The 113,650-nt window shown below is 64.4% G+C and carries 102 protein-coding genes, 1 tRNA gene and 1 other RNA gene (1 of these 104 cut by a window edge); 48 read left to right on the top strand and 56 right to left on the bottom strand.

All coding sequences use genetic code 11. The features are described from left to right. From PVE73_RS00520 to cydB, 3 genes are all read left to right on the top strand, one after another. Positions 1-1,104, top strand: partial view of a helix-turn-helix domain-containing protein gene (locus PVE73_RS00520; protein WP_277365070.1) — the 3' portion only. Its footprint begins 12 nt before the window's first position; only the last 1,104 of its 1,116 coding nucleotides appear in the window; its start codon lies beyond the left edge, outside the window; the stop codon is at positions 1,102-1,104. 146 nt (positions 1,105-1,250) lie between these two features. After that, positions 1,251-2,687: a cytochrome ubiquinol oxidase subunit I gene (locus tag PVE73_RS00515; RefSeq protein WP_277365069.1), complete on the top strand. Its 1,437-nt coding sequence runs from the start codon at positions 1,251-1,253 to the stop codon at positions 2,685-2,687. A gap of 5 nt (positions 2,688-2,692) precedes the next feature. Then, positions 2,693-3,697: a cytochrome d ubiquinol oxidase subunit II gene (cydB, locus tag PVE73_RS00510; RefSeq protein ID WP_277365068.1), complete on the top strand. Its 1,005-nt coding sequence runs from the start codon at positions 2,693-2,695 to the stop codon at positions 3,695-3,697. 19 nt (positions 3,698-3,716) lie between these two features. Here cydB and PVE73_RS00505 read toward each other — a convergent pair whose 3' ends face one another. Then, a complete protein-coding gene (locus tag PVE73_RS00505) occupies positions 3,717-3,986 on the bottom strand; it encodes a hypothetical protein (protein WP_277365067.1) in 270 nt (89 codons plus the stop codon). A 64-nt stretch (positions 3,987-4,050) separates the two neighbouring features. Beyond that, positions 4,051-4,797 (bottom strand): SDR family NAD(P)-dependent oxidoreductase, encoded by a 747-nt coding sequence (locus PVE73_RS00500; RefSeq protein ID WP_277365066.1) that lies wholly within the window; start codon positions 4,795-4,797, stop codon positions 4,051-4,053. 169 nt (positions 4,798-4,966) lie between these two features. Between PVE73_RS00500 and PVE73_RS00495 the strand changes: the two genes are divergently transcribed. The 4 genes from PVE73_RS00495 to PVE73_RS00480 all read left to right on the top strand — a co-directional run bounded on the left by PVE73_RS00495 (position 4,967) and on the right by PVE73_RS00480 (position 10,165). Then, entirely contained in the window at positions 4,967-5,992 is a 1,026-nt protein-coding gene (locus tag PVE73_RS00495) for an aldo/keto reductase (RefSeq protein WP_277365065.1), read from the top strand. Positions 5,993-6,107: 115 nt separating this feature from the next. Beyond that, a complete protein-coding gene (locus PVE73_RS00490) occupies positions 6,108-6,923 on the top strand; it encodes an aldo/keto reductase (protein WP_277365064.1) in 816 nt (271 codons plus the stop codon). A 52-nt stretch (positions 6,924-6,975) separates the two neighbouring features. Then, entirely contained in the window at positions 6,976-7,677 is a 702-nt protein-coding gene (locus PVE73_RS00485) for an HAD family hydrolase (protein ID WP_277365063.1), read from the top strand. A gap of 262 nt (positions 7,678-7,939) precedes the next feature. Continuing rightward, complete coding sequence (locus PVE73_RS00480; protein ID WP_277365062.1) at positions 7,940-10,165, top strand: S8 family peptidase; 2,226 nt, start codon at positions 7,940-7,942, stop codon at positions 10,163-10,165. Between the two features lie 128 nt (positions 10,166-10,293). Here the strand turns inward: PVE73_RS00480 and PVE73_RS00475 are convergent, their stop codons facing one another. From PVE73_RS00475 to PVE73_RS00450, 6 genes are all read right to left on the bottom strand, one after another. Further along, positions 10,294-10,497, bottom strand: a complete 204-nt coding sequence (locus PVE73_RS00475) for a formate dehydrogenase subunit delta (RefSeq protein WP_277365061.1) — start codon at positions 10,495-10,497, stop codon at positions 10,294-10,296. 37 nt (positions 10,498-10,534) lie between these two features. Then, on the bottom strand, positions 10,535-11,356 hold the full coding sequence (gene fdhD, locus PVE73_RS00470; RefSeq protein WP_277365060.1) for a formate dehydrogenase accessory sulfurtransferase FdhD: 822 nt from the start codon (positions 11,354-11,356) through the stop codon (positions 10,535-10,537). 172 nt (positions 11,357-11,528) lie between these two features. Beyond that, on the bottom strand, positions 11,529-14,402 hold the full coding sequence (gene fdhF, locus PVE73_RS00465) for a formate dehydrogenase subunit alpha (protein ID WP_277365059.1): 2,874 nt from the start codon (positions 14,400-14,402) through the stop codon (positions 11,529-11,531). 289 nt (positions 14,403-14,691) lie between these two features. After that, positions 14,692-16,248, bottom strand: a complete 1,557-nt coding sequence (locus PVE73_RS00460; RefSeq protein ID WP_277365058.1) for an NADH-quinone oxidoreductase subunit NuoF — start codon at positions 16,246-16,248, stop codon at positions 14,692-14,694. Then, entirely contained in the window at positions 16,245-16,682 is a 438-nt protein-coding gene (locus PVE73_RS00455; RefSeq protein WP_277367294.1) for a formate dehydrogenase subunit gamma, read from the bottom strand. Before PVE73_RS00455 ends, PVE73_RS00460 begins: the two co-directional genes overlap by 4 nt. Positions 16,683-16,815: 133 nt before the next feature. Beyond that, the gene (locus PVE73_RS00450) at positions 16,816-17,712 is read right to left on the bottom strand and encodes a LysR family transcriptional regulator (RefSeq protein WP_277365057.1); all 897 of its coding nucleotides are present in this window, start codon (positions 17,710-17,712) and stop codon (positions 16,816-16,818) included. A gap of 158 nt (positions 17,713-17,870) precedes the next feature. Here PVE73_RS00450 and PVE73_RS00445 point away from each other — a divergent pair, with 158 nt between their 5' ends. After that, entirely contained in the window at positions 17,871-19,016 is a 1,146-nt protein-coding gene (locus PVE73_RS00445; RefSeq protein WP_277365056.1) for an Mrp/NBP35 family ATP-binding protein, read from the top strand. On the opposite strand, the gene PVE73_RS00440 is transcribed toward PVE73_RS00445, so the two are convergent. Beyond that, positions 19,003-19,698, bottom strand: a complete 696-nt coding sequence (locus PVE73_RS00440; protein ID WP_277365055.1) for an endonuclease/exonuclease/phosphatase family protein — start codon at positions 19,696-19,698, stop codon at positions 19,003-19,005. The genes PVE73_RS00445 and PVE73_RS00440 overlap by 14 nt on opposite strands. Before the next feature lie 217 nt (positions 19,699-19,915). Here PVE73_RS00440 and PVE73_RS00435 point away from each other — a divergent pair, with 217 nt between their 5' ends. After that, positions 19,916-20,872, top strand: coding sequence for a lysylphosphatidylglycerol synthase domain-containing protein (locus PVE73_RS00435; RefSeq protein WP_277365054.1), 957 nt, complete (start codon positions 19,916-19,918; stop codon positions 20,870-20,872). Here the strand turns inward: PVE73_RS00435 and PVE73_RS00430 are convergent. The 3 genes from PVE73_RS00430 to PVE73_RS00420 form a co-directional block, all read right to left on the bottom strand. After that, complete coding sequence (locus PVE73_RS00430; RefSeq protein WP_277365053.1) at positions 20,779-22,344, bottom strand: phospholipase D-like domain-containing protein; 1,566 nt, start codon at positions 22,342-22,344, stop codon at positions 20,779-20,781. The genes PVE73_RS00435 and PVE73_RS00430 overlap by 94 nt on opposite strands. A gap of 90 nt (positions 22,345-22,434) precedes the next feature. Beyond that, positions 22,435-22,560, bottom strand: coding sequence for a hypothetical protein (locus tag PVE73_RS00425; RefSeq protein WP_277365052.1), 126 nt, complete (start codon positions 22,558-22,560; stop codon positions 22,435-22,437). 125 nt (positions 22,561-22,685) lie between these two features. Next, entirely contained in the window at positions 22,686-24,971 is a 2,286-nt protein-coding gene (locus PVE73_RS00420; RefSeq protein ID WP_277365051.1) for an NADP-dependent malic enzyme, read from the bottom strand. A gap of 131 nt (positions 24,972-25,102) precedes the next feature. Here PVE73_RS00420 and mutS point away from each other — a divergent pair, with 131 nt between their 5' ends. The 6 genes from mutS (at position 25,103) to PVE73_RS00390 (ending at position 34,736) form a co-directional block, all read left to right on the top strand. Then, positions 25,103-27,811: a DNA mismatch repair protein MutS gene (gene mutS, locus PVE73_RS00415; RefSeq protein ID WP_277365050.1), complete on the top strand. Its 2,709-nt coding sequence runs from the start codon at positions 25,103-25,105 to the stop codon at positions 27,809-27,811. Positions 27,812-27,875: 64 nt separating this feature from the next. Further along, a complete protein-coding gene (locus PVE73_RS00410) occupies positions 27,876-30,683 on the top strand; it encodes a [protein-PII] uridylyltransferase (RefSeq protein ID WP_277365049.1) in 2,808 nt (935 codons plus the stop codon). A gap of 52 nt (positions 30,684-30,735) precedes the next feature. Further along, positions 30,736-32,325, top strand: a complete 1,590-nt coding sequence (gene murJ, locus PVE73_RS00405) for a murein biosynthesis integral membrane protein MurJ (RefSeq protein WP_277365048.1) — start codon at positions 30,736-30,738, stop codon at positions 32,323-32,325. A gap of 95 nt (positions 32,326-32,420) precedes the next feature. After that, positions 32,421-33,488, top strand: a complete 1,068-nt coding sequence (gene trpS / locus PVE73_RS00400; RefSeq protein WP_277365047.1) for a tryptophan--tRNA ligase — start codon at positions 32,421-32,423, stop codon at positions 33,486-33,488. Positions 33,489-33,581: 93 nt separating this feature from the next. Beyond that, positions 33,582-34,073, top strand: coding sequence for a universal stress protein (locus PVE73_RS00395; protein WP_277365046.1), 492 nt, complete (start codon positions 33,582-33,584; stop codon positions 34,071-34,073). A 93-nt stretch (positions 34,074-34,166) separates the two neighbouring features. Continuing rightward, positions 34,167-34,736, top strand: coding sequence for a NifU family protein (locus PVE73_RS00390; RefSeq protein ID WP_277365045.1), 570 nt, complete (start codon positions 34,167-34,169; stop codon positions 34,734-34,736). Between the two features lie 89 nt (positions 34,737-34,825). Here PVE73_RS00390 and PVE73_RS00385 read toward each other — a convergent pair whose 3' ends face one another. Then, positions 34,826-35,443: a L,D-transpeptidase gene (locus PVE73_RS00385; protein WP_277365044.1), complete on the bottom strand. Its 618-nt coding sequence runs from the start codon at positions 35,441-35,443 to the stop codon at positions 34,826-34,828. Between the two features lie 185 nt (positions 35,444-35,628). On the opposite strand from PVE73_RS00385, the gene cueR reads away from it, so the two are divergent. Both cueR and PVE73_RS00375 read left to right on the top strand, forming a co-directional pair. Then, positions 35,629-36,018: a Cu(I)-responsive transcriptional regulator gene (gene cueR / locus PVE73_RS00380; RefSeq protein WP_277365043.1), complete on the top strand. Its 390-nt coding sequence runs from the start codon at positions 35,629-35,631 to the stop codon at positions 36,016-36,018. 38 nt (positions 36,019-36,056) lie between these two features. Next, positions 36,057-36,557: an MmcB family DNA repair protein gene (locus PVE73_RS00375; RefSeq protein WP_277365042.1), complete on the top strand. Its 501-nt coding sequence runs from the start codon at positions 36,057-36,059 to the stop codon at positions 36,555-36,557. A gap of 10 nt (positions 36,558-36,567) precedes the next feature. Here PVE73_RS00375 and PVE73_RS00370 read toward each other — a convergent pair whose 3' ends face one another. The 7 genes from PVE73_RS00370 to phnF form a co-directional block, all read right to left on the bottom strand. After that, a complete protein-coding gene (locus PVE73_RS00370; protein ID WP_277365041.1) occupies positions 36,568-37,134 on the bottom strand; it encodes an ActR/PrrA/RegA family redox response regulator transcription factor in 567 nt (188 codons plus the stop codon). A 26-nt stretch (positions 37,135-37,160) separates the two neighbouring features. Beyond that, on the bottom strand, positions 37,161-38,519 hold the full coding sequence (locus PVE73_RS00365; protein WP_277367293.1) for an ActS/PrrB/RegB family redox-sensitive histidine kinase: 1,359 nt from the start codon (positions 38,517-38,519) through the stop codon (positions 37,161-37,163). A 38-nt stretch (positions 38,520-38,557) separates the two neighbouring features. Next, complete coding sequence (gene hrpB / locus PVE73_RS00360) at positions 38,558-41,011, bottom strand: ATP-dependent helicase HrpB (protein ID WP_277365040.1); 2,454 nt, start codon at positions 41,009-41,011, stop codon at positions 38,558-38,560. Next, on the bottom strand, positions 41,008-41,649 hold the full coding sequence (locus PVE73_RS00355) for an ATP-binding cassette domain-containing protein (protein WP_277365039.1): 642 nt from the start codon (positions 41,647-41,649) through the stop codon (positions 41,008-41,010). The genes hrpB and PVE73_RS00355 overlap by 4 nt, the downstream gene beginning before the upstream one ends. Positions 41,650-41,653: 4 nt before the next feature. Next, a complete protein-coding gene (locus PVE73_RS00350; RefSeq protein ID WP_277365038.1) occupies positions 41,654-43,333 on the bottom strand; it encodes an ABC transporter permease subunit in 1,680 nt (559 codons plus the stop codon). Positions 43,334-43,354: 21 nt separating this feature from the next. After that, on the bottom strand, positions 43,355-44,575 hold the full coding sequence (locus PVE73_RS00345; RefSeq protein ID WP_277365037.1) for an ABC transporter substrate-binding protein: 1,221 nt from the start codon (positions 44,573-44,575) through the stop codon (positions 43,355-43,357). 99 nt (positions 44,576-44,674) lie between these two features. Continuing rightward, positions 44,675-45,421 carry a phosphonate metabolism transcriptional regulator PhnF gene (phnF, locus tag PVE73_RS00340; RefSeq protein ID WP_277365036.1) on the bottom strand — a complete coding sequence of 249 codons (747 nt, stop codon included), beginning with the start codon at positions 45,419-45,421 and terminating at the stop codon, positions 44,675-44,677. 103 nt (positions 45,422-45,524) lie between these two features. On the opposite strand from phnF, the gene phnG reads away from it, so the two are divergent. The 15 genes from phnG to PVE73_RS00265 all read left to right on the top strand — a co-directional run bounded on the left by phnG (position 45,525) and on the right by PVE73_RS00265 (position 55,061). Then, complete coding sequence (gene phnG / locus PVE73_RS00335) at positions 45,525-45,980, top strand: phosphonate C-P lyase system protein PhnG (RefSeq protein ID WP_277365035.1); 456 nt, start codon at positions 45,525-45,527, stop codon at positions 45,978-45,980. Further along, positions 45,980-46,582 carry a phosphonate C-P lyase system protein PhnH gene (phnH, locus tag PVE73_RS00330; protein WP_277365034.1) on the top strand — a complete coding sequence of 201 codons (603 nt, stop codon included), beginning with the start codon at positions 45,980-45,982 and terminating at the stop codon, positions 46,580-46,582. The genes phnG and phnH overlap by 1 nt, the downstream gene beginning before the upstream one ends. Before the next feature lie 3 nt (positions 46,583-46,585). After that, positions 46,586-47,689: a carbon-phosphorus lyase complex subunit PhnI gene (locus PVE73_RS00325; protein WP_277365033.1), complete on the top strand. Its 1,104-nt coding sequence runs from the start codon at positions 46,586-46,588 to the stop codon at positions 47,687-47,689. Continuing rightward, entirely contained in the window at positions 47,686-48,567 is an 882-nt protein-coding gene (locus PVE73_RS00320; RefSeq protein WP_277365032.1) for an alpha-D-ribose 1-methylphosphonate 5-phosphate C-P-lyase PhnJ, read from the top strand. The genes PVE73_RS00325 and PVE73_RS00320 overlap by 4 nt, the downstream gene beginning before the upstream one ends. 202 nt (positions 48,568-48,769) lie before the next feature. After that, positions 48,770-49,546 (top strand): phosphonate C-P lyase system protein PhnK, encoded by a 777-nt coding sequence (gene phnK / locus PVE73_RS00315; protein ID WP_277365031.1) that lies wholly within the window; start codon positions 48,770-48,772, stop codon positions 49,544-49,546. A gap of 2 nt (positions 49,547-49,548) precedes the next feature. Further along, on the top strand, positions 49,549-50,256 hold the full coding sequence (gene phnL / locus PVE73_RS00310) for a phosphonate C-P lyase system protein PhnL (protein ID WP_277365030.1): 708 nt from the start codon (positions 49,549-49,551) through the stop codon (positions 50,254-50,256). Next, positions 50,253-50,879 carry a DapH/DapD/GlmU-related protein gene (locus PVE73_RS00305; RefSeq protein WP_277365029.1) on the top strand — a complete coding sequence of 209 codons (627 nt, stop codon included), beginning with the start codon at positions 50,253-50,255 and terminating at the stop codon, positions 50,877-50,879. Before phnL ends, PVE73_RS00305 begins: the two co-directional genes overlap by 4 nt. A gap of 477 nt (positions 50,880-51,356) precedes the next feature. After that, the gene (locus PVE73_RS00300) at positions 51,357-51,668 is read left to right on the top strand and encodes a (2Fe-2S)-binding protein (protein ID WP_277365028.1); all 312 of its coding nucleotides are present in this window, start codon (positions 51,357-51,359) and stop codon (positions 51,666-51,668) included. After that, positions 51,634-52,119 carry a bacterioferritin gene (bfr, locus tag PVE73_RS00295; RefSeq protein ID WP_277365027.1) on the top strand — a complete coding sequence of 162 codons (486 nt, stop codon included), beginning with the start codon at positions 51,634-51,636 and terminating at the stop codon, positions 52,117-52,119. The genes PVE73_RS00300 and bfr overlap by 35 nt, the downstream gene beginning before the upstream one ends. 146 nt (positions 52,120-52,265) lie before the next feature. Further along, positions 52,266-52,622, top strand: coding sequence for a metalloregulator ArsR/SmtB family transcription factor (locus PVE73_RS00290; RefSeq protein WP_277365026.1), 357 nt, complete (start codon positions 52,266-52,268; stop codon positions 52,620-52,622). Beyond that, positions 52,619-53,092, top strand: a complete 474-nt coding sequence (locus PVE73_RS00285; RefSeq protein ID WP_277365025.1) for an SRPBCC domain-containing protein — start codon at positions 52,619-52,621, stop codon at positions 53,090-53,092. Before PVE73_RS00290 ends, PVE73_RS00285 begins: the two co-directional genes overlap by 4 nt. A 21-nt stretch (positions 53,093-53,113) precedes the next feature. Continuing rightward, positions 53,114-53,575 (top strand): SRPBCC family protein, encoded by a 462-nt coding sequence (locus PVE73_RS00280; protein ID WP_277365024.1) that lies wholly within the window; start codon positions 53,114-53,116, stop codon positions 53,573-53,575. Between the two features lie 17 nt (positions 53,576-53,592). Then, on the top strand, positions 53,593-54,141 hold the full coding sequence (locus tag PVE73_RS00275; protein WP_277365023.1) for an SRPBCC family protein: 549 nt from the start codon (positions 53,593-53,595) through the stop codon (positions 54,139-54,141). Between the two features lie 147 nt (positions 54,142-54,288). Further along, positions 54,289-54,699 carry a VOC family protein gene (locus PVE73_RS00270; protein ID WP_277365022.1) on the top strand — a complete coding sequence of 137 codons (411 nt, stop codon included), beginning with the start codon at positions 54,289-54,291 and terminating at the stop codon, positions 54,697-54,699. Beyond that, the gene (locus PVE73_RS00265) at positions 54,699-55,061 is read left to right on the top strand and encodes a hypothetical protein (RefSeq protein ID WP_277365021.1); all 363 of its coding nucleotides are present in this window, start codon (positions 54,699-54,701) and stop codon (positions 55,059-55,061) included. The genes PVE73_RS00270 and PVE73_RS00265 overlap by 1 nt, the downstream gene beginning before the upstream one ends. Here the strand turns inward: PVE73_RS00265 and PVE73_RS00260 are convergent, their stop codons facing one another. The 5 genes from PVE73_RS00260 to ffs form a co-directional block, all read right to left on the bottom strand. Continuing rightward, the gene (locus tag PVE73_RS00260; RefSeq protein WP_277365020.1) at positions 55,062-55,583 is read right to left on the bottom strand and encodes a GNAT family N-acetyltransferase; all 522 of its coding nucleotides are present in this window, start codon (positions 55,581-55,583) and stop codon (positions 55,062-55,064) included. Then, a complete protein-coding gene (gene coaBC, locus PVE73_RS00255) occupies positions 55,580-56,815 on the bottom strand; it encodes a bifunctional phosphopantothenoylcysteine decarboxylase/phosphopantothenate--cysteine ligase CoaBC (RefSeq protein WP_277365019.1) in 1,236 nt (411 codons plus the stop codon). The genes PVE73_RS00260 and coaBC overlap by 4 nt, the downstream gene beginning before the upstream one ends. An 82-nt stretch (positions 56,816-56,897) precedes the next feature. After that, positions 56,898-57,221, bottom strand: a complete 324-nt coding sequence (locus PVE73_RS00250; protein WP_277365018.1) for a YbaB/EbfC family nucleoid-associated protein — start codon at positions 57,219-57,221, stop codon at positions 56,898-56,900. Positions 57,222-57,233: 12 nt separating this feature from the next. After that, on the bottom strand, positions 57,234-59,051 hold the full coding sequence (locus PVE73_RS00245; RefSeq protein WP_277365017.1) for a DNA polymerase III subunit gamma/tau: 1,818 nt from the start codon (positions 59,049-59,051) through the stop codon (positions 57,234-57,236). A 112-nt stretch (positions 59,052-59,163) separates the two neighbouring features. Beyond that, an RNA gene (ffs, locus tag PVE73_RS00240) (signal recognition particle sRNA small type) lies at positions 59,164-59,261 on the bottom strand. Positions 59,262-59,374: 113 nt separating this feature from the next. Between ffs and PVE73_RS00235 the strand changes: the two genes are divergently transcribed. After that, positions 59,375-59,794 (top strand): HIT family protein, encoded by a 420-nt coding sequence (locus PVE73_RS00235; protein ID WP_277367592.1) that lies wholly within the window; start codon positions 59,375-59,377, stop codon positions 59,792-59,794. Between the two features lie 18 nt (positions 59,795-59,812). Here the strand turns inward: PVE73_RS00235 and PVE73_RS00230 are convergent, their stop codons facing one another. Then, on the bottom strand, positions 59,813-61,402 hold the full coding sequence (locus PVE73_RS00230; RefSeq protein ID WP_277365016.1) for a peptide chain release factor 3: 1,590 nt from the start codon (positions 61,400-61,402) through the stop codon (positions 59,813-59,815). 182 nt (positions 61,403-61,584) lie between these two features. Here PVE73_RS00230 and PVE73_RS00225 point away from each other — a divergent pair, with 182 nt between their 5' ends. The 4 genes from PVE73_RS00225 (at position 61,585) to PVE73_RS00210 (ending at position 63,865) form a co-directional block, all read left to right on the top strand. Continuing rightward, on the top strand, positions 61,585-61,902 hold the full coding sequence (locus PVE73_RS00225) for a metalloregulator ArsR/SmtB family transcription factor (protein WP_277365015.1): 318 nt from the start codon (positions 61,585-61,587) through the stop codon (positions 61,900-61,902). Next, positions 61,899-62,375, top strand: a complete 477-nt coding sequence (locus PVE73_RS00220; RefSeq protein WP_277365014.1) for an SRPBCC family protein — start codon at positions 61,899-61,901, stop codon at positions 62,373-62,375. Before PVE73_RS00225 ends, PVE73_RS00220 begins: the two co-directional genes overlap by 4 nt. Before the next feature lie 125 nt (positions 62,376-62,500). Further along, positions 62,501-62,965, top strand: coding sequence for a dUTP diphosphatase (gene dut, locus PVE73_RS00215; protein ID WP_277367591.1), 465 nt, complete (start codon positions 62,501-62,503; stop codon positions 62,963-62,965). A gap of 96 nt (positions 62,966-63,061) precedes the next feature. Then, positions 63,062-63,865 (top strand): isocitrate lyase/phosphoenolpyruvate mutase family protein, encoded by an 804-nt coding sequence (locus tag PVE73_RS00210; RefSeq protein WP_277365013.1) that lies wholly within the window; start codon positions 63,062-63,064, stop codon positions 63,863-63,865. 59 nt (positions 63,866-63,924) lie between these two features. On the opposite strand, the gene trxA is transcribed toward PVE73_RS00210, so the two are convergent. The 18 genes from trxA to PVE73_RS00120 all read right to left on the bottom strand — a co-directional run bounded on the left by trxA (position 63,925) and on the right by PVE73_RS00120 (position 86,702). Beyond that, entirely contained in the window at positions 63,925-64,248 is a 324-nt protein-coding gene (gene trxA, locus PVE73_RS00205) for a thioredoxin (RefSeq protein WP_277365012.1), read from the bottom strand. A gap of 73 nt (positions 64,249-64,321) precedes the next feature. Next, positions 64,322-67,840 (bottom strand): double-strand break repair helicase AddA, encoded by a 3,519-nt coding sequence (addA, locus tag PVE73_RS00200; protein ID WP_277365011.1) that lies wholly within the window; start codon positions 67,838-67,840, stop codon positions 64,322-64,324. Further along, positions 67,837-70,962: a double-strand break repair protein AddB gene (addB, locus tag PVE73_RS00195; protein ID WP_277365010.1), complete on the bottom strand. Its 3,126-nt coding sequence runs from the start codon at positions 70,960-70,962 to the stop codon at positions 67,837-67,839. The genes addA and addB overlap by 4 nt, the downstream gene beginning before the upstream one ends. Beyond that, complete coding sequence (locus PVE73_RS00190; RefSeq protein ID WP_277365009.1) at positions 70,959-71,684, bottom strand: nucleotidyltransferase family protein; 726 nt, start codon at positions 71,682-71,684, stop codon at positions 70,959-70,961. Before PVE73_RS00190 ends, addB begins: the two co-directional genes overlap by 4 nt. Continuing rightward, positions 71,681-73,177 (bottom strand): tRNA (adenosine(37)-N6)-threonylcarbamoyltransferase complex ATPase subunit type 1 TsaE, encoded by a 1,497-nt coding sequence (gene tsaE / locus PVE73_RS00185; RefSeq protein ID WP_277365008.1) that lies wholly within the window; start codon positions 73,175-73,177, stop codon positions 71,681-71,683. The genes PVE73_RS00190 and tsaE overlap by 4 nt, the downstream gene beginning before the upstream one ends. A 1-nt stretch (position 73,178) precedes the next feature. After that, on the bottom strand, positions 73,179-75,620 hold the full coding sequence (locus PVE73_RS00180; RefSeq protein WP_277365007.1) for a PAS domain-containing sensor histidine kinase: 2,442 nt from the start codon (positions 75,618-75,620) through the stop codon (positions 73,179-73,181). A 274-nt stretch (positions 75,621-75,894) separates the two neighbouring features. Further along, a complete protein-coding gene (gene ahcY, locus PVE73_RS00175; protein ID WP_277365006.1) occupies positions 75,895-77,292 on the bottom strand; it encodes an adenosylhomocysteinase in 1,398 nt (465 codons plus the stop codon). Between the two features lie 147 nt (positions 77,293-77,439). Continuing rightward, entirely contained in the window at positions 77,440-77,739 is a 300-nt protein-coding gene (locus PVE73_RS00170) for an HPr family phosphocarrier protein (protein ID WP_277365005.1), read from the bottom strand. Then, complete coding sequence (locus tag PVE73_RS00165; RefSeq protein WP_277365004.1) at positions 77,736-78,137, bottom strand: PTS sugar transporter subunit IIA; 402 nt, start codon at positions 78,135-78,137, stop codon at positions 77,736-77,738. Before PVE73_RS00165 ends, PVE73_RS00170 begins: the two co-directional genes overlap by 4 nt. A gap of 252 nt (positions 78,138-78,389) precedes the next feature. Further along, positions 78,390-78,833, bottom strand: a complete 444-nt coding sequence (locus tag PVE73_RS00160; RefSeq protein ID WP_277365003.1) for an HPr kinase/phosphatase C-terminal domain-containing protein — start codon at positions 78,831-78,833, stop codon at positions 78,390-78,392. A 2-nt stretch (positions 78,834-78,835) separates the two neighbouring features. After that, positions 78,836-80,605, bottom strand: coding sequence for a sensor histidine kinase (locus PVE73_RS00155; RefSeq protein WP_277365002.1), 1,770 nt, complete (start codon positions 80,603-80,605; stop codon positions 78,836-78,838). A 12-nt stretch (positions 80,606-80,617) separates the two neighbouring features. After that, on the bottom strand, positions 80,618-81,319 hold the full coding sequence (locus PVE73_RS00150) for a response regulator transcription factor (protein ID WP_277365001.1): 702 nt from the start codon (positions 81,317-81,319) through the stop codon (positions 80,618-80,620). 559 nt (positions 81,320-81,878) lie between these two features. Next, positions 81,879-82,508: a PQQ-binding-like beta-propeller repeat protein gene (locus tag PVE73_RS00145; protein WP_277365000.1), complete on the bottom strand. Its 630-nt coding sequence runs from the start codon at positions 82,506-82,508 to the stop codon at positions 81,879-81,881. Positions 82,509-82,562: 54 nt separating this feature from the next. Next, positions 82,563-83,783, bottom strand: coding sequence for a helix-turn-helix domain-containing protein (locus PVE73_RS00140; protein ID WP_277364999.1), 1,221 nt, complete (start codon positions 83,781-83,783; stop codon positions 82,563-82,565). Positions 83,784-84,190: 407 nt separating this feature from the next. After that, a complete protein-coding gene (locus PVE73_RS00135) occupies positions 84,191-84,634 on the bottom strand; it encodes an SRPBCC family protein (RefSeq protein ID WP_277364998.1) in 444 nt (147 codons plus the stop codon). A 49-nt stretch (positions 84,635-84,683) separates the two neighbouring features. After that, positions 84,684-85,163, bottom strand: a complete 480-nt coding sequence (locus PVE73_RS00130; RefSeq protein ID WP_277364997.1) for a VOC family protein — start codon at positions 85,161-85,163, stop codon at positions 84,684-84,686. 74 nt (positions 85,164-85,237) lie between these two features. Beyond that, complete coding sequence (locus PVE73_RS00125) at positions 85,238-85,441, bottom strand: hypothetical protein (RefSeq protein ID WP_277364996.1); 204 nt, start codon at positions 85,439-85,441, stop codon at positions 85,238-85,240. A gap of 109 nt (positions 85,442-85,550) precedes the next feature. Continuing rightward, positions 85,551-86,702, bottom strand: coding sequence for a DJ-1/PfpI family protein (locus PVE73_RS00120; protein WP_277364995.1), 1,152 nt, complete (start codon positions 86,700-86,702; stop codon positions 85,551-85,553). Between the two features lie 118 nt (positions 86,703-86,820). Here PVE73_RS00120 and PVE73_RS00115 point away from each other — a divergent pair, with 118 nt between their 5' ends. Then, positions 86,821-87,792 carry a helix-turn-helix domain-containing protein gene (locus PVE73_RS00115; protein ID WP_277364994.1) on the top strand — a complete coding sequence of 324 codons (972 nt, stop codon included), beginning with the start codon at positions 86,821-86,823 and terminating at the stop codon, positions 87,790-87,792. Positions 87,793-88,100: 308 nt separating this feature from the next. Here PVE73_RS00115 and PVE73_RS00110 read toward each other — a convergent pair. Then, a tRNA-Thr gene (locus tag PVE73_RS00110) sits at positions 88,101-88,176 on the bottom strand. 191 nt (positions 88,177-88,367) lie between these two features. Here PVE73_RS00110 and PVE73_RS00105 point away from each other — a divergent pair. From PVE73_RS00105 to PVE73_RS00090, 4 genes are all read left to right on the top strand, one after another. Beyond that, on the top strand, positions 88,368-88,853 hold the full coding sequence (locus PVE73_RS00105; protein WP_277364993.1) for a (2Fe-2S)-binding protein: 486 nt from the start codon (positions 88,368-88,370) through the stop codon (positions 88,851-88,853). 124 nt (positions 88,854-88,977) lie between these two features. Further along, positions 88,978-91,320, top strand: a complete 2,343-nt coding sequence (locus tag PVE73_RS00100) for a xanthine dehydrogenase family protein molybdopterin-binding subunit (protein ID WP_277364992.1) — start codon at positions 88,978-88,980, stop codon at positions 91,318-91,320. Positions 91,321-91,344: 24 nt separating this feature from the next. Continuing rightward, entirely contained in the window at positions 91,345-92,145 is an 801-nt protein-coding gene (locus PVE73_RS00095; protein ID WP_277364991.1) for a xanthine dehydrogenase family protein subunit M, read from the top strand. A 193-nt stretch (positions 92,146-92,338) separates the two neighbouring features. Next, complete coding sequence (locus PVE73_RS00090) at positions 92,339-92,845, top strand: DUF1993 domain-containing protein (protein WP_277364990.1); 507 nt, start codon at positions 92,339-92,341, stop codon at positions 92,843-92,845. 361 nt (positions 92,846-93,206) lie between these two features. Here the strand turns inward: PVE73_RS00090 and PVE73_RS00085 are convergent, their stop codons facing one another. From PVE73_RS00085 to PVE73_RS00065, 5 genes are all read right to left on the bottom strand, one after another. Further along, positions 93,207-94,061 (bottom strand): dipeptide ABC transporter ATP-binding protein, encoded by an 855-nt coding sequence (locus PVE73_RS00085; protein WP_277364989.1) that lies wholly within the window; start codon positions 94,059-94,061, stop codon positions 93,207-93,209. After that, entirely contained in the window at positions 94,058-94,912 is an 855-nt protein-coding gene (locus PVE73_RS00080) for an ABC transporter ATP-binding protein (protein WP_277364988.1), read from the bottom strand. The genes PVE73_RS00085 and PVE73_RS00080 overlap by 4 nt, the downstream gene beginning before the upstream one ends. Before the next feature lie 2 nt (positions 94,913-94,914). Then, positions 94,915-95,769, bottom strand: coding sequence for an ABC transporter permease subunit (locus PVE73_RS00075; protein WP_277367590.1), 855 nt, complete (start codon positions 95,767-95,769; stop codon positions 94,915-94,917). Positions 95,770-95,848: 79 nt separating this feature from the next. Then, positions 95,849-96,853 (bottom strand): ABC transporter permease subunit, encoded by a 1,005-nt coding sequence (locus tag PVE73_RS00070; RefSeq protein WP_277364987.1) that lies wholly within the window; start codon positions 96,851-96,853, stop codon positions 95,849-95,851. A gap of 164 nt (positions 96,854-97,017) precedes the next feature. Continuing rightward, positions 97,018-98,613 carry an ABC transporter substrate-binding protein gene (locus PVE73_RS00065; RefSeq protein WP_277364986.1) on the bottom strand — a complete coding sequence of 532 codons (1,596 nt, stop codon included), beginning with the start codon at positions 98,611-98,613 and terminating at the stop codon, positions 97,018-97,020. Positions 98,614-98,841: 228 nt separating this feature from the next. Here PVE73_RS00065 and PVE73_RS00060 point away from each other — a divergent pair, with 228 nt between their 5' ends. Together PVE73_RS00060 and PVE73_RS00055 are read left to right on the top strand one after the other, a co-directional pair. Next, positions 98,842-99,393 carry a DUF924 family protein gene (locus tag PVE73_RS00060; RefSeq protein WP_277364985.1) on the top strand — a complete coding sequence of 184 codons (552 nt, stop codon included), beginning with the start codon at positions 98,842-98,844 and terminating at the stop codon, positions 99,391-99,393. A 172-nt stretch (positions 99,394-99,565) separates the two neighbouring features. Next, positions 99,566-101,833, top strand: coding sequence for a long-chain-fatty-acid--CoA ligase (locus tag PVE73_RS00055; RefSeq protein WP_277367589.1), 2,268 nt, complete (start codon positions 99,566-99,568; stop codon positions 101,831-101,833). A gap of 96 nt (positions 101,834-101,929) precedes the next feature. Here the strand turns inward: PVE73_RS00055 and pgi are convergent, their stop codons facing one another. After that, entirely contained in the window at positions 101,930-103,564 is a 1,635-nt protein-coding gene (pgi, locus tag PVE73_RS00050) for a glucose-6-phosphate isomerase (protein ID WP_277367588.1), read from the bottom strand. A 139-nt stretch (positions 103,565-103,703) separates the two neighbouring features. Here pgi and PVE73_RS00045 point away from each other — a divergent pair, with 139 nt between their 5' ends. Further along, entirely contained in the window at positions 103,704-105,194 is a 1,491-nt protein-coding gene (locus PVE73_RS00045; RefSeq protein ID WP_277364984.1) for a PLP-dependent aminotransferase family protein, read from the top strand. A 75-nt stretch (positions 105,195-105,269) separates the two neighbouring features. Then, entirely contained in the window at positions 105,270-105,779 is a 510-nt protein-coding gene (locus PVE73_RS00040) for a GyrI-like domain-containing protein (protein WP_277364983.1), read from the top strand. Between the two features lie 33 nt (positions 105,780-105,812). Here PVE73_RS00040 and PVE73_RS00035 read toward each other — a convergent pair whose 3' ends face one another. Further along, positions 105,813-107,615 carry an IlvD/Edd family dehydratase gene (locus tag PVE73_RS00035; RefSeq protein ID WP_277364982.1) on the bottom strand — a complete coding sequence of 601 codons (1,803 nt, stop codon included), beginning with the start codon at positions 107,613-107,615 and terminating at the stop codon, positions 105,813-105,815. Between the two features lie 128 nt (positions 107,616-107,743). On the opposite strand from PVE73_RS00035, the gene PVE73_RS00030 reads away from it, so the two are divergent. Further along, entirely contained in the window at positions 107,744-108,217 is a 474-nt protein-coding gene (locus PVE73_RS00030; protein WP_277364981.1) for a carbon monoxide dehydrogenase subunit G, read from the top strand. Positions 108,218-108,264: 47 nt separating this feature from the next. Further along, positions 108,265-108,936: a ribulose-phosphate 3-epimerase gene (rpe, locus tag PVE73_RS00025; RefSeq protein WP_277364980.1), complete on the top strand. Its 672-nt coding sequence runs from the start codon at positions 108,265-108,267 to the stop codon at positions 108,934-108,936. Positions 108,937-108,939: 3 nt separating this feature from the next. Here the strand turns inward: rpe and PVE73_RS00020 are convergent, their stop codons facing one another. The 4 genes from PVE73_RS00020 to dnaA form a co-directional block, all read right to left on the bottom strand. Then, entirely contained in the window at positions 108,940-109,701 is a 762-nt protein-coding gene (locus PVE73_RS00020; protein ID WP_277364979.1) for a molybdopterin-synthase adenylyltransferase MoeB, read from the bottom strand. A 31-nt stretch (positions 109,702-109,732) separates the two neighbouring features. Further along, the gene (gene recF, locus PVE73_RS00015; protein WP_277364978.1) at positions 109,733-110,899 is read right to left on the bottom strand and encodes a DNA replication/repair protein RecF; all 1,167 of its coding nucleotides are present in this window, start codon (positions 110,897-110,899) and stop codon (positions 109,733-109,735) included. Then, positions 110,896-112,014, bottom strand: coding sequence for a DNA polymerase III subunit beta (dnaN, locus tag PVE73_RS00010; RefSeq protein WP_277364977.1), 1,119 nt, complete (start codon positions 112,012-112,014; stop codon positions 110,896-110,898). Before dnaN ends, recF begins: the two co-directional genes overlap by 4 nt. 196 nt (positions 112,015-112,210) lie before the next feature. Continuing rightward, complete coding sequence (gene dnaA, locus PVE73_RS00005) at positions 112,211-113,650, bottom strand: chromosomal replication initiator protein DnaA (protein WP_277364976.1); 1,440 nt, start codon at positions 113,648-113,650, stop codon at positions 112,211-112,213.

Below are 113,650 nucleotides of genomic sequence, written 5' to 3'. Positions count from 1 at the left end.
AACGGTGCTGGGGCGGCTATGGAGCGGCGCCGCTGGCCGCGGGGACCGGAGACGGGAACCGAGGCTTTCAGGAAGGGGGCACCCGTTCTGAAACCGCTGAAGTTCTCCACCCGCAGTTTGCCGGCACGGGATCAGTTCGGCGCATGGCAGGACTATATGAAGCCGCTTGCGGACCTCAGGCTGCCGGACGATGTGTCGACAGGTCACGGGTTTCCCGCCGATCATGTCGCCTGGAATCTGGGGAAGGTGCTGATCGTACAACAGCGCGCGCCGGCTCACAGCTATGAGCGGTCGGCGATCAAGCTGCGGGCGAGCCCGATCGATCATTGGAGCCTGGGCCTGCTGCGCAGCGGCCAGAGCTGGACCGAGGTCGACCGCCGGGTCGCCCACAACGTGCCCGGCAAGGCGGAATTGCGAACGCTCGGGTACCCGTTCCGCGGACGAATCACCGAGGCGGAATCCTTGATCTTCTACATGCCGCGCGATCTCTTCGGCGATGCCTCGGCGATTCTCGACGATGCAAACAACTCGATCAGATCGGGAAACCTTGCTAGGCTGCTGATCGACTATGTGAGCAGCGTGGAAGCATCCCTGTGCAGTCTGGTGGCGGAGGATCTTCCGGGAATCGCGCAGACGCTGCGCAACATGATGACCGTAAGTGTTCCCTCAGGAGCCCACAAGCCCACGGCAGACCATCAGGCGGCCGGCCTGATGGAACGGGCGCGGCGCCATGTCCACCAGCACCTCGCCTCCCCCGAACTTACACCCGACAGCCTCTGCCAGGAACTCGGCATATCGCGCACGCGTCTCTACCAGCTGTTCGAGTCCAGCGGCGGGGTGCTGCACTATATCAGGAAAAAACGCCTTCTGGCCGCTCATGCCGCGCTCAGCGATCCGGCCAACGGCCAGCGCATTCTCGAGATCGCGGAAGCCGTCGGCTTCGACACGCCGGCGAATTTCAGCCGCGCATTCAAGGCCGAGTTCGGCTACAGCCCCCGTGACGCGCGGGACCCGATGTCCCTCGGCCGCGGCGCCTTTGGAAACGCACACCTCCCGGAGAGCACGGAAACCTTCGGAAGCTGGCTCGAAACATTAGCGAACTGAGAAACGCCCGCCGGCCCGAAGGCCCTGTGTTCGGCAAGGGATTCGGCGCGCGCCGGATGTAACCATCCGGGGGTGGACATTCGGGAACGCTCCTCCATTATAACCGGACGTGATCGCCGGAGCGATGCGGAGCGGTGGAGAGCGCTATGGAATTTGATCCGGTCCTGCTGGCGCGTATCCAGTTTGCGTTCACGATTTCGTTCCACATCATCTTTCCTGCCTTCACCATAGGACTTTCGGCTTTCATCGCCGTACTGCTGATGGCCTGGCGGTGGACCAGGAACGACAAGTATCAGCGGCTGGCACGGTTCTGGACCAAGATCTTCGCCGTCTCCTTCGCCATGGGTGTGGTCTCCGGCATCGTGCTCAGCTATCAGTTCGGCACGAACTGGAGCCGCTTCTCCGAATACGCCGGCAACGTCATCGGCCCGTTGATCGGCTACGAGGTACTGACGGCTTTCTATTTGGAGGCAACCTTCCTCGGCATCCTCCTGTTCGGGTGGAACCGCTTCCCGCCCTGGCTCATCACCGTGGCGGCATGCCTGGTAGCGACCGGAACGGCGATCAGCGCATTCTGGATTCTCGCCGCCAACAGCTGGATGCAGACTCCCGCAGGGCACGAAATCCGCGACGGCGTCGCCTATCCGCTCGACTGGCTGCAGATCATCTTCAATCCGAGCTTCCCCTACCGTTTCGCGCATATGCTCAACGCGGCCTACCTCACCACGGCCGTCGTGGTTCTGGCGGTGGGAGCGCGCTACCTGCTCGGCGGGCGCCATATCGAAGAAAGCCGTACGATGATGCGGATGGCCGTGGGCATGATCGCCGTCTCCGCCACGCTGCAGCTCGTCATCGGCGACATGCACGGCCTCAACACGCTGGAACACCAGCCGGTGAAGGTTGCGGCCATGGAAGGGCACTGGAGCGGCCGCGACCCTGGCGCACTCGTCCTGTTCGGCCTTCCCGACGAGGAAGCGCGGACGAATCATCTGGAAGTGGCGATCCCGAACCTCGGCTCGCTCATCCTCACCCATGACTGGGAGGGCACCTATCTCGGGATCACGGATTTTCCCGAGGACCAGTGGCCACCGATCGCCAATGTCTTCTTCACCTTTCGGATCATGGTCGGCATCGGCCTGCTGCTGATCGTCACCGGATTCTGGGGCCTCTATTTGTGGTGGCGGGGTCGCCTCTTCGACAACAGGCTCTTCCTGCGCGCGACCTCCCACATGTGGCCGCTCGGCTTCGTCGCGATCCTCGCCGGCTGGTTCGTCACGGAGCAGGGGCGGCAGCCCTGGCTCGTCTACGGGCACCTGCGGACTGCAGACGGCATCTCGCCCGTGCCGGGGGCGAGCGTGGCGGGCACGCTCGCCCTGTTCGTCTTCATCTACGGCATCGTGTTTGCCACCGGCATCTATTACATCAACCGGCTGATCAACTCCGGCCCCAAGGGCGAAGCCACCGAGGCCGCCGCGGGCGTGCCCAACCGGCCGCTCTCCGCCGCCGAGGAAGCCACTCGCGAAGCCACCGGCCGGCCGGCGAACGAAGGTCCCGGCAAGCCGCTCACCGCACCGAAGGGATGACTGCAATGGAATGGTATCTTCCTGTCATCTGGGCCGGCCTCATCGGCACCGCGGTGGCGATGTATGTCGTCCTCGACGGCTTCGATCTCGGCATCGGCATTCTCTTCCCCTTCACGCCCGAGGAGGAGGAACGCGACCAGATGATGAATTCGGTCGCACCCTTCTGGGACGGCAACGAGACATGGCTCGTTCTGGGCGGGGGCGGCCTGTGGGTGGCCTTCCCGATGGCCTATGCGGTGATCATGCCGGCTTTCTACCTGCCGGTCCTCGGCATGCTGCTCGCGCTGGTCTTCCGCGGCGTCTCCTTCGAGTTCCGCTGGGTGGCCAAGCCCAGCCACAGGATGTGGGACATCGCTTTCGCGGGCGGCTCGATCGTCGCGGCCTTCCTGCAGGGCGTGATCCTGGGCGGGCTGCTGCAGGGTATCACCGTTGCGGACGGCCAGTATGCCGGTGGCGCGTTCGACTGGCTCACTCCCTTCTCGCTCTTTGTGGGGCTCGCCGTGGTGGCGGGTTACGGGCTGCTCGGCGCCACCTGGCTCATCATGCGTACCTCGGGCCCGGTGCAGGCGCTTGCCCGCCGTTTCGCAACGCCGCTCCTGCTTGCCGTGCTGGGCGCGATGGCGGTCGTCAGCCTGTGGACACCGCTTGCCGTCGACCGCATCGCGGAGCGCTGGTTCAGCCTGCCCAACCTCTATTTGCTATGGCCCGTGCCGTTGGCCGCAGCCCTTGTCGGGTTCGGCATCTGGCGCTGGCTGAAACAGGGCCGCGAAGGACTGCCCTTTGCCGGCGCCATCCTCCTGTTCCTGCTTGGCTATGCGGGCCTTGTGATCTCGAACGTGCCCTATCTGGTGCCGCCGCATCTGACCTTCTGGGACACGGCGGCCGCGCCCGCCTCGCAGATCTTCCTGCTGATCGGCACGATTTTCCTGCTGCCGCTCGTGCTCGGATACACGGCCTTCGTCTACTGGATGTTCCGCGCCAAGGTCGAGCCTGGAGAAGGATATCACTGAGCGGCGGCGGGCGCCTTGCTCAGTCGCCGATGAGCAGCGAGGCGCCGACCACACCTAAGAGCACCAGGCCGAAGCCGAAAACGGTTACCAGCAGGTGGCTATGGGCCAAGCCGACCGGCGCCCAGCGCCCGTAGAGCGCGGGGTAATAGATCGCCGCACCCAGGGCCGACCAGCCGCCCGTGGCGAGCGAATAAAGCCGCTCGACGGGCCTCGCCTTGCGCCGGAAACCGCGCAGTGCGGCCAAGGCCATCATCAATGCCGCGCAGACGGCAGCCAGAGCAGGAACCATGTTCGCCTCGGTTCTTCGTGGAAGCGGAAGTCATTTAACGGGTAATCCGGGCCATTGGAAGGAGCTAATAGGTGGCGCGCCCACCGGACAAATCGAACACGGCGGCCGTGGTGAAGCTGTTTTCCCGGCTCACCAGCCACGCGACCATGTTTGCCGCCTCCTCCACCTCGAGGAACCGTCCGCGCGGGATCCGGCTCAGCATGTAGTCGATGAATTCCGGCTTGAGCTCGTCCAGGATGCGCGTCTTCGCCGTGGCCGGGGTGATGCAGTTTACCGCGATATCGTAGCCCGCCAGCTCCTTTCCAAGCGCCTTGGTCATGGCGATCACGCCACCCTTCGCCGCCGCATAGGCCGAGGCATTGGGATTTCCTTCCTTGCCGGCGATCGAGGCAATATTGACGATACGGCCGTAGTTTCGCGCCTTCATGCCGGGAACCACGGCACGATTGACGTGGAAGGTGCCGTTGAGGTCGATGTCGATGACGCGCCGCCACTCCCCGAGGTCATATTCGTCGAGCGGCCCGTTCTTTCCGGCGATGCCGGCGGAATGAACCATGATGTCGATCGTCCCCAGCGCCCTCTCCGTCCCCGCCGCCGCCCTGGCGACGGCGTCGTAATCGGTGATGTCGACCGCGACCGCCGTTACGGCATCGCCGAGGGAGGCCGCCGCCGAGGCGACCAGCTCCTCGTTCACATCCCACAGGCTGACCCTGGCGCCCGAGGCAACGAGGCGCTCGGCCACCGCATAGCCGATGCCCTGTGCGCCGCCTGTGACGACCGCCGCCTGCCCGGCAAGATCGATCTGGTTCATCCACTCCTCCTCCCTGATCACATCCGGTTGCCGCACAGATTGCCACCCTGCACCGGCCTGTCGTCAAGGCGGGTTGTGGCGCGGGCGCTCCGATGCGAACGGAATCCTTTCAATCCGACCATGAAAGGCTCTACTGTCCGCGCGCTCAGGACGGAGGCAGAAAATCGAGATGAAGACGCGACGTTTCGATCGGATCGGCAATGGCGGTATTTCCTTCAGCGAGCTCGGTTTCGGCACTGCGCCGCTCGGCAATCTCTACAAGGCCATCTCCGACGAAGAGGCACACGCGGTGCTGGAGGCGGCTTGGGAGACCGGCTCGCGTTATTTCGATACCGCGCCGCTCTACGGCCTCGGCCTTGCCGAAACGCGCCTCAATCGCTTCCTGCGCGGCAGGAAGCGCGAGGAGTACGTGCTTTCGACCAAAGTGGGCCGGCTGTTGAAAGCATGTTCGCCGGAGAAGCGCACCGGCATCGGCAAGTTTTTCGAAACCCCGTCACGGCGCGAGGTCTACGACTACACCTATGACGGCGTGATGCGCTCCTTCGAGTTTTCGCTGGAGCGGCTGGGAGTCGAGCGCGTCGATATCCTCTACGCGCACGACCTGGACATCTTCACGCACGGCTCGCGGGAGGCCTTGGAGCCGAAGCTCGAGGAATTCATCGAGTCGGGGTATCACGCGCTGCTCTCGCTGCGCGATCAGGGCGTCATCAAGGCTTTTGGCGCGGGCGTGAACGAGTGGCAGTCGTGCCAGTGGCTCGCCGAGCGGGGTGATTTCGACCTCTTCCTGCTCGCCGGACGCTACACGCTCCTCGAGCAGGAGGCGCTCGACACCTTCCTGCCGCTTTGCGAGCAGCGCGGCATCGGCATCATTCTCGGCGGGCCGTACAATTCCGGCATATTGGCGACCGGAGCGGTGCCAGGCGCCTATTACAACTATTCCGAGGCGCCGCAGGAGATCCTCGACCGGGTGGCCCGCATCGAGAAGGTTTGTACGCGGCACGGCGTGCGGCTCATCGAAGCCGCGTTGCGCTTCCCCCTTCTCAGCCCCGTCGTCTGTTCGATCATCCCCGGCGGCCAGAGCGTCGCGCAGGTGAGGGGTAATCGCGAGGTTCTCGACAGGGAGATCCCGGCGCGCCTCTGGGCCGACCTCAAGGCAGAAGGCCTGATGCACCGGGACGCGCCGACGGGCTTGTAGGCGGGGACCGTTCGAAGATGCGATAAGGCGCCGGTCCGCCTGGAACCGATTCCCTCGCGTGCGCATTACCTGATGTAATCGTTTTTTACTGCTCTCGCTGGGAGGAGGTGTGGTGATGGATCTCTCTTCGACCGCCCGGCTGCATACCGGCAATCATATGCCTGTCCTCGGGCTGGGCACATGGCAGCTCACCCGGAACACGGCGGAGACCATCGCCGCGGCCCTGGCTCTCGGATACCGGATGATCGACACCTCCGGCGATTATGGAACGCAACCGGGCATCGGAGACGGGTTCCGGCGGACGGGATTGGACCGCCGGGACATCTACCTGGTCACCAAGGTGGAAGAAACCGGGGACGCCTACCAGGCGACCAAGGCCAATCTGCAAGAACTCGGCTTCGACTATGCGGACCTCATGCTCATCCACCGGCCGCCCAGCACGGGCGCCGGCGAGGAGCTGTGGCGTGCGCTGATCCGCGCGCGGGACGAAGGGCTCGTGCGCGACATCGGCGTCAGCAACTACTCCATCGAGCTCATCGAGCAGTTGGTCGACGTCACCGGGGAGATACCCGCGGTCAACCAGATCGAGTGGAGCCCTTTCGGCCACGATATGGATCTGAAGCACCACGCGGATTTCGAGGGAATACTGATCCAGGCCTACAGCCCCCTCACGCGGGCCACGCGGCTTGATGACGAAGTGCTGCGCGATATGGGCGCGCGATACGGCAAGAGCGCGGCGCAGGTGCTCATCCGCTGGAACCTGCAACGCGGGACCGTGCCCATCCCCAAGGCCAACAGCCGCGACCATCTGGAAGAAAACGCTGACGTCTTCGACTTCACGCTCGATGAGAACGACCTTGCCGCGCTCGACGACCTGAACGAGCATTTCTCCTCCCTGGGAAGGCTGTGTAAAGGCGCGGAGGAGCGATAGACACCGCTGCCATCCGCAGCTATGCGTGGGCCCGAGGGGTGTGAGGATCGCCATGCGGCTCACCACGATCGGGTTCGACGCCGACGACACGCTGTGGCAGAACGAGCAGTTCTTCCGGGTGACGGAAGAGCGCTTCGCCGACCTGCTGACAGACTACGCCGAATCGAAGCATCTGAAACAGCGCCTGCTTGAGGCGGAGATGCGCAATCTCAAGCTCTACGGCTTCGGTATCAAGGGTTTCACCCTTTCCATGATCGAGACCGCACTGGATGTGACGGCGGGCAAGGTACCCACATCGACCATCGCCACGATCATGGAGATCGGCCGCGAACTCCTGCAGCACCCCATCGAGCCGCTTGCGCACGCCGCCGAAACGCTGGAAACCCTGTCGGGGCGGTACCGGCTGGTGCTTGTCACCAAGGGCGATCTGTTCGACCAGGAGCGGAAGCTCGCCCAATCCGGCCTGGGCGATTTCTTCGATGGCGTGGAGATCGTCAGCGATAAGACCGTCGAGACCTATGTGCGTGTCTTCAATCGCCATGGCGACGGGCCGGACAAGAGCATGATGGTCGGCAATTCGCTGAAATCCGACGTGATCCCTGCGATCCGCGCCGGCGGCTGGGGCGTTTTCGTGCCGCACGCGCTGACCTGGGCCTTCGAGCGCGAGGAACCACCGGTCAACGAGCCGCGTTTCCGCGAAGTGCCGGATCTGGGTGCGCTTGCGACAGTGCTGGCGGAAATCGAATCCACTTGAAGCCAGGCGAATTTTACAACGGCATGAGAAGAAATGTGAGTGCGTTCACTCGTTAACTTTATGTAATTGTTTTATAGCGCCAAGTGATTCAAACAGCTCTTTTAACGGGCTGGCCAATCTGATCGTGCCGCAGAGGGGAACGGCTCGGATGAGTTTCAGGTACTTTACGCTGAAGCTGCTTGCAGGCTCGGCCTGCGTTCTTCTTGCCGGTTGCGGAGGCGGGGGAAGCGACGGTAGCGGAAGCGACAGCGAAGAATCTCAGATGACCTCCACGCCGGAGGAGCCTGTCGAAGCTCCGACCGGCCACCCGGTGATGGATGAGACTGCGGCCTCTTCTTATGCCGCCGGCTCCGAGTTCCGCCGCATCGACCCCGGCGAAAATTGCGGCACGGGCTGCACCGGCGCCAACAATTACGAGCTCCAGAACATCCATTACGCCCATACGGCGACGCTGAGCAACGGCCAGAAGGTGCGTGGTGCGGGCACGCTGATTGCAGTGGTGGACGACGGTTTTCTGACCTCGCATCAGGAATTGGCCGGGAAGAGCATCGATAGCACCTATCTCAGCACCAATACTCCGCTTGATCACGGCACCGCAGTCACCTCCATTGTCGCGGGCAAGGCCGATGGCATCGGCATGATGGGAGTGGCTCCGGAGGCGAATCTGCACCTTACCTCCTGGGAGAATGTGGCTCCCGCAAGCCTGGTTAGTCACCTTACGAATGCCACCAATGACGCGGCAGCCAAAGGCGCCGTCGCGCAGAACAATTCCTGGGGCTGGGACACGGAAGTTGCCGCCAGCCAGGAGAGGACGAACTACGAAAACTCCGGCGCGAGCAGCTATGCCGTATACAGCGCAATGCAAAGGGGCGGCACGCCGGCGCAATGGCAGGCACTCTTCCACGCCTATGACAATTTCCAGACCTCGGGCGTCATCGTCGTCGCCAATTCCAACGAATCCAGCCTCGGAGATGCCTCCGCTTGGACCGCCCTGCCCCTGTTCGTGCCGGAGCTTTCGGAGGCCTGGATCGCCGTCACCAACGCGTCCTTTACGCTGAATACCAGTGACGGCTCGATCCGCAGCGCCACCCTGCTCTCTGCGCCTTGCGGCTCCGCGGCCCGGTTCTGCGTTACGAGCGACGGAACACTTGCCCATCTTCCTACCGCCAGTGGCGACGATTCCTACTATCAGGACAACGTCATCGGCACCGGCACCTCCTTCGCCGCGCCGCAGGTCTCCGGCCAGATCGCGCTCCTCGCGCAAGCCTTCCCGAACCTTTCGCCGGCCGAATGGACCACGCGGCTGCTGGCCACCGCGCGGACGGATTGGGCAGGCTTTCAAAGCACGATCGTGGGCCAGCAGACCTTCGCGCCCGGCGTGACGCACGCCTATTCCAGCGACTACGGCCACGGCGTGCCGGACATGAAGAGGGCCCTCGAGCCGGTCGGCGGGCTTTCGGTCGCGAGCGGCAGCAACGTCTTCACCGCCGAGCGCACCAGCCTGGACGGCGGCGTGACCACCTCGGGTTCCGTGGTGGGCAACAGCGTGGCCAAGGCGCTGGCCGGGCGCAGCGTCATGGTGGTCGACGCGCTCGGGACGGATTTCTACGTCGACGGGGACGAACTCAACGGAAGCGGCGGCTCGAGGGCACCCAGCGCCGACGCCGCCCATCTCTCGCGCAATGTCGACCGAATCGCCGCGAGTTTCGCCTTTGTCGAGGCGGAAAGTGCCGCAGGCGCCGGCCTGCACGACGCGGCGGTGCCGAAACTCTTCTTCTCGCAGACGCTCGCCAATCTCGAAGGCGATACCGCCTTCTCGCAGCTCTTTCCGACGGAGGATGGCGGTTATCTGCAATTTTCCGGTCAGATGCAGGACGTGTCCAATGGTGGCACGACGGCCTTTTCCGTTTCGCGCCTGATCGCACGCGAAGGTTTTTCGAGCGAACTTTCCTTCTCCTTCGGCCAGAGCGGCGGCAGCTTCTTCGGCACGGAGGCGCGCGGCCCCTTCATGGCCGCCGAGAACACGGGCAACTTGGCGGCGGGCGTCAGCATCAGCAAGGCGCTTTCCGCGTTCTGGTCGGTGGGCGCCTATGCCGAGTTCGGCAGCACCTTCGTGGACGACGATCCTTCCGCGCTGGTGGATTATGGCTCGTTCGCCTATGCCAGCGGGGGGCTCACCGCGCGGCGCCGCGACGTTTTCACCGGGCGCGACATGCTCGACTTCTATGCGGGCGTGCGGCCGGCGGCATTCGCCGGCGAGGCAAAGCTGCGCCTGCCGGTCGGGCGCGACGCCGACGGCACGATCCGCTACGACGACCTCTCCGTCGATCTTGCGGATTCAGACCTGCCGCTCCGGCTGGGCTTCGTTTACAAGAACCGCACCGAGCAGGATTTCGACCTGCTCTTCGGCTTCAACACGGATTTCCTCGCCGGCAGCGATCCTGAGCCGGTCTATTCGGTCTCGCTGGGACTGAAGAAGGAGTTTTGAGGACGGGGCGGCACCTCTCATTCGAGGGGCCGCGGGTTGGGACCGTTTGTCATGGATTCGGGGGCAAGCCTGAGAGTCCATGCCTGAACATCTCCGCGACGCCTGCCATTCAATACAAGACTGTTGCCTCAGGCCGCTGCCTCTTTCGGCCGCTTCACCTTCGCAGCCGCTTGCAGCACCAGCGGGTTCAGGCCATCACCGCCGCGCTCGACGATTTCGAAGAAGTGCCGCCGCATGCGCGGTTCCCAAAACTTGTTGATGTGGTCGGCAACGCCGTCCACGGCCTCGGCATGGCCCATGGTCTCAAAAAAGGCCGCGATCTGGTTCGCCATATAGACGAGCCTCTCATTGCCGGTCTTGTATCCTGCCTCATGCGACATGCCTGGCCGCTCCGGTTTCGATGCGCTCGGGATGGGTGAAGACGTCGAACTCATTGCCCCGCACCAGCGCAACCACTGTCTGACCGCACTGTTCGGCCGTGGTGACGGCGAGCGCGGTCGGCGCGGATACCGCGATGACCACGGGTGCACCGATCGCCGCCGCCTTCTGAACCATTTCGACGGAAACACGGCTGGTGATGATCACGGCGCCGGAAGTACCCTGGATTCCGGTCTTCGCGAGCGCGCCGGCCAGCTTGTCGAGTGCGTTGTGGCGGCCGACATCCTCGCGTGTGGCGACGATCCCTTTGCTGGCGACATAGAAGCCGGCTGCATGCACCGCGCCGGTCTGCCGGTGTAGCGTCTGCTGCTCGGAGAGCCGTTGCACGGACTGCACGACGTCCTGCGCGGTGAGCCTGAGCGGATTGTCTGTCACGGAAGGCACGTCGCGCATCGCCTCCTCGATGGATTCGATGCCGCAGAGACCGCAGCCGACCGGGCCGGCGAGACGTCGGCGCCGCGCCTCGAAACGCTTGTTGGCGGTATCCTTCAAGCGGATCTGCACATCGAAGCCCGTGCCGAGATCCTGCACGGCAATTGAATCGATCTCGTCCGGCGAGGAAATGATCCCTTCGGTGAGGCTGAAGCCGAGTGCGAAATCCTCCAGATCGTCGGGGGTGGCCATCATCACCGCGTGCGTGGTGCCGCCATAGGACAGCGCCACGGCGGCTTCCTTGGGCAGCACGCGGGCGGCAAGCCGCGTTCCGTCTGCGCGCTGGGCGGTGCGAAGGACCTTGGAGAGGGGGGACGTCATGGAGCGCTCCCTACCCGCCCACTTGCAGGGAGAGTGCCGAACGAACTGCGTTTGCGGTTAAATGGCGCAGGAAGAATGAAAGGCCGGAGAGCGGCCTCGGCCGCTCCCACCCGGCCCGTCGGGCCACCCTCACCGCACGGGAGAGAGAACGCAGTGGCCGCTATCCGGTCTGTCACTCCGCTGGCTCCACATGCACGATGCGGCGGCTCCTGCGGGAAAGCTCCTCGTAGTTTTCCTGCCATTCGCTGGGCCCGTTGGAAGGTGTCACCTGCACGGCGGTCACCTTGTATTCGGGGCAGTTGGTCGCCCAGTCGGAATATTCGGTGGTGACCACATTGGCTTGCGTATCCGGGTGGTGAAAGGTCGTATACACCACGCCCGGCGCCACGCGGTCGGTGACTTTCGCGCGTAGAGTCGTCTCGCCGGAACGGCTTGCGAGCTTCACCCAATCGCGGTCGCGGATGCCGCGGTTTTCGGCGTCGAAGGGGTGGATCTCCAGAAGGTCCTCGTCGTGCCAGACCACATTCTCCGTGCGCCGCGTCTGCGCGCCCACATTGTATTGCGAAAGAATACGGCCGGTGGTCAGCAGCAGCGGGAAGCGCGGCCCGGCCTTTTCGTCGGTGGCCACATAGGCGGTACGGATGAACTTGCCCTTGCCGCGCACGAAGCCGCCCATATGCATGACCGGTGTACCCGTGGGCGCCTTCTCGTTGCACGGCCACTGCACGGAGCTTTCGCGCTCCAGAAGCTCGTAGGTGACGCCGGCGAAACTCGGCGTGGTGGCGGCGATTTCGGCCATGATCTCGGAGGGGTGCTCGTAGCTCCAGTTCATGCCCAGCGCCTTGGCCAATTCCTGCGTCACCTCCCAGTCGGCATAGCCGTTCTTTGGTTCCATCACCTTGCGCACGCGGTTGATGCGGCGCTCGGCATTGGTGAAGGTGCCGTCCTTTTCCAGGAAGGTCGAGCCGGGCAGGAAGACGTGGGCATAGTTCGCCGTCTCGTTGAGGAAGAGGTCGTGCACCACCACGCACTCCATAGCTTCGAGACCGGCGGCGACATGCTTCGTGTTCGGGTCGGACTGCAGGATGTCCTCGCCCTGGATGTAGAGCCCTTTGAATGAGCCCTCGACCGCAGCATCCAGCATGTTGGGGATGCGCAGGCCCGGCTCGTCGTCGAGCTTCACGCCCCACAGGCTTTCATAGATGGCGCGGGTGGCGTCTTCGGAGATGTGGCGGTAGCCGGGCAGCTCGTGTGGGAAGGAACCCATGTCACAGGCGCCCTGCACATTGTTCTGGCCGCGCAGCGGGTTCACGCCCACACCCGGCCGGCCGAGATTGCCGGTCGCCATGGCGAGGTTGGCGATGGCCATGACGGTGGTGGAGCCCTGGCTGTGCTCGGTGACCCCGAGGCCGTAATAGATGGCGCCGTTGCCGCCGGTAGCATAGAGGCGTGCGGCGCCGCGGATGAGGTCGGCCGGTACGCCGGATACCTTCTCCACCGCCTCGGGGCTGTTTTCCGGCTGGAGGACGAAGGAAGCCCAGTCCTGGAACTCCTCCCAGTCGCAGCGCTCACGAATGAAGCTCTCGTTCATGAGCCCCTCCGAGACGATCACATGGCCGAGCGCGGTGAGCACGGCCACATTCGTGCCGGGACGCAGCGGCAGGTGATAGGCGGCCTCCACATGCGGCGTGCGCACGAGATCGATGCGGCGGGGGTCGACGATGATGAGCTTGGCGCCCTGACGCAAGCGCTTCTTGAGGCGCGAGGCGAAGACGGGATGGCCATCGGTGGGGTTGGCGCCGATGACCAACACCACATCGGCATGTTCGACCGAATCGAAATCCTGCGTGCCGGCGGAGGTGCCGAAGGTGGTCTTCAGGCCGTAGCCCGTGGGGGAATGGCAGACGCGCGCGCAGGTATCGACATTGTTGTTGCCGAAGCCCTGCCGCACGAGCTTCTGGACCAGATAGGTCTCCTCGTTCGTGCAGCGCGACGAGGTGATGCCGCCGACGGCGCCCTTGCCGTATTGATACTGGATGCGGCGGAATTCCCTGCCCACATGGGCATAGGCCTCCTCCCAGGTCACCTCTCTCCATGGATCCGTGATCTTCTCGCGAATCATGGGGTTGAGGATGCGATCCTTGTGGCTGGTGTAGCCATAAGCGAAGCGGCCCTTCACGCAGGAATGGCCGCGATTGGCCTTGCCGTCCTTGTAAGGAACCATGCGGACGACTTCCTCGCCCTGCATCTCCGCCTTGAAGGAGCAGCCGACGCCGCAATAGGCGCAGGTGGTGACGACGGAATGGTCGGGCATGCCTTTCTCGATGACCGATTTCTCACGCAATGCCCCTGTCGGGCATGCCTGCACGCAGGCGCCGCAGGAAACACATTCCGATTCCAGAAAGGGCTCGTGCATGCCGGCGGAGATGCGGCTTTCGAAGCCGCGGCCCTCGACGGTCAGCGCGAAGGTGCCCTGCTGCTCTTCGCAGGCGCGCACGCACAGCGAACAGACGATGCACTGCGAGGCATCATAGGCGAAGTAGGGGTTGGAGAGGTCCGTCTCCAGGAAATGCGGATTGGCCTCGCCATCATGCGCCGGCCACAGATGGTTCTCGCCCCCGCGCCCGTAGCGGATCTCTTGCAGGCCAACGGTCTCGGCCATCTCCACCATCTCGCAGTCGCCAGCGGCACAGGCCGGGCAGTCCTCCGGGTGGTCGGACATGTAGAGTTCCATGATGCCGCGGCGGATGGCCTGCACCCGATCCGTGCGGGTGGAAACTTTCAGGCCCTCGGCCACCGGCGTGGTGCAGGAGGCGGGCGTTCCGCCGCGCCCCTCGATTTCCACCAGGCAAAGCCGACAGGAGCCGAAGGCCTTGACCATATCGTTGGCGCACAGCTTCGGCACCTCGATGCCGGCCATCCGCGCCGCCCGCATGATGGACGTGCCTTCGGGGACGGCGATCTCCTTGCCATCGATGGTGAGGGTTATGGACTTGTCCGATTTCGAGGCCGGGGTGCCGTAGTCGATCTCGTTCACGAAGCACATGGCGCTGCTCCCGTGGTGTGAGTGGATTGAGCCGTCAGGCAGCCTTCCTGAAACGCTTGCGCATGTCTTTGCCGTTCAGGCAAGGATCCTCGGGTCAAGCCCGAGGATGACGAAGAGGAGAGATTTCTGCCAATCGCCAGCGCCGAAGATTTGCCACCCCGGTTTTCGTCATTCGTCATCCTCGGGCTTGATCCGAGGATCCATGCCTGAGCGTTGCGGCCGCACGCCGGCCGCACCGAATTTGGCAGAGCACTGGAGGAAAGGAAGATGGGTACGTGGAATGTCATCATCACTCCGCCGCCTCCCGCACCGGCTGTGGACGGAAATCCTCCGGGAAGTGCGTCAGCGCGCTCATCACCGGATAGGGTGTGAAGCCGCCCAGTGCGCAGAGCGAGCCGAATTTCATGGTGTTGCAGAGATCGCTGACGATCTCGATCTGGTTTACCGGCTCAATCCCCTTCGCCAGCCGGTCGAGCACCTCCACCCCGCGCGTGGAGCCGATGCGGCAGGGCGTGCACTTGCCGCAGCTTTCCACGGCACAGAATTCCATGGCAAACCGCGCCTGTCTCAGCATGTCGACCGTATCGTCGAAGACCACGATGCCGGCATGGCCGATGAGCCCGTCCTTGGCCGCGAAGGCCTCGTAGTCGAACGGCGTGTCGAACAGTGCGCGCGGGAAATAGGCGCCGAGCGGTCCGCCGACCTGCACAGCCCGCACCGGCCGGCCCGTGGCCGTGCCGCCGCCGATATCATCGACGATTTCGCCCAGCGTCAGCCCGAAAGCCGCCTCGAACAGCCCGCCATGCTTCACGTTGCCGGCGATCTGGATGGGGATGGTGCCGCGCGAGCGGCCCATGCCGAAATCGCGATAGAAGGCGCCGCCCTTGTCGAGGATGATCGGCACGGAGGCGAGCGAGATAACGTTGTTGATGACCGTGGGCTTGCCGAACAGGCCCTCATGGGCGGGCAGCGGCGGCTTGGCGCGCACCATGCCGCGTTTGCCCTCGAGCGAGTCGAGCAGCGCCGTTTCCTCGCCGCAGACATAGGCGCCGGCGCCGACACGCACCTCCATGTCGAAGGCGTAAGCGCTGCCGAGCACGCTCTTGCCCAGAACGCCCCTCTGCCGCGCGGCGGCGATCGCCTCGTTCAGCACCTTCTCCGCATGGGGATATTCCGAGCGCAGATAGATGTAGCCCTTCGCGGCACCCGTCGCGATGCCGGCGATGGCCATGCCCTCGATGAGCACGAAGGGGTCGCCCTCCATGATCATGCGGTCGGCGAATGTGCCGGAATCGCCTTCATCCGCGTTGCAGACGATGTATTTCTGCGCGGCCGCCGTGTCGTGCACCGTTTTCCACTTGATGCCGGTGGGGAAGCCTGCGCCGCCGCGCCCGCGCAGGCCGGATTCGGTCACTTGTTCGACGATCTGCAGCGGCGTCAGGGCGAGCGCGTGCTTGAGGCCCCTCAGCCCGCCATGCGCCTCGTAATCCTCCAGCGACACGGGATCGATGATGCCGCAGCGCGCGAAGGTGAGCCGGGTTTGCCGTTTGAGGAAGGGGATTTCCTCCGGCCTGCCGAGGAAGAGCGGATGCGCGCCGCCTGAGAGGAAATCGCTATCGAAGAGCGACGGCACGTCGGAAACCTTTACGGGGCCGTATGCCACCCGGCCTTCCGCCGTCTCCACTTCCACCATCGGCTCCAGCCAGTAGAGCCCGCGCGAGCCGTTGCGGACGATCTTCGCGTCCACGCCTCTTGTTTCCAGTTCCCGGGCGGCGGCCGCAGCCACCTTTTCCGCGCCGAGCGCCAGCGCGCCGGAATCGCGGGGGATATAGATGGTGGCGGTCATAGGCGCACCTCCCGGGCGATCTCTTCGGCCGCCTCGCCGTCCAGTCGCCCGACCACCTCGCCGTCCAGCATGGCCGAGGGCGCGCAGGCGCACAGGCCCAGGCAATAGACGGCCTCCAGCGTCACGGAACCATCGGCCGCCGTCTCGCCGAACTTCACGCCGAGCAGGCTTTCCAGCCTTTCCGCGATCGCATCGCCGCCCATGGACTGGCACGCCTCGGCGCGGCAGAGCTTCAGCACGTGCCGCCCCGGCGGGTTCTCGCGATAATCGTGATAGAAGGAGACCACGCCATAGACCTCGGCGCGCGAAAGATTCAGCGCCTCCGCGATCACCGGCACTGCTTCGCGCGGCACATGGCCCAGCTCCCGCAAGATGCCGTTCAGGATCGGCAGAAGCGGGCCTTCCTCCTTTTTCCACCGGTCGATAATGGGCATGACGGCGGAAACGATCTCGGTACCTGCATGCTGCATGCCGCAGCGCCCTCCCTGGAATTGTCCTCATGGAGGAAATACGACATCACCGCTTTGTATCAATATAGCATATCCGTCGGACGATAGAAAACTTCTATCAAGCGCGCGCAAAGCTCTCCGCCGCCAGCCGCGCTTCGTAGAGCAGGGCGGAGACCATGGGCGTATGCGGCTCACGCTCCACCGCCACCACGCCCACCAGGTGGCTCGCATCCGGCTCGACGATGGGGATGGCCCGGATGGGTTCGGCAAAACCCAGCACTTCCGCCAGGTTGAGCGGCATGATGGAGGCCCATTTGCCCGTGCGGATGTGGGAGAAGAGCAGGATCATGGAGTTCGATTCCAGCGTGGGGTGCACGGTCGCCCCCGCCTCCGCCAGATGCTTATTGATGATGCGCCGGTTCTGCATGTCCGGCGTGAGCAGGCACAGCGGCAGCTCGGCCACCTCCGCCCAGGTCACTCTTTCGCGATCGGAGAAGCGGTTCCCCGCCGCGGTGATCAGTTGGTAGCGCTCGGAATAGAGCGGCACGGAAACCACCCGCCCCAGCGGCTCATTGTCGAGATAGGTGATGCCGATATCGATCTCGAAATTTTCGAGAAGCGTCAGCACTTCGAGCGAGGTGCGGGAAACGATGGAAAAGGTCACGTCCGGATGCTTCTCGCGAAACGGCGTAGTGAGCGCCGGCATCATGGCAAGCGCGGTGGGGATGACTGCGATCCGTACATGGCCGGAAAGGCCGCGCCTGGCCGTGCGCATCTCCTCGCGCATGGTGCGCGTGTCGCCCACGATGCGGCGCGCCCATTCGAGCACGCGTTGGCCCTCGGGTGTCAGGCCCTGGAAGCGCGACCCGCGCTGCACGAGCATGACGCCGAGCTGATCCTCGAGCTGTTTTACGGCGGCGGAAAGCGTGGGCTGCGTGACGCCGAGCTCCGCCGCGGCCCGGCCGAAATGCCGCTCCTTGGCGAGCGCGATGAAGAATTCCAGCTTGTCGATCATGGCTCAACCTTTGCCATGTTTTATACCAGCCCGCATCATTGCACACTGGACGGCACCGTGCTTTTCCCGTGTCCGTTTGAAGCTTTTGGCCGCTGGGCGCTTGGTATTTCCGTCGGATGTGACTATCTGGCAGGCGAATGCAAAGAGAGTGAGCTGCCATGAGCGCCGTCAGCCGCCAAGCCGTCATCGACAAGCTCAGCACCATCAAGGGGCCTGATCTCGAGAGCGATATCATCTCGCTCGGCCTCGTTTCGGAGATCTTCATCGCCGACGGGAAGGTGTTCTTCTCCATCACGGTGCCGGCCGAGCGCGCGCAGGAGCTTGAGCCGCTGCGCGAGGCGGCCGAGCGCGCCGTGAAAACCGTTCCCGGCGTGACCGGCGCCGTTGTTGCGTTGACGGCGGAACGGCAGGGCGGCATGGGTGCCGCGCCGCCGAAACCCGCCCCGCGACCGCAGGCGGCGCACTCTCGCGGCCCCCAGGGGCAGCCGCCGGCGAAGCCGGGCGTGCCCGGCGTGGAAGCCATCATCGCCGTCGCCAGCGGCAAGGGCGGCGTCGGCAAGTCCACCACTGCGGTAAACCTTGCGCTCGGCCTGCAGGCGCTGGGGCTCAAGGTCGGGATCCTGGATGCGGACATCTACGGCCCCTCCATGCCCAGGCTGCTCGGCCTCACGGGCAAGCCGCAAATGGTGGACAGCAAGACGCTCAAGCCCATGGACGCGTATGGCATCCAGGTCATGTCCATCGGTTTCCTGGTGGAGGAAGAGACGCCCATGATCTGGCGCGGGCCCATGGTCATGTCCGCCCTGCGCCAGCTCCTGCGCGACGTTGCCTGGGGACCGCTCGACGTGATGGTGGTCGACATGCCGCCCGGCACGGGCGACGCGCAGCTCACCATGGCGCAGCAGGTGCCGCTCGCCGGCGCCGTTATCGTCTCCACCCCGCAGGATCTCGCTTTGATCGATGCGCGCAAGGGCCTCAACATGTTCCGGCGCGTGGAGGTGCCGGTGCTCGGCATCGTCGAGAACATGAGCTATTTCATCGCGCCCGATACCGGCAGCCGATACGACATCTTCGGCCATGGCGGCGCGAGGGCGGAGGCAGAGCGCCTCGGCGTACCCTTCCTGGGCGAGGTCCCGCTCACGATGGATGTACGGGAGATGTCGGACGCCGGCACACCGGTCGTCGTCTCGAACCCCGAAGGCGCACAGGCCAGGACCTACAGCGCCATAGCGGAAAAGGTTCTGGAGCGGCTGAGGGCTGAAAAAGCAGTGGCGGACACGGCCCCGGCGATCATCTTCGAATAGGACCAGAAACACCTTCCATCGCCAGCTCGGCAATCACCGGCAGGTGGTCAGAGGCCGCGCGGGCGGCAGGATCTGTCCAGTGCCGCGCCAGCATGTCGCTCGGCCGGCAATAGATCCGGTCGAGCGCGAAGACCGGCCAGAAGCCTGGGAAGGTCTTGAAGTGGGTGTGGCCGGGAAAGAGGTTGTTGAGGATCTTTTGCACGGAACCCCGCCAGACCCAGTCATTGAGATCGCCCAGCAGCACCGTGGGCGCCGACCCCGTTCGCAAGAGGGCAGCCAGGAGCTGGGCCTGGTGACGCCGTTCGGCGAAGCTCAGGCCCAGATGCGCGGCGACCACGTGCAGCGGGCCGAAGGGCGTCTCGGCCACCGCCTCGATCGCAGCGCGCGGCTCGCGGCGCCGATAGGAGATGTCGTGGCATACGGTGCCGTTCAGCGGCCACCGGCTTATGAGCGCATGGCCGTAATTGCCGTCGGGCGCGGTGACGAGGCGGCTTTCCGTCGCGTGATTGCCGAGCGTATCGGCAAGGAAGGCGAAGGCTTCCGCAGCTCCATCCACGTCGCGTCGGGATCCCACTTCCTGCAGGGCGACGAGATCGGGCTCGTGCCGGCGGACGAAGTCCACGATTCGCTGCAGATCGCGCCGGCCATCGGATCCCACGCCGCCGTGGATGTTCCATGTCATCACACGTATGGCCGCCGGCCACCGAGAGCCGGAGCGGGCCGAGCCGGCAGGCGGTTCGAGGTGATCAGACGGTCCTTTCTCGCTGGTTTGTCCGTGCTCCATGGCGGCTCAACGCTCAAGCTGCCGGATCGTTGATGGCGCGCGCGACTTTTTCTCCCGGCGGATCGGAAACGCCCTCACGAGCGTTGTGGGATGACGATTTAGGGAGAGTCCTTCGTTGAAGCCGCCTCCGGCCCACAGACCAGTCCGGCGCTATCTCGGCTACGCGATCACCGTGGCGGCGGTCCTTCTGGCCAGCTATCTCCTTTACCGCACGCTTTCCCAATACGAATGGGAGGAACTGGTGAGCGCCGTGACGGCGGTCTCCGTTCGCCGGCTTCTCTTCGCGCTGGGATTTACCGCCGCGAGCTATCTCTGTCTGACCGGCTTCGACTGGCTGGCGCTGCGCTATGCCAAGCACCCGCTCTCCTATCCGCGCGCGGCGCTGGCCTCCTTCACCAGCCTCTCGCTCGGACACAGCATCGGATTTGCGGCGCTGAGCAGCGGTGCCGTCCGATACCGTTTCTATTCGCGCTGGGGACTGAGCGGAGAGGAAGTCGCCAAGGTGATCGTCTTCTGCGGTTTCACGGTGGGACTCGGGCTTTCGGTCCTCGGTGGCATAGGGCTGATCGCCAATCCGGGCCTTGCCGAAAAGGTCATCGGCGTTACGCCGGGCACCGTATACCTGATCGGCGCCGCCTGCCTGGCCTGGCCCGCCGTCTACCTGCTGCTTACGGCGTTTTTCGGCGGACGCGCGCTCCATATCCGCGGCAGACGGGTGGAAATGCCGGTCCTCAAACTGGCACTGGGGCAGGTGATCGTCGGCCCGATCAACTTCGCTTTTGTGGCCGCAGCGCTGCATCAGGCCGCGCTGTCGCTGGCGGAGATCCCATATCTCGAGGTCGCCACCGCCTTCGTGAGCGCCAATGTGGCGACCGTCATCACGCATGTTCCCGGGGGACTTGGCGTGATCGAGAGCGTCGTGCTCTATCTCTTACCCCAGGCCCATCTCATCGGCGCCGTGCTCGTCTTTCGGTTCGTCTATTTCCTCCTGCCGCTTTTCATGGGCAGCATCCTGCTCGTCCTTTCCGAAGCGTTCCTGTCCCGATCCCGGGCATCCGAGACAGCCTCCTGACCGAAGCTGCTGCGCCAGAACGCGCGCAGCCACTCCATGACGCGAAAGGGTCGCTCCGGGTCGAGCAGGCGCGTGCCGGGAAAGGAGTGTCGTGGCCCGGGATCGATGGTCAACGGGCAGAGGCAGCGGCCGCTTCGGCTGTTCAGTTTCTCGATCGTGCGGATCAGCGATCCTTCCCGCTGCATCGTTTCCCGCACCTGCGCCAGCTCCACGCCGAGATGCTCGGCAATGAGCCGGTCGCGGCACAGCGCGATCGCCTCGCCGGTCTGCGCCCGGTCGGCCTCGATCACGACGTCGCATTCGGTATCGAGCCCCATCGAGCGGTTGTTGAGATTTGCCGAACCGATGCGCAGGAACCGGTCGTCCGCGATCATCAGCTTGGCGTGAACGAGCATGGCGCCGTCATCCTCCAGGCCGTCGAGAACAGGGCAATAGACGCGCAGGCGGCCATGGCGGTCCCAGCGTTTCAGGCTGCGCAGCAGGCGCTCGCGATTGGCGCCCATGATGAAACGCTCGATGATGCCATTGGCGTGGCGCGTGCAGACGACCACGATTTCCGGTCCGTCCGGCGGGCTGAGAACTTGACGCAGGATTTTGCGCAGGCGCCTCGCCGTGAAATACTGGGCTTCGATATAGATGCTTCGCTCGGCCGCGCACAGCAGATCGTCGGTGAGAGCCGCAATCTCCTCGACCCCTCTTCTGCCGCCAAGACCGGGAACGGTCCGGGCGATCGCCACAGGGACTTCGGTGAAATCCACGGCCAGATTTTCCGGCCACCGCTCCTCCACCTCCATGAACGGCACTTCTTCGCCGACAGCCCTGCGCCAGCGATCACGCGCGACGCGTGCCACGGCTCTCGCCGCAGGCCCGTCGAGCGCCATCTGCAGGTCGTGCACCGGGCTGCAGGGCGATCCATCCGGCCAATGCCGGCGCGGATCATCCCGCACGTGCTGCGGGGTGTCCCACCGGCCGATGGTGAGGTCCATGCCGCCGACGAAGGCGAGGGAATCATCGATGATCACGATCTTCTGGTGATGGGCCGCCTGTATCGGATGGTGCGTGTCCAGCCGCAGATGGATACGCGGATGCTCTTCCCATTCCGCGCCGAAGACAAGCGGGATGGAAGCGCCCGGCGCGTGCACCGCCGCGAGGCTCCAGACCAGGATGCGGATCTCCAGATCAGGCTGGTTCTCCACCAGATGGCGCAGCATCGCGCCGAGGGTCGGGGCATCCGGCCCGTCCTGCGGACGGAGCTGGATGCGCGCATCGAAATCCCAGCCGACGATGAAGACGGAGCGCGTCGCTCCCCGCAGCGCCTTTTCCAGCGCGCCAAAATAGGACTCCGCATCGACAAGGAAGGAGGCGCGGTGTGCCGTGGCGATTTGCCGGCAGTTGCGCCCCGGCGCCAGGATCGGTCGATGCAGGCCGCCGGCGGGTGCCGCCTGTTGCAAGGCATCTTTTCTCACGCGCATCCCTTCACCAAACTCGCTCATGAGCGGACAACGCGTGTTGCCGGAATAGGTTCGCTGATGATGCGGCGAGGAGCGCCGGAGCCGTCAGGCCTACTCGGTCGTCGCGTGCGGCGGCAGGTTGTCGTTCTCGCCGACGCCGCGCGGCTGAAGGAAGAGAAAGAGCGCGAGCACGACCACAATTGCGGCCGCAATGGCTATCAGGACATTCCTGCTCATCGGGCTTGATCCTGTCTTGCGGTTTCAGGCGCCGCGATGCTCCTCGCCCGGCATGCGCGGCTGTCCCGAAACGGTCGAAGGACATGGAATGTTCCCGCAGGCGTGCGGACGGCAAGGCCGGCGGGCTACCCGCCGGCGCTGTAGGCGGCGATGGCCGCCATGTTGACGATGTCGGAATCCTTCGCGCTGAGCGAGACGATCTGCACCGGTTTGTTGAGCCCGACCAGCAGCGGGCCGATCACCGTGGAGCCGCCCAGTTCCTGCAGCATCTTGGTCGAGATCGAGGCGGAGTGGAAGGCGGGCATGACCAGCACGTTGGCAGGGCCCGAAAGGCGGCAGAAGGGATATTGCTGCATGAGCTGCGGGTTGAGCGCCACGTCGGCCGCCATCTCGCCGTCATACTCGAAATCGACGCGCCGTTTGTCGAGGATCTTCACCGCCTCCTGCACGCGTTCCGAGCGTTCGCCGGGCGGATGGCCGAAAGTGGAGTAGGCAAGCATCGCGACGCGCGGCTCATAGCCCATGCGGCGGGCGAAATTCGCTGCCTCCTCGGCGATATCGGCGATCTGGTTGGCGTCCGGCATGTCGTGCACGGCAGTGTCGGCCACGATGACGGTCCGTCCCCGCGCGAGCACGATCGAGGCGCCGATGACGCGATGGCCGGGCCGTGCGTCGATCACACGCCGCACGTCGTCGAGCGCGGTGGAATAGTTGCGGGTCACCCCCGTCACCATGCCGTCGGCGTCGCCCAGCGCCACCATGCAGGCGGCGAAATGGTTGCGGTCGTTGTTGATGAGCCGCTGGCAATCGCGGAAGAGGAAGCCCTTCCGCTGCAGGCGCTCGTAGAGGTAATCGGCATAGATGCCGTTGCGCCGCGAGAGTCTGGCATTGATGATCTCGATGCCGGGCCGCGCAAGCTCGACGCCGGCATTCTTGGCCGTCTCCCGGATGCGCTCCTCGCGTCCCAGCAGGATGGCGGTGCCGAGCTTCTGGTTCGCGTAGGAGACCGCGGCGCGCATGACCTGCTCCTCCTCGCCTTCGGCGAAGACGATGCGCTTCGGCTGGCGGCGGACGCGGTCGGAAATGCGCTGCAGCGTGGAGGCGATCGGGTCGCGGCGGGCGGAAAGCTCGTTCTCGTATCTCTCCAGGTCGAGGATGGGGCGCCTGGCCACGCCCGAATCCATCGCCGCCTTGGCGACGGCCGCGGGCACGGCCGTGATCAGACGCGGGTCGAAGGGCACGGGGATGATGTAGTTCGGCCCGTATTTCGGCCGATTGCCCTGATAGGCGGCCGCCACGTCGTCGGGCACGTCCTGCCGGGCGAGCGAGGCCAGCGCCTCCGCCGCCGCCACTTTCATGGCGTCGTTGATCGTCGTCGCCCGCACGTCGAGCGCGCCGCGGAAAATGTAGGGGAAGCCCAGCACGTTGTTGACCTGGTTGGGATAGTCCGAGCGGCCGGTCGCCATGATGGCGTCTGTACGGATCTCGGCAACTTCCTCCGGCGTGATCTCCGGGTCCGGATTGGCCATCGCGAAGATGATCGGGTTCTTGGCCATGGACTGCACCATGGCGGGCGTGAGCGCGCCTTTGACCGAAAGACCGAAGAAGACGTCGGCCCCGTCCACGGCTTCGGACAGCGTACGCTTGTCGGTCTCCACCGCATGCGCCGATTTCCACTGATTCATGCCTTCGGTGCGCCCCTTGTAGACCACGCCTTTGGTGTCGCAGAGGAGGATGTTCTCGGGCGCAAAGCCGATGGCCTTGGCAAGCTCGATGCAGGCGATGCCGGCGGCACCCGCGCCGTTGCAGACAAGCCGTGTCGTCTTCATGTCGCGGCCGGTGAGATCCAGCGCGTTGATGAGGCCGGCAATCGCGATGATGGCCGTGCCGTGCTGGTCGTCATGGAAGACGGGAATGTCCATGAGCTCGCGCAGGCGCGTTTCGATCATGAAGCATTCCGGCGCCTTGATGTCCTCCAGATTAATGCCGCCGAAGGAGGGCCCGAGCAGACGCACGCAATTGACGAACTCGTCGGCGTCTTCGGTGTCGACCTCCAGGTCGATGGAATCGACATCGGCGAAGCGCTTGAAGAGCACCGCCTTGCCTTCCATCACGGGCTTGGAGGCTAATGCGCCGAGATTGCCGAGGCCGAGGATCGCGGTGCCGTTGGAGATCACCGCCACCAGATTGCCGCGGGTCGTATAGTCGAAGGCGCGGCCGGGATCCTCCGCGATCGCCTTCACGGGCACGGCTACGCCGGGTGAATAGGCAAGCGACAGGTCGCGCTGGGTCGCCATCGGCTTTGTCGGGTTGATCTCCAGCTTTCCAGGCCGGCCCATGGCATGGAACTCGAGCGCTTCCTGCGCGCTTACAGAAGGCCCAACCCTGTCGTTCTTATCGGCTTCCGCCATCTCTTCCCCTCCTCCCGCTCGGCTTCCTGTGGAGTTTTGCCGAACACGGGTGCATAAGGCTACATTTGCGGTAGGTAAATGGGTGAGCCTGAGTTTTTCCGAGAGGCGGATCCTTGAATCAAGAGATGCCGATGCGTGGGATCGAAGCCACGGCAGCGCCCATGGCGGCAGCCGAGGGCGCCACGCCCATGATGCAGCAATATATCGAGATCAAGGCAGCGAACGCGGATTGCCTCCTCTTCTACCGCATGGGCGACTTCTACGAGCTCTTCTTCGACGACGCGGAAGCGGCGAGCCGGGCGCTCGGAATCACGCTCACCAAGCGCGGCAAGCACCGAGGCGAAGATATCCCCATGTGCGGCGTGCCGGTGCATGCGGCCGACGACTATCTGCAGAAGCTCATAGCACTCGGGTTCCGCGTGGCCGTCTGCGAGCAGATGGAAGATCCGGCGGAGGCCAGGAAGCGCGGCTACAAGGCCGTGGTGCGTCGCGACGTGATCCGGCTTGTGACGCCGGGAACCATCACGGAAGAGAAGCTGCTGGATCCCTCCGAGGCCAATTACCTGATGGCGCTCGGACGCGTGAAGGGCAACGAGACGCAGCAGCTCGCGCTCGCCTGGATCGACATCTCCACCGGCGTTTTCCGGGTGGCTTCCACTGCGCCCGACCGGCTGCTCGCCGATATCTCCCGCATCGACCCGCGCGAATTGATCGTGGCCGAGCCCGCCTATCACGATGCGGAGCTTCGGCCCGTGTTCGACGTCCTTGGCCGGGTCGTGGTGCCGCAGCCGCCGACCTTCTTCGATTCGGCGAGTGCGGCCATGCGGCTGTCGCGTTTCTACGGCGTGGCCACGCTCGACGGCTTCGGCCGGTTCTCCCGCGCGGAGCTTTCGGCCATTTCCGGCGCTGCCGCCTATGTGGAGAAGACGCAGAAAGCCGAGCGCCCGCCGCTCGGCCGGCCGGAGCGGGACGAGGACGGTGCAAGCCTTTTCATCGACCCGTCCACCCGGGCCAATCTGGAACTGGCACGCACGCTCTCGGGCAACCGCGACGGCAGCCTTTTGAAGGCGATCGACCGCACGGTGACGGGAGCAGGCGGACGGTTGCTGGCCGAGCGCCTGATGTCGCCGCTCACCGACCCGAAGGCGATCGGCGAGCGGCTCGATTCCATTTCCTTCTTCCTCGATGAACTCGACCTGCGCGACGGGCTGCGTGAGCACCTGAAGGGCGTACCGGACATGAGCCGCGCGCTTTCGCGACTGGCGCTCAACCGCGGCGGCCCGCGCGACCTTGGCGCGCTTTCGATGGGGTTCTCCGCATCGGCGGCGGTGGCTGAACTCCTCGAGGGAAAAGAGCTGCCGCCGGAGCTGGCCAATGCCGTCTACGTGCTGCGAGCGCTGCCGGCAGAGCTATCCTCCCATTTCGACCGGGCGCTCGCGGAGGAATTGCCGCTTCTGAAGCGCGACGGCGGGTTCGTGCGCGAGGGCTACGATGCGGAGCTGGACGAGATGCGGGCGCTGCGCGACCAGTCGCGCCGCGTGATCGCCGGCATGGAGCGGGACCTGGTCGAGGAGACGGGCATCCGCTCGCTGAAGATCCGGCACAACAACATCCTAGGCTACTATATCGAGGTGACCGCCAACAATGCAGGCGCCCTGACCGGCACGGACGAGGCGCGCGCACGCTTCATCCACCGGCAGACCATGGCGAACGCCATGCGCTTCACCACCACGGAGCTGGCGGACCTCGAAACCAAGATCGCCAATGCCGCCGATCGTGCGCTCACGATCGAGCTTGCGGTTTTCGACCGGCTGGTGGGCGAGGTGGTGGCGGCTTCCGAGCCGCTGCGTGCCGCCGCGCAGGCGCTCGCGGTGCTGGATGTCTCCGCTGCGCTCGCATGCCTGGCCGAAAGCGAAGCCTATTGCCGGCCGGTGGTGGACATGAGCCTGGATTTCAATGTGGAAGGCGGCCGCCATCCCGTGGTGGAGCAGGCGCTGCGCAGACAGCTCGGCGAGCCCTTCGTGGCCAATGACTGTGATCTCTCGCCGACGGAAGGGGAGAAGGCCGGTGCCATCTGGCTGCTCACAGGGCCGAACATGGGCGGCAAGTCCACCTTCCTCCGCCAGAACGCGCTGATCGCCGTGCTCGCGCAGATGGGCTCCTTCGTGCCGGCGCGTTCCGCGCGCATCGGCGTGGTCGACCGTCTGTTCTCCCGCGTCGGCGCTTCCGACGATCTTGCGCGCGGGCGGTCCACCTTTATGGTCGAGATGGTGGAAACGGCCGCGATCCTCAACCAGGCGGGTGAGCGCTCGCTCGTCATCCTCGACGAGATCGGCCGCGGCACGGCCACCTTCGACGGGCTCTCCATCGCCTGGGCCGCTGTCGAATACCTCCACGAGCAGAATCGCTGCCGGGCTCTTTTCGCCACCCATTTCCACGAGATGACGGCGCTGACGGAGAAGCTTGCGCGCCTCCTCAATGTCACGATGCGGGTGAAGGAGTTCGAGGGCGAGGTGATCTTCCTGCACGAGGTTGCACGCGGTGCAGCCGACCGCTCCTACGGCATTCAGGTGGCCCGCCTTGCCGGCCTGCCGCAGGCGGTGGTGGAGCGCGCGCGCGACGTGCTGCACCGGCTGGAAGCGGGCGAAACCGGGACCAAGGCCGCGCGCATCGTCGACGACCTTCCGCTGTTCTCTGCTGCGATCCGTCACGAACCGCCGAAGCCGAAAGCGTCCGACCGGCTGCGGGAGGAACTCACCGCGCTCGACCCGGACGGCATGAGCCCGCGCGAGGCGCTGGAGGTGCTGTACAGGTTGAAGCGGGTCGTGATGGAGGGGTAAAGGGGCGGGCCTTTCCCTGTTGCCGAAAAACGCGCTATACAGCGCCGCCTAATGCGGAAACGGTATGGCCAAGGTTCCACTCAAGCTCGACCAGATCATCGATCCCGCCGGCCTGCGCGCCGAACTCGACGCCGTCGCGGCCGAAGGCGACGCGACATCAGCTGGAGCGCGCAAGAAGGTGATGCAACTCCTGAAGGCGCGGCTCGCCGAAGGCCGGCGGACGGCGGAGACAATGCTTTCCGAAGACGGTGGCGGCACGGCCTGCGCCACGCGGCTTTCACATCTCATGGACGAGATCGTCCGCGCGCTCAACGATTTCGCCTCTACCCACGTCTATCCCGCCGAGAACCGGTCGGCGGCGGAGCGCATGGCGGTTGTCGCGGTCGGCGGCTACGGGCGCGGCACGCTGGCGCCCGGCTCCGACGTCGATCTGCTCTTCCTTCTGCCTTACAAACAGACGCCCTGGGGGGAGCAGGTGGCCGAATACATGCTCTACATGTTCTGGGATCTCGGCCTGAAGGTGGGGCATGCCACGCGCAACGTCGACGAATGCATCCGGCAGGCGCTCTCCGACGTAACGATACGCACGGCGGTGCTGGAAGCACGCTTCGTCTGCGGCGACCAAGGGCTCTACGATGATCTCGTCGCGCGGTTCGACGAGGACATCGTCAAGGACACCGGCGCGGAATACATCCAGGCGAAGCTCGCCGAGCGCGACGCGCGGCATGCCAAGGGCGGCGAGAGCCGCTATGTGGTGGAACCGAACGTAAAGGATGGCAAGGGAGGGCTGCGCGACCTCCACACGCTGTTCTGGATCGGCAAGTATTACTACCGCGTGCGCGAAGCCGACGAACTGGTGGGAAAGGGCGTCTTCACCCGCCAGGAATATCTACAGTTCGCCAAGGCGGAGGATTTCCTCTGGGCCGTGCGCTGCCACATGCACTTCCTGACCGGCAAGGCGGAGGAGCGGCTGCATTTCGACATCCAGCGCGATATCGCCGAAAGGCTGGGCTACAAGAGCCATCCGGGCCTGTCGCCGGTCGAGCGCTTCATGAAGCATTACTTCCTGACGGCCAAGACCGTGGGGGATCTCACCCGGATCTTCTGCGCGGCGCTCGAGGAGGAGCAGGCCAAGCACGTGCCGGGCTTCAACCGCATTTTCCTTACCTTCCAGCGCCGCAAGCGCAAGCTTGCCGGCACCAGCGATTTCGTGATCGACAACCACCGCATCAACCTCGCCAATGAGGGCGTATTCGAGCGCGATCCGGTGAACATGCTCAGGCTCTTCTGGTTCGCCGACCGGCACGGCCTCGAATATCACCCGGACGCGCTGAAGCTGCTCACGCGCTCGCTCAAGCTGATCGACCGCAACCTGCGCCGGAACAAGGAGGCGAACCGCCTGTTCCTTGATCTTCTCACGTCCGACCGCGATCCCGAGCTCAACATGCGCCGGATGAACGAGGCGGGGGTGCTGGGTAAGCTCATCCCCGACTTCAACAAGATCGTGGCGATGATGCAGTTCTCCATGTACCACCATTACACGGTCGACGAGCACCTGATCCGCTGCATCGGCGTGCTGGCGGAGATCGAGCGCGGAGACGGGCAGAACATCCATCCGCTTGCCCATTCGCTGATGCCCGGCCTGAAGCCCTGGCGCAAGGTGCTCTACGCGGCCCTCCTGTTCCACGACATCGCCAAGGGCAGGCCCGAGGACCACTCCGATGCCGGCGCACGCATTGCCCGGCGGCTCTGCCCGCATATGGGCTTCGACGCCGCGGAAACGGAAATGGTCGCCTGGCTCGTCCAGGAACATCTAACGATGTCGATGACGGCACAGATGCGCGACCTGAACGATCGCAAGACGATCCAGGATTTTGCCCACATCGTCCAGTCGGTGGACAGGCTGAAGCTGCTCCTGGTGCTCACCGTCTGTGATATCCGCGGAGTGGGACCGGGCGTGTGGAACGGCTGGAAGGGGCAGTTGCTGCGGACGCTCTATTACGAGACCGAGCTCCTGCTTACTGGCGGCTTCTCCGAAGGCTCGCGCGCAATGCGCGCGGAAGGTGCGCGCGTGCTCCTGGCGGAAGAACTCCAGAAAGCCGGCTGGGAGGAAGCCGAGGCGCGCCGCTATGTCGGGCTTCACTACGAGAATTACCTGCTTGCGGTCGACGAAGGCGATCAGGTGCGCCATGCGGGCTTCATCCGTGCGGCCGACCGGCAAGGCCGGGCCCTCTCCACCATGGTCAAGCCGCATGCTTTCGAAGCCGTCACGGAAATCACGGTCCTGGCGCCGGACCATCCGCGCCTGCTCTCCGTCATTGCCGGTGCGTGCGCGGCGGCCGGCGCCAACATCGTCGACGCGCAGATCTTCACCACCACCGATGGGCGCGCGCTCGACACGATCCTGATCGGCCGCGAATTCGAACTGGACGAGGACGAGCTGCGCCGCGCGCAGCGCGTGGGCCGCCTTATCGAGGACGTGCTGTCGGGCAAAGCCTATCTGCCGGAGGTGCTGGAGAAGCGCACCAAGCCCCGCCGCGGCACCAGGGCCTTCCGCGTCGAGCCGCGCGCGGAGCTCCGCAACACGCTGTCCAACCGCTTCTCCGTGATCGAGGTCGAGTGCCTTGACCGGCCCGGCCTTTTGTCGGAGGTGACCAGCGCCATCTCCGACCTTTCGCTCGACATCGCCTCCGCGCACATCACCACTTTCGGCGAGAAGGTGATCGATACCTTCTATGTGACTGACCTCACCGGTTCCAAGGTCGATAGTCCCGACCGTCTGGAGACGATCCGTCGTGAACTCATCGAAACGATCGAGAACGGCCCGCCGAGGCGCAACCACCGAAGCAAGGCGAAGACGGTAGCGGCGTGAGGAACTGCATCGCTACGCTTTCCCGCACCCTCCGAGCCCGGAGGCTCTGCCCATGAGCCTCATCGGCAAATTCGCGAGCGTCGGCAGCGCCACGATGGCAAGCCGCGTCCTGGGCTTCGTGCGCGAGGCGCTGATCGCAGCAGCCCTCGGCGCGGGTCCTGTCACCGACGCATTCTATGCTGCCTTCCGCTTCCCGAACCTCTTCCGCCGGCTCTTCGCCGAAGGCGCGTTCAACACCGCCTTCATCCCCCTCTTCGCCAAGGAGATGGAAGGCGGCGGGGTCGAGGCCGCACGCCGCTTCGGCGAAGACGTGCTGGCGGTCCTGCTTGCAGCGCTGATCGGCCTCTCCGCGCTCGCCATGATCTTCATGCCGTTCCTGGTGGGCACGGTGGTGGCGCCGGGCTTCGCCGACACGCCGGAAAAGTTCGACCTCACGGTCGTCATGACGCGCATCATGTTCCCCTATCTCACCTGCATGTCGCTGGTGGCGATGCTGTCGGGCATCATGAACTCGATGCGAAGGTTCTTCCTCGCGGCCCTCGTTCCGGTGCTGCTCAACGTGATCCTCATCATCGTGCTCCTGGTCGGGTTGTTCGGCGCCCTTCCCGAATATGCCGCCGGGCTGTGGCTTGCATGGGGCGTCTTCGCCTCCGGCATCGCGCAGCTCCTGATTCTGGTCCTCGCGGTTCATCGCGAGGGTTTTTCGATGCGTTTCCGTCGACCGCGGCTCACGCCCGCCGTCAAGCGCCTGCTCGTGCTGATGGGGCCTGCGCTGCTCACCGGCGGGATCATGCAGATCAACCTGCTCGTCGGGCAGGTCATCGCCTCGGCCCAGGACAAGGCGATCTCGCTCCTGAATTTCGCCGACCGCATCAACCAGCTTCCCCTGGGCGTCATCGGCGTGGCGGTGGGTGTGGTGCTGCTGCCGGAGCTTTCGCGCGCGCTCAAGGCCGGCAATCTCGACGACGCGCAGCACCTGCAGAACCGCTCACTGGAATTCGCCCTGGGGCTGACGCTCCCTGCGGCGATCGGCCTGATGGTGATGCCGGCGGCGATCGTGGGCCTGCTCTATGAGCGCGGCGAATTCACCGCGCTCGACACCGAGATGACGGCCGCCGCCCTTGCCGCCTTCGCCTCGGGCCTGCCCGCCTACGTACTGATCAAGGTGTTCCAGCCGGGCTTCTTCGCCCGTGAGGACATGAAGACGCCGATGTGGTTCTCGCTTGCCTCGGTGATCGCCAATATCGGCCTCAGCCTCGCGCTCTTTCCCGTCTACGGCCATGTCGCGATCGCGCTCGCCACCTCGCTGTCCTCCTGGCTCAACGTCATCCTGCTCGCGGGCACTCTTTGGCACAGGAACGCTTTCCGGCCCTCCCCGGTCACATGGCGCCGCGTGGCGATGATCGCATTCGCCAGTGCGGTCATGGGTGCGGTGGCATACGGGCTCAATTTGGCGTTTGCCGAACCGATGCGGGATGCCGCGGTCGCCCTTCGCGCAGCAGGCGTCCTCCTCGTCATCGCCGCGGCGGCGGCCGTCTATCTGCTCCTTGCGTTGGCAACCGGCGCCGTCGACCGGACGGAGCTTGCCGCTGCCCTCAAGCGCAGGCGCCGGCGTGGGGCGGCCGGCTCGGGACAGGGCTGAGCCCCCGGGGGACTTGATTGCCCCCTTCCGGTCGTCCATAAGCGCCACGGTTTAGGGTGCCCGCGGGGCGCTTCGGCTTTTCAGGGACGTTTCCCATGAGTGAATTCAAGCAGCTCGTCTTTTCCGGAGTGCAGCCCACCGGCAATCTCCATCTTGGAAACTATCTGGGCGCGCTGCAGAAATTCGTTGCGCTGCAGGACAGCTACGAGTGCATCTATTGTGTGGTCGACATGCATTCGCTGACGGCCACCCTGGTCCATGACGACCTCATGGACCAGACGCGCGGCATCGCGGCTGCCTATCTGGCCAGCGGGCTCGACCCCAGGAAGAACATCATCTTCAATCAGAGCCGCGTGCCGCAGCATGCGGAGCTCGCCTGGATATTCAACTGCGTCGCCCGCATCGGCTGGATGAACCGGATGACGCAGTTCAAGGACAAGGCCGGCAAGGACCGGGAAAACGCCTCGCTCGGCCTACTGGCCTATCCGAGCCTGATGGCGGCCGACATCCTGCTCTACCGCGCCACCCATGTGCCCGTCGGGGAGGACCAGAAGCAGCATCTCGAACTGACGCGCGACATCGCGCAGAAGTTCAACAACGACTTCTCGGAGCGGATCGCTGGTCTCGGCTATGGCGTCGAGATGACGGTCGGCGAAGAGCGGGTGAACGGCTTCTTCCCCCTCACCGAGCCTCTGATCGAGGGCCCTGCGCCGCGCGTCATGAGCCTGCGCGACGGGTCGAAGAAGATGTCGAAGTCCGATCCGTCCGATCTCTCGCGCATCAATCTTCTCGATGATGCCGACACGATCGCACGCAAGATCAAGAAGGCAAAAACCGATCCCGAGCCGTTGCCGAGCGACCTGGAGGGACTGGCCGCACGGCCTGAGGCGGAGAACCTGGTCGGCATCTATGCCGCGCTCGCCGGTGTGACGCGGGAGAAGGTGATCTCCGAATTCGGCGGGCGGCAATTCTCCGACTTCAAGCCTGCGCTCGCCGATCTCGCTGTCGAAAAGCTTGCGCCGATCAGCCAGAAGATGAAGCGCATCAAGGCGGATCCCGGCTATATCGACGGTATCCTGCGGGAAGGCGGCGAACGCGCCTCCGCCAAAGCCGAGGCGACCATGAAACAAGTGCACGAGATCGTCGGGCTCCTGGTGAACTGACAGGGAAGGGCTCCACGCGGGAGCTTGCCGCCCGGCGCGCTGAGTGGCAGATTGCGCCGCAACGGCTGCCCACCCGTGCAGGAAAGGACATGCATGGTATCCAAACGTCTGAGCCGTGAAGCCGGCCACAAGCGCAAGTTCCTGGCGATCGTCGACGAAACGCCGGAATGCGACCGCGCAGTCGCCTACGCTTCCCGCCGCGCGAAATCCACCAACGGTTTGGTGGTGCTGCTCTTCGTCGTGGAGCCTGGCGATTTCCAGCATTGGCTGGGCGTCGAGCAGATCATGCGCGAGGAGGCCACGAGCAGCGCGCAGGCGGCGCTGAACGCCTATGCGTCCAAGATCCGCGAGTCGGTGGGTATCGAGCCCGAGCTCGTCGTGCGCGAGGGAAAGACCGTGGAGGAGATCCACAAGCTCATCGAGGAGGACCAGGATATCGCGATCCTCGTGCTGGGCGCCGGCGGAGCCAAGGAGGGGCCGGGACCACTGGTCTCCTCTATTGCCGGAAAGGGGGCCGCGTTCCCCATTCCGGTGACCGTGGTGCCCCACAGCCTCTCGGACGAGGAGATCGAAAGCCTGGCGTAGCGGCACCCGGCACCCCATATGCCGCTTGAATGGCTGCGCAGATCGGCCTATTTTAGAATTATTCCAAAGAACGGCAGCATGGAGACCCCGCCGATGTTTATCCAGACGGAAGCGACCCCCAACCCCGCGACGCTGAAGTTCCTGCCGGGCAGGGTGGTCCTGGAGGAGGGCACGGCGGACTTCCGCGACCCGGAGGGCGCGCGCACCGCTTCACCGCTCGCCGGCCGGCTTTTCGACGTGCCCGGCGTTACCGGTGTTTTCTTCGGTTTCGACTTCATCACCGTGACGAAGGAAGGCGCCGACTGGCAGCATCTGAAGCCGGCGATCCTCGGCACGATCATGGAACATTTCATGTCGGGCCAGCCGGTGATGGCGGCGAACGATACCGGCGACCGGGCAGCGGAGGGCGGCGAATTCTTCGACGAGGCTGACGGGGAGATCGTCGCCACGATCAAGGAGCTCCTTGAAACCCGCGTCCGCCCGGCGGTCGCCCAGGACGGCGGCGACATCACCTTCCGCGGTTACGAGAACGGCACCGTGTTCCTGCATATGAAGGGTGCCTGCGCCGGCTGCCCGTCCTCCACGGCCACGCTGAAGCATGGCATCCAGAACCTGCTTCACCACTTCGTGCCGGAGGTCCAGCACGTCGAGCAGGTGACCTGACCCGAAAATTTCGTCGCGTAAAAGAAAAAACGGGCCGTTCGGCCCGGTTTTCCTTTGTGCTTCGGTCCGCTTGTGTTGCCGAGACGGTCCTACTTCACAATCACCTTGGCGCCGACCTCGGCGCGATTGTAGAGATCGATGATATCCTGGTTCAACAGGCGGATGCAGCCGGACGACATAGCCTTTCCGATGGACCACCATTCCGGCGTGCCGTGCAGGCGGTAGCCGGTGTCGCCGCCCTTGTTGAAAAGGTAGAGCGCACGGGCGCCGAGTGGGTTGGAAAGCCCCGGCGGCATGCCCCTCGCCCATTTGGCGAGTTCCGGCTGGCGTTTGATCATGGCGGCCGGCGGCGTCCAGGTGGGCCACTCGCGCTTCAAAGCGACGCGCGCCGTTCCCGACCACTCGAACCCTTCGCGGCCGACGCCGATGCCATAGCGCATCGCCTTGCCGTCCTCCAGCACGAGATAGAGGTATTTCTCCTTCGTATCGACAATGATCGTGCCGGGCTTCTCACCCGTCTCGTACTTGATCACCTGTCGATGATACTGACGCGGAACCTTGTAGATCGGGATACGCGGCAACTGATATCCAGCATCGGCAACCATGCCATATTCCGACGTGAAGACGCGCGGCGTGCCATCGATGCTGCAACCCGCCAGTGCCGCCGAAACGCCCACGACGGCGGCAAGAAGAATTCTTGATTTCATATGGAACCCTGACCCCCGACCGCAACGCCAACCGCGCCCGATTTTCGCCTTCATTCTTAAAATCCGCGTTAACGGCCTGCCAAGGCTCTAATTGCACCAGGATGTCATGGAACGCATTTGGCGCCCGGCTATTGCATCCCGGCAACAGTCATCCCCACATACTGCGTGTCTTCACGAGGTGAAACATGAACGTCGGAGAGGTTGCCCGCCTGTCGGGCCTGCCAGCAAAGACCATCCGCTATTACGAGGACATCGGGCTCGTGGCGCCCGCACGTTCGCAAAACGGCTACCGCGCCTATTCAGACGTCGACATGCATCGCCTCGCCTTTCTCAAGCGGGCGCGTAGCCTGGGCTTTTCCATCGAGGAATGCCGACAGCTCCTGCAGCTCTACCAGGACAAGGAGCGCGCAAGCCATGACGTGCAGAAGATCGCCGTCTCCCATGTGAACGCGATCGAGGAGAAGATCCGGAAGTTGCAGTCCATGCGCGCCACGCTGCAGAAGCTGATAACCGCCTGCCATGGCGACCACCGGCCGGATTGCCCGATCCTGGAGGACATCGCCGGCGCAGGATAGGCCTTTATTCCTGCGCCCGTTGCTGGCATTGTCGGAGCATGCCGATCGTTTCTCCGATTCACCTCAACCCGCTCGCGGACGGCCGTCAGTCGGAGCGTGCGCTCGTCATCCGCCGAGGTGTGCAGCGCCTGCTCATGGAGATGGGGGCGGTGGTGCTGCCCGAGCTTTCGCTTGCGACCGGCCGACGCGCCGATCTCGTGGCGCTGACGGGGAAGGGCGATGTCTGGATCATCGAGATCAAGTCTTCGGTGGAGGACTTTCGGGTCGACCGCAAATGGCCCGACTACCGGCTGCATTCCGACCGCTTCTTCTTTGCCTCTCATCCGGAGGTGCCGACCGAGATCTTTCCGGAGGAATGCGGCTTCATACTCTCGGACGGCTATGGCGCGGAAATCCTTCGCGAGGCGCCGGAGCACCGACTGCCGCCGGCCACGCGCAAGGCGCTGATGCTGCGCTTCGCCCGCGCCGGCGCGGCGCGGCTGACGGCAGCCGAACTCGCCGGCGTTCCCGTGCCGCTGCTTAACGGGGATGACTACTGAAACAAGCTCATCAGCGCGGCGCGCGCTTGGCGAGAATGCGCTGCAGCGTGCGGCGATGCATGTTGAGACGGCGCGCCGTCTCCGACACATTGCGGTCACACATCTCGTAGACGCGCTGGATGTGCTCCCAGCGCACGCGGTCCGCAGACATCGGATTTTCCGGCGGCTCCGCCTTGGTGTCCGCCCGCCGCATGAGGGCGGCATAGATATCATCCGCATCCGCGGGCTTGGAAAGGTAGTCGACCGCGCCGAGCTTCACGGCCGTCACCGCGGTGGCGATATTGCCATAACCGGTGAGAATGATGGCGCGGGCGTCCTCGCGCTTCTCGCGGATGGCGGAGACCACGTCGAGGCCGTTGCCGTCACCGAGCCGCATGTCGATCACCGCATAAGCGGGCGGGGCGGCGCGCACCTTGGCGATCGCTTCCTCGACGCTTTCGGCCGTATCCACCACGAAGCCCCTTCCCTCCATGGCACGCGCCAGGCGTGCGAGGAAAGGCCGGTCATCCTCCACAATGAGAAGGGTACGGTCGTCGCCGAGAATAAGATCGGCCTGTTCGGCTGTCGTGTCGTTCATCATTGACCCACTGATACGAACCAGATTTAGGTAAAGAAGTTAAGTTTTTCCAGTCTTCGCTGACTGCCCTCGACTTGGGTCAGCGTCTCGCCTCCCGCCAGAAACCTTTCGCGCGGCCACCATATATCTACCGTGGCGCCCTTCCCTTCTCCACCGGCATTGGCGAAATCCACCGAGGCGCCCGAGCGCTCGAGCAGCGTCTTGGCGATGAAAAGCCCCAGCCCCAGCCCGCCGCCGCTCGAACCGCCGGCCTGCCGGCGCGACATGTAGGGCTCGCCGATCCGGTCGATGATCTCGGCGGGAAATCCCGGTCCGTCGTCGGTGATGGAGATGCGCACGGCCTCCGCGTTCCACCACCATTTTATGGTGACCGCGCTGCGGGCGAAATCGACTGCGTTCTCCAGCAGATTGCCGAGACCGTAGAGGACACCGGGATTGCGCCGGCCGACGGGCTCGGGCCCCTCGGTCGCGCCGGCCTCGAGCTTGATCTCGATGCCGAAATGGCGGTGCGGCGCAGCCGTTTCCTCGATTAGCGAGGTGAGCGGCAACCGCGCCATGTGCTCCTCGGTCTCGGAAGAGAGGCTCGTGAGGCGCTTCAGGATCTCGCGGCAGCGCTCGCTCTGCGACCGCAGGAGCGTGACGTCCTCGTGAAGACGCGGATCGTTCCCCAGGGCCTTCTCCATCTCCCGCGCCACCAGCGCGATGGTGGCGAGCGGCGTGCCGAGTTCGTGAGCGGCCGCCGCCGCCAGGCCGTCGAGTGCCGATATGTGCTGTTCGCGCTGCAGCACCAGTTCCGTGGCGGCAAGCGCGTTGGCGAGCAGCCGCGCCTCTTCCGCGACTCGATATGCGTAGATGCCGGTAAAGGCGATCGAGGAGACGACCGCGATCAGCATGCCCGCCACATAGATCAGCGGCATGGAGAGTTCCGTGCCAGGGTACCAGGGTAGGGGCAGGTGGAAGATGGCGAGGAGGCTTGCCACCACCACGACGTAGAGCCCGAGCAGCCCCGTCCAGACGAGCGGCAGCGAGGTGGCGGAAATGACGACCGGCACCGTCATCAAAAGCGAGAAGGGGTTGGTAAGGCCGCCCGTGAGAAAGAGCAGGCCTGCGAGTTGCGAGGCATCGAAACTGAGGATCGCGAGTGCGGCCGTCGGCGGCACGAGATGCGCGGTCGGATAACGAAAGGTGAGGTAGAGATTGAGCCAGGCGGATGCCGCGATCAGGGCGAAGCAGGGCCCGACGGGCAACGGGAAGCCGAGGCCGAGCCAGACCACCAGAACGGCTGCGCTCTGGCCAACGATCGCGAGCCATCTTAGCCGGACAAGCGTCTTGAGCCTCAGGCTACGGCTCGCGCGGGTATTCGGCGTTCTCAACTCTTCCAGCATGGCGCCTTTATGATGCGGCAGGCTCTCTCGACCAAGCATTATTTTCGCCTGGGTTTCGCACGGCTGGTGGGTGCGGCCTCCGCCGGATCCTCAGGCCAGACATGCTTTGGATAGCGTCCGCACATATCGGCCCGCACATCGGCCCACGAGCCGCGCCAGAAGCCCGGCAGATCACGTGTCTTCTGGATCGGCCGGTGCGCCGGCGAAAGAAGCTCCAGCATGAGCGGGATGTCTTTGCCCACGGTCGGATGCTCCTTCAGCCCGAAAAGTTCCTGAACGCGGATCGCCAGCACCGCCTCGTGGTTCTCGTAGCGGATAGGCACCCGGTTCCCTGTCGGCGCGGTGAAGTGGCTGGGCGTTTCCGCTTCCATCTTGCGCTGAAGGTCGTAGGGCACGAGCGCCATCAGCCCCTCGGCAAGCGCGCGGCCGGAGATGGCCGAGAGCGACGGTTCGCCCCTGAGATAAGGCAGGAGCCAGTCTTCCAGCCGATCGACGAGCGCCTCGTCCGAAACGTCCGGCCACGGCTCGCCTTCCACGGCATTCAGGAAGGCAAGCCGCGCGCGCAAGCTTTCCGCCTCCTTGTTCCAGGGCAGAATGGCAAGCCCGTGCGTCCGCACGGCGTCGAGGATTGCGCGGTCGGCCTCCTCGCCTTTCGGCGCGGGCAGTGCGCGCTCGCCGAGAAGGATGGCGCCGAGCCGGCGCGTCTCGCGCTGGCGAACGCTTCCCCTCTCGCGGTCGAAAACGGTCTCCATCTCGGTCTCGATCCGGTGCTCAAGACCTTCGACCACTTCCGCTTCGCTGATCGCAGCGGCCGCGGCGATGCGTGCGTTGCCTGCCCGGCCCTGAAGATCGGCCACGACGAGAAAGGGCTCGCGCGCAAGCCGTTCGCCGGGGTCCATCTGCCCGCCGCGCCCGTTGGCGAGCACGAACCGGCCATACTCGCCGCGCGCCTTGGCGACGCGGTCGGGCCAGGCGTGGAGGAGCAGCGGGCCGGCGGCGCCGGCGGTTTCGCTTGCGCGTGCGCCCGCGGCCTCCGCCAGGCGGTCGGCCAGCCCTCGCGCGGCCTGTGCGCGCTGGGAACGGTCGGCCGAAAAGCGCGCGAGCCGCTCGTCGAGGTCGACGCTGTTGCCGCCGAGCCCGCGCTCGGAAATGAGCATCGCAAGGCGCGCCGCCGCCCTCGCCTCTTCCTTGGCTGCAGCGACCGTCACCATATGCGCGAGCCTGACGGGCAGCGCCAGCCGCCGCATGGCGGCGCCTTCAGCCGTGAGCCTGCCGGCTCCGTCCAGCGCGCCGAGCGTCTTCAGGAGTACCCGTGCTTCGTTCAGCGCCGGCTCGGGCGGCCGGTCGAGGAAGGCGAGCGTCCTCGGATCGGTGACGCCGAAGGCAGCGCAGTCGAGCAGGAGCCCGGAAAGATCCGCCTCCAGGATTTCCGGCGGCGTGAAGGCGGGCAGCGCCGCGGTCTGCTCCTTCCGCCAGAGCCTGAGCGCGATCCCCGGCGCCGTCCTTCCCGCGCGGCCGGCGCGCTGGTCGGCCGAGGCGCGGGAGACGCGCACCGTCTCGAGCCGCGTCAAGCCCGTATCCGGCTCGTATCTGGGAAGCCGCGAACGCCCACTGTCGACCACCGCCGTCACGCCATCGATGGTGACGGAGGTCTCGGCGATTGCTGTGGTCAGGACGACCTTGCGCCGGCCGGGCGGCGAAGGCCGGATGGCTGCATCCTGTGCTGCGCCTTCGAGCCCGCCATGGAGCGGCACCACATCCACATTCTCCGGCAGGCGGCCTGCAAGAAGCTCCTGCGTCCGCGCGATCTCGCGCTGGCCGGGCAGGAAGGCGAGCACGCTGCCGCTCTCCTCCGCCACGGTCCGGCGAACAGCGCCGGCCACCGCCTCCTCGATCGCGCTATCCTGCGCACGTTCGGCGTAGCGGATCTCGACGGGGAAGCTGCGGCCTTCGCTCTCCAGCACCGGCGCCCCATCGAGCAGGCTTGCCACCCGCGCGCCGTCGAGCGTGGCGGACATGACGAGGAGGCGCAGGTCCGGCCTGAGCGCCCCCTTTACATCGAGCGCGAGCGCCAAAGCGAAGTCGCCGTCGAGCGAGCGTTCATGGAACTCGTCGAAAATCACCGCCGAGACACCTTCGAGGCCGGGATCATCGATGATCATGCGGGCGAGCACGCCTTCGGTCACCACCAGGATGCGCGTGCGCGCGGAGATCTTCCGCTCCATCCGCATGACGTAGCCCACGGTGCCCCCGGGCTCTTCGCCCAGAAGGGTGGCCATCCGCCGGGCGGCGGCGCGGGCGGCAAGACGCCTCGGCTCCAGAAGCACGATGCGGCCGGAACCGCTCCAGGGTGCGTCCAGCAGCGCAAGCGGCACGAGCGTCGTCTTGCCGGCGCCTGGCGGGGCGACGAGCACGGCTTTGCCCTGCCCCTCCAGCGCTTCCTTCAGCGCGGGCAGAACCGCGGCGACCGGCAGTTCGGGAAGGGGCTTCATTGGCCTGTCCGCACGATCTCGCCGCCGGCAGCTTCCGCATCCGCCTCGTCATGGGTGACGAGCAGCACGGGCAGGCCGCGCTCGCGTGCCTTATCGAAGACGAGTATGCGCATCTGCTGGCGCAGCTCCGTGTCGAGCTTGGAGAAAGGCTCGTCGAGAAGCAGCATGCGCGGGTCGGAAAGCAGCACACGGGCGAGCGCCACGCGTGCCTTCTGTCCGCCGGACAGTGTTGCGGGATCACGGTCGTCCATGCCGGCGAGGCCTACGCCTTCGAGCGCGGCATTGGCCCGCGCCATGCGCTGACCGCGCCCCTTGATGCGTTCGGGCAGGGCGAAGATCAGGTTCCCGGCAACGTCCATATGCGGAAAGAGCAGCGGGTCCTGGAAGAGAATGCCGGCGTGACGCCCCTCGGGCGGCAAGGCCGTGATCTCGACGCCGTCCACCAGCGCCCGCCCGGAGGCTGTGAAAGCTGGATCGAGGAAACCGGCGAGGTAGGCGAGCAGGGATGACTTCCCGGAACCCGAAGGTCCCATGACAGTCAGCACCTCGCCCGGCGGCACATGACGCGTGAGCTCCACGAGCACGCGCCCCTCAAGCGCGATTCTTACGCTGTCGAGAGAAAGTCCCTTTTCTTCCACCGCCCTACACCTGCATGCCGCGGAAGCGCCGGAATACCAGCGCCGGCAGGAAGGTTGCAACGGCAAAGCCCGCCATGGGCAAAAGCATCTGCCAGAAGGCGTAGACGCCGATCACGCGCCCATTGCCGCCCGAAGCGAGCGCGACCGCTTCGGTGGTGACGGTGGTGAGCCTGCCCGCCCCTACCAGCACCGTCGGGAGATAAAGCCCCACCGAAACGGCAAAACCCACTGCTGCCATGGTGAGGATGGCGCGCGTCATCATTGGCAGGCGAATGGAGAAAAAGCGCTGTGTACGGCTTTTTCCGAGGCCCGTCGCAAGCCAGTCATAGCGGCGGTCCAAAGCGTACCAGGGATCCTTCAGCGAGAGATAAGCGTACGGCATCACGAAGACGAGGTGCGCCAGCACCAGCGCCGGCAGCGTGGCCAGCGTGCCCGCATAGATCAGAAGGAGCTGCAGGCCGAAGACAAAGGCAACTTGCGGCACCAGCAATGGCAGATAGATCAGCGTGAGCGCGCCCGGGCCGGGCCTCCGCCCCGCCTCGTCCTCATGTATCAGGTAGAGGATGGCGAGCACGGAAGCGATCAGGGTGGAGAGCAGCCCGGCAAGGACCGTTGTCCGCAGCGGCTCCAGGATGGATGGGAGTGCCCGCATCCAGCTCTTGAGCGTAAAGGAGGACGGCAGCGCATCGGGAAACTGCCAAAGCCCGGCAAAGGACCAGAGCGCCAGGGTGCCCAGCCCAGCGAAAATGATGCCGGCCGAAATCACCATTGCGGCAAGCCCGCCTGCGCGGGCGAGCATATCGCGCCGGCACCTCCATCCTCGCGTGGCTGCGCGATTGCAGAGCGCCGCGCCCAGGCGCTCCAGTCCCAGCCAGAGGGTGAGTGCCAGCGCCGTGACGGCAAGCTGCAGCAGCGCACCGGCGCTGGCGAGATAGCGCATCGAAAGGTCCGGATCGTTCATCCAGGCGACGAGGCGTGCGGCAAGCGGAGCCGGCGTTGTCGGCCCGAGGATCAGCGCCACATCCACCACGGACGTCGCGAAGGCGATCACCGCAAAGACGGGCAGCCGGATCTGCCGGTAGACCGCCGGCCAGAGCCCGAAGAGGAAGCCTGCCACGCGCCCGTAACCGAGCGAGGCGGTGAGAATCCGGGTCTCGCGGAGAGGGACCTGCGGGAGGGCCGCCAGCGTCATGAGCAGGAGGAATGGAATCTCCTTCACGATGAGTCCCGCCATCATGGAAAGTCCCATCGGATCATGCAGGATAAGGAGATCGGGCGGTCTATTCCAGCCGGTGAGCTCCGGCGAGACGAGTCGCGCCAGCATGCCCGAGGGGGCGAGGAGGAAAGCGAGGGCAAAGGCCGCCGCGGCGTGAGGCAAGGACAGAAGCGGCGAGACAAGGTGTTGCACGCGGCCGAAGAGCCGCGTTCCGGCGAAGCCCGCGACAAACAGCATAACGGCGCAGAGAGACAAAAGCGCCGTCGCCAGCCCGGTCATGAGGCTCAGGCCCGCCGACATGAGAATGGCTGGTTGCGAGAAGAGGTCGCGGAAATGCGCGAGCGTGAATTCCATGCCGCCCAGTGCCGGCAGGAAGCCAAACGCAGGCAGCACCGTGCCGGCGAGTCCGAATAGGATCGGACCGGCGAGCAGCAGGATGATGAGCGGCGGCCCGATGCGGGTCAGCATGGCGCTATTGTCGCGGCTTCCTCAATTCTCTGCCGTGTAGCGCCGCTGCCATTCTTCCTCGATGCGCTCCATCCAGCTCGGATGCGGCTCGCCGAGGGCCGGGCCCAGCTCATCAGGCTTCAGCGTGGCGACGCCGAGATCGATCGACTCGAAGGCGGCACGCGAGGCGGAGTCGAGCTTTTTCATGGAAAGCACCGTCGGATCGCCCCAAACGGCCGGGTCCTGCTTCCTTGACTGCGCTTCCGGCGACAACAGGAAATTCGCCGTCACCAGCGCGCCGGCCTTGGCATTGGCATTATAGGGGATGGCAACGAAATGCGTATTTGCGAGCGTGCCTTCCGGGAAGGTGAAGGATCGGACCGTATCCGGCAGCTCGTCATTGGCGATCGCACTCGAAGCTTCCGCCGGGTTGAAGGCGAAGATGATCCCGAGTTCGCCATCGGCCAGGAGTTGCTTCATGGCGGGATAGTTCTGCGGGAAGGTGCGCCCGCTGCGCCATGCCACCTCATGCAGCGCGTCGAGGTACTCGAAGAGCGGCTTCGTCACCTCGGCGAAACGTTCCTCCTCCACCGGCCGCTCCAGCACGGACCGGTCGACCGTCTTCTCCAGTAGCACCTGTTTCAGAAAGGAGGAGCCGGTGAAATCCGGCGGCTGGGGATAGGAGAAGCGTCCGGGATGGGCCTCCGCCCAGGCAAGCAGCTCACCGGCATTGCGGGGGAGCGTTGCCGCATCCGTGCCGGCCGAGTCGTAGAAGAAGACGAGCTGCGCCATGCCCCAGGGGCTCGCGAGCCCTTCGACCGGAATGGTGAAATCGGTCGTGATCGTGGGCTTGTTCTCGAAATCCACATAGCGCCAGTTGGGGAGATCCTGCGCCCAGCCGGGAGAGAGGAGCAGGCCGCGCTGCTTCATGGCGGCGAAATTCTCGCCGTTGATCCAGATGAGATCGACGGCCCCGCCTTCGTCCCGGCCGGCCGCCTTCTCCGCTACGACGGTGGCCACCGCATTGGCGGTGTCGTCCAGCTTCACATGCTTCAACGTCACGCCGAACCGCTTCCGCAATTCGCCGGCTGCCCATTCGACATAGGCGTTGATGTTTTCCGCCCCGCCCCAGGCGTTGAAATAGACGGTCTGGCCCCGCGCCTGCTCCAGAACCTGGCTCCAGTCTGCAGGGTTCGCGTCCCGTGCATGCGCCGAGACACCTGTGACGGTGAAAAGTGCTGCGGCTATGAGGTGTTTCAGCACGATAACTCTCCCCGGTCGTCAAAACGATAGAGCACTTCCCAAAGCATTGAAGCAATAAAGGATCCGCGACGGCGGAGTCACATAGACGTGAAGCTTCCGTTACGGCATCTGCCCGCCCACCTGCAGTTCGACCCGGTCGGCGGAAAAGCGCGTTTCGGAGAACTGGATGGGCTTGCCCGACCGGTCGACATTGAGGCCGATCGCCACGAGAACGATGGCGCCGGGCGCAAGCTTCAGGACCTCCAGATCGACCGAATCGGCGTGACGCGCGGAGATCGCGGTCGAGCGGCGGAGATAGTCGCTCACATTGAAGTGGCGATAAGCCATGGTAATGGAGCCGGTGCGGGCGAAGTGCCGCTCGAAGCCGGCGAAGCGCTTGGCATCGAAATAGCTGCGGGCGCGGGAGATCGGCCGACCGTCCGCCTCGGCAAGAGTTTCGAGCCTCAGCACCCGCGCTCCGGGCGCAAGCTCGAGCGCTTCGGCTACTGCAGCCGGCGCTTCCTCATAGGCATGGTCGAGCAGGTTTCCGCGCCGCTCCCGCGCCTGGCCCTCCAGCCCTGCCGAAAAGCGCGTGCGCGGTCCGATCGGATAGGAAAGCCGCGGCTGGCGCTCGATGAAGGTGCCGCGCCCCTGCTCTGCGCGCAACACACCTTCCTGCACCAGGGCCTGGATCGCCGTGCGCACCGTGTGCCGGTTCACGCCGAAGCGCTCCGCAAGCGCAATCTCCGTCGGCAGCCGGCCGTTCTGGTCCCCCAGCTCCGTCGCGATCCCCTGACGGATCTGATCGGCGATCTGCCGCCAGAGCGCCACGCCGCTGCGCCGCTCAATCCCCGCTTCGCCCGACATCCCCAACCACCTGTCATTTGGCTGTCATGGACAATCGTTACGCAGAAACTATAATTCGTATAATTGTCTATATCAATAGACAAATTTTTGCGAAAGGAAAGAGATGCGGAGAGAAGATGCAGGTCTGTCCCGCCGCGATGCCCTCGCGGTGCTTGCGGCGGCGCCGGCGGAGATGCTCGAGCGGCTCTGGCGGGAAAGCGACCTGCCAGACGAGGCGACCGTTCTGCGCGGACCCGAGACCGGTCTCGTGGCGTTGCGCGGGCGCATCGGCGGTGGCGGATCACCATTCAATTTCGGCGAGGCGACGGTGACGCGCGCCAGCGTCAAGCTGGCGACAGGCGAGATCGGCCATGCCTATGCGCTTGGCCGGGAGCGCGAGAAGGCACGCATCTCCGCCACCATCGATGCGCTGCGTCAGCAGGCGGAGTTCGCGGCACAGGTGGAGGAAAAGATTCTCGCCCCCCTGCGCCGCTGGCTGGCCGAACGGGACGAGCAGCGCCGGGCGGAGATCGCCGCCACGCGTGTCGAATTCTTCACCATGGTTCGAGGAGAGGACTGATGGAGGCAGTTACCATCGAAGGCGGTTTCCCGGACCCGGTTTTCGACGCGCAGGCGACCTTCCGCGCGGTGATGGATGCGATGGCGAGACCCGGCACGGTCGCGCGGGGTGTGCACCTCCCGCGCCCGCCGGCGCCGCTCATGCCCGAGGCAGGGGCGGTGGCACTCGCGCTCTGCGATGCCGACACGCCCATGTGGATCGACCCCCTGCTGCGCGAGGACAAAGCGGTCGCCGGTTGGCTCGGCTTCCAGACCGGGGCACCGCTGGTGCGGGAGCCGGCGGACGCGCATTTCGCTTTCGTGTCTGACCCGGCCAACTTGCCGGCCTTCGAGAACTTCGCGCAGGGGAGCCAGGAATATCCCGACCGCTCCGCGACTCTTGTCCTCCAGGTCGAAACGCTCACGAGCGGCGAGGCGCTGAGACTTGAGGGGCCGGGGATCGAGACGTTCGTCATGCTGTCACCACGCCCGCTTCCGCGCCATTTCGTCGAGCAATGGGCACAGAACCGCACCCGCTTCCCGCGCGGAATCGATCTGATCCTTGTGTGCCGGGAGGGCCTGGCCGCCCTGCCGCGCACCACGAAAATCTCCAAGGAGGCATGAGACATGTATGTTGCCGTCAAGGGCGGCGAGGCTGCCATCCGCAATGCGCACCGGCTGCTTGCCGACCGGCGCCGGGGCGACCGTTCGGTTCCTTCGCTCACGCTCGAACAGATCACGGAACAGCTCTCGCTCGCCGTGGACCGCGTCATGGCCGAGGGCTCGCTTTACGACACCGGGCTGGCGGCGCTCGCGATCAAGCAGGCGCGCGGGGACATGATCGAAGCGATCTTCCTCCTTCGCGCCTATCGCACGACGTTGCCGCGTTTCGGATATTCGAGGCCGATCGACAGCGCAAAAATGCTGGTGGAGCGGCGCGTTTCCGCCACCTTCAAGGATTTGCCCGGCGGGCAGGTGCTGGGGCCCACCTTCGACTACACGCATCGCCTCCTGGATCCCGCTGTTGCGGGCGACGAACCGGCGGAGGAGCTGGACAAACGGGAACCCGAGCGCGACGCCATGCCGCGCGTGAGCGAGATTCTCGCCCATGAAGGCCTGATCGAGGAAGACGGTACGCTGCCGCAGGGCGAGGAGCCTGCCGACATCACCCGCACCCCGCCGGAATTTCCCCAGGGCCGCGACGCGCGGCTGCAGGCGCTTTCACGCGGCGACGAGGGCTTTCTGCTGGCGCTCGGCTATTCCACCCAGCGCGGCTTCGGCCGTAACCATCCTTTTGCCGGTGAAATCCGGATCGGGGAGGTGGAGATCGAGATCGACGTGCCGGAGCTCGATTTCCCGGTGCCGCTCGGCCGCATCCGCATCACCGAATGCCAGATGGTGAACCAGTTCAAGGGTTCCATGAAGGCGCCGCCACAGTTCACGCGGGGTTACGGACTCGTCTTCGGCCAGTCGGAGCGGAAAGCGATGGCCATGGCGCTTTGCGACCGGGCACTGCGGGCTACTGAACTGGGAGAGGACATCACCGCTCCCGCGCAAGACGAAGAATTCGTTATCTCCCACTCAGACAATGTGCAGGCGACGGGTTTCGTGGAGCACCTGAAGCTGCCGCACTACGTGGATTTTCAGGCCGAGCTCGGCCTCGTGCGCCAGATGCGCAGGGAATTCGAGGAGCGCCGGCAGGCGGCCGAACGCAAGGAGGCGGCGGAATGAATGCTTCGGCCCAAAACATCGCGCGCTACAACTTCGCCTATCTGGACGAGCAGACCAAGCGGATGATCCGCCGGGCCATCCTGAAGGCCATCGCCATTCCCGGCTACCAGGTGCCCTTCGCCAGCCGTGAGATGCCCATGCCCTATGGTTGGGGCACCGGCGGCGTGCAGGTGACGGCCTCCATCATCGGCCCGGATGACGTCTTGAAGGTCATCGACCAGGGGGCGGACGATACCACCAATGCCGTCTCGATCCGCGCCTTCTTCCAGAAGGTGGCGAAGGTGGCGGTGACGACGGAGACCGGCAAGGCGACGATCATCCAGACGCGCCACCGCATCCCGGAGGAGCCGCTGAAGGCCGGGCAGGTGCTGGTCTACCAGGTTCCGATACCCGAGCCGCTGCGCTTCCTGGAGCCGCGCGAGACCGAGACGCGCAAGATGCACGCGCTGGAGGAATACGGGCTCATGCATGTGAAGCTCTACGAGGACATCGCCCGCCACGGCCACATCGCCACCACCTTCGCATACCCCGTGAAGGTCGAGGGGCGTTACATCATGGACCCTTCGCCGACACCCAAATTCGACAATCCGAAGATGCACATGTCGCCGGCGCTCCAGCTCTTCGGCGCGGGGCGGGAAAAGCGCATCTACGCCATTCCGCCGTTCAGCCGCGTGGTGAGCCTCGACTTCGAGGACCATCCCTTCGAGGTGCAGAAATTCAGCGAACCCTGTGCGCTCTGCGGCGCAACCGGCGTCTATCTCGACGAGGTGATCTTGGACGATCGCGGCGGGCACATGTATGTCTGCTCCGATACGGACTACTGCGAGAAGCGGCAGGTTGACGGCCACCAGGGGCCGCAGCCGAAGGAGTTCGCCTGATGAGCAGGACGCCGCAATACCCCCCTCTGCCCTGCCGGGCATCTCCCCCTCGAGGGGGGAGATTCGCCTTCATCAATGCCTTTGCCAACCGTCTTTCGCATGAGCGCCAACCGTGCGGCCGGCTGATCTCCCCCTTTAAGGGGGAGATGGGCGGCAGCCCAGAGGGGGGTGCTTCGGGTTGCAATCCCTCAGGAATCCTCCAATGACCGAAGAACCCCTCCTCTCCGTCCGTTCCCTCTCGAAATTCTACGGCAATCGCGTCGGCTGCGCCGAGGTGAGCTTCGATCTCTGGCCGGGCGAAGTGCTGGCCGTGGTGGGTGAATCGGGCTCCGGCAAGACCACGCTGCTCAACTGCCTCTCCACGCGACTCCTCCCCACCTCCGGCATCGTCTCCTACCGCATGCGCGACGGCTCGTTCCGCGACCTCTACCGCATGAGCGAGGCGGAGCGGCGCTTCCTGATGCGCACCGACTGGGGTTTCGTGCACCAGAACCCGGCGGACGGCCTGCGCATGACGGTCTCGGCGGGCGCAAATGTGGGCGAGCGGCTGATGGCGCTGGGTGAGCGGCACTATGGCGACATCCGCAGCTCGGCCATCGATTGGCTGGGCCGGGTGGAGATCGCGGAGGATCGCGTGGACGACCAGCCGCGCGCCTTCTCCGGCGGCATGCGCCAGCGCCTGCAGATCGCCCGCAATCTCGTCACCGCCCCGCGCCTCGTGTTCATGGACGAGCCCACCGGCGGACTCGACGTTTCCGTGCAGGCCCGCCTGCTCGACCTCCTGCGCGGGCTCGTCCAGGACATGGGGCTTGCGGCAATCGTGGTAACCCACGATCTCGCCGTGGCGCGGCTTCTCTCCCATCGCATGATGGTGATGAAGGACGGCCATGTGGTGGAGACCGGCCTCACCGACCGGGTGCTGGACGACCCGCAGGCGCCGTACACGCAACTCCTCGTCTCCTCGATCCTGCAGGTGTGAGAATGCCGACCCCTCTCGTCGTTTCAGAACTCTCCAAGAGCTTCACCATGCATCTGCAGGGTGGCATTCGCCTTTCCGTGGTGGAGGACGTCTCGTTCGCGGTCAAGGCGGGCGAATGCGCCGTGCTGGGCGGGCCATCGGGTGTGGGCAAGAGCTCGATCCTGAAGATGGCCTACGGAAACTACTGCGCCGATGGAGGCCAGATCATCGTTTCCCACCGGGGCGCGCTGGTGGACCTCGTCTCGGCGGACCCGCGCACGATCATGGCCATCCGCCGCGAGACGATCGGCTATGTGAGCCAGTTCCTGCGCGTGGTGCCGCGTGTTCCCGCCCTTGACATCGTAGCGGAGCCCTTGCTCGCGGCAGGCGAAGCCGAGGAGCCAGCGCGGGAGCGCGCGGCGGCGTTGCTTTCCCGGCTCAACCTGCCGGAGCGGCTCTGGCGGCTTCCACCCGCAACCTTCTCGGGCGGGGAGCAGCAGCGGGTGAACATCGCGCGCGGTTTCATCACCGCGCATCCCATCCTGCTTCTCGACGAGCCGACCGCTTCGCTGGACAAGGCCAACCGACAGGTGGTCATCGAGATGATCGTGGAAAAGAAGGTCGCCGGCACGGCACTGCTCGGCATCTTCCACGATCAGGAAGTGCGCGAGGCCGTCGCCGATCATATCATCGACGTCACCGGTTTCGCACCGAAGAGGGTCGCCGCATGAGCGTGAAGCAGAAGAAGCTTTCGGAAACGCCGACCGTCGATCCGACGGCGGAGGTCTCCAACTCCACCCTTGGCCGCTATACGGAGATCGGAGCGCGCAGCCGCGTGCATGAGGCCGTGCTGGGCGACTATTCCTACATCGTCCAGGACTGCGGCGTCTGGTGCGCGGTGATCGGGAAGTTTTCCAATATCGCCGCTGCAGTGCGGATCAATGCCACCAATCATCCGACCTGGCGGGCAACCCTGCATCACTTCACCTACCGCGCCTCGGATTATTGGGACGATGCCGAGCACGAGGATGAATTCTTCAAGTGGCGGCGCGACAATGCCGTGCATATCGGCCACGACACGTGGCTCGGCCATGGATCCACCATCCTCCCGGGCGTGACGGTGGGCGACGGCGCCGTGGTGGGCGCGGGCGCGGTGGTCTCCAGGGACGTGGCGCCATATACCATCGTGGGAGGTGTGCCGGCGAAGCTGATCCGCCCGCGTTTCGAGCGCCGGGTGGCCGAACGCATGCAGGCGCTCGCCTGGTGGGATTGGGACCACCAGCGGCTGCGTGCGGCCGTCGGCGACTTCCGCAGTCTTACGGCGGAGGCCTTCCTGGACAAATACGAGGGATGACGGAACAACCCAATATCTTGATGGCCGGTGCCGTGGGACTGTTCAGGCATGGATGCTCGGTCAAGCCCGAGCATGACGAAGGCAGGAAAGCGGTGGCCAATCGCCAGCCTCGGAGATTTGCGGGGGAGGTCCTCTTCTCGTCATTCTCGGCTTGACCCGAGAATCCATGCCTGAACTTCGCTCCGCGTCGGCGATCAAGGGTAGGGACTATTCTCACCTGCGGCATTTTGGCCTCAGCGGAACCAACCATGACCTTGAAGGTCAAGTTTGGGTTGACATATATCCCGACGAGACGCTTTTATGCGTCCGTTCGAAGGATGCGTTCCTTGATGTCTGGGCCTTGAACCCATTCGATTGAAGAACGCCGGCCGTGGAAGCCGCCCATCGCGCGGGCTCAGCGGAAGGCACTTCAAGGTTCAAAGCGCAGATGCAGGGAATGCAGGCTTCGGAGCTTGCTCCTGACCAGACCGCGGAACCATGCTCGTCTGCCAATGTAACCTCATCACCCAGAAGGAAGTCGAGGCGGCAATCGTCGCGATGCTCGATGAGGACCCGTGGCAACTCATCGTCCCGGCCAAGGTCTATCACGCGATGGCCAGACGCGGCCGCTGTTGCGGCTGCTTTCCAAATGTGGTGGAAACGATCATTCGGGTAACCGAAGAGTATCACCGCAATGCCGATAGTGGCGATGCGGAGATCGTGACATATTTGGATCGTGTCCGCGCCTTGCGCGATAAATTCGGGAGCAAATTCAGTGAAAGGCGATACAAAGGTCATCGAGCGGCTTAACGAAGCTCTGTTTCTGGAGCTTGGCGCCGTCAATCAATATTGGGTGCATTACCGGCTGCTGGAGGACTGGGGCTACACCAAGCTGGCCCATAAGGAGCGCGCCGAATCGATCGAGGAAATGCATCACGCCGACAAGCTGATCGCACGCATCATCTTCCTCGAAGGTCATCCGAACCTCCAGACACTGGCGCCTCTGCGCATCGGCCAGAACGTGAAGGAAGTGTTGGAAGCGGACCTTGCCGGCGAATACGACGCCCGCACCTCCTACAAGCTCTCGCGCGAGATCTGCCAGCAAGCTGGAGACTATGTCTCCATGAAGCTCTTCGAGGAGCTGCTCGCGGACGAAGAAGGGCACATCGATTTCCTCGAAACCCAGCTTCAGCTGTTCGACTCCATCGGGGAGCAGAGATACGGCCTGCTGAACGCTGATTCCGCCAAGGACGCGGAATAGGGGCCCTATCGCAGTTCCGGACAGAAGACCGGGAATTGCTCCGATCGGGATGTGATCCAGGCGGCCTTCGGGCCGCCTTTTTCACGCCGCAAGAAAACCTAAACCATATGGTTGACTATTTGCGCTGAAGCTCTATCCTAAACTATATGGTTGAGAATAATTCCGCTGCCCTCGACATTGTTTTCCATGCGCTCTCCGATTCCACCCGGCGAGCCATGCTGCGCGAGCTCGCGGAAGGCGAGCGGAGCGTCGGTGCGTTGGCGGCGCCCTTTTCCATGTCCTTCGCCGGGGCGTCGAAGCATGTGAAGGTGCTCGAACAGGCCGGGCTCGTGCGCCGGCGCATCGCCGGGCGAACCCATTACTGTCGGCTCGATGCCGCCGCACTCGCCGAGGCTGAAGCCTGGCTGCGCTATTATGAGCGCTTCTGGAACCGGAGCCTCGACACGCTGGAGGCGCTGCTGCGCGCTGAGGACGAGAGAGAACGGGAGGAGAAGAGGAAATGACCCACCGGACCTTTGCCGTGAAAGTGACGCGCAGGTTCGACTTCGCGCCCGAGCGCTTATTCGACGCCTGGCTCGATCCGCAGAAGCTGCGGGCATGGTCGGAGATGGCGCTGAGCGCATCAGGGCTGCCGGCCGATATCCGCCGCGTGGAGGTGGATGCCCGCGTGGGCGGGCGCTTCATCTTCTCCGACATGCGCGAGGAGGGCGAGGCCGTGCACTGGGGCACCTATCTGGCGATCGACCGCCCGCGAAAGCTGATCTTCACCTGGTTCACCTCCGAAGAGGAGGAACGGGAGAACAACTCCACTGTGACCCTGACTTTCGAACCTGCCGGCCAGGGCTGCGTGGTGACGCTCGTCCATGAGATGGACGCCAAATGGGCTGAATACGCCAGGCAGACGGAAAAGGGCTGGAGCACGATGCTCGACCAGATCGACGTCCTGCTCAGCCGCGCTTCGGCGCAGCCATGAGAGCTTGCAGGAGAGATGGCAATGGACGTGCGCGCAAGGGCAGAAATGCTTGTCCGCAGGCCGGTCTTTGACGTTTTCGAAGCCTTCATCGATCCCGAGATCACCTCGAAGTTCTGGTTTACGCGCGGCAGCGGCAGGCTCGAGGCCGGCAAGACCGTGACCTGGGAATGGGGGATGTACGGCTTATCGTTTCCCGTGAATGTGAAGGCGCTCGAAGAAAACAGGCGTATTCTTATCGAGTGGCCGGGCGACGAGGACAGTCTCACCGAAGTGGAGTGGGTTTTCGCGGATCGCGGCGACGGCTCCACCTTCGTCGGCATCGTCAATTCGGGCTTCGCCGGTGACGACGCGCAGCGGGTCGAGCAGGCGATCGGTTCCACAGAAGGCTTCACGATCGTGCTCGCCGGATTGAAGGCCTATCTGGAACAGGGTGTCCGGCTGAATCTTGTGGCCGATCGCTTTCCGGACGGGCTTGGCGGTTAAGAACAAGGGAGGCTTGATTGAACACGCAAGACTTCACGGCCACCGGCGAGGTGATCGCCCCGGGAACGGTTCGCATCGAGCGGCTGCTGCCCGGGCCGGTCGAGCGCCTTTGGGAGTACCTCACCAATTCGGAAAAGCGCCGCCTGTGGCTGGCGGCCGGCGGGATAGAGCTTTTTCCCGGCGGCAAGGTGGAGCTGTTGTTTCGCCACCGGGAATTGTCGCACGAGCCGACGCCGGACCGCTACAAGCATTTCGAAACGAGCCCTGCCATGTTCGGCGAGGTCATCGAATGCGATTCGCCGCGCCTCATTACCTATAGCTGGCCCGGCGACAGCGGGAAGAGCGAGGTCACTTTCGAGCTTTTCCCTGAGGGGCCGAATGTACGGCTTGTCCTCACTCATCGCCGTCTGGAGGGCACCGAGATGATGATCAGCGTCGCCAGCGGTTGGGAAGCGCATCTGGGCATTCTCGAAGACCGGCTCGCAGGCGGGGAGCCGCGCGGCTTCTGGTCCACCCATGCCGGGTTGGAAAAGCAATATGCCGGGAAATTCGCAGCGCAAGGCTGACGCAGGAGAGTGTGGGGGCGCTGCTGCGCGGCGAGGAACTGGAGGTTCAGATGGAGCCATGCGGCGCGACGGCGCCTCCTATGGTGTCGAGAACCCCTGCACGGTCTGGCCTGGGCCCACGGCTCGGGCCGCTACATAGGAGTAATCATGACTCAGCAGATTGCACCATTCCTGATGTTCGAGGGGCAGGCAGAGGAAGCGATGCGCTTCTATGTCTCGGCCGTTCCAAGTTCGCGGATCGAGCGGATCGAGCGCTATGGGTCGGGAGAAGAGGGTGCCGAGGGCTCTGTCAAGCTGGCGCATTTCACGCTGAGCGGCCGCACTTTCATGTGCATCGACAGTCCCGCTTCTCACGCATTCACCTTCACCCCCTCCATCTCCCTTTTCCTGACTTGCGACACACCCGAAGAAGTCGACGAGATTTTCGGGAAGCTTTCGCAAGGCGGCGGAATCCTGATGCCGCTCGATGCCTACCCGTTCAGCCCAAGATTCGGCTGGTGCAATGACCGGTTCGGCGTGTCGTGGCAGGTTACGGTCCCAACCATGGAGAACTTCTGATGCCGAAATTCGAAGGCGGGCGGAACATCGCCATGAAGGTGCCGCCGCACCAGTACGAAGCGACGGTGCGTTTCTATAGGGACGTGCTCGGTCTGGAACAGATTGAGGAGCTTCTTCCCGCGGTGGGCTTCCGCTTCGGATCGAACCAGCTCTGGATCGACCGGGTGCCCGGCATGAGCCAGGCGGAACTGTGGCTGGAGATCGTGACGGACGACACCAAAGGCGCGGCCGACCATCTCGCCGCCGCCGGGATCGCGCGCTGCGACGGGATCGAGGAACTGGGGCCGGACTTCGACGGCTTCTGGATTTCAAGCCCGGCTTCGATCATCCATCTCGTGGACAGGAAGTCGGGCTCGTGGTGATCAGCGGCGCTGCAGGATGACGTTAGGCTTCTCCTTGTAGCTTGTCCGTGCGACCGGGCCGAATCCCAGTCTTTCGGCAAGCTTCAGCGAAGGCGCGTTCTCGGGATCGATGATGCAGGTGAACGCAACTCCGGGGAATGCCGCACCGGCCCAGCCGATCACCCTTTCCATCGCCTCCCGCGCCATCCCTCTTCCCTGTACTTCGGGCCGGAGTATCCAGCCCGCTTCCAGGGTTCCTTCGATCGAAGGCTGGATATCGCGACAGCGTTCCTGCACGCCTGCTTCTCCCACGAGCTTGCCGGTCTGCCTGTCCTCGATCACCCAGAACCCGAAGCCCAGAACCGCCCACATGCCGCGATGACGAATTATTGCATCCCAGGCCTGCTCCCGCGTCAGAGCCGCCCGGCTGATGAAGCGGATGACGTGGGGATCGCCCCAGAGCGCATGATAGGCGTCGAGGTCCTCCGGTCGGTGCTCGCGCAGCACGAGGCGCTCCGTCTCGAGGACCGGGACGCCGCTCATGGGCGGCTCTTTCCCGCGAAGAATTCGGTTACTTTTTCTGCCAGCTTCCGGGCAACCTCCTCCTTGCTCGCCTCGGGCCATTCCTCCGCGCCGTCGCGGCTGACGATGTGGACGCGGTTGCGGTCGCCGCCCATCACGCCGGACGTGCCGACGCCGCTGTCATGCGAAACGTCGTTGGCGACGATCAGGTCGGCGGCTTTCTTGGCAAGCTTGGCGCGGGCGTTCTCCACCACGTTCTGTGTTTCGGCGGCGAAGCCGATCACGAGACGGGGCCGCTTCTCGTGGTGTCCGACGCCGGCCAGGATATCCGGGTTTTCGCTGAGCTTCAGGGCAGGCGGGTTTGCGCCCCTGTCCTTCTTGATCTTTTCTCCGGCCTCCGCCTGAGGCCGCCAGTCGGCAACCGCCGCGACGAAGATGCCGGCGTCAGCGGGCAGCAGCGCCTCAACAGCGTCACGCATTTCGCGCGCGCTCTCCACATGGAGGGTTGCGACCCCTTTCGGGTCGGGAATCGTCACGGGGCCGGAAACGAGATGGACGTCCGCCCCCAGCGCCGCCAGCGCGGCGGCGATCGCGTGCCCCTGTTTCCCGGAGGAGCGGTTGGCAATGTAACGCACGGGATCGATCGGCTCATGCGTCGGCCCGGAAGTGACGATCACCTTTTTTCCGGCGAGCGGCTTTTCGCCGCCATAAAGCATCGCCTCGATCGCGGCCACGATCTCCAGCGGCTCGGCCATCCGCCCCTCGCCCGCCTCGCCGCTTTCGGCCATCTCGCCCCTGCCGGGGCCGACGAAGCGCACGCCGTCCGCCTTGAGGGTCGCGAAATTCCGCTGTGTCGCGGGATGCGCCCACATTCTCGGATTCATGGCTGGCGCCATGAGAACCGGCTTGTCGGTGGCAAGAAGCGTCGTCGAGGCGAGGTCGTTCGTGAGCCCGGTCGCGAGCTTCGCCATCAAATCCGCGGTGGCCGGTGCGACGACAAGGAGGTCTGTCTCGCGCGAAAGTCGTATATGGCCGACATCCTGCTCGTCCTGCCGGTCGAAGAGGTCGGTGAAGACGTGGTCGGCCGAAAGCGCGCCGACGGAAAGAGGCGTTATGAATTCCTGCGCGGCCTGCGTCATCACGCAGCGCACCTTTGCTCCCCGCTCGCGCAGACGCCGAATGAGATCGAGGCACTTATAGGCTGCGATCCCGCCGCCGATGATGAGGAGGATGCGTTTTCCCGAAAGGCTCAACGGAAGGTTCCCTTCACGCCCGGTTTCAGCTGGCGCATAGGGTATGGCCGAAATCGGCGTTCTTGCAAAGCGGCGGCCGGCTTCAGAACGGCAGCTTCATCCCCGGCGGCAGCGGAAGGCCCGCGGTCATCTCCTGCGACTTCTTCTGCATGGCTTCCTCGACCTTGACTTTCGCATCGTTGTGCGCGGCGAGGATCAGGTCTTCGAGGATCTCCACGTCGTCCTCCTTGAAGAGCGACGGATCGATCTCGAGCTTCTTCATGTCGAACTTGCCCGTGAGTGTCACCTTCACGGCGCCAGCGGCGGACTGGCCCTCCACTTCCATCTGGGCGATCTCCTCCTGCATGGCCTGCAGCTTGGCCTGCATCTCCTTCGCCTTACCCATCAGGTTCATCAGGTCACGCATCGTTCTCTCCCATCAGAGATCATCGTCATCGGCAGGGTCCGGCTCGGGCGGCGGCATCTCTTCCGCCGCTTCGTCCGCCACCGCATCGGGAATGCGCACGTCGAGAATGCGTGCGCCGGGAAAATTATGCAGGATCGCCGCCACGGTCGGGTCCGTGCGGGCATCGGCGAGTGCGGTCTCGCGGCGCCCGCTCTCCTCTTCGGCCAGCGTCTTGCCACCGGGCTCGTTGGAGAGCGAGATGATCCAGCGGCGCCCGGTCCACTTCTGCAAGCGGGCATTCAGGTCGCCGAGAAGCGTCTTCGGCGCATCCTCGGTCAGGCTGACCGACAGCCGGCCGGGCTCGATCTGGACGAGGCGCACGCAGCGCTTGAACTGCACCTTGAAGGCCATGTCGCGATTGGCGTCGGCGAGATCGGCGATGTCGGCGAGCGATTTTACCGGGGTGGTTGGCGCCTCGGCCTGGATCGGGGCGGGAGGCGGTGCTGCATATTCGGCCGGCGCGGCCTGGATCAGCCGCATCGTCTGCCCTCCGCCGCCACCCGAAGGCACGCGCTGGGAGGAAACCGCCTGCATGCTGGCCCCAGCCACGGGGCTGGACGCCGCTGCGGAGGGCGAGCCCATGCCCGGGCGCCCGGAACCGTCCCCCGCGGGCATGTCCTCCAGCGTCTTCAGCGCTTCGTCCAGCGTCGGCAAGTGCGCCGCATGCGCGAGGCGGATGAGCACCATCTCACCCGCCGCGATCGGGCGACTTGAGCCCTGCACCTCCTGGATGCCTTTCAAGAGCATCTGCCAGGTGCGTGAAAGCACGCGCACCGACAGATTCCTCGAGAACTCGAGTCCGCGTATGCGCTCTTCCTGCGACAGGGAAGCGTCGTTCGCCGCCTCCGGGACGAAGCGCATGCGCGTGACGAGATGATTGAACTCGGCGAGATCCGTCAGCACCGCCGCCGGATCCGCCCCCGCATCGTACTGCGCGCGGAATTCGGCGAGAGCGGCAGCCACATCGCCCTTCATCAGGTGCTCGAAAAGATCGATCACGCGGGCCCGATCGGCGAGCCCCAGCATGTCGCGCACGGTCTCCGCCGTCACCCGGCCCGAGGAATGGGCGATCGCCTGATCGAAAATCGATTGCGCGTCCCGCATGGAGCCTTCCGCGGCGCGGGCGATTGCGGCCAGCGCCTCGTCATCCGCCTCGACGCCTTCGAGCCCGCCGATATGGGCGAGGTTCTGCTTGATGAGGCTCGCATCGATGCGCCGCAGATCGAAGCGCTGGCAGCGTGAAAGAATGGTGATCGGAACCTTGCGGATTTCGGTCGTGGCAAAGATGAACTTCACGTGCGGCGGGGGCTCCTCCAGCGTCTTCAACAGGCCGTTGAAGGCCTGGTTGGAGAGCATGTGCACCTCGTCGATGATATAGACCTTGTAGCGCGCAGAGACCGGCGCGTAACGCACCTGGTCGATGATGTCGCGGATGTCGTCAATGCCGGTATGCGAGGCCGCATCCATCTCGACGACGTCGACATGCCGACCCTCGAGGATCGCCTCGCAGTGCTCTCCGGGCACCGTGAGCTCGATCGACGGGCGGTCGACCGTATCGGTCCTGTAGTTGAGTGCGCGAGCGAGAATGCGGGCCGTCGTGGTCTTGCCCACGCCGCGCACGCCCGTCAGCATCCAGGCTTGCGCAATGCGGCCGGTGGCGAAAGCGTTGGTGAGCGTGCGCACCATCGGCTCCTGCCCGACAAGCCCGGAAAAATCGCGTGGACGATACTTGCGCGCAAGAACCCGATAGGCGCCGGCCTTGCCTTCCGCCGTCTGCGCGACATCGTTCATGCTGGCTGCCCACGCTCCCGTAGTGGCTGATCGATGGCGGGCTCGCGCCCTGCGGCGAGTTTCCCCTTGGATGCATGGCCGCGTCAATGGGGACCATGAAGGAGCGGGGAAGGCGGGAGGCTGGCACGGTGACCCGTGCCGGAGCTCGTTAGGGCTGCTTCCTTCCGGACCTGACCCGGTTGGCGAGTGGCGCGTCCACCACCAACCTCCCGCACTCCATATCGTCAATCCCGCGGGCAAATGCAAGGCCGCATGCAAGGAAACGCTTGCAGCCGCAATTGCCACAATCTAGCCTCGCTTCCCGAAATTCCATGGGGGAGGCGATGCTGCCGGGCGGCAAGGGAGGTTTCGTGCTCGACCCGCGACTGGAGGGAGAAAGCCTTCCCGTCGTGTGGCTCGGGCTTTGCGAACTGCGCCTGCGCGACGAACGGCGCTGGCCATGGCTGCTGCTCATTCCCCAGCGGCCGGGGATCGAGGAAATTCACGACCTCACACCGCTCGACCAGGCGATGCTGAGCTTCGAAACCAATCTCGTCTCGAAAGCCCTCAAGGAGTTGACCGGCTGCACCAAGATCAATTGCGGGGCGCTCGGCAATATCGTGAGGCAACTCCATATCCATATCATAGCACGCAACGAGGGCGATGATGCGTGGCCCGGCCCGGTCTGGGGCCATGGCGCGCGCGAACCCTGCCGCCGGGAAGACCTGCACCAGTTCGCCGAAAAGATCAAAAGCCGGCTGTGAGATCGCGGCGGTCGGGGACTACGCCGCCTCGCGCACCTGATAGTCCTTCACCGCGGTGAAGGTGATCGCCTTCCATCGCTCCGCCTCGTATTTGAGGCCGAATTCATGCGGTGCAAGGAAAACCGGATCCTCGTCCAGGTCGCGTGCGATGTCGCCACGATGAGCGGTGATGAAGCGCTCGAGCTCGGCCTCGTCTTCAGCTGAAATCCAGCGGCAGACCGAAAAGCGCGCGGTCTCGAAATCGACCGGTAGGGAGTATTCGTTCCTGAGCCGCTCCCTGAGCACATCGAGCTGCAGCGCGCCCACGACGCCTACGATTGCTGGCGAACCGTCTTCGGGCGTGAAGAGCTGGACGACGCCCTCCTCCGCCATCTGTTGCAGCGCTTCCTTCAGTTTCTTGGCCTTCATCGCATCGGAGAGCCGGACACGGCGCAGGATCTCCGGCGCGAAGTTCGGCACGCCACGAAACAGGATCTCCTCGCCTTCGGTCAGCGTGTCGCCGATCCTGAGCGTGCCGTGATTGGGAATGCCGACCACATCACCCGCGAAAGCCTCGTCGGCGGTGATCCTGTTCTTGGCGAAGAAGAACTGCGGCGCGGAAAGACTGATGGGCTTTCCCGTCCGCACCAGCTTCGCCTTCATGCCGCGCTCCAACCGACCGGAACATACGCGCACGAAGGCGATACGGTCGCGGTGGTTGGGGTCCATGTTCGCCTGGATCTTGAAGACGAAGGAGGTCATCTTCTCCTCCGTCGCCTCCACCTTGCGGCTGTCGGCCTCCTGCGCACGGGGAGCGGGGCCGATCGCGCCCAGCGCTTCGATCAGGTCGCGCACGCCGAAATTGCGCAGCGCGGAGCCGAAATAGACAGGCGTCAGGTGCCCCTCCCTGAAGGCTTGGGCGTTGAAAGGCTTGCAGGCTTCCTGCGCCAGAAGCATCTCCTCGATGAAGGCGTCGCGCTCGTGCTCTGGCAGGAGACCCGAGACGGCCTCCGACTCCGGCCCGTTCACCCGGACCGGCTCCACGTCCTCGTCGGAATGGCGAATCGTGTTGTTCGCGAGATTGTAGGTGCCGGAAAAGCTTTTACCCCGGCCGATCGGCCAGGTGACGGGGGCCGTGTCGAGCGCCAGCTTCTGCTCGATCTCGTCGAGGATCTCGAAGGGATCGCGGCTTTCGCGGTCGAGCTTGTTGACGAAGGTGACGATGGGGATGTCGCGCAGCCGGCACACCTCGAAGAGCTTGAGCGTGCGCGGCTCGATGCCCTTGGCCGCGTCGATCACCATCACGGCTGAATCCACCGCCGTCAGGGTGCGATAGGTATCGTCGGCGAAATCCTCGTGGCCGGGCGTGTCGAGCAGGTTGAAGACATGGCCGCCATACTCGAAGGTCATGACCGAGGTCACGACGGAGATGCCGCGCTCGCGCTCGATGGACATCCAGTCGGAGCGCGTCTGGATACGGTTCTTCTTCGCCTTCACCTCACCCGCGAGCTGGATCGCGCCGCCGAAGAGCAGCAGCTTCTCGGTCAATGTGGTCTTGCCCGCATCGGGGTGCGAAATGATCGCGAAGGTACGGCGGCGCGCTACTGCGTCGGCCAACTTGTCTGGCATATCCGGAAGTCCCTTTGACGGCGGGCTCTTACCAGCCGAGGCCGCCGCTGTCGAATGGAATCAGCACCGCATATAGGAAGGCGGGGCGGCCATTTCATGCGGTCCAGTCCTTCACTGCCGGCAGCCAGCCCACCCTCTTCCGAGGGCTTGACTATAGTATTAGTTTATACTAATGATTAGACATGACTTATGATTATGCGCAGATCTCGGCGCTTGCCGACCCCACCCGCCGGGCGATCTTCGAGCTCGTGGCGGATCGGCCGCGCTCGGTGGCTGAGATCACGCGGGCCCTGCCGGTCACACAATCGGCGGTCTCGCAGCATCTGAAAGTGTTGAGACAAGCGCAACTCGTGCGCGCGAAACCCAAGGGTGCCAGCAACATCTATCACCTGGACCCCGATGGGCTGGCGCGTCTTCGCAGGGAACTCGACCGTTTTTGGAGCAAGACGCTGGCGGCCTACAAGATGGCCGTCGAGCAATCCCCGGAGGAGGAGCAATGAACTTTCCTGCAGCAGGCACGTCCGTAAAGCAGTCGATCGTGGTCGAGGCGCCGATCGAGCGCGCATTCAAGGTCTTCACCGAGGGTTTCGGGAGTTTCAAGCCAGCCGAGCACAATCTGCTCGCTGTCCCGATCGCCGAAACGGTGTTCGAGCCCCGCGCCGGCGGCGCTCTCTATGATCGCGGCGTCGACGGCAGCGAATGTCGCTGGGCGCGGGTGCTGGCCTACGAGCCGCCCCACCGGGTGCTGCTGAGCTGGGACATCAACCCGCAGTGGCAGGTCGAGACCGATCCGCACAAGACCAGCGAGTGGGAAGTTCGGTTCACCAAAGAGACCGAGCACCGGACCCGTGTGGAGATCGAGCACCGGAACCTGGAACGCCATGGCGAAGGCTGGGAAGGCGTGCGCGACGGCGTCCGCGGCGATGGAGGGTGGCCGCTGTACCTGCGGCGCTATGCCGAACTGGTGGCTTGAGAAACCTTATCGTCGCACTCCCGGATCGATGAAAAGCGTTGAAAAGCGTCGCGGCGGAAGGTGTGGCGATTGACGCCTTCGCCCGACGGCGCCAGATAGGGCTTATGGCGAGCTCACCCGTTTCAATGCCGGTCATCGGCCCCACTCTCGGCATCGTGCGCCTCCCCCATGCGGAGGGATTGCCGCTGCCTTCCTATGAAACCTCAGGGGCCGCAGGTCTGGATTTGCGCGCGGCGGTGGCGGAGGATCGGCAGATCATTCTTCTGCCGGGCAAACGGGTGCTCGTGCCGACTGGCTTCGTCCTTGAAATCCCGGCGGGTTTCGAGGGTCAGGTGCGGCCGCGCTCAGGGCTTGCGCTGCGCCATGGCATCACCTGTCTCAATACGCCCGGCACGATCGACAGCGACTATCGCGGCGAGGTGCAGGTGCTGCTCATCAATCTCGGCGAGGACGATTTCGCGATCACGCGCGGCATGCGCATCGCGCAACTGATCATCGCTCCCGTCACCCGGGTAACCGTCGAAGAGCGTGACCGCGCCGGCGAGACCGTGCGCGGTGCGGGCGGTTTCGGCTCCACCGGCACCGCCTGAGCATTCTCCTGTCCTGTCAGCATGCCCTGCCCTGGCCCTTGACTTGAGCCGGGCAAGCCGCCCTCATCGCCTCTCAAACTATCAAGAGGGACGGCCATGGCTGACATCGGTTCCACCTTTCGCACCCTGCACGACGATACCTTCATCATCCCCAACCCTTGGGACATCGGCACCGCAAAGCTGCTCGCTTCGCTCGGCTTCAAGGCGCTCGCCACCACCAGCGCCGGTTTCGCCTTCTCACGCGGACTGCCCGATGGCGGGGTCGGTTTCGAAGAGATGATGAACCACTGTCGGGAAATCGTGACAGCCACGCTGCTGCCCGTCTCCGCGGACCTGGAGCACGGAAAGGGCCACAGCCCCGATAGTGCGGCGGAGACGATCTTCGCCGCGGAGGCGGCTGGCCTCGCCGGCTGCTCGATCGAGGATTCCACGGGCGATCCGGCCAAGCCCATCTACGATTTCTCCCAAGCTGTGGAGCGGGTCACCGCCGCGGTGGAGGCAGCACGCGCTCTCAAGCGCGATTTCGTCTTCACGGCCCGGGCAGAGAACTTCCTCCACGGTCGTCTCGATCTCGACGACACCATCGCCCGCCTGCAAGCTTTCGAGAAAGCGGGCGCAGACGTGCTCTATGCGCCGGGCCTCAGCGATATCGAGCAGGTGCGCGTCATCTGCCAGGCCGTGACGAGGCCGGTGAACGTGCTGGCGGTGGCGAGCTTCACCGTCCGGGATGTTGCGGAAGCAGGCGCCAAGCGCATTTCGCTCGGCTCCAAGCTGACGAACCTGGCCTTCGGCTCGGTTGAGCGTGCAGCGAACGAGATGCTCGGCCGGGGCTCGTTCAATTTCGCGCGCGACGTCATGCCGTTCGCACGGCTGCAGGAGATGTTCTCCAAGGGCGGTTGAGGCGGCGGACAGAAAAAGGCCCGGCAAAGCCGGGCCTTTGTTCCTGAAATGAATGCGTGTCAGGCGACGGCGCCCCCGATCCAGGCCGACAGGGCGGTCTTGGGGGCCGCACCCACCTTCATATCCGCCACTTCACCGTTCTTGAACAGCATCAGCGTGGGGATGGAGCGCACTCCATAGCGGGCCGCTAGTTCCGGGTTCTCGTCGATATTGAGCTTGGCGACTTTGATTTTGCCGCCCATCTCGGCCGAAATCTCCTCAAGCGCCGGCGCGATCATCTTACAGGGCCCGCACCACTCCGCCCAGAAATCAACGACGACCGGCTCACTCGCCTGCAGAACGTCGGACTGAAAATTGCCGGTATCGACCTTCACGGTGGCCATCAGGCTCTCCTTGTCTCGAAAGCATCGCCCCGGATGTGGGGTGCAGCGGAAATGAGTTCAAGCACATCTTTTGTCATGCTCTCGTGAGTCGGGCAAGCGAGACGGCCATCGCTTCGTCAGTGAGAGCGATGAGGCGTGGCCCCTCCGTGAACAGTAGTGCTGCTGAAAAGCGCTTTCCGGGATAGAGCGGCTTCAAAAGCTCCGCGTAGAGCGCCAGCTGTGCAACATAGGCGTCCGGCACTTCGGCCAAGACCTCGGGCGCAGGCCGATTGGTCTTGTAATCGACCAGAAGCACTTCACTGTCCGCGACCGCGAGCCGATCCACCTTGCCGCTTACGGCGCGGCGGGTGCCGCCCAGGAGAAGCTCGCCCATCACCGAGACCTCGGCCCGGGAGCCCGGCGCAAAGATCGGGGCGAAGCGCTCGTCGGACAAGACGGAGAGAACGGAGCCGCAGGCCTTTTCCACCTCCTCGTCGGGCCAAGCCGCCCCGACGCGCGCGAGATACCGGCGCGCGGCCGCTTCGCGTTCACACGGCGAAAGCTCCGGCAGCACCTGAAGAAGCCGATGCACGGCATTGCCCCGCTCCAACGCGAATGCAGGTCCCGCCGCGCCCTCCAGCACCGGCGAATGCGTGAGCGCAGCCGGCTCATACCCGCCTTCGATGAAGACGCCCGCTCTCGAAGGCGAGAGCGGGCGGGGCATGGCCGGCGATGGAGGCAGCGGTTCTTTCAACTCCGTTGGCAGGGCGAAGGCTTCCGGCTCCTCGTCAGCCGCTTCTATCATGGCCGTCTCGGAAAGCGGCGTCACCCGGAACCGCAGCGCGGGGGCGCAGATTTCCGGATCGTCGAGCTCTTCGGTCCCCGCCTCCCCGAGGAATGCTTGCCGCACGAGGCTGTGCCAGGTGGAGGGCGCGGGCCCGCGCACACCGTGATAACCGCAGACGATCAGCCGATCCTCTGCGCGCGTCATGCCGACATAGAGGAGTCGGCGATATTCCTCCTCCGCCTTCTCGCGCACTTCCGCTTCGAATCCGCGTGCGACGGCGTTGGCGAGATCCTTCCCCTGCCGCCAGACAAACCCCTTGATGGGAAGCTCCTTCATCGAAAACGGCATCAGGCAAGGCAAGTGGCTGTTGCTCACCGGAGCGCTGCCGGGATCGACCAGGAACACGACAGGCGCTTCCAAGCCCTTGGCTGCATGAACTGTCATAATGCGGATCTCGTCGCGCGACTGGTCCATTTCGCGTTTGATCTCGGGCGCAGCGCCCTCAAGCGTGTCGAGCAGAGCCTCAAGCCCGATCAGGCCGGTTTTCTCCGCTGTCAGGCAGAACGAGAGAAACTCGTCCAGGATATCGTTCGCCTCGTGTCCCAATCGCGCGACGAAACGGCCGCGCGCGCCCTCTCGTTCCGCCGTACCAGCGAGTACGCCGGCGTAGAATTCGAACGCGGGCTTGAAGGCGGCATCCGATTGCCAGTCGAGCAGCGCGTCCAGAACTGTTCTCAAGCCCTCATCCGCTCCGGCCTTCTCCCTGAGCGCTGCGAAGAGGGAGACGTGCTCCGCACGCGGCCATGCGAGATGGAAGAGCGCATCCTCGTCAAGTCCGAAGAGCGGGCTCTTCAGGACTGCCGCGAGCGACAGGTCGTCATCGGGCTGAAGCAGGAAACGCCCGAGCGCCATCAGATCCTTGATCGCAATATGGGCCGTAAGCCGGAGACGATCCGCACCCGCCACGGAAATCCGCCGGTTCTTGAGGCTGCGCGAAAGCGCGTGGACAAAGCGGTCGCGCTTTCTCACCAGCACCATGATGTCACCGGGCTTGAGGCGACGTCCTTTGCCTTCCAGAATCTCGCCGCTCTTCAGCCAGCCCTCGATCTTCTCCGCGATCACCTCCGCGAGCCGTGCGGCGGGTGCGGACGCGTGGTCGACGGCCTGCGTCCAGTCGTCCGGCTCTTCCACGACCTCCGGGCTCAACGGAGACCATATCTCCACATAACCGGGCGCGCTGTCACGGATCGCCCTATGCTCGACGGGCTCTGGATCGCGGGTCAGCCCCCGGCGAGCCTCTTCGCGCGCAAAGACAAGATCGACAGCACGCAGCACATCCTCGGTCGAGCGGAAGGAGCGGGTCAGCCGCACGCGCTCGAAGCGGCCGCCGGCCTCCGGCACACGCCTCTGGAAGGCAAAACCGCTGCGCGCGAAAGCCTCCGGTTCCGCACCCTGGAAGGAATAGATGGACTGCTTTTCGTCGCCCACGGCGAAGATGGTGCGCTCCGCCCTATCGCGAGCACCTTTGCCGGCAAAGAACTCATCGGCCAGATGCCCGACGATGCGCCACTGCTCCGGACTCGTATCCTGTGCCTCATCGATCAGGATGTGATCGATGCCGCGGTCGAGCTTGTACTGGACCCAAGGTCCGACATCGGAGCGCCCCAGGAGGCGTACGGTGCGCATGATGAGATCGTTGAAATCCAGAAAGCCGCGGGCGCGCTTCAGCCGCTCATAACGGGCGATGAGGGCGTCCGCGATCTGGAGCGCGGCGGTCGTGGCCGCAAGCATGCGGAAGAGCGCCAGCCGACCGCAGGCCTGGCGCAGGAACTCAGCCGCCTGCAGATAGCGCTCGTAGATGCCGGGCAACCGGTCCTTCAGCGCCGCCTTGAAGGTGGATTCGCCGTAAACGTCTCCATCGGCCTTCAGGAAACCCCTGGCCATCACCTCCAGGCGAAGCACCGGATCGGTCTCGTCAAAAGCTTCGGATGCCGCAGGCACGATCCCCTTCAGCACCCGGCTGGCATCGGTTTCCTGGGCGGCCGCAACGAAATGCAAAAACTCTGCAGCACCGAAGCCCGGCACCGGCCATGCGGCGGTGGCGATCGTTTCAGCCGTCTCCTCCGGCGCGAAGCCGAATTCGTCCATAAGGGCCGCATAGGGGCGTTCTTCGTCGGCCACGGCATCGATGAAGTGTCGCAAATCGTCACGTTTGGCAACGATTTCCGCAAGAAGCGCCTGCAGCCCGCTTTCGCCGCCGCGCTCCAGAACCTCCGCAAAAGCCTCCTCCAGCGGCCCGTCCCGTTCGGCGGCGATGCTTGTCAGGAGGTCGCGCCGGGCTTCGGCGAACAGCGCCTCTTCCATCTGCTCGTCCAGCATCTCGAAATGGCCGGCGATGTTCGCCTCCAGCGGAAACTGGTGCAGAATCGCCTCGCAGAAGGCGTGGATGGTCTGGATCTTTAGCCCGCCAGGCGTCTCCAGTGCGCGGGCGAAGAGCTGCCGCGCGCGGCGGAGCTTTCCCGGGGTCGGACGCCGGCCTTCGAGCTTTCCCACTTCTTCCGCCAGGGCATCGTCAGGCAGAACGCTCCAACTCGCCAGGTTTTCAAAGACACGGTTCGCCATGTTGGCGGCGGCGGCGCGCGTGTAGGTCAGGCAGAGAATCTTCGAGGGGTCCGTCCCCTTGAGGAGCAGCCGGATAACGCGGCTTGCCAGCACATGGGTCTTGCCGGAGCCTGCATTGGCGGACACCCAGGCCGAAAGCGAGGGATCCGAGGCGAGTGCCTGGGCGGCAAGCGTGTCGTCGGGGATGCGGAAGTTCTTCTTCATGCATCCCCTTCGCCGGTATCGCCGCCGGCAGACCATTCGAGCACGCGCGCCAGATGATCGTAATCGCCTTCCGTATCACCCTCCTTGAAAGGCAGCGGACGAGAAAGATAGCCGGCTTCAGAATTGCCGTACCAAACGAGCAGCTTCTCCAGCCGCTGCCAGGCCTCTTCGGCCAGCCGCGCGCCGGTTTTCTCGCTGTCCTTGATCCTGAGAATCGATTCCGGCTCCACCGATCCGTTCGCCTTGAGGCGGACGTAGCAGAGATCCGCAGGTTGCGGATTGCCGAGGCCGGCGAAGGCGCCGCGCGCAAGCAGTGCCGCTTCGAGCGCAAGCTGCGGCGCAAGCAGCCGGTGCGCTTGCACTTTGGAGGGATTGGAGCCTGTCTTGTAGTCGATGATATCGGCGCGGCCGTCGGTGCGGATGTCGATACGGTCGGCGCGTCCGGACAGGAGCGTGCCCGTCGCGCCGACCTCGATAGCCGAAGCGCGGATTTCGGCGTGGCGTGTGGCGATAGCCTCCGCCCGGGTACGCTCCCAGCTGATGACGCCATGCGCCGTCCTCTCGAAGCGCGGCCACCAGACGGCCTCGACATCGACGGGGAGGCCGGTTTTGGCGAAAAGCCTGCGGCCGGCATCGATCAGCCTTTCCAGCGCGTCGGGAGCGGTGGGATCGGCGCCCGACTGGACAAAGGCCTGCAGAATGTCGTGGAACAGCGTCCCCCGCTCGGCGGCACCTGGATCGCGAATGAGCGGATCGAGGGGAGAAAGGCGGAGAATGCGCCGGGCATACACGGCATAGGGATCGCGGCGCATCGTCTCGATCTCGGTGATGGAGAAACGTTGCGGCCGCGCCTCGAGCGGCGGCTTCGGGCAGGGACGTCGCGCAAACGGCACGTCCGGCTTCGCCTCCAGCGCATGCGCCCATGCGATGAAGCGCAGGCCGCGCGCACGCATTGCAGCCGTTTCCGCCAGGCCGGAACAGGCCGTCAGGCGCTGCAGCCAGCGCGACGCCACCGCCGGCGCGCCCTGGACCCTCGTAGAACGGGCCAGCACCACCTCCGGCGCGCCGAGCGCCATCATGAAATCGTGTGCGGCGAGGCCGATGCGGCGCTCCGGCGGCTCGAGTTGAAGCTCGCCCTTCATGAGACGCGACATGAAACGGTCGGACGGGGGAGCTTCGGGCCACGTACCTTCGTTGAGCCCACCCAGCACGAGCACGTCGACGCTCTGCAATCGCGCCTCCAGCGTGCCCCAGATCGCCACGCGGTGATCGCTTCCCATGGCAGGTGTGACCACCTCGCCCGCCATCAGTGCGGAGAAGACATCCGGCCACTCGGCAGGCTGCACCTCCGTGCCCGAGCGGCTTTCCACCACCTCGCGCAGGAAGCGCGCCAACGCCTCACCCGACTCGCCGCGATAGAATTCCGTCACCGCGCCGTCGTTGTCGCGCGCCAACGCCTCCGCCGCCTCCACGGAAGCACGGGCGATCTCGGAAAGCGCAACGGCACGCTCGCCACGAAGCTTCGCCAGGGGCTCGATCGCCTTTTCGAAGCGTGCGAGGACCTGACGCGCATCGCTCAAATCCCTGTCCGTCAGCCGGTTCAGCCAGAAAGGCTTGCGCATGTCCCTGCGCACAGTGGCCAGACGCTCTTCGAAGAGGCTGGAGATGTTCGTCACGTCGGGCCGGCCGGTCCCACCCCGCAGGGCAACGAGTTCGACGATCTCCGCTGCCCGGCGAATGGTCTCCCGCGATAGCCCGAGACGCAGAAGCGGGTGCTTGAGTAACCCGACAATCACCACCGGCTCCTTGGGTCGGCAGATTGCCTCCAGCGCCAGACGCAAGAGCGTGGCCGGCACGCTGTCGGCGAGGAAGCTACCGCCGGAATCGTCGGCGCGGATGCCGAAACGGCGAAGCTCCGCCGCCACGCGGCGCGCGAGCGCGCGGTCCGGTGTCACAAGCGCCGCGGTGGCGCCTTCGCGGGCGGCGGCACGACGGAGCGCCACCGCGATCGCCGCCGCCTCGTCGCGTTCGTTCGCGGCCTCGACAAGGCTGACCCCCGCCAAGGCGCCTTGCGCGAGGGCCGCGTCGACAATCTGCCGGTTCACGGCCCAAAGATCTGTCGTCTCGGCCGGACGAAGCGCCTCGCTCAAGAGCCTGTGGCGGGCGGCGAGCACCGGCGCGGGCGTGGAAAGCTCCTTCACAGCCCCGCGCCCCATACCCATCGTGGTGATCAGCTTCCTGAGCCCGAACTGCGGATGCCCGCAGGCCGAAGGCTCCTCGCTTGCGTCTATGGCCCGCCATGAGGCTTCGTCCAGCTCCAGGTCCAGCCCAGGCAGCACGACGGCACCGTTCCCAAGCCGAGCGATCGTGCCGAGCAGGCGCGCGGTGGCCGGGATGGAGCCGGTCGAGCCGGCGGCTACTATCGGCCCGCGCGGCGGATTGCGCAGGAGCCGCTCGGCCTCCGCCGCCAGCATCGCGTTGCGGTGGGCGGCGGGGTTCGACTGCCCGCGCTCGGCCAGCACTTCCGGCCAGGTCCTTGTCAAGATCGCGAGGAATTCGAGCGTGACCTGCCACCAGCCGGCGAGCTCTTGCGGCACCAGTTCGGCGAGGCGGTTCCAGTCGGCCCCTTCCGTCTCGATCTCGTCCATGAGGGCGGAAAGATCGCGCGCAAGCCACAGGCCATCGCTCACCGAAGCAGGGACGACGACGCCCTCCTCGAATCGTGCCGCCACATGCGCGGGCACCCGCGCCTTCCAGGCCTGTGCCAGCCTTCCGAGCAGGAGGATGCGGTCGAGCTTGGAGATCGGCGGCGTATGATCGAGCACGGCCGCGCCACCTTCCGTCCCGAACTCGGCGATCTCAGCCTGAAACTCGCCCAACGGGCGAATGACGGGAAGGATGGCCGAAACACCGCCGAGCCGATCGACCAAAACGCTACGGAGTTCCCGTGCCGCACGGCGCGTGGGCAGGTAGATCGTTGCATCGGCAAGGGCGAGAGGGTTGCCGTCATAACGGAAGCCGGGCACCAGCCGGCCCTCCAGAAGCGCCTCGGCGAGCGCCGGCAGGAACGGCACGCCTGGGGGAATGGAGAAGACGCGCGGCTCTGCGGTCCCGGTGCTCACGACGTCATGCCGAGCTGTCGCAGAACGGCCTCGGCCGGGGCAATCGCGTCGGGCGTGCCGACGGTAATCCAGTGTCCGTCGAGAGGCAGGCCGAACATCCTCCCCGCGGCGATGGCGCGATCGAAATAGAGGTTGAGCGAATGGGGCGCCGTCGAGGCGCCGGCAAACAGGCGCGGATGGAGGATTCCGCCACCCGCGTAGATGTATCCTTCCGTACCACCGGCCGTCCGCTGCAGCCGCCCGTCGCGATCCATCCTGAAGTCCAGCTTCCCCGTATGCCCCGTCGCGGACGCAGGGTCCGCGAGCAGGATCAATATATCCATCCGGCCTCCATCCCAGGCAAGGGCAAGCCGGTTCAGATTGTCTTCCGATCGGTCGATCCAGAATGTGTCGGCATTGAGAACGAAGAAGGGCTTGTCCCCAAGATATGGCAGCGCCTTTGCGATGCCGCCGCCGGAATCGAGAAGCGCCTCACGCTCGTCGGAGATGATGATGTGCGGCTCCCCCCGGCCAGCCAGATGAGCGGTCATCATATCGGCCAGGTGGTATATGTTGACGACAGCCTCGCGCACGCCCGCCCGCCGAAGGGCATCGAGCCCCCAGTCGACAAGCGGCTTGCCGCCCACGGGAATGAGCGGCTTGGGCCTTGTCTCGGTGAGCGGCCGCATGCGCATGCCGAGGCCCGCCGAAAGCACGATCGCTCGTTCCGGTGTCGCTTTCACTCCGCCTCCCCGTCCAGAAAGCCTTGTTCCCGGTAGAACGCGCCAAGTTCGGTGAGCGCGGGATGAGCAAGCACCCGGTTCAGGTAAGCGCGGATGCGCGGCAAGTGGTGCAGATAGAACGGCTTACAGTCGCGCATCGAAAGCCTCACGAAAATGCCGAGGAGCTTGGTGTTGCGCTGGGCAGCGGTGATGGCATAGGCCTCCTCGAAGGAGGTGCGGTCGAAATGCGGGGAGCGCCGGCCGGCGTAATAGGCGTCCAAGACCGACCGCTCCAGCGGCTCAGGGATAGTCACGCGCGCATCGAGTGCGAGCGATGCCATATCGTAAGCGCCCGGGCCCCATACAGCGTCTTGAACATCGACGAGACCCAATCGGTCGAGCCCCGCCTTCTCTTCGCGCCAGATGATGTTGGGTGAATGGAAATCGCGCAGCACCAGGCTCTGCTCAGCGCGTTCGAGCCGCTCGAACAGTCGCGACCATAGTCGGCTAAATTCCTGCCTCTCGCCAGTACTTGCTGCGCGCCCCTTCACATGCGGCAGATACCAGTCGAGCAGGAGTTCCGCCTCGATTGCAAGTGCGGAGCGGTCATAGCGCGGCGGCGCGTAGTCGAGGCCTTCGGCGACGGGAAAGCGTTCCGGCCAGGTGCGCTCGTGCAATGCGGCGAGCAGCCCAGCTGCGGCGAGATAGCGCTCGGGGAAGGGCGCCCCCTCTCGACCGAGAAAAGGCTCATCGCCCAAGTACTCCGTAAGCAGCAGACCCCGCTCCAGATCCTGAGCCAATATGCGTGGCGTTGAAAACCCCGCGTTGCGCAGCGCGTTCGCCACCCCGACGAAGGCGGTCACCGACTGGGCGAGCCGGGCAATTCTGCTGTAGGGCAGGCCGTTGCGGACGAGCGGCTCGTCGCGGCGTTCGGGTGCGTCCATGAGGATCAGGCGCTCGCCGTCGGTCGTGACCGTTTCGTAAGCACGGATGGATGCATCGCCCAGAAGATAGCTCCGCTGCGCATCTGCACGACCCGCGCTTTGCAGAAATCCGCGAATGACAAGGGAATGGGCGATCCGTTCCGCGGCGCCCGCAGGCGCTTCGATCTCCGCCTCGCGGCTGTCGCCGCTTTCGCGAAGAGCCACCCTGATGGCGGCAGTGAAGGCCGCCGGCGCCTGCTCTGGCCATTCAACCAGAACGATTCCTTCGGACAACGCCTCCGACAGCCCCAACTCCTCCAGTTCGTCGGGGCCGGAAAGCCGGTAGAGATCGAAGTGGTGGATGGGGATGCGCAGCCCATAGCTCTGTACCAAAGTGAAGGTCGGACTCGGCACCTCGAGTTCCCGGTCGCCCGCGATGGCGCGGATGATCGCGCGGGCGAGCGTCGACTTTCCGGTGCCGAGATCGCCGTGAAGCGCTACGACGTCGCCCGGACGCAGCGCTGCCGCAAGATCATCCCCCAGGCGATCCGTCGCCCGCGCATCGGCCAGGAAGCGCTTGAAAGTCCGCATGTCATTCGGCCGCGGCGCGCACACCGGTGGGCGCCAGCGGAAAGCGGCAGAGGACGGCGGTACCGCGACCCGGACCCGTGTCGATCTCCACGGTGCCTCCATGCAATTCGACAAAGCTCTTCACGATGGAAAGGCCCAGGCCGGCGCCCCGCCTGCGGCCGCCCTTGGTGCTCGGCTCAAAGCGTTTGAAGATCGTCTGCAACACCTCGGGTGACATGCCAGGCCCGTTATCGTGAATACGGAATACCACGGCATTGCCTTCGCGCTTGGCGGAAAGCATGATCTTGCCGCCGTCAGGCGCATAATTGGCCGCGTTGCTGAGCAGATTGTAGAGGATCTGCCGAATGCGGTTTTCATCCGCATGGAAGCTCACCGGTGCGGCATCCACCGCGATCTCCAGCTTGATTCCGTGCTCACGCAGGCGATCCGCGACGAGATCTGCCGCCGCGTTCACGATGCGCCGGATCTCCACCTCCGCGATCTCCAGCTCCATGATACCGGCATCGACGGTCGCAAGGTCGAGGATATCGTTCACCACGGTCAGAAGCAGCGAGGAGGAGGAGCCGACATGGTCCACATATTCGCGCTGGCGCGGGTTGAGCGGCCCGGTCGTCTCCAGCGCCAGGAGCTCCGTGAAGCCGATGATGTTGGTGAGCGGGGAGCGTAGCTCGTAGGAAACGTGCTGCACGAAATCGTTCTTCAGCTTGTCGGCTTTTTCGAGCGCCTCGTTCTTCTCCTTGAGCGCACGCTCCACGTTCACGCTGTCCGTCACATCGACGAATGTCAGCATCACCTGCCCGTTGGGCAGATGCACGATCGCATGGTGCAGGATCGTGCCGTTGATGAGCTCCGTGCGGCCATGGCTGTCGCGCCGCTCGTCATCGAAGCCGGTGACGGCGGCGACGAAATCGCCCCATGGGCTCTTGATCGCCACGGGATCACAGGCCGCCTTGAGGATGGAGATATGGATGTCGGCGTCGATCAGCTTCTCCGGTATGCCCCACAGCGTGCGAAAAGCCGGATTCGAAAGGCGCATCCGGCCATCCGGGCCGAAGACGGCGACGCCTTCCGCCAGATTGTCGAGCGTTTCGCTCTGCACCTGCACGATGGCATTGTATCGGCTTTCGAGATCGATCTTCTCGGTGAGGTTCTCGAAGACCCACGTCACGCCGCCCTTCGGCTGTGGCGTGGCCACAACGCGGATGGTGCGCCCGTCGGGCAGATGCCACCAGTGCTCCTGCGGCTCGACGGCGCGGTAGGCGGAAAGGAGCTGCTCCTTCCAGCGCCGCCATTCCGGCTGCTCGGCAAGCTTGCCGTCGCTGCGCAGGCGGTCGAGCAGCAATGCGTTCTCCGGCCCCGTATCGAGGAAGCCCGCGTCGAGCGCCCAAAGCTTCTGGAAGGCCTGGTTGTAGAATTTCAGCTTCTGATCCGCGTCGAAGATGGAAACCGCCGTTGTAAGCTGATCCAACGTATCGGCATGGCTGCGCAGGGCGCTCTCGTATTCACGCCTGAGGGCATCCGTTTCGCTCGAGTCGAGGGCGATGCCCGCGCTTCCGTGCGGACCGGCGAAATCCGTGACCGCGAAGACACACCGGTCTCCGCCCACGACGGTCGAGACAGTTTCGCGGAAGATGGGCTGATCAATATGGTGGCGCTCCAGAGCCATCCGTGCCGCCGTGGGCAGGAGCTCGCGGCCCTCGTGGATGGCTGCGGTAGGTTCGCGAGCCTCGACCGATCGCGCATAGGCCGCATTCACCCATCTTAGCCTGCCTGCTTCGTCACGCAGCCAGAACGGCATGTCGAGCGCATCGACAAGGCCCAGAATGCTCTCATGATCGGCCTGCAGGCGCTGGTGCTCCAGCCGCAGCCGGGCATTCTCCGCCTGGACGGTGGAAAGCGAAATGAAGCGAATGATCGAGTGAAGCGCGGACTTGCGTCCCTGTACCTCGAGGAGAATGCCCTCGCGCGTCTCGACGACGAGATCGAACCCGGCCCCTTTCTCGCGCAGGGAAGCCGCCGCGCGGTCCAGGGCGGAAGCCGACCGGGATGTCAGCCAGCGGCCGAAAGCGAGGAAGGTGGCCCGCTCGTGCGGTACGCCGCTTTCCGCGGGCAAGTCGCCCAGCACCATAGGACGCTCGCTGCCATGCCAGACGATGATCCGCTGGTCCCGCAGGTTGAGCAGCGCCTCCGCACGTGAAAGCGCGCCGGAGAGTTCGGCAACGCGGTTCTTGAGATCGGCATTCTCGGCTGCAGTCCGGCCCCGCTCGCGAATGAGCCAGACGGCCGACAGAAAGGCGGCCCCCATGACGCCGGCAAAAATGGAAAGCTGGATCACCTCGACCGTGGTCAGGGAGAAGGCGGACCGAAGGTCCCCGCTGGCCTGTTCCTGTGCCGCGGCGAAACGCGTCAATGCCGTCGACGCCAGCAGAGACAACGACGCCATCGCCCAGCGGACAGAACCGCGAATCCGTTTTTTCCTACGGGCCTGAGGCCCATGAGCCCCGCCGCATAGCGGGTCCAGCCCCGGCATGCCTATTCCTCTCCGCCGCATGACAATCAAGACTGCCGACCCACGCCTCACGAAACGATCGGCGCCCTCGAATCAGTGCACTGTACTCGTTCACCGAATCTGCGTGAAGAAGAACGCGCGACAAAAATAATGCCGGGCCCTTTGTCAAGAGTCCGGCATCAACATATTGCGTTTTTTCAAATAGAGGTCAGTACCTGTAGTGGTCAGGCTTGAATGGACCCTGTGGGCTTACGCCGATATAGGCGGCCTGCTCGGGCGAAAGCTCCGTCAGCGTCGCGCCCAGCTTGCCGAGATGCAGGCGGGCAACCTTCTCGTCCAAATGCTTCGGCAGTACGTAGACCTGGTTTTCGTACTGTCCGGCACGCGTCCACAGCTCGATCTGCGCCAGAACCTGGTTGGTGAAGGAGGCCGACATGACGAAGCTCGGATGCCCGGTGGCGTTGCCCAGGTTGAGCAGGCGCCCCTCCGAAAGCAGGATCATACGCTTGCCGTCAGGGAACTCGATCATGTCCACCTGCGGCTTGATGTTCGTCCATTTCAGGTTGCGCAGGGAAGCCACCTGAATCTCGTTGTCGAAGTGACCGATATTGCCCAGGATCACCATGTCCTTCATCTTGCGCATGTGATCGAGCGTGATGACATCCTTGTTGCCCGTCGCGGTGATGATGATGTCGGCGGTGGGCGCGGCCTCCTCAAGGGTCACCACCTCGAAGCCGTCCATCGCCGCCTGCAGCGCGCAGATGGGGTCTGCCTCGGTGATCTTCACCCGCGCGCCGGCACCGGCCAGCGACTGGGCCGAGCCCTTGCCGACATCGCCATAGCCGCAGACGACCGCAACCTTACCGGCCATCATCACATCGGTGGCGCGGCGGATGCCGTCAACCAGCGATTCCTTGCAGCCATATTTGTTGTCGAACTTCGACTTTGTGACGGAATCGTTCACATTGATGGCCGGGAACGGCAGAAGCCCCTTCTTCTGGAGCTGGTAGAGGCGGTTGACGCCCGTGGTCGTCTCCTCGGTCACACCGCGGATCGCCTCGCGCTGACGCGTGAAGAAGCCCGGCGTTTCGGCCATGCGCTTCCTGATCTGTGCAAAAAGCACTTCCTCTTCCTCGCTCCCCGGGTTGGAGAGCACATCCTCGCCGGCTTCGGCGCGCGCACCGAACAGGATGTACATGGTGGCGTCGCCGCCGTCATCCAGGATCATGTTGGAAGGCTCGCCATCGGGCCACTGGAAGATGCGGTCCGTGTAGGTCCAGTACTCTTCGAGCGTCTCGCCCTTGACGGCGAAGACAGGTGTGCCGGTGGCGGCGATGGCTGCCGCAGCATGATCCTGCGTGGAGAAGATGTTGCAGGAAGCCCAGCGGACATCCGCGCCGAGGGTCTTCAGGGTTTCGATCAGGACCGCCGTCTGGATCGTCATATGGAGCGAACCGGAGATCCGCGCGCCCTTCAGCGGCTTGGTGGTGCCGAACTCCTCCCGGGAAGCCATCAGGCCAGGCATCTCCGTCTCCGCGATCTCGATCTCCTTGCGACCCCAATCGGCAAGGGACATATCGGCGACGACATAATCATTGGCGGCCATCGGCTAAGCTCCAGTTCGGATTCAAAACAGGCGCCTCGGGGGCGAAACGGATTTCCGCCTGCCTAGCAGATCGCGCGGCCGGCGACAACGATATAAAGAAATCTTTATCCGTGCATATGCTTTGCTCGAAGGGGCCGGGCGCGCCGCCTAGACGTCCTCGCCGAACCGTTTGGCGATCAAGTCGCCCAATGCATCCAGAAGTTCGGCGGCCTCGGGTCCGCGTGCGGTCACGCGGATGCTGCAGCCCGGGCTCGCAGCCAGCATCATGAGCCCCATGATGGACGTACCGCCCACGGCGATCCCGTCCTTCTCCACCGTCACCTTCGCATCATAGCTGCCGACCAGCTGGACGAACTTCGCCGATGCGCGCGCGTGCAGGCCGCGCTGGTTGACGATGGGGAAATCACGCGTCACGACCTCGGCGGTTTTGGCGAACCCTCCAGTCATTTGCCGTCGAGCACCTGGCTTGCCACGTTGATGTATTTGCGGCCGGCAGTCTGCGCCTCTTCCAGAGCCCTCTTCATATCGTCGTCGGTACGTACGCTGGACAGTTTTATGAGCATCGGCAGGTTCATGCCGGCGATCACCTCCACGCGGCCAGCCTCCATCACCGATATCGCCAGGTTGGAAGGCGTTCCGCCGAACATGTCCGTGAGAATGATCACGCCCGCGCCCGTATTCGCCCGCGCCACGGCTTCGAGGATGTCGTGGCGGCGCTGCTCCATGTTGTCGTCCGCGCCGATGGATACGGTTTCGAGATTGCTCTGAAGTCCCACCACATGCTCAAGCGCGTGACGGAACTCCTCGGCCAGCCGGCCGTGGGTGACAAGGACAACTCCAATCATCGAGCGATTGCCTCTCGGTCGCCCATCGCAACCGCCGCCCTGCAAAGGGTACGCGCCCCTTTTTCCTGCCTCGAGGCTGTCACACCGCTACTCCGTATCAATGGCCTACGCAGTCCGAACGCCCTGCCATTCCGTTCCCGGTCACGACGACTGCCCCACACACGACAAGAACACTATCTTGTCAACGTCAAAGACGTTGACAAGCCCAAAACTGCGGCGTTCCCAGCGATTTTGACGAGTTCGCGACAGGGATCAGCCGAACGGCGGGAGTTGCAGCCGCGCCGCGATCGCCAGGACAGCGGCCTCGGTTCCGCAGGCCGCCAGATCGAGGCGTGGAAGCTCTATCCCCTCCAGGAACACCGCTTCGCCCTCCTGGTAGCGCGGCGCCTCGTCCCGGCAGACCAGCCGGATGACGAGATCGATCACCGCCGACCGTTCATGCGCAATGGGGGCCGGCCCAAAACCCCGCGCCTCGGCGAGCCCCTCGATCGCGGGCGCCGCCCGCCCGATCAACCGCCCTCCCGCAGCGGCAAGAAAAACCTGATCGTCCGAGACGATCCGCGCGAGGCGGCCGTTCGCGGCGCAATGCTGGAGAAGCGCCAGGGCGAGGGCGGTCTTGCCCGCCCCCGACGGCCCTATGATGAAGAGGCCGCGATCGTCCGCGAGCAGGAGGTTGCCGTGGTGGTTCGACGTCACGATCACCCTTCCGCCGGGAGGGAGATCACGAACCGCGCGCCGCGCACCTCCCCGGGCTTGGAGCCGGGGACGTTTTCCGCCGTCAGCGTGCCGCCATGTGCCTCGATGATCTGGCGGCTGATGGAAAGGCCGAGACCGGAGTTCTGGCCGAATGCCTCACCGACGGGACGGTCGGTATAGAAGCGCTCGAAGATGCGCTCGATATTGTCGGCGCGGATGCCGGGTCCGTTATCGTCGACGGTCAGGATGATACGGTGCTGGCTGCGCGACAAGGTGAGCGTGATCCGCCCGCCCTCTTCCGGCACGAATGAACGCGCATTCTCTATGAGATTGGTCACCACCTGGCCGAGCCGCAGATCATGACCCTCGACGATGAAATTCTGCCCGGTCTTCCCCTCGGTCTTGAACTCGATGTCGACCTGTTTCTTCTTGCCGCCCATGTCGCGTGCGCCGGCAACGAGATCGCGAAGAAATCTCTGCAGGTCGATGGGTTCGGAATCCTCGCGCGCGAATTCCGCATCGAGCCGGGAAGCATCGGAGATGTCCGTGATTAGCCGGTCGAGCCGGCGGACATCGTGCTGGATGATCTCCATCAGCCTGTCGCGCGAGCGCTGATCCTTGGCGAGAGGCAGGGTTTCCACCGCGCTTCCGAGAGAGGTGAGCGGGTTTTTCAGCTCGTGCGCCACATCCGCCGCGAAGCTCTCGATCGCATCGATACGCGCGTAGAGCGCCTTGGTCATATCCCTCAGCGCGATCGAGAGGTTTCCGATCTCATCCTGGCGGTGCGAGAAGTCGGGAATCTGCTCGCGGGTGCCGGCTCCTCGGCGCACGCGTATCGCGGCCGCCGAGAGCCTGCGAAGAGGATTGGCGATGGTGGATGCAAGCAGCAGGGACAGGATCGCGGTGACCACCGCGGCGACGGCGAAAACGCGCAGAACCGCTCGGCGTTCCTCGGCGATGATGCGGTCGATGTCGCCTTGCGTGGAAAGTTGGAGCACGCCGACGACGGCTCGGTAGCGCTGAATGGGAACGGCGACGGAGATGATGTATTCCCCTTCCGGGCTGCGCCGCCGCACGGCTTCCGGCTCGCCGCCCTTGAGTGCGGACATCACCTCTTCATAGGCCACGCCGCTGCCACCCGGCTGTTCGCGGTCGATGGGCAGGTCGTTGGCCTGGAACATCGCGCCGATCCGTTCCGTCAGCTTTTCGAAAAAGCTTTTCTCCTCACCATCCACGCCGGGCAGCTGATAGCGGAGGATCGAATAGAGCTGGCGCGAATCGAGCACGAGGTTGGCGTCGCGGTCGTAGATGCGTGCGCGCGTCCTGTCCGGATTGATCAGGCGCCGCAGCAGATGCGCGACCTTTTCCGGATTGATCGGAAATTCCAGGCTCTCGAGCTGATCGGATCCGGGCGGCAGCTGCTCCCCGGCCTGCATTTCCAGGAGCTTTTCCGGATCGATCAGGATCGCATCCGTCTCCACCGTGGCGGAGGCCGCGATGGCGCCGGCGATGATGCGGCCCTGGGTCCTGAGGCTTTCGATCTGTGCTTCAACCAGCGCGTCGCGGAACTGGTTGATATAAAGGACACCGACGACGAGAACGCCGATGGCCGTGAAGTTGAGAATAAGGATCCGCCGGGTCAGGCTGGAGAACATATAGTGCCCCAGCACCCGGCGGAGGGGCACCGCAAGCCGGCCAAGCAGCCAGGGCGTGGAACGCCCCGCCTTCGCCTGCCCCGCCGATGTGCGTTTATCTTGTGCCTCGATGGCCATCCACGAACGCTGCTATACCTCGCGAAACCTGTAACCGACGCCGTAAAGCGTTTCGATCATATCGAACTCGCCATCCACGGACTTGAATTTCTTCCGCAGCCGCTTGATGTGGCTATCGATCGTTCGGTCGTCCACATAGACCTGTTCATCATAGGCTGAATCCATCAGCGCATCGCGGCTCTTCACCACGCCCGGGCGCTGCGCCAGCGCGTGAAGGATCAGGAATTCGGTGACCGTAAGCGTGACGGGCTCCTCCTTCCACGTACAAGTATGCCGCTCCTGGTCCATGACCAGATGGCCGCGCTCGAGGGAGCGCGACTGCTTGTCAGGCGCCTTGGTGGTATTCTCGCGGGCGCTCGCCCGGCGAAGGACGGCGCGCACGCGCTCGACCAGCAGCCGCTGCGAGAAAGGCTTCCGGACGAAGTCGTCGGCGCCCATCTTGAGGCCGAAGAGTTCATCGATCTCGTCGTCCTTGGAAGTAAGGAAGATCACCGGAAGGTCGCTCTTCTGGCGCAGCCGGCGCAGAAGCTCCATGCCGTCCATGCGCGGCATCTTGATGTCGAGGATTGCAAGCGTGGGCGGACGGGCGCTCAACCCCTCCAGAGCTGACGCCCCATCCGTATAGGTTTCAACGCGATAGCCTTCCGATTCCAGCGCGATTGAGACGGACGTAAGGATGTTCCGGTCGTCATCAACGAGCGCGATTGTTGCCATGTCTAGTGGCTCCCTCATCATGGGCGGCGTCCCTTCTGCTGCTCAGAGGCGGCAGATGCAGGACAAATTGGGTACAAAATGTGGCACATTCTCCAAACCAAGTCACTTCGGAGTGTTTGGTGCGACCGTTTCACGCAAGGGTTAACGGCCCGGGTCGGGAGCGCGTGAAGCGTTTGTTCCCGCCCTGTCGAAGCGACTTTCCCAGGCGCCAAGCAACGATTCCAGATCCCGCGGCAGCCTGCTCCGGGCCTTATGCGCTGATAGGGAGCGGCTGTCAAACCGCCGGGCTCGGGGGCATCCTGCTCGGCTGCCGCGCAGCGTGGACAGCGTGCGACATAGCGGCCATCCGAGCGGTGCAGGGGCGCAAAAGCTGGCGCGAACCCTTCTCAGGCAGGCAGATGACGATAACCGGCTCCATGAATTTCCGCCGAACTGAGCCTGTTCCCGGACCTTGGCTCGGGGCAGATCAGCGCAGGACGTGGTGTTTCCGCTACGGACCGGGAAGGGACTGCCGGGCGGAGAGGTATGGCCGCACATGCCCCGAAGCGCCACAGGCAACTCAGGGCCGGCGGACGACCCGCACTTTCCCGCTGTTTCCGCCCCCGCAGTAGAATCGGTCGCGGCCATCGGATTCGAGTCCCGATACGCCGGCTCCCGAGGGCATTTCGAGTCTCTCCAGGACGTCTCCCGTCTCGGGATCGATTCGCCGCAATTCGCTCTCGTCACGTTCCCAGGTGGCGTGCCAGAGCTCGTCATCCATCCAGGTGACCCCCGTGACGAAGCGGTTGGATTCGATGGTGCGAAGAATCGCTCCGGTCTCGGGGTCGACCTTGTGGATTTTCCGCTCCCGATACTGTCCCACCCAGAGAGACCCTTCGGCCCAAGCCAGGCCCGAGTCGCCGCCGCCGCCCGGTGCGGGGATCGTGGCGAGCACGCGGCCGGTCTTCGGGTCGATTTTCTGGATGCGATTCTCTGCGATCTGGAACAGGTGCTGCCCGTCAAAGGCCGTTCCCGCATGCGCGGCGGCATCGATCGAGCCCGCCATCTTCCCGCTCGCCGGATCCACGGCGTTCAGCTTGTCTCCGGACGCAAACCACACGTGCTGACCGTCGAAGGTGACACCGTGCACGTTGTCGACACCCGGAAAGGGTCCGTATTCGCGAAGGATCTCGGCAGAAGATCGTTTCATGGTTTCATCCTGGAGCTCTCCAAGCCTTTCAGGTCAGACTATCGTGAAAAGATATTAATCACCCGGCAACGGGCCGGGGAGTAACAAAACCGTCGGGAATCCCGGTACCGGCGGAGTCATCCAGCGTCGCGCCCGTCCCCGACCGAGAGACTGCACCTTGCCTGCCGCCGCAAGCTGCTCGAGCGCCCGCTGCACGGTACGGGGGCTCGTCCCGAGCGCAATCGCGAGGGCTGAACTCGACCACGACTCGCCGTCGGCAAGGAAGGCGAGCACCGCCGCATGCCGCTCTTCGACAGGCGGCGCCAGCACGACGACCGCGCGCGCACGGTGCGGTGCCAGCGCAAAGCCGCGGCTGGTTGCGACCACATCCGCCAGCGTCCGAAGCTCGGCACGAAGCCTTCCGATCTCGACCCGCAGCCGCGCGCGATGCGAGTCATCGGCGTGCTTGGCGCGGAAGGCCCGCGTAAGGAGCGTGGTCCTTGGCGCATCTCCTGGCCAGGTTTCGGCCAGCGCGCGTGCAAGCGCGAACAAGACCGGGCGCGTCGCGAGCGAGACCATCCTGTCGGCGTCACGCACGACATTGCGGCAGGCGTCCACCACCAGGGCTCCTGAAGCCAGAAGCGCTTCAACCTCTTCGAGCAGGAGGAGGCGTTCCCTGCCGCGCGAGATCAGGCGTGCCGCGGGTGTATTCAAGACGAGGGATGTGCTCTCAACCTCCGCCGTCAACGCGGGAATGCCGGCTTCGTGCGCGGCCCGCTCCGCCCGAGCGAGTGCTGCGCGCGCAGCCTGCGTCCGGATGCGCCGTACCGCGATGCCGGCGACCGCCAGTTCGTGGAGGGCCCTCGATGCGGGTGGGAGCCACGTGGGATCGAGTTCGCCGAGCATGCGCTCGGCCTGCTCGAGGCGGCCGATCAGGAGCAGGCGTCGGATTTCCAGATTCCGCGCATGCGCGGCGTTCGCGCCGTCACCATGCGCTTCGAGCGTTGCCCTCGCCACGTCGAGCGCTCTCCGAGGCCAGTTGAGGTCGCGTGAGACGAGCGCCACCTCGGCCTCGGCAATAATGCACCTCGCACGCGCCACCGCCTCTCTGGAGCCGAAGGCGCGGGCCGCGCTTTTCAACAGGACCTTCGCCCGAACGAGATCTCCGAGCTGCGCCATCGCGATGCCCCGAAGCGCGAGCGCGGGCGCGTCGTCGCGCAGGGCCACCCGATTCAGTGCGCCGAGAGGATCGCCCGCGGCGAGCGCACGCGCTGCGGCCGTGATCAGCGAATCCATCGCAATCCCGTCACGCTTGTCACCTCCAGATTTCGACGCCCGGTCCTAGGCTACCTCACGACCACTTGGCAGGAGTCTAGGGAAGCTGACCGGAAGGAGAATCGCAAATGCCGGACATCTTGCACAGGGTCCGAATGAAATCGTCGTCTCCGGAAGATGCCTATCGGGCCCTGACCACAACCGAAGGCCTCTCCGGCTGGTGGATAATCAAGACCCGGCGAGAAAGCCGCGTCCGCGGAGCGATCCGGTGCCGCTGCCTGGAAGATGAACCGCGCGCTCCTGCTGATTGGGCAAACGGATCGAACGCGTCGATGAAGCGCTGCTAAGGGCCGCTTCTCCAGACGCGTTCGATCAGCGATCATAGTGGCGGTGGTGATCTGTTGTTGCAGTTGGAATTCGCCGTCAGTTCATTGCGTGATTTCCGGCTCGACGAGTTTGGCAAGCTTGCGCAGCGACTCCTGCCAACCGAGATAACATGCTTCGAGGGGGATCAGATCGGGCACGTTCTCCTGAACCACCGTCATTTCCGTTCCGACTGAAACGGCCTTCAGCGTGACGGTCACTTTCATCTCGCCCGGAAGGTTCGGATCGTCGAAGACATCGCTGTAGACGAGCGTCTCGCCGGGAACGAGTTTCAGATAGGTGCCGCCGAAGGAATGGCTTTGCCCGGTCGTGAAGTTCCGGAAGGACATTCTATGCTTGCCCCCCTCCCTCGCCTCGAGCTCATGGACGGTACAGGTGAAGCCGAAGGGCGGGAGCCAACTCGCAACCGCGTCAGGTTCCAGAAATGCGCGATAGACTTTTTCGGGCTTGGTGGCGAAGACCCGGTGCAGTTTAACGGTGTTCGGCATGATAATCTCCATTCATTGATCTCGCCAAGGCGTCGTGGCCCCGGGCCGGTTACCTTGCTACTGCGGCTTCCAGCGCCGCGATGTCGATTTTCTTCATCGTCATCATCGCCTCCATCGCGCGCTTGGCCTTGGCGCGGTCGGGATTGGTCGTCAGCTCCATCAGCCGCTTCGGCGTGATCTGCCAGGAGAAGCCCCAGCGGTCCCTGCACCAGCCGCAGGCACTCTCCGCGCCGCCGTTTTCGACGATGGCGTTCCAGTAGCGATCAGTCTCTTCCTGATCTTCGGTCAGCGCCATGAAGCTGACGGATTCGTTCGCCTTGAAATTCGGGCCGCCGTTCAGGCCCAGGAACGGCCGGCCGAGCACGGTGAACTCGACGGTCAGTTCATTGCCTTCCTTGCCGCCGGGATAGTCGGATGCGGACGCATTCACCCGATCCACATGACTGTCCGGAAAGGTGGCGGCATAGAATGCGGCTGCCTTGCTTGCTTCGCCGTGGTCGAACCACAGGCAGGTCACGAGTTTGGTCATATCTGGTCTCCTCGGTTTTGGGGTATTTGTTCGCGCCGCGTTTGCGAGACCTCAGTCTTCAGCGAATAGCCGCTTCAGATGTCATAGGTGCGGCGGCCAGGCAGTAGATCGAAGGCCTTGTCGTGAGTTGCAGCGATGGCCTCTCCCACGGCCGGTTCGGAATGCGGCACAATCCAACCGCCATGTTCGAAATCGCCATCTCCGTCTTCGTCTGATCCGCCAGACGCCTGGACCAAGCCGTCCAGAGAGATGTGTCCGATGATCCTGATCTTTCTCATGGATCTTCCACCTGTATTCGTTGCTTCGCGACCCGAGGACGAACAACGGGCGCGTCTCCCGACAACCAGCCTCTTTTTTTCGGCCGCGGAACTTCGCGAACCGAATCCTTCATCGGACCTCGCCGGAGCGCGGATATTCGAGCTGCATCGCAACGACATTGGTCGTGCGTTCGCCATAGCGCCTGGCGATGGCCTCAAGCGCGTGATCCAGCGCGTCGGCCGGCCGATAGTCAGGGAAGGTCGCAACGCGACGTTCTTCTGCCCAGTCAGTTGTGTTCTGATCTGGCAAGACGCGGACGCCGTTGGCGGTCATGACCGCTGGCCTTGAGCTAGCAAATGTCATGGCGCTGGAGCGGTAGGTCCGCGACCAGGCATCGGCCACCAACGCGAGCGAGACCTCGTCCATGGCCGCCTCAAGCCGGATTCCCAACTCCTCGTGAGTCCAGAAGGCAAGGCGGTTGAGTAACACCGTCGTCGCGAAGGAGCGGGTGAGCTGGAATGCACCGCTCGCATGTCGTGAATCCCAGGTTTCGAGGCCGAGGTCGCGCGCGACCTCCTCGGCCCGCGTTCGTCCGGCGATCGCCTCGATCAGCGTCAGCATCATCGGTATGGATGCGGTAATGCCGGTCGTCGTCGCAACGCCCTCATCGGCGACCATCCGCCGGTTCGCGACATAGTCGATCGTCGGGTTGCGATCGAGCATCTCGCCGACATAGTACCAGTGGGTCGTGGCCCGACGGCCATCGAGCAAGCCGGCCGCGCCGACCACCTTCGCACCTGCACAAACACCGATGATCCTTGCGCCTTTGCGGGATTGGCTCTGGAGCCAGGCGAGCACCGCCGGATCGTCATCGCGGCTCATGGCGGGGACGATGACGTAGTCGGCTCCTTGCGGATGCGCGGCGTCGAACTCGGCAATCGTCGCATCGGGCTCGACCTTGAGTGCGGGATAGAGCTGCACCGGACCCGGGCCAGTTGCCAGCATTACGACGTCAGCCACACCGGCCCGCCGCAGGATGCCCGTTGGCACGAGATAGTCGGTGGTCTCGGTTGCGTCGTTAATACCGACAACCGCAATCAACGGACGCTCGCCTCCTTCGGGTCTGAGCAATGCGAGCATAGCCTCTGCCTCCTCCCGGGGCACCGGCGGAGGCTTGGCCGCAACGGTTGCTGTGGGAAGGCTGAAAGCCCAGCCGGCAAAGCCGGTCAGGCCAAGGAAGACGGCGGCGATACCGCCCCAGATGAAGATGGATTTCGACATGGCTGCCTCTCTCCAGCAAGGATGGACGTGCCGTCAGGCGACAAGCATCTCTGTTGAACTGGAAATCTATCTGAAGCGGAATATGGCAGAAATGACAAAGATATGGTAATTCCTGCCAATGCATCAGGTCATCTTCATCGTCTATCCAGGCTTCGAACTGCTCGATACCGCCGGGCCCGCAGCGGTCTTCAACGGCGCCAACCGGGCTCTGGGACAGCAAAGACAACCTGCCTATTACAAGGCCGATCTCGTATCGGCCGAAGGCGGCGCAATCGAAAGCAGCAGTGGAGTTGTCGCCCAAACAAAGGCGATTTCGGATGTCGAGCCGGGGGAAGCTCAGACCGTTCTGGTCGCAGGCGCAGAACGGGAACAACTCCTACCGGCTGTCGCGGATCCGGTCCTTCGTGCCGCGCTTCCGAGACTGGCCGGGAAGGCCCAACGCTTCGGGTCGGTCTGTAGCGGCGGCTTCCTTCTGGCGGCGCTCGGCCTGCTCGACGGCCATCGCGTAGCGACCCACTGGGATTCCTGCAAACCGCTCGCCGAGACCTTTCCGGCCGTCACAGTCGATCCGGATGCGCTCTACGTGGTCGACGGTCGGTTGTGGACATCGGCCGGCGTGACCACCGGCATCGACATGGCGCTGGCCATGATCGCCAATGATCTTGACGCAACCATCGCTGGAGAAGTCGCGAAACGGCTGATCCTCTACGCCCGGCGCCCCGGTTACCAGTCTCAGTTCAGCCCGGTCCTCAAAGCGCAGGTGAAGGGTGACAGCCCATTCGCCGACCTGATCGGATGGATACAGTCCAACCTCGACGCGCCGTTGGACGTACCCTCGCTGGCGGATCGCGCCGGCCTGACCGAGCGGACCTTCCATCGCAAATTCGTAGCAGCGACAGGAGAAACACCTGCCCGGTTCGTCGAGACCGCGCGGCTCGATGCCGCGCGCATGCTGCTCTCGCGCGGCCTTTCGCTCAAAACGGTGGCGGCGCAGGTCGGCCTGTTCCCGGCTGCGCGTCTTTCAGAGGCGTTCGCTCGGAGGTTCGGCGTGCCGCCGGGCTTGTTCCGCGAGATGCATGCCGGACTTTGAGGAGTTGCTGTTTAGCAGCAACCCGGGGCCGGCTTCGTGAGGCGGCGATCCGCGAGCCCTGACCCTCCATTCGGCCGGGCAGCGGTCGATGCGGGTGTGGAAGGGTACGACGCACGTGGTCGCCATGGGCAAAGACGGCGTGATCCGCTGGAACGATCGCGAATGGCGCAGCCTGAGCCAAGCCCCGCGCCCTCACCGGCATTCCCGGTGCGAATTCGGCCTTCTGTGGTCACGGACCAGGGTGCAATGCGGAGAACCGGCGCCAATCGACAGGATATTTTCATGTCCGGGGCGGACAAAGAAGACGGTGGTGCCGCACGCCGGACTCGAACCAGCGACCCCATCATTACGAATGACGTGCTCTACCAACTGAGCTAGTGCGGCACAGGCCGGAAGGCTCGGCCATTTGCGTGCCCGCCTGATACAGGCATCACGAAGGAAGATCAAGTGAAGTTGCGCGGCCACTTCACCCACTTCCCGAAATGGCGATGGACTCTGCCAGCGTCTCGGATAATCTGTCTTGAGACTCGCAGCCCGAGGCGGCGGGTGGAGCAAAACAAGGCAGGAGGAGCCCCATGGCAGAGATTGCGATGATCATCAACGGGCGCGAGGTTTCCGGCAGCGTGGAAGACCGGACGCTGCTCGTACAGTTCCTGCGCGAGAACCAGGGGCTCACGGGCACGCATGTCGGCTGCGACACCTCCCAGTGCGGGGCCTGCGTCGTGCATATGGACGGGAAAGCCGTGAAGTCCTGCACCATGCTTGCCGCACAGGCTTCCGGCACGGAGATCGTCACTATCGAGGGTCTGGCTGGGGACAACCAGCTTCATCCAGTGCAGGCCGCATTCAAGGAACATCACGGGTTGCAATGCGGCTTCTGCACGCCGGGAATGATCATGGCCGCGGTGGACATGATTCACCGTCATCCACAGGGTCTCGACGAGAAAACAGTGCGCAGGGAACTTGAGGGCAACATCTGCCGCTGTACCGGCTATCACAACATCGTGAAGGCCATCCTCTCCGCCTCGGAGGCGATGAGCGGGAAGACGAAGGCCGCCTGACGGCGGTAGGGCAATTGGGCAATAGGCAGCAGGAACGGGCGAGATGGCTGGCAGGGCGCCGAAAGGTTAGCGGTTTTCTTCCTTATCGCCTGACTGCCTGCTGCTCCGGTTTCGGGAGGGATTCATGGGAATCGAAGGCATCGGCGCGCGGGTGACGCGCAAGGAAGACAAGCGGTTCGTGACCGGCCTCGGCCGCTATGTGGACGACATGGTCGTTCCGGGAATGAAGCATGCGATATTCGTGCGCAGCCCGTACGCGCATGCGGCGATCAAGGGGATCGACATATCGGCCGCGAACGACATGCCCGGCGTCATCGGCGTGCTCACCGGGCCGGAGCTCAAATCGGACGGTATCGGCAACCTCATCTGCGGATGGATGATCCACTCCAAGGACGGAAGCCCCATGAAGATGGGCGCCTGGTCGCCGCTGGCCACCGACAAGGTGCGCTACGTTGGCGATGCGGTGGCGATTGTCGTGGCGGAGACCCGCGGGCAGGCGCGCGACGCGGCGGACATGGTGGCGGTGGAGTATGAGGAACTGCCCGCCGTGACCGATGCGCAGAAGGCGCTGGATGCAGGCGCGCCGCAAATCCATCCAGAGGCGCCGAACAATCTGATCTTCGATTGGGAGCTCGGCGATGGCGCCGCGACGGACCGGGCGATCGCGGGGGCGGCGCACGTCACCCGTATGCGGGTCGTCAATAACCGCTTGGTCCCCAACGCGATCGAACCACGCGCGGCCCTCGGGCACTACGACCGGGCGGAGGACCATTTTACGCTCTGGACGACGAGCCAGAATCCGCATGTGGCCCGCCTCGTCATGAGCGCCTTCTACAACGTCGCCCCCGAGAACAAGCTGCGCGTCATCGCGCCGGACGTGGGCGGTGGCTTCGGCTCGAAGATCTACATCTATCCGGAAGAGATCGCCTGCCTGTGGGCCTCGAAGCGAACCGGCGTGCCGGTGAAATGGACGGCCGACCGCACGGAGAGCTTCCTGTGCGACGCACATGGCCGCGACCATGTGACGGAAGTCTCAATGGGCTTCGATGCGGACAATCGCATCGTGGGATTCAAGGTCGACACCATTGCCAATCTCGGCGCCTATATGTCGCTCTTCTCCTCCTGCGTGCCGACCTACCTCTACGCCACGCTGCTCTCGGGCCAGTATGCGATCCCGCACATCCACTGCAATGTGCGCACGGTCTACACCAACACGGCGCCGGTGGATGCGTATCGCGGCGCCGGCCGCCCCGAGGCGACCTACCTGCTGGAACGCGTGCTGGAGACGGCTGCGCGCGAGCTCGGCGTTCCGCCCGCCGAGCTTCGCCGCAGGAACTTCATCCGCACCTTTCCGCACCAGACGCCGGTGATCATGAACTATGACGCGGGCGACTACGAGGCCTCGCTCGATGCCGCGATGGAGGCCGCGGACTATGAAGGCTTCCCCGCGCGTCGCGACGAGGCGAAGCGCCGCGGCAAGCTGCGCGGCATCGGCATGAGCTGTTACATCGAGGCTTGCGGGCTGGCGCCTTCGCAAGCGGTGGGCAGCCTGGGCGCGGGTGTCGGCCTGTGGGAGTCGGCCGAGGTGCGCGTGAACGCTGCCGGCACGATCGAGGTGCTCACCGGCTCGCACAGCCACGGCCAGGGACACGAGACGACTTTCGCGCAGGTGGTGGCGGACCGTCTCGGCGTGCCGATCGACTCCGTCTCCATCGTCCACGGCGACACGGACAAAGTGCAGATGGGCATGGGCACCTATGGCTCGCGCTCCGGCGCGGTCGGCCTCTCGGCGGTGGTGAAGGCGCTGGACAAGGTAGAGGCCAAGGCCAAGAAGATCGCCGCCCATCTGCTCGAAGCGGATGAAGGCGACATCGTCGTCGAGGACGGCCAGGTGAAGGTGGCGGGCACGGACCGGAGTCTGCCGTGGTTCCAGGTGGCGCTCGCAGCCTATACGGCGCACAACCTGCCGGCCGGCATGGAGCCGGGACTGAAGGAGACCGCCTTCTACGATCCGACCAACTTCACCTTCCCTGCGGGCTGCTACATCTGCGAGGTGGAGGTCGATCCGGAAACCGGCGTGACGGAGATCGTGCAATTCGTCGCGGCGGATGATTTCGGCACCATCATCAATCCGCTGATCGTGGAAGGGCAGGTGCATGGCGGCATCACGCAGGGCGTTGGCCAGGCGCTGCTGGAAGGCTGCATCTATGATGCCTCCGGCCAACTCGTGACAGCGTCCTATATGGACTACACCATGCCGCGCGCCAGCGACGTGCCCTCCTTCAAGGTATCGACCACCGTCACGCCGAGCCCGAGCAATCCGCTCGGCATCAAGGGCTGCGGCGAGGCAGGCGCGATCGGCTCGCCGCCCGCCGTTATCAACGCCATAACCGATGCGATCGGCAACAACGATCTGACCATGCCGGCCACTCCGCAGAAGGTGTGGGACGCGCTCAGGAAGCACTGATCGGCGCACACAGAGGAGAATCCAATGTACCAGACCAACTATCACCGCGCTTCCTCGGTCGCCGAGGCCGTGAAAATGCTGGGTGACGCCGATGACGGCAAATTCGTCTCCGGCGGGCAGACACTGATCCCGACGATGAAGCAGAGGCTTGCCGCGCCCTCCGATCTCATCGATCTGCGCCACATAGACGAGATCAAGGGCATCACCGTCGACGGGCGGGACGTGCGCATCGGGGCGGCCACCACCCATGCCGAAGTGGCTGTGCATGGCGGGCTCGCTGCGGTCTGCCCGGCGATCTGCCATCTCGCTGGTCATATCGGCGATCCGCATGTGCGGCACATGGGCACGATCGGTGGTTCGATCGCCAACAACGACCCGGCGGCGGACTATCCCGCCGCCTTGCTAGCGCTCAAGGCAACGGTTCACACGAGCAAGCGCGAACTTGCCGCGGACGAATTCTTTACGGGCCTGTTTGGCACGGCGCTGGACGAAGACGAGATCGTGACGGCGGTCTCCTTCACTGCGCCTGAAAAAGCAGGCTACGCGAAGTTCCCGAACCCGGCCTCGCGCTATGCGCTGACCGGCGTGTTCGTGGCGAAGCAGCCGGAAGGCGTGCGCGTGGCGGTGACGGGCGCAGGCGAGGATGGCGTCTTCCGTGCATCGGCAATTGAGGATACACTGGCTCAGTCCTTTGATCCGGCAGCGCTCGACGGCATTTCCGTGCCGGCGGACGGGCTGATGTCGGACATCCACGCATCGGCCGAATATCGCGCCAACCTCGTCGTCGTGATGGCGAAGCGCGCGGTGCAGGCCGCCAACGGCTGAGGAAGGCGCTCGGAATCGAATGAGAAGGGGCCCGCACGGGGGGGGCCTTGTTTGCCTGATTGCCGCCGGCGCTTGTCAGCAGGCTCCGTGTGCTCGGTTGACCGCCGCAGGTGACAGAATATGGTTGCCGCCCCACCCAGGAATGCCTGCACCGCCATCCGGCATTCGATCCCGAGCACCTGAGGAATGTCCCATGCCCTTGTCGCTTTACGAAGTCAGCATTCCCGTCTTCATCCGCACGTTCGGCCATTTCTCCAAATTCCTCGACAAAGGCCGCGCTTTCGCGGATGAGAAAGGAATCCCACATTCGGCGCTGCTCGAAGCACGGCTCTATCCGGACATGGCGCCTCTCACAGCCCAGGTCCAGCGGGCGAGCGACACGGCACGCTTCGCCCCCATCCGCGTTGCCCAGGTCGAGGCCGTTTCGATGCCGGATACGGAGACGAGTTTCGAAGAGCTCCAGGCGCGCATCGCCAAAACCGTGGACTTCCTGAAGACGGTGCCGCCGCACGCCATCGATGCGGGCGAGGAGACCGAGGTGACCCTGAAGACGCAGCTTTTCTCGATGACCTTTACCGGCAAGGATTATCTGCTTGGCTTCGCGATGCCCAACTTCTACTTCCATGTCACCACGGCCTACGGAATCCTGCGGCACCAAGGCGTGCCCCTGGGCAAGTTGGATTTCTTCGGGCGCGGCTGAGCCAAACGGTTCCGGTGAGGAAAAGGCCATCTGGGCCTTTCCGTTCGCTCTATTGATCGACCGATCGATCGGCGGCCCCTCGAAGACGAGACGAAGACATTGCGGCAGGCGTCGTTGATCGGTACCGCACCTTGGGGCCCACGAATATGTGTCCGCTCGGCCGGATTGTCGGCTCATCCGCAAGCGTGCCCATGGCGACATGGGCGAATGTTCTTTCACGCAGGATCGAGAAGAGCAGCGAACCGGACGGCACGCACCGCGTGTCGATTTCGCCGCCATAGCGCAGAAGCCCGTCCACTCCGCAGGTGACGGCGACTTTAGCCAAAGAGCGATCGTCCGTAGCGGCGATGAGCCGCCTGGTTCATGCGCCGACGGCCGACCGTTGCTGTTGCTTCTGGCGCCGGGCAAGCCGGGCACGGATCGCTTCCGGGTCGGCGCGTGGCGTGGCGGCGAAAAGCGTTTTCGTATAGTCGTGCTTCGGGTTGGAAAACACCTCGTCGCGCGTGCCGTATTCCACCGCCTCGCCGAAATACATCACCATCACCTCGTCGGCGATGTAGCGCACCACCGAGAGGTCGTGGCTGATGAAGACATAGGTGAGGCCGAACTCGTCCTGAAGGTCCGCGAGGAGATTGAGCACTTGCGCCTGCACGGAGAGATCGAGCGCGGAAACCGGCTCGTCGAGCACGAGCAGCCGAGGATTGAGCATCAGGGCGCGGGCGATTGCGATGCGCTGGCGCTGACCGCCCGAGAACATGTGCGGATAGCGATTGAAATGCTCCGGTCCGAGGCCGACTTTCTTCAGCATCGCCATCGCCCGCTCACGCCTTTCGGACGCCGGTATGTCCGAATTGATGATGAGCGGCTCCATCAGCACGTCGCCGACCTTCTGGCGCGGATTGAGCGACCCATAGGGATTCTGGAAAATGATCTGCACCTTGCGGCGCAGTTCCGGCGTCAGCCCATCCTTGGCGATGTCCACCTTCTCGCCGTCGATAAAGAGTTCGCCCGAGGTGGGCGCGTCGATCATCGTGATCATGCGGGCGAGCGTCGACTTCCCGCAGCCGCTTTCACCGACGATGGCGAGCGTCTTGCCCTTTTTGAGCTTCAGGCTCACGCCTTTCACCGCGTGGACCACGCGACCCTGACGGAACAGCCCGCCGCCGATTTCGTAGTCGCGCACGATATCGCGCGTCTCGAGCACGATCTCGCTCATGAGGCAGCTCCCGTATAAGGCGTGTCTTCCAATGCGAAATCGGCCACCGTCGGCAGGCGGTCGCCGACCGCATTCTCCGGCAAGGCGGAAAGCAGCGCCTTGGTGTAGCGGTGCTTCGGCTCGACGAAGAGGGAAAGCACATCGGCTTCCTCCATCTTGCGGCCCTTGTATTGCACGACGACCCGGTCGGCAGTCTCCGCCACCACGCCCATGTCGTGGGTGATGAGGATCATTCCCATGCCTGTCCTGGCCTGCAGGTCCATGAGGAGATCGAGAATCTGCTTCTGGATCGTCACGTCGAGTGCGGTCGTCGGCTCGTCGGCGATCAGCAGCTTTGGATCGCAGGCAAGCGCCATGGCGATCATGACACGCTGGCACTGGCCGCCGGACATTTGATGCGGGAACGATTTCAGCCGGTCTTCGGAATCCGGGATGCCTACGGACCTCAGGAGCTCGATCGTGCGCTGGCGCCGCGCCGAGCGGCCGAGATCCGTGTGCGTCTTCAGCATCTCCTCGATCTGGAAGCCGATCGTGAAACAGGGATTGAGGCTGGCGATCGGCTCCTGGAAAATCATGGCGATGTCCTTGCCGACGATGCGCCGGCGGTCCGCCGGCGCGAGATTGAGGATATCGCGCCCCTGGAAGGTTATGCGGTCGGCCGTGACCGTGGCCGTCCAGGGCAGGAGCCCCATGACGGCCAGCATGGAAACAGACTTGCCGGAACCCGACTCGCCCACGATGGCCAGAACTTCACCCTCTTCCACGGAGAGCGAAATGCCGTCCACGGCGCGCAGCGTGCCGCCGGCGGTTTCGAATTCGACGGTGAGGTTTTCGATCTCGAGCAGAGCCATGCTCACGACCTCTTCAGTTTTGGATCGAGCGCGTCACGCAGACCATCGCCCATGAGATTGATGGCGAGCACGGTGACGAGGATGGCAAGGCCCGGGAAGGTGACCACCCACCAGGCACGCAGGATAAACTCGCGCGCCTCCGCCAGCATCGTGCCCCATTCGGGCGTGGGCGGCTGCGCGCCCATGCCGAGGAAGCCGAGAGCGGCCGCATCCAGGATGGCGTTGGAGAAGGACAGCGTGGCCTGAACGATCAGCGGTGCCGTGCAATTGGGCAGGATGGTCTTGAACATCAACCGTATGTTGCCTGCCCCCGCGACCCGGGCGGCCGTCACGTAATCCCTGCTTTTTTCGGCCATTACGGCGGCGCGTGTGAGCCGGACAAAGTGTGGCTGAAGCACCAGTGCGATCGCGATCATGGCGTTCATCAGGCCAGGTCCCAGCACCGCCACCAGCACCAGCGCCAGAAGCAGTGACGGGAAGGCGAGGATGATGTCCATGAGCCGCATGATGACGGTGTCCACCGCGCCGCGGAAATAGCCGGCGATCAAGCCGACGATGACGCCCACCGTAACGGCGATCGTCACCACGACGACGCCGATGAAGAGCGAGAAGCGCGCGCCGTATATGAGACGCGAGAGGATGTCGCGGCCCACGGCATCGGTACCCAATACGTACTTCCAGCTGCCGCCTTCCTCCCAGACCGGGGGCACAAGGAAGGCGCCGCGCACCTGCGCGGTCGGATCATGAGGGGCTATGACCGGCGCCAGAACGGCGACGACCGCAATGAAAAGGAAAACCCAGAGCCCCAGCAGGGCGCCGCGGTTCTGACGGAAATAATACCAGAACTCGGCCAGCATCGCGCGGCGGGTCGCGGCCACGCTCGGACCGCCTTCCAGGCCGATTGCCGCATCGGCGTCTTTCACATTCGTAGCCATGTCAGTGCCTGATCCTCGGATTGATGAGACCGTAGAGCACATCCACGATCAGGTTCACGACCATGATGATGCCGGCGATCAGAAGCAGCCCGCCTTGCACCACCGCGTAGTCGCGCCGGAAAACGCTGTCCACCATCCATTTGCCGATGCCCGGCCAGGAGAAAATGGTCTCTGTAAGAATAGCGCCCGCCATCAGGACTCCCACCTGCAGACCGATCGTGGTGACCACGGGGATCAGCGCGTTGCGCAGCGCGTGCAGGCCGACGATGCGGCGCGGCGGAAGCCCCTTTGCACGCGCCGTGCGCACATAGTCCTCGCCCAGCACCTCGAGCATGGCTGAGCGCGTCTGCCGCGCGATGACGGCAAGGGGGATGGTGGCGAGAACGACTGTCGGCAGGATGAGATGCGACAAAGCCGACAGAAAGGCACCGTCCTGCCCTGAAAGAAGGCTGTCGATCAGCATGAAGCCCGTCACCGGCGGGAAGAAGTAAAGAAGAGAAATCCGCCCCGATACCGGCGTCCATTGCAGAACGCCGGAGAAGAAGATGATGAGCAGAAGCCCCCACCAGAAGATCGGCATGGAATAGCCCACCAGCGCAAAGCCCATCACCGACTGATCCAGCCACGAACCGCGCCTGACAGCCGCGAGCACCCCCAACGGCACGCCGAGTATGATCGCAAGGACGATGGCGCAGAGCGAAAGCTCCAGTGTGGCCGGGAAGAGGGCGAGGAAATCGTCCAGCACCGGCCTTTTCGTCACGATGGAGTTGCCGAAATCGCCGGTGACGACCCCGCCGATATAGTCGACATATTGAATCCAGAGCGGACGGTCGAACCCCAATTCCCGTGTCAGCGCCTCATGGCGCTCGGGCGACATCACCCTTTCACCGGACATCAGCATCACCGGATCGCCCGGCAAAACACGGATGAAGGCGAAGGCGATGATGGAAACGCCTATGAAGGTCGGGATGAGAACCGCAAGCCGCCGGAGCAGGAACCGGAACATAACGCTTTCGATCTCCTAGTCTGAACCCACGGCCGTGAGCAGCGATCGCAAAGGCGACGCCGCCCCAAGCCCCCAAAGCCCGAAACGGGCTATTTGTTACTCAAAACCGAAAAGAAGCGCGCCGGTTTCCCGGCGCGCCTCCCGATTTATCTCGTATTAGAAGCTTATTCGGCGAGGTCAACGCCTTCGAAGGCGAAATCGCCGAGCGGGCTCTGCACGAACCCCTGAACTTCCTTGCGCATCGGCACGATCGACAGCGAGTGGTCGAGCGTCGCCCAGGGAGCCTCGCGCTTGAAGACCACCTGCGCCTCTTCGTAAAGCTGGGTGCGCACATCGCGGTCGGAAGCCTGCTTGGCTTCCATGACGAGGTTGTTGAACTCCTCGTTGCACCACTGGGCGCGGTTGTTGCCGCCGACAGCGTCACAGCCGAGCAGCGTGTGGAGGAAGTTGTCCGGATCGCCGTTGTCACCGGTCCAGCCGAGCATCACGGCCCCGTCGCGATCCTTCTCCTTCGACCTGTCCAGATATTCGGCCCACTCATAGGTTACGATCTCGACATCGACGCCGACCTTTGCAAAGTCGGACTGGATAAGTTCGGCAGCGCGGCGGGCGTTGAGCATGTAGGGCCGGCTCACCGGCATCGCCCACACCTTCATGGAAAGGTTGGTAACGCCCGCTTCCTCGAGCATCTTCTTCGCCGCCTCGGGATCGTAGGGATCGTCCTCGATGGCGTCGTTGTAGGACCACATCGTCGGCGGGATCGGGTTCTTGGCGGGCGTTGCCATGCCCTGGAACACCGCATCAATGATCGCCTGCTTGTTGATCGCCATATTGAGCGCCTTGCGCACCTCCACTTTATCGAAGGGGGGCTGCGTCGTGTTGTAGGCAAGATAGGCGACGTTGAGGCCTTCCTGTTCCATCACCTTCAGGTTCGGATCGGCCTTCATCTCGGCGACATCGGCCGCGTTCGGATAAGGCATCAGGTGGCATTCGCCAGCCTTGAGCTTCTGGTAACGCACCGAGGCATCCGGGGTGATGGCGAAGACGAGGTCGTCGATCTTCTGCTCGCCGTTCCAGTAGGCATCATGGGCGCGATAGCGGATGACGGCATCGGGCTGATAGGCGACAAACTCGAAGGGGCCGGTCCCGAGCGGCTGCTGGTTCAGCATCTGCATCTGACCATCGGCTTCAAGCTTGTCCGCATACTCCTTCGACATGATCGAGGCGAAGGGCATGGCCACGTTGGCGAGGAAGGGCGCTTCCGGGTTCTTGAGCGTGAAGCGGACGGTCAGGTCATCCACTTTCTCGATATTCTCGATGAGATCCGGGAATCCCATTCCGTTGAAATATTCCCAAGAGGCGCCGGCGACATACTGATTCCAGGGGTGATCGCTCTTCCACTGCCGGTCGTAGGAGAAGATCACGTCGTCGGCGTTGAGGTCACGGGAAGGCGTGAAGAAGTCCGTGGTCTGGAATTTCACGCCAGGGCGCAGCTTGAAGGTGTACTGCAGGCCGTCGTCGGAAATTTCCCAGCTTTCGGCGAGCCCGGGGACGGTCTCTGTCGTGCCCGGCTTGAATTCGAGCAGGCGGTTGTAGACTGTGTGGGCGGCTGCGTCGAAGGTCGTTCCGGCCGTGTAGAGGCCGGGATCGAAGCCCTCGGGCGAGCCTTCGGAGCAATAGACGAAGGTCTTCGCGCCCGCCGCGCCGCTCAGCGTCGTGGCGGCCAGAAGGGCGGCCGCGAACATCATCTTGGTTTTCATTTGGGTTCTCCCAGAGTGTTATTTCGAGCCGTTCCCATGGGCTCTTGAGCGCGCATATAAGCAAAGTTCTTCCGTCAGGGAAACTCCCCGTGCAACAGCTCCCTACAAATCGTCGCCTTGCGCAAATTTCGATCTGCGAAGGAAATTGAAGTGGACATTCGATACAACCCGTCACCACATTGGTGGTGTCAGGCCTCACAACGCCAACAACCATACCGGGAGCAGTTCATGACCGATCAGTGGATCGAAGACATCCTTTCGTTCTGGTTCGACGAGGTGGGGCAGAAAGGCTGGTTCGCCAGTTCCAAGGAGCTGGACGAATCCATCCGCCGCCGCTTCTCGAAGCTGCATCAGCAACTCGCAGCAAATCTCCCGGCGGGTCTGACGGAAGACCCGCGGGCGGCACTCGCTGCGATCATCCTCTTCGACCAGTTTCCCCGCAACATCTATCGCGGGACGGCGAACGCGTTCTCGACCGACGACCTTGCGCTGCACATCGCGCGTGAGGCCGTAGACGGGAAGCTCGACGACGACATGCTGCCGGAGCACAGGCAGTTCCTCTACATGCCGTTCATGCATTCGGAGGTCTCGGCCGACCAGGAGCACGCGGTCATGCTGTTCAAGGCGCTCGGCAACGAGGAGGCGCTGCGATACGCCATCGATCACCGGGACATCATCGATCGCTTCGGCCGGTTTCCGCACAGGAACCGCGCGCTCGGCCGCACAAGCTCCGAAGAAGAACTGGCTTTTCTCGAGGGCCACAAGGGATACGGTCAGTAGGGGCCCTTGCCCGGCCGGATGCTGTCGCCGTAATGTGAGGCGGACAAGCGCCGGAGGATCCGTCTGACGGTTTGCGATCACGGCAGCCCAAGCACAGACAAAAACCACGGGCGTTCCAAGGGAGGGAAAGTTGGCGAGAACCAGCAGCAGCGACAAGGAAAAGGCGACCGGCATTGCAGACGCGACCGCCGAAAACACCCGAAAGAGCTCCGCCAAACCCGCAGGAAAAGCAGAAGCAAAGAGCAGATCGCGCACCGCAAAAGATGCGTCGGGCAGCGCCAAGGCAAAGACAACAGCCGGTAACCCGGCGGTGAAGGCAACCACAGCGGAGGCAGGGCAAGGCGCAAAAACCGCACGGAAGAAGCCATCCTCCACCACCGCTACACGAGGAGCGGCCGCCAAGGCCCAAACGAGCGGCACGGCGGGTTCCAGGAGCAGAGCAGCCAAAGACGGAAGCAAGGAAGCGGCAGCGGCGGCTTCGACAAAGCCGGCCAGCAAACGCGCGACTAGATCCTCTTCCAAGACCGCCACCGCACGATCCCCCGCCGAGAACCCCGCGGAGGCCAAAATGGCCGCCTCCGCCAAAGCTGCGGGCGCAAGGGCCAGCACCGGGAAGAAGGCCGCACGTGGGACGACGAAGAGCAGCGTGGAATCGATCGCCGCTGCGGAGGCGAGAAGCCCTGCAGGGCAAAAGTCCACACGGAAGACGCGCGCGGCCTCTACCTCGGCCAAGACGACCTCGAGGAAAACTGCAGCCAAATCCCCGGCCGGCGCGATGGAAAAGCCTTGGCTCACGAGCTATCCCGAGGGCATTCCCACCGAGATCGGCGCATTCCAGCACAGCTCGCTGCCGGACATGCTGCTGGAGGCCTGTCGCACGTTCGGCGACCGGCCTGCCTTCACCTGCATGGGCAAGACGATCAGCTTCACCGAACTGGAGAAGGCCTCCAGGGACTTCGCGGCCTACCTGCAATCGAAAGGCCTCCAGAAGGGTGCGCGCGTGGCGGTCATGATGCCCAACCTGCTGCAGTATCCGGTCGTGATGATGGCGGTGCTGCGCGCGGGCTATGTGGTCGTCAATGTGAACCCACTCTACACGCCCCGCGAGCTGGAGCATCAGCTCAGGGATTCCGGCGCGGAAGCGATCGTGATCCTGGAGAACTTCGCCAAGACCGTGCAGGCGTCCATCGGCAAGACCGACGTCAAGCACGTGGTGGTCGCAACCATGGGCGACATGCTGGGGCTCAAGGGGCACGTCGTGAACCTGGTGGTACGCCGGGTGAAGAAGCTCGTGCCCGCGTGGGAGCTGCCGGGCCATGTGCCCTTCCGCCAGGCTTTGCGCGAGGGTGCGGGCGCCCGCTTCTCGCCGCCGGAGGTCGCGCTCGACGACCTGGCCTTCCTGCAATATACGGGGGGCACGACGGGCGTGGCGAAGGGCGCCATGCTGCTTCACCGCAATGTGCTCGCCAACGTGATTCAGAGCGAAATCTGGCTGCAGACCGCCTATCTTAGCGGCCGGAAGCAGCCGGAGCGGCCGGTCTTCATCTGCGTGCTGCCGCTGTACCACATCTATGCGATGACGGTGAACGCCATGACGGGCGTGAAGCTCGGCGCGCAGAACATTCTCATCACCAATCCACGCGACTTGCCGGCGCTGGTCAAGGAACTCGGTAAGTACGAGTTCAACGTCTTCGTCGGCCTCAACACGCTGTTCAACGCGCTGCTCAACAACGCGGATTTCCAGAAGCTCGACTTCAAGCATCTCGACTTCACGCTGGGCGGCGGCATGGCCGTGCAACGCTCGGTCGCCGAGCGCTGGAAGAAACTCACCGGCCAGACGATCTCGGAGGGCTACGGACTGTCCGAGACCTCGCCCGTGGCGACGATCAACCGGCTGGACCGCAACGAGTTCACTGGAACCATCGGGCTGCCTCTGCCTTCCACGGACGTGACGATCCGCGACGATCACGGGCGCGACGTCAAGCTTGGTGAAGTGGGCGAGATCTGCATTCGAGGTCCGCAGGTGATGGCCGGCTATTGGAACCAGCCGGAGGAAACCGCCAAGGCGATCATGCCCGACGGGTTCTTGAAGACCGGCGATATGGGCATCATGGACGAAACGGGGCATATCAGGATCGTCGACCGCAAGAAGGACATGATCCTCGTCTCCGGCTTCAACGTCTATCCCAACGAGATTGAGGACGTGCTCGCGCACCATCCAGGCGTGCTCGAAGTCGCAGCCGTCGGCGTGCCGGACGAGCATTCCGGCGAGGCGCCGAAGGTGTTCGTGGTGAAGAAGGACCCGGCCCTTACGGAAAAGCAAATCCTCGATTACTGCCGCGAGAACCTCACCGGCTACAAGCGGCCGAAACATGTGGAGTTCCGCAGCGAACTGCCCAAGACGAATGTTGGCAAGATCCTGCGGCGCGAGTTGAGGTAGGGGCGCGAGCTCGCAACGTCATCGCCATCCCGGCCAAGCGGCCATAGCCGCGCAGAGCCGGGATGGCTCTCTCCATGGGCGGCCTGGATGTTGAGTTCACTCCCTCAACTGCGCGATCCGCGCAACCAGGCCCGCCGTGGAGGCGTCGCGGCTGGATGCGTCCTCCTTGCCCTCGACCACCGGCAGGAGCTCGGTGGCAAGCTCCTTGCCGAGTTCGACGCCCCACTGGTCGAAGGCATTGATGCGAAAGAGTGCAGCCTCGACGAAGACACGGTGCTCATAAAGCGCAATCAGGCGGCCGAGCGCGAAGGGATCGAGCTTTTCATAGAGGATCGTGAGCGACGGCCGGTTACCCGGAAAGAAGCGGTGCGGCGCGAGCTTCGCCGCCTCGGCCTCACTGATGCCTTTCGCCAGAAGCTGGGCTTTCGCCTCTTCCAGCGTGCGGCCCCGCATCAGCGCTTCGGACTGCGCTAGGCAGTTGGCGATGAGCAGATCATGATGGTGCTTCAGCTCCGGCTCATGCCCGTTCGCCGCGAGAATGAACTCGACCGGAATGATGTCGGTGCCCTGATGCAGGAGTTGGAAGAATGCGTGCTGGCCGTTGGTGCCGGGCTCGCCCCAGACAAGCGGCCCCGTGGGCGTGGCGGCGGGGCTGCCGTCGAGCATCACCCGCTTGCCGTTGGATTCCATATCGAGCTGCTGCAGATAGGCGGGCAGCCGGGCGAGCCGCTGATCATAGGGAATCACGGCGCGGGCCGGATAGCCGCAGATGACGCGATGCCAGAAACCGACAAGGCCGAGCATCATCGCCATGTTCTCGCGCATCGGCGTCTCGCGGAAATGCCGGTCCATCGCCTCCGCGCCAGCCAGGAAGCGCCGGAAGCTCTCTGGCCCCACCGCGATCATGATCGGCAGGCCGATGGCGGACCAGAGGGAGTAGCGGCCGCCCACCCAGTCCCAGAATCCGAAGACGCGCTCCTCGCCGATGCCGAAAGCCGCCACCTTTTCCAACGCGGTTGAGACCGCGGCGAAATGCGCGCCCACAGCGTCCTCGCCCGCCCTTTCCGCGATCCACGCGCGGGCCGTGGCGGCATTGGTCATGGTTTCTATGGTTGTGAACGTCTTCGAGGCGATGATAAAGAGCGTGGTCTCGGGATCGAGCGCCTTCAGCGTGTCGTGAATGTGCGCGCCGTCCACGTTGGAGACGTAGTGGAGCCGCGGCCCGTCGTGATAGGGTGCGAGCGCCAGCGTCGCCATCACTGGCCCGAGATCAGACCCCCCGATGCCGATATTCACCACGTCGGTGAATGTCCGGCCTGTCGCACCCCTGATCCCGCCGGCGCGGATGCCTTCGGCAAAGCGGCTCATGGCGGAAAGAACGTCCTCCACATCTGGCATCACATTCTTGCCGTCGAGCAAGACAGGCCGGCCGGGATCACTGCGCAGCGCGGTGTGGAGTACCGCCCGGTTCTCGGTCACATTGATGTGCGCGCCTGAAAACATCATGTCGCGCCGCTCGGCAACGGCGGCGGCATCGGCGAGGTCTTCCAGGCACGCCAACGTCTCGTCGGTCACAGCACATTTGGAGAAATCGAGGAGCAGATCGCCGAGCGAAAGCGAATAGCGGGAGAAGCGGTCGGGATCGGCAGCAAAGGCCGCGCGCAGGTCGAAATCCTCGTTCTCCCGGCGGTGCCGCCGCAGCGCATCCAAGGCATGTTCATAGGCGCACATGAGATCCGTCTCCTTCTGGCGATGGGCGAAACTTAGGGTGCGGCGCAGCAAAAGGGAAGCGATCCCGTGGCTTAACGGCTTGGACCAGGGTTGCGGTGGCAGCGGCTTGAGCGTAGGCTCCGCGCCACCGGAGGATATCATGCCGACCAGAAACGACGCCGCCCTGTGGACTGGCCTCATCAAGATCTCCAGCGATTCGAGCCAGACACTGCAGGCGCAGATCCGCCAAGCGATCGTCTCCGCCATTCTCGACCGGCAGATCTCGCTGTCGATGCCGCTGCCTTCCTGCCGCATCCTCGCCGACAAGCTGGGCGTGGCACGCGGCACTGTGGTGCTCGCCTTCCAGCAACTCGTGGACCAGGGCTTCCTCATCGCGCGCGAGCGGCGCGGGCACTTCGTCAATCCAGAGGTGCTGACCGCTCCCCCACGCCCTTCCCGCAAGCCACGTGGCACGTCGAAGATCGACTGGAAGGCGCGACGCCAGGTGATGGCGAGCGAGCTACCCGGCCCGCCGAAGAACGAGAATTGGATGCAGTCCTCTTATCCGTTCGTCTATGGCCAGTTCGATCCCGCGCTCTTCCCCACCGCTGAATGGCGCGAATGCAACCGCATGGCGCTCGCGGTGCTCGAGATCCGCAACTGGGCGGCAGACATGGTCGACAGGGATGATCCTCTCCTCATCGAGCAGATCCAGGCGCGGCTCCTGCCCCGGCGCGGCATCTTCGCCAATCCGGACGAGATCATCGTCACCCTCGGCGCCCAGAATGCGCTCTACATGCTTTCCACGCTGCTCATGCAGCGCGGTGCGCGCGTGGCGATGGAGAATCCCGGCTATCCGGATGCCCGTTCCATCTTCCGGCTCGCGGGCGCGGAGACACTGCCGGTGCGCGTCGACAGCGAAGGCATGGATATCGATGCGATCCCGGCGGACGCGGATTTCGTCTTCGTGACGCCCAGCCACCATTGCCCGACCATGGTGCCGCTCAGCCGCCAGCGCCGGCAGACGCTGCTTTCGAGAGCGGATGAGCACGATTGGATCGTTATCGAGGACGATTACGACAGCCAGCTCGCCGATGAGACGCCGCAGGAGGCGCTGAAGGGGCTCGACCACGCCGGCCGTGTCATTTACCTCGGCTCCATGTCGAAGACGCTCGCGCCCGGCTTGCGACTCGGTTACCTCGTCGGACCGGCCGATCTCGTCGCGGAGCTCCGTGCGCTGCGCCGCTTCATGCTGCGCCACCCGCCCGCCAACAACCAGCGCGCCGTCGCGCTGTTCCTCTCGCTCGGCCATCACGACGCGCTCGTGCGGCGGCTCTCAACAGCGTTCGAGGAGCGCCGCAGCAAATTGCTCGAGGCGATCGGGCGATTCATGCCGGAGTGGGAGGCGGCCGACGTACCCGGCGGCACCTCCATCTGGCTCAAAGGTCCCGAGGGCACCGACACGAGGGCGCTGGCGAAGGCCGCAAGGGGGCGCGGCGTGATCATAGAACCCGGCAGCCGCTTCTTCGACGGGCCGGAACAGTCCTCGCCCTACATGCGCCTCGGCATCTCCTCCATCGCCGTGCAGCATATCGAGCCGGGCATCCGCGAGCTCTCGGCCGTCGCCTCCCGGCGCTCCATCGCAGCATAATAAAGCGCAGGTCTGTCGGAATTTGCTCCGCTTCTTCGTCCTCCGGTTGTCAACACCACCGGAGGGAGAGTGATGATGATGACGGTACCAGAAATCAGAGAGCGTGCGGAGCAGCCATATGTGGCGATCAGAGTCACGCTGCCGATGAGCGAGATCGGCAGCGCCGCGCCTCGGTTCTTCGACGACATCTTCACATGGGTTTCGACGAAGGGAGCGCTGCCGGCCGGGGGAGCGATCTTGAAGCACAACGTCATCGACATGGAACGGGAGCTGGAACTCGAATTCGGTGTGCCGACCATCGAGCCGGTTCCGGGCGACGGCAGGGTACTCTCGGGTGTCCTTCCCTCAGGGCGTTACGCCACCATCCTCTATCGCGGCCCCTATGGCGACTCCGGTGATGGCCTCTACCAGGCCAATGCAGCCCTGATCGGCTGGGGCAAGGAGAACGGAATCCGGTGGGACAGCGAACAGACGCCCGCCGGCGAGCGCTTCGCCTGCCGGATGGAAGTCTATTTGACCGATCCGGCTACAGAGCCAGACTCCTCCAAGTGGGAAACCGAGATCACGATCAAGCTGGCTGACTGAGCCAGCAGGAACGGGGAAATCTGTGCCGCGCGCTCAGTGATTGTCGCGCGGCGTGCCCTTTTCCCGGGCAATGTGCCGATAGGCGGTCGCCGGCTTCAGCACCATGCCGTCTGAAAGCTGCTCCACCATTGAGCGCTGGATCTCCTGCCAAGGCGTCTGATGTTCCGGATAGCGGTAGCCGCCCGCCTCCTCGAGGGCTGCGCGGCGTCTTTCCAACTCCTCCTTGCTCACGAACATGTCGGCGCTGCCGGTCTTCAAATCGATGCGGATGCGGTCGCCGGTTCTGAGCAGGGCCAAGCCGCCGCCCACCGCCGCTTCCGGCGAGGCATTCAGGATGGAAGGTGAAGCCGACGTGCCGGACTGCCGGCCATCGCCGATGCAGGGTAGCGAATGCACGCCCTTCTTGATGAGATAATCCGGCGGGCGCATGTTCACCACCTCGGCGGCGCCCGGATAGCCGACCGGCCCCGTGCCGCGCATCACCAGCAGGCAATACTCGTCTATTTCCAGGGCAGGATCATCGATGCGGTGGTGGTAATCCTCTGGCCCGTCGAAGACGATCGCCCTGCCTTCGAAAGCCTCAGGATCGTTCGGGTTCGAGAGATAGCGGGTCCGGAACTCCTCCGAGATCACGCTGGTCTTCATGATCGCGCTATCGAAAAGATTGCCCTTCAGGTTGATGAAACCAGCACTCTGCTTGAGCGGGCTGGAGACGGGGCGGATCACATTTGCGTCGATCGTTACCGCAGTCCCGCAGTTCTCGTGCAGCGTGCGGCCGTTCACCGTCCCGATGTCGGGGTTGGGCAGAAGGTCTGCCTTCATCAGTTCCGCCACGACCGCCGGCACGCCGCCGGCGCGATGGAAATCCTCTCCCAGGAATTCGCCTGCGGGCTGCAGGTTCACGAGCAGCGGAACGTGATGTCCGATCTTCTGCCAGTCGTCATTGTCGAGCGGAACGCCCAAATGCCTGGCGACGGCGTTCAGATGAATCGGCGCATTGGTGGAGCCGCCGATGGCGGAATTAACCACGATGGCGTTCTCGAAAGCCTCGCGTGTCATGATGTCCGATGGCTTCAGGTCCTCATGAACCATCTCTACGATACGGCGGCCCGTATCATAGGCCATCTGGCCGCGCTCGCGGTAGGGAGCCGGGATTGCGGCCGAGCCCGGAAGCTGCATACCGAGCGCTTCCGTCAGCGAGTTCATGGTGGAGGCGGTCCCCATTGTGTTGCAGAACCCCACGGACGGCGCGGAGGCAGCGGCAAGGTCCATGAACTGCTCGTAGTTGATCTCGCCGGCGGCGAGCCTTTCGCGCGCCTCCCAGACGATGGTGCCGGAGCCGACGCGCCGGCCGCCATACCACCCGTTGAGCATCGGCCCGACGGAAAGCGCGATAGCCGGAATGTCGACGGTCGCGGCTGCCATCAGCAGGGCCGGCGTGGTCTTGTCGCAGCCGATGGTCAGCACCACGCCGTCGAGGGGATAGCCGTAAAGCACCTCGACCAGCGAGAGATAGCTCAGGTTCCGGTCGAGCGAGGCCGTCGGGCGCTTGCCGGTCTCCTGGATGGGATGGCAAGGGAATTCGAACGGAATGCCGCCCGCGGCCTCGATGCCGGCGCGCACGCGCTTGGCAAGTTCCAGATGGTGCCGGTTGCAGGGGGAAAGGTCGGAGCCGGTCTGCGCGATACCGATCAGCGGCTTGCCCGACTGCAATTCGTGCCGTGTCAGGCCATAATTCAGATAGCGTTCCAGATAGAGCGCCGTCATGCCAGGATTGCCGGGATTGTCGAACCAGTCCTGTGAACGAAGCCGCCTTTTTCCGCTGCCTTGGGTCATTGATCTCTTGAGCCTTTTGGTTGCCGTCAACGGATATTGCATCACGCCCGAAGCGGCAAGAGTACCCGGATGGACAAGCGGTCTCCGCTGGGCTAGCCAAGAACAGAAATTCACTGGAGGGACGAGCCATGGCGATGGTCATCGAAGGAGAGGAGCGTATCGCGGCACCGGTCGAAACGGTGTGGCGCGCGCTGAATGACCCGGAAGTGCTGAAAGACTGTATCCCCGGCTGCCAATCGCTTGAGAAGAAGTCCGATACCGAGTTTGCGGCGGTCGTCTCGCTCAAGATCGGCCCGATCAAGGCGCGCTTCAATGGCGGGGTGGAACTTACCAATCTCAACCCGCCCCGCTCCTACACCATCTCCGGCGAAGGCAAGGGCGGGGTGGCCGGGTTCGCCAAGGGTGGCGCGGATGTCTCGCTCAAGGAGGACGGGCCGGACGCGACCATCCTCTCCTATCAAGCCAAGGCAGATGTGGGCGGCAAGATGGCCCAGCTCGGCGGGCGCCTGATCGAATCCACCTCCAAGAAGCTCGCCTCGCAATTCTTCGCGGACTTCAACGCGCGTGTAAGCGGCGACGCGGAAGAGGCCGAGAGCGCCTGACACGAGATCAGGAATGGGCGGTGCAATCCGCCGAAGAAGGAACTGCCATGAGCGCCAGCCGGCCGATCACCATCGCACCATCCATCCTCGCCTCCGACTTCTCGCGTCTGGGCGACGAGGTGGCGTCAGTCGCCGCGGCAGGCGCGGACTGGATCCATCTCGATGTCATGGACGGGCATTTCGTGCCCAATATCACCTTCGGCCCGCCGGTGGTGAAGGCGATCCGCGACCGCACGGACAAAATCTTCGACTGTCACCTGATGATCTCGCCGGCCGATCCGTACCTAGCCGCCTTTGCGGAGGCGGGCTGCGACATCCTCACTGTGCATGCTGAAGCCGGCCCCCACCTTCACCGTTCGCTGCAGACGATCAGGAGGCTCGGCAAGAAAGCGGGCGTGTCGCTCAACCCGGCGACGCCGGAAAGCGCTTTGGAATATGTGCTCGATGACGTGGATCTCGTTCTGATCATGACAGTCAATCCCGGCTTCGGCGGCCAAGCCTTCGTTCCGGCCATCCTGGAGAAGATTCGCCGCGTACGGGTGATGGTCGGCGCCCGCCCGATCGATATCGAGGTGGATGGTGGCATTTCCACCGAAAATGCGGGCGCCGTGGTCGCCGCGGGCGCCAATGTTCTGGTCGCAGGCTCCTCGATCTTCAAGGGACAAGGCGAAGCCGCCTATCGCCGGAACATCGAGGCGCTGAGGAAGGCGGCGGTATAGCCATCAGCCCCGCTTCGGGCCGTAGCGCACCGTTTCGAACCGGGCGGCGAGCCCGTCATAGAGAAGGAGGCGCCCTACCAGCGGCTCACCGATGCCGGTGACGAGCTTGATGGCTTCCATGGCTTGCAGCGTGCCCATGACGCCCGTCAGCGCTCCGACGATTCCGGCTTCGGCGCAGGTGGGCACAAGCCCCGGCGGGGGGGCTTCCGGGAAGAGGTCGCGATAGGAAGGGAACGGCTTGCCATCCGCCCCTGCCTCATAGGGCTTGAGCACGGTGAGGGAACCGTCGAAGCGCCCCACCGCCGCCGTCACCAGCGGCACCCGCGCCTCGGCACACGCGTCGGCAAGCACATAGCGTGTCTCGAAATTGTCCGAGCCGTCCACCACCACGTCGTAGCGGGCGATGAGCGGCCCGGCGTTTTCGGAGTGGAGGCGGAGCAAATGCGTTTCCACCGTCACATGCGGGTTCAACTGCGCGATCGCCGCCCCGGCACTCTCGGCCTTCAGTGCGCCGACAGCCTCGGTCGGATGGATGACCTGGCGCTGCAGGTTCGATAGCGAGACGCGGTCATCATCCACGATGCCGAGCGCGCCCACGCCCGCTGCCGCCAGATATTGCAGCACCGGCGCGCCGAGCCCGCCTGCACCGAGCACCAGGACCCGCGCGCGCTTCAGCTTCTGCTGACCCGCCCCGCCGATCTCCGGCAGCACGATGTGGCGCGCATAGCGCTCCAGCTCTTCATCGGAAAGAATGGCATCACTCATGGGCGAACCATAGCGCCTGCGCTCGGGGATGTCAGGCCGGCTCAATCGTGCCGCCGGATACGGTGAGAAACTGTGCCCGGCCATCGAGGCTGGAGAAAAGCGTTGGCTCCGTGCCGGTCATGAAGGCCTGGCAGTTGAGGTCTTCGAGAATATCGAAGAGAGCGGTCCGCCGGTCGGCATCGAAATGAGCGGAAATCTCGTCGAGCAGGAGGACCGGCGTCATGCCCGACAGTTCCGCCGTCAGCCGCGCGTGGGCGAGCACCAGTCCCACGAGCAGCGCCTTCTGCTCGCCCGTCGAACAGCTTTCGGCCGGCATGTCCTTGGGCGCGTGGCGTACCAGAAGCTCGCTCCGGTGCGGTCCTTCGAGCGCGCGTCCCGCCGCGCGGTCGCGCGCTCGTTCATCACGCAGGCGGGCGCGGAATTCCTCCTCCACGTCGACAGCGGGTCTTAGGGCGACCGCCTCGTCCACAGAGCCTTCCAGCGCGAGGAGCGCCTTAGGGAAAGGGCCTTCCGCCGGCAGGCGCTCGATCATGGAAACAAGAAGCCGCAGCATCTCGGCCCGGGCCGCTGCGATCGCCACGCCGGTTTCGGCCATCTGCGTCTCGATGGCGTCGAACCAGGCGTCATCCCGCACATCGTCGGCGAAGAGCCGGTTGCGCGAGCGCATGGCCTTCTCGTAATCGGCCGCCCGGCGACCATGGGCAGAATCGATCGCCAGAACCAGCCGGTCGAGAAAGCGGCGACGATCGGCGGAGGGGCCGGTGAAGAGCGAGTCCATCGCCGGTGTGAGCCAGATGACACGCAGCCAGTCGAGCAGGACCTCGGCGCTACGCTGAGGCTCGCCATCGATGCGCACCCGGCGCACGGGAACGCCGCCATCCGCACCTGCCGTCCCCGTGCCGATGCGACGAGTGCCCTGGGGGCCTTCCACCTCTGCATGCACGGCGAATCCGTCGCCCGAGCCGATGCGCGCCACCTCCTCCAGTGTCGCGCGCCTGAGGCCGCGCCCGGGCGAGAGGAAGGACACGGCCTCCAGAAGATTGGTCTTGCCGGCCCCGTTCTCCCCCGTCAGCACCACGGCGCCCGGCGCCAAGTCCAATGCGAGCGATGCATAATTGCGAAAATTCGTGAGCGTGAGCCTGGCGAGATGGACTTGCGCCGGGCGACCGTCCTCTGCCCCTGGAAGCGTCCTGGTCACACCCGCATCGGCATCAGAACATAGAGCGCGCGCTCATCGGACGTGTCCTGTATGAGCGTCGGCGAACCGGCGTCCGCCAGAAGAAATTTCGCCTCGCTTCCCGAAAGCTGCGCGGCCACATCAAGCAGGTAACGCGCATTGAAACCGATTTCGATCGGATCGGCGTCGTAGCCCGCCGGAATCTCCTCCGTCGCGCTGCCCGAATCCGGATTGTTGACCGTGAAGGTGACCTGTCCGCTGGAGATGGAGAGCTTCACGGCCCTTCCGCGCTCGGAAGAGACGGTCGATACGCGGTCGACGGCGGCGGAGAAAGCCTGCCGGTCGATGACCAGTTCCTTGTCGTTCCCGGTGGGGATGACACGCTGATAGTCGGGAAAAGTGCCGTCGATCAGCTTCGACGTCAGAACCACACTGCCAATGGTGAACCGGACCTTCGTGTCGGAGAGCTCCACGGTCACCGCCACGTCCGGGTCGTCCACCAGCTTCTGCAACTCGCCCACTGTCTTGCGCGGGATGATGATGCCGGGCATGCCTTCCGAGCCCGCCGGCGCTTCGATCTCGGTGCGTGCCAGCCGGTGTCCGTCAGTCGCCACGGCACGCAGCTTCAGCGCACCGTCCGATTCCAGCGCGTGCAGGAAAATGCCGTTCAGATAGTAGCGGGTCTCTTCCGTGGAAATCGCAAACTGTGTCTTCTCGATGAGGCTGCGCAGGGCGGCCGAATCCATGCGGAAGACGTGTGAGAACTGGCCGGCGGTGAGTGACGGGAAATCCGCCTTGGGCAGGCACTGCAGGCGGAAGGTGGAGCGCCCGGAGATGACCGACATGGTCTGGCCGTTCTCTTCCATCTTGAGCATCACTTCCGCGCCGTCCGGCAGCTTGCGCACGATATCGTAGAGGAGATGCGCGGGCACCGTCGTCGCGCCCGCCTGCTCGATGGAAGCCGGGGCGGCCTCGGTCACTTCGAGGTCAAGATCCGTCGCCTTCATCTCCAGGCTTGTGCCATCGACGGACAAAAGAACATTGGAGAGAATCGGTATCGTGTTGCGCCGTTCCACCACCCGGTGGACATGGCCGAGCGACTTCAGAAGATTGGAACGTTCTAAGACTACACGCATACCTGTGTTTCTCGCCTGGATGAAGAGGGATGCGACATGGCCGAAGCCCTTCGCAGCCTGCTCCTTACATGCTGGAATTGCGCCAAACTGACAGGAAATCTACGAGAAAGGCAAGCCCGCGGAACGGCCGGAGCCATTTTCCGCGGGCTTCCTGGGGATAACGCTTCTGCAGGCGTTTTACTGCCGCACTCCCGGCTCAGGCTTGCTCGCTGATCAACCTCTTCAGAAGCTCGATCTCCTGCGCGAGCTGCTTGTCGTCCCCCGACATACCTTCGATCTTGCGCACCGCGTGCAGCACCGTCGTGTGGTCTCGCCCGCCGAAGCGGCGCCCGATCTCGGGCAGCGAACGCGGCGTCAGCACCTTGGCGAGATACATCGCCACCTGCCGCGGCTTGACGATGGAGCGGGTGCGCCGATTGGAGAGCAATTCCGTCTTCGACACATTGTAGTGACGTGCGACCACGCGCTGGATGTCCTCGATGCGCACGCGCCGAGGCTCGCCGGAGCGGCACACCGGCCCCAAGATCTCATCGATGCGCTCCAGCGTGATCTGTGGTTCGAACGAATGGCGGAAAACCAGCTGGTTGAAGGCCCCTTCGAGCTCGCGCCCGCTCCCCGTGACCACTTGCGCGACGTGGTCGATCACCTCGGCCGGTATATCCAGCGAAGGGTCTTCGACGCGCGCGGCAGCCAGCCGCTGCTGAATCATGGCAAGCCGCAATTCATAGTCCGGCGGAAGAATCTCGAGCGAAACGCCGCCGTTGAGGCGCGACTTCACGCGTGGCTCGAGCGACTCCAGTTCGGATGCCGGCCTGTCCGCTGCCACAACCACCTGCCGTGCGCTGTCGAGCAGCATGTTGAGCAGGTGGCAGAACTCGTTCTGGATGGACTTGCCCTGCAGGAACTGCATGTCGTCGATGATGAGCAGGTCGATGTCGCGAAGCTGCTCCTTGAGCGTGAGCGCATTGTTGTCTCGGATCGCGGTGGCAAAGCGCCACATGAAATATTCGGCGGTGAGATAGACCACGCGCGACTGAGGACGGCGCTTCAGCGACGCCGCCGCAATCGCCTGAAGAAGATGTGTCTTTCCCAGCCCGACCGAGGCGTGCAGGAAAAGCGGATTGAAACGGATCGCCCCGGCGGCCGATTCCGCCACTGTCCTGGCTGCGGCACAGGCAACGCGGTTGGACGCGCCCTCGATAAAGGATTCGAAGGTGTAGCGGCTGTCGAGCGGCGATCCGAACATGCTCGGGCGCGGCGCATAATCGGACCTTGCCGAAGGCAAGGCGGTGATCCGCGCGCCATTCACCGCGCCGTTTGCAGCGGCGGGGTGCGGCTGGCTCGACGCCTTGCGCACGGGCACCGGCTTGACTTCCGCCTTTGAAGGCATGCTCCGGGTGGCGGTTCGCACGACTATCTCGACCTTCAGGGTCGAGGCATCCTCGGCTTTCCAGAGTTCAGTGATGAGGTCCAGATAATGACCGTTGATCCAGGCCCTCAAAAAGGCCGTCGGAACGGAAATGCGGACCACGCCCCTCGATGTCTCCGCGAGCTTCATCCGTCCGAACCAGCTCGAATAGACCTCGGTTCCGAGCCGGGCCTTCAATTGTGCCCGGACGCGCTCGAAAACCGCCAT

The organism is Chelativorans sp. AA-79, from assembly GCF_029457495.1.
Lineage (GTDB): Bacteria > Pseudomonadota > Alphaproteobacteria > Rhizobiales > Rhizobiaceae > Chelativorans.
The sequence above is the reverse complement of the archived record's forward strand: the minus strand, read 5'-3'. Positions and strand labels throughout refer to the sequence as shown.

What these genes read in the sequence shown, in the direction of transcription:
- PVE73_RS00145 (WP_277365000.1), bottom strand. Translation starts at nt 82,508, where the DNA reads ATGAAACGATCTTCTGCCGAGATCCTTCGCGAATACGGACCCTTTCCG.
- PVE73_RS00100 (WP_277364992.1), top strand. Translation starts at nt 88,978, where the DNA reads ATGGGAATCGAAGGCATCGGCGCGCGGGTGACGCGCAAGGAAGACAAG.
- PVE73_RS00460 (WP_277365058.1), bottom strand. Translation starts at nt 16,248, where the DNA reads ATGACCGCCACCATCTATATCCCCCGCGATTCCGGCGCGCTGGCGCTC.
- PVE73_RS00245 (WP_277365017.1), bottom strand. Translation starts at nt 59,051, where the DNA reads ATGAACGATGTCGCGCAGACGGCGGAAGGCAAGGCCGGCGCCTATCGG.
- trpS (WP_277365047.1), top strand. Translation starts at nt 32,421, where the DNA reads ATGAGTGAATTCAAGCAGCTCGTCTTTTCCGGAGTGCAGCCCACCGGC.
- PVE73_RS00495 (WP_277365065.1), top strand. Translation starts at nt 4,967, where the DNA reads ATGAAGACGCGACGTTTCGATCGGATCGGCAATGGCGGTATTTCCTTC.
- PVE73_RS00300 (WP_277365028.1), top strand. Translation starts at nt 51,357, where the DNA reads ATGCTCGTCTGCCAATGTAACCTCATCACCCAGAAGGAAGTCGAGGCG.
- PVE73_RS00480 (WP_277365062.1), top strand. Translation starts at nt 7,940, where the DNA reads ATGACCTCCACGCCGGAGGAGCCTGTCGAAGCTCCGACCGGCCACCCG.
- dnaN (WP_277364977.1), bottom strand. Translation starts at nt 112,014, where the DNA reads ATGCGTGTAGTCTTAGAACGTTCCAATCTTCTGAAGTCGCTCGGCCAT.
- PVE73_RS00490 (WP_277365064.1), top strand. Translation starts at nt 6,108, where the DNA reads ATGGATCTCTCTTCGACCGCCCGGCTGCATACCGGCAATCATATGCCT.
- PVE73_RS00445 (WP_277365056.1), top strand. Translation starts at nt 17,871, where the DNA reads ATGAGCGCCGTCAGCCGCCAAGCCGTCATCGACAAGCTCAGCACCATC.
- PVE73_RS00365 (WP_277367293.1), bottom strand. Translation starts at nt 38,519, where the DNA reads ATGCTGGAAGAGTTGAGAACGCCGAATACCCGCGCGAGCCGTAGCCTG.
- PVE73_RS00350 (WP_277365038.1), bottom strand. Translation starts at nt 43,333, where the DNA reads ATGCTGACCCGCATCGGGCCGCCGCTCATCATCCTGCTGCTCGCCGGT.
- dut (WP_277367591.1), top strand. Translation starts at nt 62,501, where the DNA reads ATGCCGGTCATCGGCCCCACTCTCGGCATCGTGCGCCTCCCCCATGCG.
- PVE73_RS00425 (WP_277365052.1), bottom strand. Translation starts at nt 22,560, where the DNA reads ATGAGCAGGAATGTCCTGATAGCCATTGCGGCCGCAATTGTGGTCGTG.
- PVE73_RS00235 (WP_277367592.1), top strand. Translation starts at nt 59,375, where the DNA reads ATGCTGCCGGGCGGCAAGGGAGGTTTCGTGCTCGACCCGCGACTGGAG.
- addA (WP_277365011.1), bottom strand. Translation starts at nt 67,840, where the DNA reads ATGAAGAAGAACTTCCGCATCCCCGACGACACGCTTGCCGCCCAGGCA.
- cydB (WP_277365068.1), top strand. Translation starts at nt 2,693, where the DNA reads ATGGAATGGTATCTTCCTGTCATCTGGGCCGGCCTCATCGGCACCGCG.
- murJ (WP_277365048.1), top strand. Translation starts at nt 30,736, where the DNA reads ATGAGCCTCATCGGCAAATTCGCGAGCGTCGGCAGCGCCACGATGGCA.
- hrpB (WP_277365040.1), bottom strand. Translation starts at nt 41,011, where the DNA reads ATGAAGCCCCTTCCCGAACTGCCGGTCGCCGCGGTTCTGCCCGCGCTG.
- PVE73_RS00320 (WP_277365032.1), top strand. Translation starts at nt 47,686, where the DNA reads ATGAATGCTTCGGCCCAAAACATCGCGCGCTACAACTTCGCCTATCTG.
- PVE73_RS00040 (WP_277364983.1), top strand. Translation starts at nt 105,270, where the DNA reads ATGATGACGGTACCAGAAATCAGAGAGCGTGCGGAGCAGCCATATGTG.
- PVE73_RS00165 (WP_277365004.1), bottom strand. Translation starts at nt 78,137, where the DNA reads ATGATTGGAGTTGTCCTTGTCACCCACGGCCGGCTGGCCGAGGAGTTC.
- PVE73_RS00150 (WP_277365001.1), bottom strand. Translation starts at nt 81,319, where the DNA reads ATGGCAACAATCGCGCTCGTTGATGACGACCGGAACATCCTTACGTCC.
- PVE73_RS00035 (WP_277364982.1), bottom strand. Translation starts at nt 107,615, where the DNA reads ATGACCCAAGGCAGCGGAAAAAGGCGGCTTCGTTCACAGGACTGGTTC.
- PVE73_RS00135 (WP_277364998.1), bottom strand. Translation starts at nt 84,634, where the DNA reads ATGCCGAACACCGTTAAACTGCACCGGGTCTTCGCCACCAAGCCCGAA.
- PVE73_RS00370 (WP_277365041.1), bottom strand. Translation starts at nt 37,134, where the DNA reads ATGAACGACACGACAGCCGAACAGGCCGATCTTATTCTCGGCGACGAC.
- PVE73_RS00155 (WP_277365002.1), bottom strand. Translation starts at nt 80,605, where the DNA reads ATGGCCATCGAGGCACAAGATAAACGCACATCGGCGGGGCAGGCGAAG.
- PVE73_RS00210 (WP_277365013.1), top strand. Translation starts at nt 63,062, where the DNA reads ATGGCTGACATCGGTTCCACCTTTCGCACCCTGCACGACGATACCTTC.
- PVE73_RS00090 (WP_277364990.1), top strand. Translation starts at nt 92,339, where the DNA reads ATGCCCTTGTCGCTTTACGAAGTCAGCATTCCCGTCTTCATCCGCACG.
- PVE73_RS00105 (WP_277364993.1), top strand. Translation starts at nt 88,368, where the DNA reads ATGGCAGAGATTGCGATGATCATCAACGGGCGCGAGGTTTCCGGCAGC.
- PVE73_RS00120 (WP_277364995.1), bottom strand. Translation starts at nt 86,702, where the DNA reads ATGTCGAAATCCATCTTCATCTGGGGCGGTATCGCCGCCGTCTTCCTT.
- PVE73_RS00180 (WP_277365007.1), bottom strand. Translation starts at nt 75,620, where the DNA reads ATGGCGTCGTTGTCTCTGCTGGCGTCGACGGCATTGACGCGTTTCGCC.
- PVE73_RS00260 (WP_277365020.1), bottom strand. Translation starts at nt 55,583, where the DNA reads ATGAGCGGCGTCCCGGTCCTCGAGACGGAGCGCCTCGTGCTGCGCGAG.
- PVE73_RS00505 (WP_277365067.1), bottom strand. Translation starts at nt 3,986, where the DNA reads ATGGTTCCTGCTCTGGCTGCCGTCTGCGCGGCATTGATGATGGCCTTG.
- cueR (WP_277365043.1), top strand. Translation starts at nt 35,629, where the DNA reads ATGAACGTCGGAGAGGTTGCCCGCCTGTCGGGCCTGCCAGCAAAGACC.
- PVE73_RS00475 (WP_277365061.1), bottom strand. Translation starts at nt 10,497, where the DNA reads ATGGCGAACCAGATCGCGGCCTTTTTTGAGACCATGGGCCATGCCGAG.
- tsaE (WP_277365008.1), bottom strand. Translation starts at nt 73,177, where the DNA reads ATGCGGACTTTCAAGCGCTTCCTGGCCGATGCGCGGGCGACGGATCGC.
- PVE73_RS00070 (WP_277364987.1), bottom strand. Translation starts at nt 96,853, where the DNA reads ATGTTCCGGTTCCTGCTCCGGCGGCTTGCGGTTCTCATCCCGACCTTC.
- PVE73_RS00280 (WP_277365024.1), top strand. Translation starts at nt 53,114, where the DNA reads ATGGACGTGCGCGCAAGGGCAGAAATGCTTGTCCGCAGGCCGGTCTTT.
- PVE73_RS00095 (WP_277364991.1), top strand. Translation starts at nt 91,345, where the DNA reads ATGTACCAGACCAACTATCACCGCGCTTCCTCGGTCGCCGAGGCCGTG.
- ahcY (WP_277365006.1), bottom strand. Translation starts at nt 77,292, where the DNA reads ATGGCCGCCAATGATTATGTCGTCGCCGATATGTCCCTTGCCGATTGG.
- PVE73_RS00325 (WP_277365033.1), top strand. Translation starts at nt 46,586, where the DNA reads ATGTATGTTGCCGTCAAGGGCGGCGAGGCTGCCATCCGCAATGCGCAC.
- PVE73_RS00270 (WP_277365022.1), top strand. Translation starts at nt 54,289, where the DNA reads ATGACTCAGCAGATTGCACCATTCCTGATGTTCGAGGGGCAGGCAGAG.
- PVE73_RS00390 (WP_277365045.1), top strand. Translation starts at nt 34,167, where the DNA reads ATGTTTATCCAGACGGAAGCGACCCCCAACCCCGCGACGCTGAAGTTC.
- PVE73_RS00125 (WP_277364996.1), bottom strand. Translation starts at nt 85,441, where the DNA reads ATGAGAAAGATCAGGATCATCGGACACATCTCTCTGGACGGCTTGGTC.
- fdhD (WP_277365060.1), bottom strand. Translation starts at nt 11,356, where the DNA reads ATGACGTCCCCCCTCTCCAAGGTCCTTCGCACCGCCCAGCGCGCAGAC.
- PVE73_RS00375 (WP_277365042.1), top strand. Translation starts at nt 36,057, where the DNA reads ATGCCGATCGTTTCTCCGATTCACCTCAACCCGCTCGCGGACGGCCGT.
- PVE73_RS00130 (WP_277364997.1), bottom strand. Translation starts at nt 85,163, where the DNA reads ATGACCAAACTCGTGACCTGCCTGTGGTTCGACCACGGCGAAGCAAGC.
- PVE73_RS00410 (WP_277365049.1), top strand. Translation starts at nt 27,876, where the DNA reads ATGGCCAAGGTTCCACTCAAGCTCGACCAGATCATCGATCCCGCCGGC.
- mutS (WP_277365050.1), top strand. Translation starts at nt 25,103, where the DNA reads ATGCGTGGGATCGAAGCCACGGCAGCGCCCATGGCGGCAGCCGAGGGC.
- PVE73_RS00075 (WP_277367590.1), bottom strand. Translation starts at nt 95,769, where the DNA reads ATGCTGGCCGAGTTCTGGTATTATTTCCGTCAGAACCGCGGCGCCCTG.
- PVE73_RS00080 (WP_277364988.1), bottom strand. Translation starts at nt 94,912, where the DNA reads ATGGCTCTGCTCGAGATCGAAAACCTCACCGTCGAATTCGAAACCGCC.
- phnF (WP_277365036.1), bottom strand. Translation starts at nt 45,421, where the DNA reads ATGTCGGGCGAAGCGGGGATTGAGCGGCGCAGCGGCGTGGCGCTCTGG.
- PVE73_RS00395 (WP_277365046.1), top strand. Translation starts at nt 33,582, where the DNA reads ATGGTATCCAAACGTCTGAGCCGTGAAGCCGGCCACAAGCGCAAGTTC.
- trxA (WP_277365012.1), bottom strand. Translation starts at nt 64,248, where the DNA reads ATGGCCACCGTGAAGGTCGATACCGGCAATTTTCAGTCCGACGTTCTG.
- PVE73_RS00250 (WP_277365018.1), bottom strand. Translation starts at nt 57,221, where the DNA reads ATGCGTGACCTGATGAACCTGATGGGTAAGGCGAAGGAGATGCAGGCC.
- PVE73_RS00045 (WP_277364984.1), top strand. Translation starts at nt 103,704, where the DNA reads ATGCCGACCAGAAACGACGCCGCCCTGTGGACTGGCCTCATCAAGATC.
- PVE73_RS00115 (WP_277364994.1), top strand. Translation starts at nt 86,821, where the DNA reads ATGCATCAGGTCATCTTCATCGTCTATCCAGGCTTCGAACTGCTCGAT.
- pgi (WP_277367588.1), bottom strand. Translation starts at nt 103,564, where the DNA reads ATGTGCGCCTATGAACATGCCTTGGATGCGCTGCGGCGGCACCGCCGG.
- phnL (WP_277365030.1), top strand. Translation starts at nt 49,549, where the DNA reads ATGCCGACCCCTCTCGTCGTTTCAGAACTCTCCAAGAGCTTCACCATG.
- dnaA (WP_277364976.1), bottom strand. Translation starts at nt 113,650, where the DNA reads ATGGCGGTTTTCGAGCGCGTCCGGGCACAATTGAAGGCCCGGCTCGGA.
- PVE73_RS00485 (WP_277365063.1), top strand. Translation starts at nt 6,976, where the DNA reads ATGCGGCTCACCACGATCGGGTTCGACGCCGACGACACGCTGTGGCAG.
- PVE73_RS00385 (WP_277365044.1), bottom strand. Translation starts at nt 35,443, where the DNA reads ATGAAATCAAGAATTCTTCTTGCCGCCGTCGTGGGCGTTTCGGCGGCA.
- PVE73_RS00265 (WP_277365021.1), top strand. Translation starts at nt 54,699, where the DNA reads ATGCCGAAATTCGAAGGCGGGCGGAACATCGCCATGAAGGTGCCGCCG.
- PVE73_RS00170 (WP_277365005.1), bottom strand. Translation starts at nt 77,739, where the DNA reads ATGACTGGAGGGTTCGCCAAAACCGCCGAGGTCGTGACGCGTGATTTC.
- PVE73_RS00290 (WP_277365026.1), top strand. Translation starts at nt 52,266, where the DNA reads ATGGTTGAGAATAATTCCGCTGCCCTCGACATTGTTTTCCATGCGCTC.
- PVE73_RS00065 (WP_277364986.1), bottom strand. Translation starts at nt 98,613, where the DNA reads ATGAAAACCAAGATGATGTTCGCGGCCGCCCTTCTGGCCGCCACGACG.
- PVE73_RS00500 (WP_277365066.1), bottom strand. Translation starts at nt 4,797, where the DNA reads ATGAACCAGATCGATCTTGCCGGGCAGGCGGCGGTCGTCACAGGCGGC.
- fdhF (WP_277365059.1), bottom strand. Translation starts at nt 14,402, where the DNA reads ATGTGCTTCGTGAACGAGATCGACTACGGCACCCCGGCCTCGAAATCG.
- phnH (WP_277365034.1), top strand. Translation starts at nt 45,980, where the DNA reads ATGGAGGCAGTTACCATCGAAGGCGGTTTCCCGGACCCGGTTTTCGAC.
- PVE73_RS00230 (WP_277365016.1), bottom strand. Translation starts at nt 61,402, where the DNA reads ATGCCAGACAAGTTGGCCGACGCAGTAGCGCGCCGCCGTACCTTCGCG.
- PVE73_RS00430 (WP_277365053.1), bottom strand. Translation starts at nt 22,344, where the DNA reads ATGCGCGTGAGAAAAGATGCCTTGCAACAGGCGGCACCCGCCGGCGGC.
- PVE73_RS00450 (WP_277365057.1), bottom strand. Translation starts at nt 17,712, where the DNA reads ATGATCGACAAGCTGGAATTCTTCATCGCGCTCGCCAAGGAGCGGCAT.
- PVE73_RS00420 (WP_277365051.1), bottom strand. Translation starts at nt 24,971, where the DNA reads ATGGCGGAAGCCGATAAGAACGACAGGGTTGGGCCTTCTGTAAGCGCG.
- PVE73_RS00305 (WP_277365029.1), top strand. Translation starts at nt 50,253, where the DNA reads ATGAGCGTGAAGCAGAAGAAGCTTTCGGAAACGCCGACCGTCGATCCG.
- PVE73_RS00225 (WP_277365015.1), top strand. Translation starts at nt 61,585, where the DNA reads ATGACTTATGATTATGCGCAGATCTCGGCGCTTGCCGACCCCACCCGC.
- phnK (WP_277365031.1), top strand. Translation starts at nt 48,770, where the DNA reads ATGACCGAAGAACCCCTCCTCTCCGTCCGTTCCCTCTCGAAATTCTAC.
- PVE73_RS00060 (WP_277364985.1), top strand. Translation starts at nt 98,842, where the DNA reads ATGACCGATCAGTGGATCGAAGACATCCTTTCGTTCTGGTTCGACGAG.
- PVE73_RS00140 (WP_277364999.1), bottom strand. Translation starts at nt 83,783, where the DNA reads ATGGATTCGCTGATCACGGCCGCAGCGCGTGCGCTCGCCGCGGGCGAT.
- PVE73_RS00020 (WP_277364979.1), bottom strand. Translation starts at nt 109,701, where the DNA reads ATGAGTGATGCCATTCTTTCCGATGAAGAGCTGGAGCGCTATGCGCGC.
- PVE73_RS00515 (WP_277365069.1), top strand. Translation starts at nt 1,251, where the DNA reads ATGGAATTTGATCCGGTCCTGCTGGCGCGTATCCAGTTTGCGTTCACG.
- PVE73_RS00220 (WP_277365014.1), top strand. Translation starts at nt 61,899, where the DNA reads ATGAACTTTCCTGCAGCAGGCACGTCCGTAAAGCAGTCGATCGTGGTC.
- PVE73_RS00455 (WP_277367294.1), bottom strand. Translation starts at nt 16,682, where the DNA reads ATGCCCATTATCGACCGGTGGAAAAAGGAGGAAGGCCCGCTTCTGCCG.
- PVE73_RS00085 (WP_277364989.1), bottom strand. Translation starts at nt 94,061, where the DNA reads ATGAGCGAGATCGTGCTCGAGACGCGCGATATCGTGCGCGACTACGAA.
- PVE73_RS00285 (WP_277365025.1), top strand. Translation starts at nt 52,619, where the DNA reads ATGACCCACCGGACCTTTGCCGTGAAAGTGACGCGCAGGTTCGACTTC.
- PVE73_RS00030 (WP_277364981.1), top strand. Translation starts at nt 107,744, where the DNA reads ATGGCGATGGTCATCGAAGGAGAGGAGCGTATCGCGGCACCGGTCGAA.
- phnG (WP_277365035.1), top strand. Translation starts at nt 45,525, where the DNA reads ATGCGGAGAGAAGATGCAGGTCTGTCCCGCCGCGATGCCCTCGCGGTG.
- PVE73_RS00440 (WP_277365055.1), bottom strand. Translation starts at nt 19,698, where the DNA reads ATGACATGGAACATCCACGGCGGCGTGGGATCCGATGGCCGGCGCGAT.
- rpe (WP_277364980.1), top strand. Translation starts at nt 108,265, where the DNA reads ATGAGCGCCAGCCGGCCGATCACCATCGCACCATCCATCCTCGCCTCC.